At 63.2% G+C, this 110,645-nt stretch carries 112 protein-coding genes and 1 pseudogene (2 of these 113 running past the window's edge); 56 read left to right on the top strand and 57 right to left on the bottom strand.

Translation table 11 applies throughout. The features are described from left to right. The 4 genes from ACS3WA_RS01130 to ACS3WA_RS01115 form a co-directional block, all read right to left on the bottom strand. Positions 1–76, bottom strand: the start of a protein-coding gene (locus ACS3WA_RS01130) for a hypothetical protein (RefSeq protein ID WP_438276733.1). It extends 101 nt beyond the left edge of the window; only the first 76 of its 177 coding nucleotides appear in the window; its start codon is at positions 74–76; its stop codon lies beyond the left edge, outside the window. Between the two features lie 148 nt (positions 77–224). Further along, a complete protein-coding gene (locus tag ACS3WA_RS01125; protein ID WP_438276732.1) occupies positions 225–494 on the bottom strand; it encodes a hypothetical protein in 270 nt (89 codons plus the stop codon). A 62-nt stretch (positions 495–556) separates the two neighbouring features. Then, positions 557–913: a hypothetical protein gene (locus ACS3WA_RS01120; RefSeq protein WP_438276731.1), complete on the bottom strand. Its 357-nt coding sequence runs from the start codon at positions 911–913 to the stop codon at positions 557–559. Positions 914–1,123: 210 nt separating this feature from the next. Continuing rightward, a complete protein-coding gene (locus ACS3WA_RS01115) occupies positions 1,124–2,602 on the bottom strand; it encodes an ATP-binding protein (protein ID WP_438276730.1) in 1,479 nt (492 codons plus the stop codon). 312 nt (positions 2,603–2,914) lie between these two features. Between ACS3WA_RS01115 and rpmH the strand changes: the two genes are divergently transcribed. The 12 genes from rpmH to ACS3WA_RS01055 all read left to right on the top strand — a co-directional run bounded on the left by rpmH (position 2,915) and on the right by ACS3WA_RS01055 (position 11,937). Beyond that, positions 2,915–3,049 (top strand): 50S ribosomal protein L34, encoded by a 135-nt coding sequence (gene rpmH / locus ACS3WA_RS01110; RefSeq protein WP_006609582.1) that lies wholly within the window; start codon positions 2,915–2,917, stop codon positions 3,047–3,049. 23 nt (positions 3,050–3,072) lie between these two features. Beyond that, positions 3,073–3,408, top strand: a complete 336-nt coding sequence (gene rnpA / locus ACS3WA_RS01105) for a ribonuclease P protein component (RefSeq protein ID WP_438273891.1) — start codon at positions 3,073–3,075, stop codon at positions 3,406–3,408. 73 nt (positions 3,409–3,481) lie between these two features. Next, positions 3,482–5,314 carry a membrane protein insertase YidC gene (gene yidC / locus ACS3WA_RS01100; RefSeq protein ID WP_438276729.1) on the top strand — a complete coding sequence of 611 codons (1,833 nt, stop codon included), beginning with the start codon at positions 3,482–3,484 and terminating at the stop codon, positions 5,312–5,314. Between the two features lie 175 nt (positions 5,315–5,489). After that, positions 5,490–6,143 carry a ribosome biogenesis GTP-binding protein YihA/YsxC gene (gene yihA / locus ACS3WA_RS01095; RefSeq protein WP_438276728.1) on the top strand — a complete coding sequence of 218 codons (654 nt, stop codon included), beginning with the start codon at positions 5,490–5,492 and terminating at the stop codon, positions 6,141–6,143. Beyond that, on the top strand, positions 6,140–6,529 hold the full coding sequence (locus tag ACS3WA_RS01090; RefSeq protein WP_438276727.1) for a DUF423 domain-containing protein: 390 nt from the start codon (positions 6,140–6,142) through the stop codon (positions 6,527–6,529). Before yihA ends, ACS3WA_RS01090 begins: the two co-directional genes overlap by 4 nt. A gap of 94 nt (positions 6,530–6,623) precedes the next feature. After that, a complete protein-coding gene (gene argB / locus ACS3WA_RS01085; RefSeq protein ID WP_438276726.1) occupies positions 6,624–7,520 on the top strand; it encodes an acetylglutamate kinase in 897 nt (298 codons plus the stop codon). Beyond that, a complete protein-coding gene (locus tag ACS3WA_RS01080; RefSeq protein WP_438276725.1) occupies positions 7,517–8,230 on the top strand; it encodes a pyrimidine 5'-nucleotidase in 714 nt (237 codons plus the stop codon). The genes argB and ACS3WA_RS01080 overlap by 4 nt, the downstream gene beginning before the upstream one ends. A 68-nt stretch (positions 8,231–8,298) precedes the next feature. After that, entirely contained in the window at positions 8,299–9,144 is an 846-nt protein-coding gene (gene dapD, locus ACS3WA_RS01075) for a 2,3,4,5-tetrahydropyridine-2,6-dicarboxylate N-succinyltransferase (RefSeq protein WP_438276724.1), read from the top strand. Between the two features lie 88 nt (positions 9,145–9,232). Then, positions 9,233–10,402, top strand: coding sequence for a succinyl-diaminopimelate desuccinylase (dapE, locus tag ACS3WA_RS01070; protein ID WP_438276723.1), 1,170 nt, complete (start codon positions 9,233–9,235; stop codon positions 10,400–10,402). Next, entirely contained in the window at positions 10,399–10,980 is a 582-nt protein-coding gene (locus ACS3WA_RS01065; RefSeq protein WP_438276722.1) for a phosphorylase family protein, read from the top strand. The genes dapE and ACS3WA_RS01065 overlap by 4 nt, the downstream gene beginning before the upstream one ends. A gap of 262 nt (positions 10,981–11,242) precedes the next feature. Then, complete coding sequence (locus ACS3WA_RS01060; protein ID WP_438276721.1) at positions 11,243–11,485, top strand: hypothetical protein; 243 nt, start codon at positions 11,243–11,245, stop codon at positions 11,483–11,485. Further along, positions 11,485–11,937 (top strand): hypothetical protein, encoded by a 453-nt coding sequence (locus ACS3WA_RS01055; protein WP_438276720.1) that lies wholly within the window; start codon positions 11,485–11,487, stop codon positions 11,935–11,937. Before ACS3WA_RS01060 ends, ACS3WA_RS01055 begins: the two co-directional genes overlap by 1 nt. A gap of 336 nt (positions 11,938–12,273) precedes the next feature. Here ACS3WA_RS01055 and ACS3WA_RS01050 read toward each other — a convergent pair whose 3' ends face one another. Further along, complete coding sequence (locus ACS3WA_RS01050; RefSeq protein WP_438276719.1) at positions 12,274–12,507, bottom strand: hypothetical protein; 234 nt, start codon at positions 12,505–12,507, stop codon at positions 12,274–12,276. Between the two features lie 160 nt (positions 12,508–12,667). Here ACS3WA_RS01050 and ACS3WA_RS01045 point away from each other — a divergent pair. Both ACS3WA_RS01045 and dusA read left to right on the top strand, forming a co-directional pair. Continuing rightward, positions 12,668–12,775, top strand: a pseudogene (locus ACS3WA_RS01045) (IS481 family transposase); the annotation flags it as partial. A gap of 136 nt (positions 12,776–12,911) precedes the next feature. Beyond that, entirely contained in the window at positions 12,912–13,988 is a 1,077-nt protein-coding gene (gene dusA / locus ACS3WA_RS01040) for a tRNA dihydrouridine(20/20a) synthase DusA (protein ID WP_438276718.1), read from the top strand. Between the two features lie 126 nt (positions 13,989–14,114). On the opposite strand, the gene ACS3WA_RS01035 is transcribed toward dusA, so the two are convergent. The 9 genes from ACS3WA_RS01035 to exbB form a co-directional block, all read right to left on the bottom strand. Continuing rightward, positions 14,115–14,846, bottom strand: a complete 732-nt coding sequence (locus ACS3WA_RS01035; RefSeq protein ID WP_438276717.1) for an ABC transporter ATP-binding protein — start codon at positions 14,844–14,846, stop codon at positions 14,115–14,117. Next, positions 14,843–15,577 carry an ABC transporter ATP-binding protein gene (locus tag ACS3WA_RS01030; RefSeq protein WP_438276716.1) on the bottom strand — a complete coding sequence of 245 codons (735 nt, stop codon included), beginning with the start codon at positions 15,575–15,577 and terminating at the stop codon, positions 14,843–14,845. Before ACS3WA_RS01030 ends, ACS3WA_RS01035 begins: the two co-directional genes overlap by 4 nt. Continuing rightward, positions 15,574–16,521 (bottom strand): branched-chain amino acid ABC transporter permease, encoded by a 948-nt coding sequence (locus ACS3WA_RS01025; RefSeq protein ID WP_438276715.1) that lies wholly within the window; start codon positions 16,519–16,521, stop codon positions 15,574–15,576. The genes ACS3WA_RS01030 and ACS3WA_RS01025 overlap by 4 nt, the downstream gene beginning before the upstream one ends. Beyond that, entirely contained in the window at positions 16,518–17,381 is an 864-nt protein-coding gene (locus ACS3WA_RS01020) for a branched-chain amino acid ABC transporter permease (RefSeq protein WP_438276714.1), read from the bottom strand. The genes ACS3WA_RS01025 and ACS3WA_RS01020 overlap by 4 nt, the downstream gene beginning before the upstream one ends. Positions 17,382–17,720: 339 nt before the next feature. Beyond that, positions 17,721–18,941, bottom strand: a complete 1,221-nt coding sequence (locus ACS3WA_RS01015) for an amino acid ABC transporter substrate-binding protein (protein WP_438276713.1) — start codon at positions 18,939–18,941, stop codon at positions 17,721–17,723. 294 nt (positions 18,942–19,235) lie between these two features. After that, the gene (locus ACS3WA_RS01010) at positions 19,236–21,647 is read right to left on the bottom strand and encodes a preprotein translocase subunit SecA (RefSeq protein WP_438276712.1); all 2,412 of its coding nucleotides are present in this window, start codon (positions 21,645–21,647) and stop codon (positions 19,236–19,238) included. Further along, positions 21,644–22,396 carry an energy transducer TonB gene (locus tag ACS3WA_RS01005; RefSeq protein ID WP_438276711.1) on the bottom strand — a complete coding sequence of 251 codons (753 nt, stop codon included), beginning with the start codon at positions 22,394–22,396 and terminating at the stop codon, positions 21,644–21,646. The genes ACS3WA_RS01010 and ACS3WA_RS01005 overlap by 4 nt, the downstream gene beginning before the upstream one ends. Continuing rightward, positions 22,393–22,806: a TonB system transport protein ExbD gene (gene exbD, locus ACS3WA_RS01000; RefSeq protein WP_438276975.1), complete on the bottom strand. Its 414-nt coding sequence runs from the start codon at positions 22,804–22,806 to the stop codon at positions 22,393–22,395. The genes ACS3WA_RS01005 and exbD overlap by 4 nt, the downstream gene beginning before the upstream one ends. 44 nt (positions 22,807–22,850) lie before the next feature. Next, positions 22,851–23,873 carry a tonB-system energizer ExbB gene (gene exbB / locus ACS3WA_RS00995; RefSeq protein WP_438276710.1) on the bottom strand — a complete coding sequence of 341 codons (1,023 nt, stop codon included), beginning with the start codon at positions 23,871–23,873 and terminating at the stop codon, positions 22,851–22,853. Between the two features lie 475 nt (positions 23,874–24,348). On the opposite strand from exbB, the gene ACS3WA_RS00990 reads away from it, so the two are divergent. Together ACS3WA_RS00990 and ACS3WA_RS00985 are read left to right on the top strand one after the other, a co-directional pair. Beyond that, positions 24,349–26,856 carry a TonB-dependent receptor gene (locus tag ACS3WA_RS00990; protein WP_438276709.1) on the top strand — a complete coding sequence of 836 codons (2,508 nt, stop codon included), beginning with the start codon at positions 24,349–24,351 and terminating at the stop codon, positions 26,854–26,856. Positions 26,857–26,936: 80 nt separating this feature from the next. Then, positions 26,937–27,623, top strand: coding sequence for a Fe2+-dependent dioxygenase (locus tag ACS3WA_RS00985; RefSeq protein ID WP_438276708.1), 687 nt, complete (start codon positions 26,937–26,939; stop codon positions 27,621–27,623). Between the two features lie 3 nt (positions 27,624–27,626). On the opposite strand, the gene ACS3WA_RS00980 is transcribed toward ACS3WA_RS00985, so the two are convergent. From ACS3WA_RS00980 to ACS3WA_RS00960, 5 genes are all read right to left on the bottom strand, one after another. Further along, a complete protein-coding gene (locus ACS3WA_RS00980; RefSeq protein WP_438276707.1) occupies positions 27,627–28,649 on the bottom strand; it encodes an FAD:protein FMN transferase in 1,023 nt (340 codons plus the stop codon). A gap of 7 nt (positions 28,650–28,656) precedes the next feature. Beyond that, complete coding sequence (locus tag ACS3WA_RS00975; RefSeq protein WP_438276706.1) at positions 28,657–29,466, bottom strand: DUF4198 domain-containing protein; 810 nt, start codon at positions 29,464–29,466, stop codon at positions 28,657–28,659. A gap of 63 nt (positions 29,467–29,529) precedes the next feature. Beyond that, positions 29,530–30,042: a DUF2271 domain-containing protein gene (locus ACS3WA_RS00970; protein ID WP_438276705.1), complete on the bottom strand. Its 513-nt coding sequence runs from the start codon at positions 30,040–30,042 to the stop codon at positions 29,530–29,532. Positions 30,043–30,052: 10 nt separating this feature from the next. Next, positions 30,053–30,715, bottom strand: coding sequence for a PepSY-associated TM helix domain-containing protein (locus ACS3WA_RS00965; protein ID WP_438276704.1), 663 nt, complete (start codon positions 30,713–30,715; stop codon positions 30,053–30,055). A gap of 120 nt (positions 30,716–30,835) precedes the next feature. Then, entirely contained in the window at positions 30,836–31,069 is a 234-nt protein-coding gene (locus ACS3WA_RS00960) for a hypothetical protein (protein WP_438276703.1), read from the bottom strand. A gap of 151 nt (positions 31,070–31,220) precedes the next feature. Here ACS3WA_RS00960 and htpG point away from each other — a divergent pair, with 151 nt between their 5' ends. Next, positions 31,221–33,119, top strand: coding sequence for a molecular chaperone HtpG (htpG, locus tag ACS3WA_RS00955; RefSeq protein ID WP_438276702.1), 1,899 nt, complete (start codon positions 31,221–31,223; stop codon positions 33,117–33,119). A gap of 87 nt (positions 33,120–33,206) precedes the next feature. On the opposite strand, the gene ACS3WA_RS00950 is transcribed toward htpG, so the two are convergent. The 3 genes from ACS3WA_RS00950 to ACS3WA_RS00940 all read right to left on the bottom strand — a co-directional run bounded on the left by ACS3WA_RS00950 (position 33,207) and on the right by ACS3WA_RS00940 (position 35,844). Continuing rightward, positions 33,207–33,599, bottom strand: a complete 393-nt coding sequence (locus ACS3WA_RS00950) for a DUF488 domain-containing protein (RefSeq protein WP_438276701.1) — start codon at positions 33,597–33,599, stop codon at positions 33,207–33,209. Positions 33,600–33,711: 112 nt separating this feature from the next. Continuing rightward, positions 33,712–34,050 carry a ferredoxin FdxA gene (gene fdxA, locus ACS3WA_RS00945; protein ID WP_438276700.1) on the bottom strand — a complete coding sequence of 113 codons (339 nt, stop codon included), beginning with the start codon at positions 34,048–34,050 and terminating at the stop codon, positions 33,712–33,714. 348 nt (positions 34,051–34,398) lie between these two features. Beyond that, positions 34,399–35,844 (bottom strand): TAXI family TRAP transporter solute-binding subunit, encoded by a 1,446-nt coding sequence (locus ACS3WA_RS00940; protein ID WP_438276699.1) that lies wholly within the window; start codon positions 35,842–35,844, stop codon positions 34,399–34,401. A gap of 119 nt (positions 35,845–35,963) precedes the next feature. Here ACS3WA_RS00940 and ACS3WA_RS00935 point away from each other — a divergent pair, with 119 nt between their 5' ends. The 7 genes from ACS3WA_RS00935 (at position 35,964) to ACS3WA_RS00905 (ending at position 42,068) form a co-directional block, all read left to right on the top strand. Further along, on the top strand, positions 35,964–36,290 hold the full coding sequence (locus ACS3WA_RS00935) for a 4a-hydroxytetrahydrobiopterin dehydratase (protein WP_438276974.1): 327 nt from the start codon (positions 35,964–35,966) through the stop codon (positions 36,288–36,290). A 101-nt stretch (positions 36,291–36,391) separates the two neighbouring features. Continuing rightward, on the top strand, positions 36,392–36,769 hold the full coding sequence (locus tag ACS3WA_RS00930) for a YkvA family protein (protein ID WP_438276698.1): 378 nt from the start codon (positions 36,392–36,394) through the stop codon (positions 36,767–36,769). A gap of 367 nt (positions 36,770–37,136) precedes the next feature. Continuing rightward, complete coding sequence (locus ACS3WA_RS00925; protein ID WP_438276697.1) at positions 37,137–37,685, top strand: invasion associated locus B family protein; 549 nt, start codon at positions 37,137–37,139, stop codon at positions 37,683–37,685. Positions 37,686–37,884: 199 nt separating this feature from the next. Next, complete coding sequence (rlmN, locus tag ACS3WA_RS00920; RefSeq protein WP_438276973.1) at positions 37,885–39,093, top strand: 23S rRNA (adenine(2503)-C(2))-methyltransferase RlmN; 1,209 nt, start codon at positions 37,885–37,887, stop codon at positions 39,091–39,093. A 254-nt stretch (positions 39,094–39,347) separates the two neighbouring features. Further along, entirely contained in the window at positions 39,348–39,824 is a 477-nt protein-coding gene (locus ACS3WA_RS00915; RefSeq protein ID WP_438276696.1) for a hypothetical protein, read from the top strand. 149 nt (positions 39,825–39,973) lie between these two features. Then, positions 39,974–40,762 (top strand): phosphatase PAP2 family protein, encoded by a 789-nt coding sequence (locus ACS3WA_RS00910; RefSeq protein WP_438276695.1) that lies wholly within the window; start codon positions 39,974–39,976, stop codon positions 40,760–40,762. Between the two features lie 76 nt (positions 40,763–40,838). After that, complete coding sequence (locus ACS3WA_RS00905; protein WP_438276694.1) at positions 40,839–42,068, top strand: argininosuccinate synthase; 1,230 nt, start codon at positions 40,839–40,841, stop codon at positions 42,066–42,068. 305 nt (positions 42,069–42,373) lie between these two features. On the opposite strand, the gene ACS3WA_RS00900 is transcribed toward ACS3WA_RS00905, so the two are convergent. Further along, positions 42,374–43,501 carry an OmpA family protein gene (locus ACS3WA_RS00900; RefSeq protein ID WP_438276693.1) on the bottom strand — a complete coding sequence of 376 codons (1,128 nt, stop codon included), beginning with the start codon at positions 43,499–43,501 and terminating at the stop codon, positions 42,374–42,376. Positions 43,502–43,839: 338 nt separating this feature from the next. On the opposite strand from ACS3WA_RS00900, the gene ACS3WA_RS00895 reads away from it, so the two are divergent. Continuing rightward, positions 43,840–44,250, top strand: coding sequence for a hypothetical protein (locus ACS3WA_RS00895; RefSeq protein WP_438276692.1), 411 nt, complete (start codon positions 43,840–43,842; stop codon positions 44,248–44,250). A 672-nt stretch (positions 44,251–44,922) separates the two neighbouring features. Then, positions 44,923–45,351: a CAP domain-containing protein gene (locus tag ACS3WA_RS00890; protein WP_438276691.1), complete on the top strand. Its 429-nt coding sequence runs from the start codon at positions 44,923–44,925 to the stop codon at positions 45,349–45,351. Positions 45,352–45,384: 33 nt separating this feature from the next. On the opposite strand, the gene ACS3WA_RS00885 is transcribed toward ACS3WA_RS00890, so the two are convergent. The 5 genes from ACS3WA_RS00885 to ACS3WA_RS00865 all read right to left on the bottom strand — a co-directional run bounded on the left by ACS3WA_RS00885 (position 45,385) and on the right by ACS3WA_RS00865 (position 50,703). Next, positions 45,385–46,167 carry a succinate dehydrogenase iron-sulfur subunit gene (locus tag ACS3WA_RS00885; RefSeq protein WP_438276690.1) on the bottom strand — a complete coding sequence of 261 codons (783 nt, stop codon included), beginning with the start codon at positions 46,165–46,167 and terminating at the stop codon, positions 45,385–45,387. Positions 46,168–46,346: 179 nt separating this feature from the next. Further along, positions 46,347–48,170, bottom strand: coding sequence for a succinate dehydrogenase flavoprotein subunit (sdhA, locus tag ACS3WA_RS00880; protein ID WP_438276689.1), 1,824 nt, complete (start codon positions 48,168–48,170; stop codon positions 46,347–46,349). 3 nt (positions 48,171–48,173) lie between these two features. Beyond that, on the bottom strand, positions 48,174–48,548 hold the full coding sequence (sdhD, locus tag ACS3WA_RS00875; RefSeq protein ID WP_438276972.1) for a succinate dehydrogenase, hydrophobic membrane anchor protein: 375 nt from the start codon (positions 48,546–48,548) through the stop codon (positions 48,174–48,176). Positions 48,549–48,577: 29 nt separating this feature from the next. Beyond that, positions 48,578–48,976: a succinate dehydrogenase, cytochrome b556 subunit gene (gene sdhC / locus ACS3WA_RS00870; protein WP_438276688.1), complete on the bottom strand. Its 399-nt coding sequence runs from the start codon at positions 48,974–48,976 to the stop codon at positions 48,578–48,580. Positions 48,977–49,170: 194 nt separating this feature from the next. Beyond that, complete coding sequence (locus tag ACS3WA_RS00865) at positions 49,171–50,703, bottom strand: malonate--CoA ligase (RefSeq protein ID WP_438276687.1); 1,533 nt, start codon at positions 50,701–50,703, stop codon at positions 49,171–49,173. 161 nt (positions 50,704–50,864) lie between these two features. On the opposite strand from ACS3WA_RS00865, the gene ACS3WA_RS00860 reads away from it, so the two are divergent. From ACS3WA_RS00860 to ACS3WA_RS00850, 3 genes are all read left to right on the top strand, one after another. Continuing rightward, positions 50,865–51,494 (top strand): cytochrome b/b6 domain-containing protein, encoded by a 630-nt coding sequence (locus tag ACS3WA_RS00860; RefSeq protein WP_438276686.1) that lies wholly within the window; start codon positions 50,865–50,867, stop codon positions 51,492–51,494. Between the two features lie 110 nt (positions 51,495–51,604). After that, on the top strand, positions 51,605–52,390 hold the full coding sequence (locus ACS3WA_RS00855) for a molybdopterin-dependent oxidoreductase (RefSeq protein ID WP_438276685.1): 786 nt from the start codon (positions 51,605–51,607) through the stop codon (positions 52,388–52,390). 93 nt (positions 52,391–52,483) lie between these two features. Continuing rightward, positions 52,484–52,993, top strand: coding sequence for a superoxide dismutase family protein (locus ACS3WA_RS00850; RefSeq protein ID WP_438276684.1), 510 nt, complete (start codon positions 52,484–52,486; stop codon positions 52,991–52,993). A 114-nt stretch (positions 52,994–53,107) separates the two neighbouring features. Here ACS3WA_RS00850 and ACS3WA_RS00845 read toward each other — a convergent pair whose 3' ends face one another. After that, positions 53,108–54,304 (bottom strand): YbfB/YjiJ family MFS transporter, encoded by a 1,197-nt coding sequence (locus tag ACS3WA_RS00845; RefSeq protein WP_438276683.1) that lies wholly within the window; start codon positions 54,302–54,304, stop codon positions 53,108–53,110. Between the two features lie 228 nt (positions 54,305–54,532). Here ACS3WA_RS00845 and leuB point away from each other — a divergent pair, with 228 nt between their 5' ends. Next, a complete protein-coding gene (leuB, locus tag ACS3WA_RS00840) occupies positions 54,533–55,645 on the top strand; it encodes a 3-isopropylmalate dehydrogenase (RefSeq protein WP_438276682.1) in 1,113 nt (370 codons plus the stop codon). Between the two features lie 259 nt (positions 55,646–55,904). Here leuB and ACS3WA_RS00835 read toward each other — a convergent pair whose 3' ends face one another. After that, positions 55,905–56,297 carry a hypothetical protein gene (locus ACS3WA_RS00835; protein ID WP_438276681.1) on the bottom strand — a complete coding sequence of 131 codons (393 nt, stop codon included), beginning with the start codon at positions 56,295–56,297 and terminating at the stop codon, positions 55,905–55,907. Between the two features lie 475 nt (positions 56,298–56,772). On the opposite strand from ACS3WA_RS00835, the gene ACS3WA_RS00830 reads away from it, so the two are divergent. Further along, on the top strand, positions 56,773–57,807 hold the full coding sequence (locus ACS3WA_RS00830) for an aspartate-semialdehyde dehydrogenase (RefSeq protein WP_438273942.1): 1,035 nt from the start codon (positions 56,773–56,775) through the stop codon (positions 57,805–57,807). Positions 57,808–57,830: 23 nt separating this feature from the next. On the opposite strand, the gene ACS3WA_RS00825 is transcribed toward ACS3WA_RS00830, so the two are convergent. From ACS3WA_RS00825 to ACS3WA_RS00815, 3 genes are all read right to left on the bottom strand, one after another. Continuing rightward, positions 57,831–58,481, bottom strand: coding sequence for a carbonic anhydrase (locus ACS3WA_RS00825; protein ID WP_438276680.1), 651 nt, complete (start codon positions 58,479–58,481; stop codon positions 57,831–57,833). A 193-nt stretch (positions 58,482–58,674) separates the two neighbouring features. Further along, the gene (leuD, locus tag ACS3WA_RS00820; RefSeq protein WP_438276679.1) at positions 58,675–59,280 is read right to left on the bottom strand and encodes a 3-isopropylmalate dehydratase small subunit; all 606 of its coding nucleotides are present in this window, start codon (positions 59,278–59,280) and stop codon (positions 58,675–58,677) included. Between the two features lie 102 nt (positions 59,281–59,382). Further along, positions 59,383–59,784: a metallopeptidase family protein gene (locus ACS3WA_RS00815; protein ID WP_438276678.1), complete on the bottom strand. Its 402-nt coding sequence runs from the start codon at positions 59,782–59,784 to the stop codon at positions 59,383–59,385. A gap of 123 nt (positions 59,785–59,907) precedes the next feature. Between ACS3WA_RS00815 and ACS3WA_RS00810 the strand changes: the two genes are divergently transcribed. After that, positions 59,908–60,234, top strand: a complete 327-nt coding sequence (locus ACS3WA_RS00810) for a hypothetical protein (protein ID WP_438276677.1) — start codon at positions 59,908–59,910, stop codon at positions 60,232–60,234. 242 nt (positions 60,235–60,476) lie between these two features. Here the strand turns inward: ACS3WA_RS00810 and ACS3WA_RS00805 are convergent, their stop codons facing one another. Next, complete coding sequence (locus tag ACS3WA_RS00805) at positions 60,477–60,713, bottom strand: hypothetical protein (RefSeq protein ID WP_438276676.1); 237 nt, start codon at positions 60,711–60,713, stop codon at positions 60,477–60,479. A 150-nt stretch (positions 60,714–60,863) separates the two neighbouring features. On the opposite strand from ACS3WA_RS00805, the gene ACS3WA_RS00800 reads away from it, so the two are divergent. Then, positions 60,864–61,160 (top strand): hypothetical protein, encoded by a 297-nt coding sequence (locus ACS3WA_RS00800; protein ID WP_438276675.1) that lies wholly within the window; start codon positions 60,864–60,866, stop codon positions 61,158–61,160. A gap of 247 nt (positions 61,161–61,407) precedes the next feature. Here ACS3WA_RS00800 and ACS3WA_RS00795 read toward each other — a convergent pair whose 3' ends face one another. Further along, positions 61,408–62,058 carry a YqgE/AlgH family protein gene (locus ACS3WA_RS00795; RefSeq protein ID WP_438276674.1) on the bottom strand — a complete coding sequence of 217 codons (651 nt, stop codon included), beginning with the start codon at positions 62,056–62,058 and terminating at the stop codon, positions 61,408–61,410. Between the two features lie 136 nt (positions 62,059–62,194). Between ACS3WA_RS00795 and ACS3WA_RS00790 the strand changes: the two genes are divergently transcribed. After that, positions 62,195–63,037: a protein-disulfide reductase DsbD domain-containing protein gene (locus tag ACS3WA_RS00790; protein ID WP_438276673.1), complete on the top strand. Its 843-nt coding sequence runs from the start codon at positions 62,195–62,197 to the stop codon at positions 63,035–63,037. Between the two features lie 165 nt (positions 63,038–63,202). Then, entirely contained in the window at positions 63,203–64,528 is a 1,326-nt protein-coding gene (locus tag ACS3WA_RS00785) for an oligosaccharide flippase family protein (RefSeq protein ID WP_438276971.1), read from the top strand. A 45-nt stretch (positions 64,529–64,573) separates the two neighbouring features. On the opposite strand, the gene ACS3WA_RS00780 is transcribed toward ACS3WA_RS00785, so the two are convergent. The 8 genes from ACS3WA_RS00780 to cysG all read right to left on the bottom strand — a co-directional run bounded on the left by ACS3WA_RS00780 (position 64,574) and on the right by cysG (position 72,120). After that, complete coding sequence (locus tag ACS3WA_RS00780) at positions 64,574–65,362, bottom strand: 3-hydroxybutyrate dehydrogenase (protein ID WP_438276672.1); 789 nt, start codon at positions 65,360–65,362, stop codon at positions 64,574–64,576. Between the two features lie 130 nt (positions 65,363–65,492). Continuing rightward, positions 65,493–66,002, bottom strand: a complete 510-nt coding sequence (locus ACS3WA_RS00775; RefSeq protein WP_438276671.1) for a CAP domain-containing protein — start codon at positions 66,000–66,002, stop codon at positions 65,493–65,495. Positions 66,003–66,063: 61 nt separating this feature from the next. After that, a complete protein-coding gene (locus ACS3WA_RS00770) occupies positions 66,064–67,113 on the bottom strand; it encodes a sulfate/molybdate ABC transporter ATP-binding protein (protein ID WP_438276670.1) in 1,050 nt (349 codons plus the stop codon). Next, on the bottom strand, positions 67,103–67,972 hold the full coding sequence (cysW, locus tag ACS3WA_RS00765) for a sulfate ABC transporter permease subunit CysW (RefSeq protein ID WP_438276669.1): 870 nt from the start codon (positions 67,970–67,972) through the stop codon (positions 67,103–67,105). The genes ACS3WA_RS00770 and cysW overlap by 11 nt, the downstream gene beginning before the upstream one ends. 12 nt (positions 67,973–67,984) lie before the next feature. Then, the gene (gene cysT, locus ACS3WA_RS00760; RefSeq protein WP_438276668.1) at positions 67,985–68,821 is read right to left on the bottom strand and encodes a sulfate ABC transporter permease subunit CysT; all 837 of its coding nucleotides are present in this window, start codon (positions 68,819–68,821) and stop codon (positions 67,985–67,987) included. A 24-nt stretch (positions 68,822–68,845) separates the two neighbouring features. Continuing rightward, complete coding sequence (locus ACS3WA_RS00755; protein ID WP_438276667.1) at positions 68,846–69,835, bottom strand: sulfate ABC transporter substrate-binding protein; 990 nt, start codon at positions 69,833–69,835, stop codon at positions 68,846–68,848. Positions 69,836–69,955: 120 nt separating this feature from the next. Then, complete coding sequence (locus ACS3WA_RS00750; protein ID WP_438276666.1) at positions 69,956–70,693, bottom strand: phosphoadenylyl-sulfate reductase; 738 nt, start codon at positions 70,691–70,693, stop codon at positions 69,956–69,958. Further along, on the bottom strand, positions 70,690–72,120 hold the full coding sequence (gene cysG / locus ACS3WA_RS00745) for a siroheme synthase CysG (protein WP_438276665.1): 1,431 nt from the start codon (positions 72,118–72,120) through the stop codon (positions 70,690–70,692). The genes ACS3WA_RS00750 and cysG overlap by 4 nt, the downstream gene beginning before the upstream one ends. Before the next feature lie 251 nt (positions 72,121–72,371). On the opposite strand from cysG, the gene cysD reads away from it, so the two are divergent. From cysD to ACS3WA_RS00730, 3 genes are all read left to right on the top strand, one after another. Beyond that, positions 72,372–73,178: a sulfate adenylyltransferase subunit CysD gene (gene cysD, locus ACS3WA_RS00740; RefSeq protein WP_438276664.1), complete on the top strand. Its 807-nt coding sequence runs from the start codon at positions 72,372–72,374 to the stop codon at positions 73,176–73,178. 26 nt (positions 73,179–73,204) lie between these two features. Then, positions 73,205–75,130, top strand: coding sequence for an adenylyl-sulfate kinase (cysC, locus tag ACS3WA_RS00735; RefSeq protein WP_438276663.1), 1,926 nt, complete (start codon positions 73,205–73,207; stop codon positions 75,128–75,130). Between the two features lie 292 nt (positions 75,131–75,422). Continuing rightward, a complete protein-coding gene (locus ACS3WA_RS00730; RefSeq protein ID WP_438276662.1) occupies positions 75,423–77,624 on the top strand; it encodes a malate synthase G in 2,202 nt (733 codons plus the stop codon). 82 nt (positions 77,625–77,706) lie between these two features. On the opposite strand, the gene ACS3WA_RS00725 is transcribed toward ACS3WA_RS00730, so the two are convergent. Next, complete coding sequence (locus ACS3WA_RS00725; RefSeq protein ID WP_438276661.1) at positions 77,707–77,862, bottom strand: hypothetical protein; 156 nt, start codon at positions 77,860–77,862, stop codon at positions 77,707–77,709. Between the two features lie 435 nt (positions 77,863–78,297). On the opposite strand from ACS3WA_RS00725, the gene ACS3WA_RS00720 reads away from it, so the two are divergent. Together ACS3WA_RS00720 and ACS3WA_RS00715 are read left to right on the top strand one after the other, a co-directional pair. Continuing rightward, positions 78,298–78,666, top strand: a complete 369-nt coding sequence (locus ACS3WA_RS00720) for a DUF883 family protein (protein ID WP_438276660.1) — start codon at positions 78,298–78,300, stop codon at positions 78,664–78,666. Between the two features lie 106 nt (positions 78,667–78,772). Further along, positions 78,773–79,207 carry a hypothetical protein gene (locus ACS3WA_RS00715; RefSeq protein WP_438276659.1) on the top strand — a complete coding sequence of 145 codons (435 nt, stop codon included), beginning with the start codon at positions 78,773–78,775 and terminating at the stop codon, positions 79,205–79,207. A 49-nt stretch (positions 79,208–79,256) separates the two neighbouring features. Here ACS3WA_RS00715 and ACS3WA_RS00710 read toward each other — a convergent pair whose 3' ends face one another. Together ACS3WA_RS00710 and ACS3WA_RS00705 are read right to left on the bottom strand one after the other, a co-directional pair. After that, complete coding sequence (locus ACS3WA_RS00710; RefSeq protein ID WP_438276658.1) at positions 79,257–79,643, bottom strand: hypothetical protein; 387 nt, start codon at positions 79,641–79,643, stop codon at positions 79,257–79,259. A gap of 354 nt (positions 79,644–79,997) precedes the next feature. Further along, a complete protein-coding gene (locus ACS3WA_RS00705) occupies positions 79,998–80,804 on the bottom strand; it encodes a response regulator (RefSeq protein WP_438276657.1) in 807 nt (268 codons plus the stop codon). A 259-nt stretch (positions 80,805–81,063) separates the two neighbouring features. Here ACS3WA_RS00705 and ACS3WA_RS00700 point away from each other — a divergent pair, with 259 nt between their 5' ends. Together ACS3WA_RS00700 and ACS3WA_RS00695 are read left to right on the top strand one after the other, a co-directional pair. Further along, positions 81,064–81,282 (top strand): NepR family anti-sigma factor, encoded by a 219-nt coding sequence (locus ACS3WA_RS00700; protein ID WP_438276970.1) that lies wholly within the window; start codon positions 81,064–81,066, stop codon positions 81,280–81,282. Beyond that, complete coding sequence (locus ACS3WA_RS00695; RefSeq protein WP_438273960.1) at positions 81,282–81,827, top strand: sigma-70 family RNA polymerase sigma factor; 546 nt, start codon at positions 81,282–81,284, stop codon at positions 81,825–81,827. The genes ACS3WA_RS00700 and ACS3WA_RS00695 overlap by 1 nt, the downstream gene beginning before the upstream one ends. 69 nt (positions 81,828–81,896) lie before the next feature. On the opposite strand, the gene ACS3WA_RS00690 is transcribed toward ACS3WA_RS00695, so the two are convergent. From ACS3WA_RS00690 to dapF, 3 genes are all read right to left on the bottom strand, one after another. Beyond that, on the bottom strand, positions 81,897–83,567 hold the full coding sequence (locus ACS3WA_RS00690) for a CHASE domain-containing protein (RefSeq protein ID WP_438276656.1): 1,671 nt from the start codon (positions 83,565–83,567) through the stop codon (positions 81,897–81,899). A gap of 217 nt (positions 83,568–83,784) precedes the next feature. Further along, positions 83,785–85,062, bottom strand: coding sequence for a tRNA (N(6)-L-threonylcarbamoyladenosine(37)-C(2))-methylthiotransferase MtaB (gene mtaB, locus ACS3WA_RS00685; protein WP_438276969.1), 1,278 nt, complete (start codon positions 85,060–85,062; stop codon positions 83,785–83,787). Further along, positions 85,062–85,934, bottom strand: coding sequence for a diaminopimelate epimerase (gene dapF, locus ACS3WA_RS00680; RefSeq protein ID WP_438276968.1), 873 nt, complete (start codon positions 85,932–85,934; stop codon positions 85,062–85,064). The genes mtaB and dapF overlap by 1 nt, the downstream gene beginning before the upstream one ends. A gap of 280 nt (positions 85,935–86,214) precedes the next feature. Here dapF and ACS3WA_RS00675 point away from each other — a divergent pair, with 280 nt between their 5' ends. Both ACS3WA_RS00675 and ACS3WA_RS00670 read left to right on the top strand, forming a co-directional pair. Next, positions 86,215–86,946, top strand: a complete 732-nt coding sequence (locus ACS3WA_RS00675; protein ID WP_438276655.1) for a GyrI-like domain-containing protein — start codon at positions 86,215–86,217, stop codon at positions 86,944–86,946. Further along, positions 86,943–87,662: an SIMPL domain-containing protein gene (locus ACS3WA_RS00670; RefSeq protein ID WP_438276654.1), complete on the top strand. Its 720-nt coding sequence runs from the start codon at positions 86,943–86,945 to the stop codon at positions 87,660–87,662. Before ACS3WA_RS00675 ends, ACS3WA_RS00670 begins: the two co-directional genes overlap by 4 nt. A gap of 81 nt (positions 87,663–87,743) precedes the next feature. On the opposite strand, the gene ACS3WA_RS00665 is transcribed toward ACS3WA_RS00670, so the two are convergent. Next, positions 87,744–88,718 (bottom strand): MBL fold metallo-hydrolase, encoded by a 975-nt coding sequence (locus ACS3WA_RS00665; protein ID WP_438276653.1) that lies wholly within the window; start codon positions 88,716–88,718, stop codon positions 87,744–87,746. Positions 88,719–89,240: 522 nt separating this feature from the next. Between ACS3WA_RS00665 and ffh the strand changes: the two genes are divergently transcribed. The 5 genes from ffh (at position 89,241) to rplS (ending at position 93,309) form a co-directional block, all read left to right on the top strand. Further along, a complete protein-coding gene (gene ffh, locus ACS3WA_RS00660) occupies positions 89,241–90,782 on the top strand; it encodes a signal recognition particle protein (RefSeq protein ID WP_438276652.1) in 1,542 nt (513 codons plus the stop codon). Between the two features lie 192 nt (positions 90,783–90,974). After that, on the top strand, positions 90,975–91,307 hold the full coding sequence (gene rpsP / locus ACS3WA_RS00655) for a 30S ribosomal protein S16 (RefSeq protein ID WP_319797147.1): 333 nt from the start codon (positions 90,975–90,977) through the stop codon (positions 91,305–91,307). A 12-nt stretch (positions 91,308–91,319) separates the two neighbouring features. After that, positions 91,320–91,841 carry a ribosome maturation factor RimM gene (rimM, locus tag ACS3WA_RS00650; RefSeq protein WP_438276651.1) on the top strand — a complete coding sequence of 174 codons (522 nt, stop codon included), beginning with the start codon at positions 91,320–91,322 and terminating at the stop codon, positions 91,839–91,841. A gap of 125 nt (positions 91,842–91,966) precedes the next feature. After that, the gene (gene trmD / locus ACS3WA_RS00645) at positions 91,967–92,701 is read left to right on the top strand and encodes a tRNA (guanosine(37)-N1)-methyltransferase TrmD (protein ID WP_438276650.1); all 735 of its coding nucleotides are present in this window, start codon (positions 91,967–91,969) and stop codon (positions 92,699–92,701) included. A gap of 221 nt (positions 92,702–92,922) precedes the next feature. Further along, the gene (rplS, locus tag ACS3WA_RS00640) at positions 92,923–93,309 is read left to right on the top strand and encodes a 50S ribosomal protein L19 (protein WP_438276649.1); all 387 of its coding nucleotides are present in this window, start codon (positions 92,923–92,925) and stop codon (positions 93,307–93,309) included. Between the two features lie 279 nt (positions 93,310–93,588). Here rplS and ACS3WA_RS00635 read toward each other — a convergent pair whose 3' ends face one another. Next, positions 93,589–93,768 (bottom strand): hypothetical protein, encoded by a 180-nt coding sequence (locus ACS3WA_RS00635; protein ID WP_438276648.1) that lies wholly within the window; start codon positions 93,766–93,768, stop codon positions 93,589–93,591. A gap of 4 nt (positions 93,769–93,772) precedes the next feature. Between ACS3WA_RS00635 and leuC the strand changes: the two genes are divergently transcribed. Further along, on the top strand, positions 93,773–95,179 hold the full coding sequence (gene leuC / locus ACS3WA_RS00630; protein WP_438276647.1) for a 3-isopropylmalate dehydratase large subunit: 1,407 nt from the start codon (positions 93,773–93,775) through the stop codon (positions 95,177–95,179). Positions 95,180–95,424: 245 nt separating this feature from the next. Further along, positions 95,425–95,877 carry a hypothetical protein gene (locus tag ACS3WA_RS00625; RefSeq protein ID WP_438276646.1) on the top strand — a complete coding sequence of 151 codons (453 nt, stop codon included), beginning with the start codon at positions 95,425–95,427 and terminating at the stop codon, positions 95,875–95,877. 331 nt (positions 95,878–96,208) lie between these two features. Here the strand turns inward: ACS3WA_RS00625 and ACS3WA_RS00620 are convergent, their stop codons facing one another. Together ACS3WA_RS00620 and ACS3WA_RS00615 are read right to left on the bottom strand one after the other, a co-directional pair. Continuing rightward, complete coding sequence (locus ACS3WA_RS00620; protein WP_438276645.1) at positions 96,209–99,085, bottom strand: EAL domain-containing protein; 2,877 nt, start codon at positions 99,083–99,085, stop codon at positions 96,209–96,211. A 323-nt stretch (positions 99,086–99,408) separates the two neighbouring features. Continuing rightward, positions 99,409–100,407, bottom strand: coding sequence for an NAD(P)H-quinone oxidoreductase (locus ACS3WA_RS00615; RefSeq protein WP_438276644.1), 999 nt, complete (start codon positions 100,405–100,407; stop codon positions 99,409–99,411). Positions 100,408–100,580: 173 nt separating this feature from the next. Here ACS3WA_RS00615 and ACS3WA_RS00610 point away from each other — a divergent pair, with 173 nt between their 5' ends. Together ACS3WA_RS00610 and rcdA are read left to right on the top strand one after the other, a co-directional pair. Next, complete coding sequence (locus ACS3WA_RS00610) at positions 100,581–100,775, top strand: DUF1192 domain-containing protein (protein ID WP_438276643.1); 195 nt, start codon at positions 100,581–100,583, stop codon at positions 100,773–100,775. Between the two features lie 423 nt (positions 100,776–101,198). Then, entirely contained in the window at positions 101,199–101,720 is a 522-nt protein-coding gene (gene rcdA, locus ACS3WA_RS00605; protein WP_438276642.1) for a protease adaptor protein RcdA, read from the top strand. A 212-nt stretch (positions 101,721–101,932) separates the two neighbouring features. Here the strand turns inward: rcdA and rpmE are convergent, their stop codons facing one another. Beyond that, complete coding sequence (gene rpmE / locus ACS3WA_RS00600) at positions 101,933–102,154, bottom strand: 50S ribosomal protein L31 (RefSeq protein ID WP_438276641.1); 222 nt, start codon at positions 102,152–102,154, stop codon at positions 101,933–101,935. Positions 102,155–102,422: 268 nt separating this feature from the next. Here rpmE and ACS3WA_RS00595 point away from each other — a divergent pair, with 268 nt between their 5' ends. Next, complete coding sequence (locus tag ACS3WA_RS00595) at positions 102,423–104,201, top strand: ABC transporter transmembrane domain-containing protein (RefSeq protein WP_438276967.1); 1,779 nt, start codon at positions 102,423–102,425, stop codon at positions 104,199–104,201. A 154-nt stretch (positions 104,202–104,355) separates the two neighbouring features. Here ACS3WA_RS00595 and ACS3WA_RS00590 read toward each other — a convergent pair whose 3' ends face one another. From ACS3WA_RS00590 to ACS3WA_RS00580, 3 genes are read right to left on the bottom strand one after another with little or no spacing between them, the layout of a single operon-like run. Then, on the bottom strand, positions 104,356–104,817 hold the full coding sequence (locus ACS3WA_RS00590; RefSeq protein ID WP_438276640.1) for a GNAT family N-acetyltransferase: 462 nt from the start codon (positions 104,815–104,817) through the stop codon (positions 104,356–104,358). 44 nt (positions 104,818–104,861) lie between these two features. Further along, positions 104,862–105,890, bottom strand: coding sequence for a peptidoglycan -binding protein (locus ACS3WA_RS00585; protein ID WP_438276639.1), 1,029 nt, complete (start codon positions 105,888–105,890; stop codon positions 104,862–104,864). A gap of 12 nt (positions 105,891–105,902) precedes the next feature. After that, the gene (locus ACS3WA_RS00580) at positions 105,903–106,982 is read right to left on the bottom strand and encodes a flagellar motor protein MotA (protein WP_438276638.1); all 1,080 of its coding nucleotides are present in this window, start codon (positions 106,980–106,982) and stop codon (positions 105,903–105,905) included. A gap of 515 nt (positions 106,983–107,497) precedes the next feature. On the opposite strand from ACS3WA_RS00580, the gene ACS3WA_RS00575 reads away from it, so the two are divergent. Further along, complete coding sequence (locus tag ACS3WA_RS00575) at positions 107,498–108,706, top strand: efflux RND transporter periplasmic adaptor subunit (protein WP_438276637.1); 1,209 nt, start codon at positions 107,498–107,500, stop codon at positions 108,704–108,706. 6 nt (positions 108,707–108,712) lie between these two features. Beyond that, on the top strand, positions 108,713–110,645 hold the 5' portion of the coding sequence (locus tag ACS3WA_RS00570; RefSeq protein WP_438276636.1) for a multidrug efflux RND transporter permease subunit. The gene runs 1,229 nt beyond the window's last position; only the first 1,933 of its 3,162 coding nucleotides appear in the window; it begins with the start codon at positions 108,713–108,715; the stop codon falls past the right edge of the window.

The following is a 110,645-nucleotide window of genomic DNA, read 5'->3' as shown; positions in this document are numbered from 1 at the left end:
GTTTCGCAAGTAACTTGAGCGTCTTCACGTCGTCCCTGGTCCACTCGCGGCGGATGATCTTTGTCTTCCTGGACAAGTCAGCACTCCTCTTGATTGTTGGGAGCGCGGTTTACCACAGCTGGTCCGATGAGCAACGTCTGCTTGTCTCGCGGCGTGATTGACGGGGGCGCGCCGCGGCAGAACGTGACGGCCGTCGTATCACTGTTTCGTCTGTTCCAAGACGATCACCGCGCCGTCAGCGCCGGGTCGTGCGGCTTCAGGCTGCTGAATTTTCCATCGTTCCAGTTGGCGAGACTGACCACCGAGCCCATCCGGGCTTCCGCCGCCGCCACTGGCTCAGTCGATTCCAAAACCTTCAGGCCGCTCTCGTCAACGAAGAAGGTGTGATCGCCGAATAGCTCGCACAATTTCCGGGCGGCCGGATGGTCGTCAGGAAGAACCTGTGCGTCCATCTGGTTCAGGGTCTGTTGCACCTGCTTTGCATTGAGTTTCATGGCGGCTCCTGTGCCGGTTCGAAGGCTTTCCCTTGCCGTGCTTTATAAACGATGGCGTTTGATCAGGTTGTCCTCTTGGTAAACATGGTCAGGACGCCTTCCTTGTCGATATTGATGGCGACAACCTGTGCCGAGTTGCGGCCTTTTGCCTTGAGCGCGGACACGGCCTCCGGAATCGCCTCAAGCGAGGCCCGCAGGGATTTGATTTCCTCCTGCTTGGTATGCGAAACGAGGGCATCGACCTGTGAGCGTACGTCCGCTTTCAACTCTTCCACGTCGATAACCTGGATACTTCGAATTGCGACGCCTTCGTCGGACTTGGTCTGGGACTGTGAAGGCGCAGGTGAGGTTTGTGCGGCCGCCAAAGGCGATCCGGCTAAAAGCACGGCGAGGACTGCTGATAATGTAAACGTGCGCATGATCTGCTCCGGTTCAACTCGAGATGCGCATAAGATGTATCGTCGAAAAATGTCGAACGCCCGAGGTTTGTGCGGTCATTCGGTGAATCTGATATGACCACAATGTGCAAACGGAAATCTTCGGAGTTCTCCGAAAGCACGCGTCAAGGTGAGATAGACGAGTGGTAAGTCCGCATACGCTCCGCGATCGGGGAGGACGTGATCGCGAGTCTAGGCGCGCGCGCGTTCGTTGCGAATGGTCTGCAATTCCACCGGGCGATCGGGAATTGCGATCCGGAACGTCGCCCCGATGGTGCCTTCCACCAGATTGACGTCGCCGCCATGTGCGCGCACCAGTTCCGCCGCGATCGCAAGGCCGAGGCCGCTGCCGCCTGGACGCGCCGATCCCTGGAAGGCCTCGAACAGATGATTGCGCGCCTGTTGCGGGACGCCGGGCCCGGTATCGGAGATCTCGATGATCGTAACCGAACCTTCGCGTCGGCCTGTAATCCTGACCTGCCGGGCCGCGGCATCGCCTTGCGGCTGACTTTCCAGAGCCTGCGCCGCGTTGCGCACCAGATTGAGCAGAATGCGGAAAAGCTGATCTGGATCGGCATCGATGGTGAGGCCGCGCTCGATCGCGTTGATCCAGGTGATCGACCCTTCCGCGGCAAGTCCTGTTGACTCGCGCACCTCGTTGACGATCGGCTCGATCGCTATTTTCCGCCGGTCGGGCGCGGCCTCCTGCGCGCGACCGTAAGACAGTGTCGACTGGCAGAACGCGATGGCGCGCTCCAGCGAGCGCATCAGCTTCGGCGCGAACCGCTGCACCCGCGGATCGGGCACGCTGGCAAGCTGATCGGACAGCAATTGCGAGGACGCCAGCAGATTGCGCAGGTCGTGATTGATCTTCGACACCGCGAGGCCGAGCGCCGCGAGCCGGCTCTTCTGATGCAGCATCGACACGAGGTCGCGCTGCATGTCCGAGAGCTCTCGTTCGGCGACGCCGATTTCGTCGCCGCGCTGCGACGGCACGATGATCCGCGCCGAGCTCTCGGGATTTTGGTGGAAGCCCACGAGATTCGCGGTCAGACGCCGCATCGGGCGGACGAACAGATAGTGCAGCGCCAGATAGACCAGCGCCGCGGTGAGAACCGCGATCGTCAGCGAGACCAGCAACAGGTTGCGCGAAAAACGGTACATCGACTGGCGCAACGGCTCCTCGTCGGTGACGACTTCGATGAACTGCGCACCGCGCGGACCCGGTCCGATGATGCGGATCGCCTGGTTGCCGCTCTCCAGCATGGTTTCGAACGAACCCATAACGGCCGACCACGGCGTCATGGTGCGGATGTCGATGTCATGGTCGATCGCTGCCGGCAGATCCGCGCTGGCGAGCAGGCGGCGCTGCTGGCCCATCTTGATGGCGACCGCCCGCGCGCCGATGCTGCCGAGAATTTGCCGTGCGAGCGAATCGGGCACCGTGCCCGATGGCGCCGCGTCGAGCACCAGCGCGGCGGTATTCGCAGCCGCCAGGCGATCGTTGAGCCGGTTCATCCGGAAGTTGGCGATCGCGGGAACATAGATCAGGATTTCAGCGATCATCACCAGCGGGATCGTCAGCAGCAGGAGCTTGCCGGACAGGCCGAGCCGGCCGCGCAATGACAAACGCGCTGCCCGAACCCGGAGTTGTTCGATCGCCTGTGACACGGCTGCCCTCCGCAGACCTGCGGCAAACTGACAGTGACCCGCATTTGTCCCGAACCGCCGCCCGGGAAAACTGCTGAAACACGTAAATAATATAAACCCAATGCACGATTTGGCCAATTCGGCCAGCGCGGGGAAACGCTACAGGGCAAGATTGACGAAAAGAGGTCGCTCCCTTATAAGCCGCGCCAACTGTCCGCGATGGCCCGGCTTCAACCGGGGCGGCTCGTTCGGGCCGAAATTGGCCTGCTTCGGGTCGGCATTCCCGGGCTTAACCTCAATATCAGGCGACTTGCCCGGTCAGCGGAGACCCCCGTGAAACGGACTTATCAACCCAGCAAACTGGTGCGCAAGCGCCGCCACGGCTTTCGTGCCCGCCTCGCGACGACCGGCGGCCGCAAGGTTCTTGCCGCGCGGCGCGCACGCGGCCGCAAGCGCCTGAGCGCCTGAGCAAATCTCCCCGAGATTTCAACATGGAGCGGTTGAGGCAGCGGGCGGATTTCCTCGCCGTTGCCAACGGGCTGCGGGTGAACACTCCCGCCTTCGTGGTGCAAAATCGCAGCCGCGACGATGACGGCCCGATCAGGATCGGCTTCACGGTGACCAAGAAGAACGGCACCGCAACCGAGCGAAATCGCATCCGCCGCAGGCTTCGCGAATTGGTGAAGCGCGTGGGCGCCTTATCCATGCGACCGCACAGCGATTATGTGGTAATCGGCCGCCGTGCTGCGCTCGACCGCGGTTTCGCCGTCATGCTCGATGACCTGCGTTCGGCGTTCCGTCGCCTCGATCGCCAGCATCCAGGATGATGGCGGCGTCAAGATCGGCGGTATCAACGGCGAACCGAGCTGCAACCCGAACCGAATGACGAGATCCTGAACGATGTCTGACAACCGCAATACCATCATCGCCGTCGTTCTGTCGGGCCTCGTCCTGATCGCCTGGCAGTATTTCTACAACATCCCGCAGATGGAAAAGGATCGCGCCGCGCAGCAGGCGCAGAGCCAGACGGACAAGTCCGGGACCGAGCCGGCGAAAAATGTGCCCGCACCCGATCACGCTGAGGCCGAGACCACGACGGTCAGCCGCGATGCCGCCATCGCGGCCACCCCGCGCATCAAGATCGACACCTCTCGCCTGAGCGGAAGCATTTCGCTGAAGGGCGCGCGCATCGACGATCTTTTGCTGACCAAGTTCCGCGAGACGGTCGATCCCGCCTCGCCAGCGATCGAGCTGTTTTCGCCCTCCGGCACCGCCCATCCTTACTATGCCGAATTCGGATGGGTTCCGGCCGCCGGATCGACCGTGAAGCTGCCGGACCAGAACACGGTTTGGCAGCAGGAAGGATCGGGCGCGCTGACACAGTCGACCCCGGTCACTCTGAAGTATGACAACGGCGAAGGGCTGACCTTCCGTCGCACCGTCGCGGTGGACGACCACTACCTGTTCACGATCAAGGATGACGTCACCAACGCCGGCAATGCGCCGGTGACGTTGTACCCGTTCGCGCTGATCTCACGGCACGGCACGCCGGCAGTTTCCGGCTACTACATCCTGCATGAAGGCCTTATCGGCTATCTCGGCGACCAGAAGTTGCAGGAATATACCTACAAGAAGATCGACGAAGCCAAATCGGTCAGCTTCAATGTCACCAACGGCTGGCTCGGCATCACCGACAAGTATTGGGCCTCGGCGTTGCTGCCCGACACGAGCGCGCGATTGCAGGCCCGCTTCTCGTCCAACGAGGTCGGCAAGGTCAGGACCTATCAGACCGACTATCTGGAGGACGCGCAGACCATCCCGGCCGGCGGCAGCGGTTCGGCGAATACGCGCCTGTTCGCCGGCGCCAAGGAAGCCAGCGTCGTCGGCATCAATTTTCCGTTCGTGCAACTCGGCGGCTACAACAAGCAGCTCGACCTCAACCATTTCGATCTGCTGATCGATTGGGGCTGGTTCTACTTCATCACCAAGCCGATGTTCCTCGCGCTGGATTTCTTCTTCCACCTGTTCGGCAATTTCGGCATCGCGATCCTGCTTGTGACCGTGCTGGTCAAGCTGATCTTCTTCCCGCTCGCCAACAAGTCCTACGCCTCGATGGCGAAGATGAAGGCGGTCCAGCCGCAGATCAATGCGCTGAAAGAACGCTTTCCCGACGACAAGATGAAGCTGCAGCAGGAGATGATGGAAATCTACAAGAAGGAGAAGATCAACCCGATCTCGGGCTGTCTTCCGGTCGTCTTGCAGATTCCGGTGTTCTTCTCGCTCTACAAGGTGCTGTTCGTCACCATCGAAATGCGTCACGCGCCGTTCTTCGCCTGGATCAAGGACCTGTCCGCCCCCGATCCGACCCACATCTTCAACCTGTTCGGGTTGCTGCCCTACGATCCCTCGGCGGTGCCGTTGCTTGGCCCCTATCTGGCGATCGGCGCGTGGCCGATCATCATGGGCATCACGATGTGGTTCCAGATGAAGCTGAATCCGACGCCGCCGGACCCGACCCAGAAGATCATCTTCGACTGGATGCCGGTGATCTTCACCTTCATGCTGGCGGCGTTCCCGGCCGGTCTCGTGATCTACTGGGCCTGGAACAACACGCTGTCGGTGATCCAGCAGAGCTTCATCATGCGCCGCAATGGCGTGAAGGTGGAGCTGTTCAACAACGTGAAGTCCACCTTCCGCCGCAAATCCTCCGACAAGCCGGCGAAGACGACATAGAGTCGTCGTCATGGTCGCCGTCGCGCGAAGCTCGAGGGCGATGCGCAGCGTCGTCCCGACCACGACGAAGCAGTCCCGGAGCGGCCCGCGCCGTGCTGGATTGCTTCGCCCGACGCAGAACCGGCAAGGTCGATTGGGCCGCAAGCTCGGGAATGACTCCTCTGAAAGCCCTCGCATGACAACGGACACCGATGCGGAGCTGATGGAGCGGGGCCGGAAGCTGTTTGCCGGCGACTGGCAATTCATCTGGGCCTCGCCGTCGATCGAAGCGCTGCCGCCGATGGCCGGCCTCGAGGTCGCATTCGCCGGCCGCTCCAACGTCGGCAAGTCCAGCCTGATCAACGCGCTGACCGGCCGCAGCGCGCTGGCCCGGACTTCCCGCACTCCCGGCCGCACCCAGGAGCTGATCTTCTTCGAGGGGCCGAAAGGCGCTGATGTCCGTCTGGTCGACATGCCCGGCTATGGCTTCGCATCGGCGCCGAAAGCCAGGATCGCGTCGTGGACCTCGCTGATCCACAAATTCCTGCTCGGGCGCGCCAGTCTTGCGCGCGTCTACGTGTTGATCGACTCCCGCCATGGCATCAAGGATACCGACCAGGACATCCTGACCACGCTCGACAGGTCCGCGGTCAGCTACCAGGTGGTGCTGACCAAGGCCGACGAGGTCAAGGCCGCTGAATTGTCGGAGCGCATCGAGGCGACCAAAACGCTGCTCGCCAGACATCCCGCGGCGTTCCCGGATGTGCTGGTCACCTCGTCGCGCACGGGAGCGGGGATGCCGGAATTGCGCGCCGCCGTGGCCCGCCTGATTGGAGAACACCAGCGATGACGCACCTCGGTTGGTTTCGGATCATCGTGTTGGCAGCGGGACTGATGGGCGCCGCCGGCGTCATCCTTGGAGCGGTTGCCGCTCACGTGACGACAGGCGGCACGCTGGTCCTGTCGGCATCTTCGATGCTGCTGTTTCACGCCCCCGCCGCGATCCTGGCGGTGCTTCTGGCCGATCGGCAGATCATTCACCCGCGTCTCGGTCTTGTCGCCGCCGGCGGCTTTGTCGTGGGCGCGACCCTGTTCAGCACCGACCTGACGGTGCTGCAATTCCTCAAACACCGGCTTTTCCCGATGGCCGCGCCGTCAGGAGGAACGCTGATGATCCTGAGCTGGTTTGTGCTCGCGATCGCCGCCGTCTGGCCGCGCGCCACGGCCCGGCCCTGACGACGGAAAGCGAGCCGGCGGCTTTGCGGTCATGCCGCCAATCGGCTAGTGGAATGGGCGTGATATTCATCCCGCCGGCCAAGAGACCCGCTTCATGTCCGATGCCTCCAAAATCAGCCCGCTCGATCAGGCTCGCATCCTGTCCGAGGCGCTGCCGCATATGCAGCAATATGACGAAGAAACCATCGTCATCAAATACGGCGGCCATGCCATGGGCTCGGAGGATGTCGCCCGGCGGTTCGCCCGCGACATCGTGCTTCTGGAGCAGACCGCCATCAATCCGGTGGTGGTGCATGGCGGCGGCCCGCAGATCGCCACCATGCTTCAACGACTCGGCATCAAGTCGGAATTCGCCGCGGGCCTGCGCATCACCGACGCGGCGACCATCGAGATCGTCGAGATGGTGCTGGCCGGTTCGATCAACAAGCAACTGGTCGGCTACATCAACGAAGCCGGCGGCAAGGCGGTCGGGCTCTGCGGAAAGGACGGCAACATGGTCACCGCCTCGAAGGCGACGCGGACCATGGCCGATCCGGATTCGAACATCGAGAAGGTCGTCGATCTCGGTTTCGTCGGCGAACCCGATAACGTCGACCTGACGTTGCTGAACCAGTTGATCGGCCACGAACTGATTCCGGTTCTGGCGCCGCTGGCGACATCAAAAGGCGGCCAGACCTTCAACGTCAATGCCGATATCTTCGCCGGCGCGGTCGCCGGCGCGCTGAAGGCCAAGCGGCTGCTGCTGCTGACCGACGTTCCCGGCGTGCTCGACAAGTCGAAGACGCTGATTCCGGATTTGTCGATCAGCGACGCGCGCAGGCTGATCGCCGACGGCACCATTTCGGGCGGCATGATCCCCAAGGTCGAGACCTGCATTTACGCGCTCGAGCAGGGCGTCGGCGGCGTCGTCATCATCGACGGCAAGACCCCGCATGCGGTGCTGCTCGAGCTCTTCACCGACCAGGGCACGGGGACGCTGATCCACAAGTGACCGAGGCGCGACCACAGCAGCAGCGCGGCTTCAGCCACATCGACACCTGGGTGTTCGATCTCGACAACACGCTTTATCCGCATCATGTCAATCTCTGGCAGCAGGTCGACGCGAGGATCGGCGAGTACATCGGACAGTTTCTCGACGTCGATCCGATCGAGGCCCGGCGTATCCAGAAGGACTACTACAAGCGCTTCGGCACCAGCATGCGCGGCATGATGACGGAGCACGGCGTCTCCGCCGACGACTATCTCGCTTACGTCCATCAGATCGACCACTCGCCGCTCGAAGCCAATCCGGCGATGGGCGCGGCGCTCGAAATGCTGCCCGGCCGCAAGCTGATCCTGACCAACGGCTCGACCGCTCACGCCGGCAAGGTGCTGGAGCGGCTTGGCTTCGGCCACCACTTCGAGGCGGTGTTCGACATCATCGCGGCCGAGTTGGAGCCGAAGCCGTCGCCGCAGACCTATCGCCGCTTTCTCGAACGGCACCACGTCGATGCTGCGAAGGCCGCGATGTTCGAGGATCTGGCGCGCAACCTCGCCGTCCCGCATCAACTCGGCATGACCACCGTTCTGGTCGTGCCGGACGGCACCCGCGAGGTCGTGCGCGAGGACTGGGAGTTGGAAGGGCAGGGCGCGCCGCATGTCGACCACGTCACCGACGATCTGGCCGGGTTTCTGGCGGGGCTGACGACCCGCTCGGCTTGACAGGTCCGTTCCGGTCCAAGAGAACACCGCTTAGACAGCTGTACATGCAGTGAGCCACAGGAAATCCGATGTCTCTCGCTTCCCTTGAGTCCGCCGTCAACGCCGCCTTCGAGGCTCGCGACACCGTCACTCCCGCGACCAGGGGCGAGGTTCGCGACGCGGTGGATCAGGCGCTCGGCCTGCTCGACAAGGGCGAGGTCCGTGTCGCCGAGCGCGCGGCGGACGGCAAGTGGACCGTCAACCAGTGGCTCAAGAAGGCCGTGCTGCTGTCGTTCCGCCTCAACGACATGACCACGATCCCCGGCGGCCCCGGCAAGGCCGCGTGGTGGGACAAGGTGCCGTCGAAATTCGAGGGCTGGGACGAGAAGCGGTTTCGCGACGCCGGCTTTCGGGCCGTGCCGGGCGCGATCGTACGCCGCTCGGCTTTCATCGCGAAGAACGCGGTGCTGATGCCGTCGTTCGTCAACCTCGGCGCCTATGTCGACGAAAGCACGATGGTTGATACGTGGTGCACGGTCGGCTCCTGCGCCCAGATCGGCAAGCGCGTCCACATCTCCGGCGGCGCGGGCATCGGCGGCGTGCTGGAGCCACTGCAGGCCGGCCCTGTCATCATCGAGGACGATTGCTTCATCGGCGCGCGCTCGGAAGTGGCGGAAGGCGTGATCGTGCGCAAGGGCGCGGTGCTGTCGATGGGCGTGTTCCTCGGCGCCTCCACCAAGATCGTCGACCGCGAAACCGGCGAGGTCTTCATGGGCGAAGTGCCGGAATATGCCGTGGTGGTGCCGGGCGCGCTGCCGGGCAAGCCGCTCAAGAGCGGCCAGCCCGGTCCGTCCACCGCCTGCGCGGTCATCGTCAAGCGCGTCGACGAGCGCACCCGCTCCAAGACCGGCATCAACGAACTGCTGCGGGACTAGAGCATGATCCCGACCCGAAGGGCCGCGTTAGCGCAAAGTGGGAACCGGTTTTCGGATGAGATCATGCTCCATCAATAACGGACCACCTATGGCAGCCGACGCGCTCTCCATCGCCCGCGATCTCGTCCGTTGCCGGTCGGTAACGCCCGCGGATGCCGGCGCGCTCGGCGTGCTGGAGACGCTGCTCAAGGTGGCCGGGTTCGAGGTGCACCGGCTCACCTTCAGTGAGCCGGGCACAGCCGACATCGACAATCTCTATGCCCGCATCGGCACGAGCGGCCCCCATGTCGCGTTCGCCGGCCATACCGATGTCGTGCCCTCCGGCGAGGAAGCTGCGTGGACGCACGGCGCTTTTGCGGGCGAGGTCGTCGATGGCTTTCTCTACGGGCGCGGCGCGGTCGACATGAAGGGCGGAATCGCCTGCAGCGTCGCCGCCGCGCTGGATTATCTGGCGGCGCATGGCGGCCATCCGGGGAAAGACGGCAACGGCTCGATCTCGTTCCTGATCACCGGCGACGAGGAAGACATCGCCGTCAACGGCACCGTCAAGCTGATGCAATGGGCGGCGGCGCGCGGCGAGAAATTCGACCACTGCGTGCTCGGCGAGCCCAGCAACGTCGCGGAGCTTGGCGATTGCATCAAGATCGGCCGTCGCGGCTCGCAGTCCGGCACGCTTTATGTCGACGGCGTGCAGGGCCATGTCGCCTATCCGCATCGTGCGGCAAATCCGATCCCGGATATCGCCGCGCTGATCACCGCGCTGGTCAGCGAGCCGCTGGATCAGGGCAGCACCCAGTTCCAGCCGTCGAATCTGGAGTTCACCTCGGTCGATGTCGGCAATCCCGCAACGAACGTGATTCCCGGGCAGGCGCGGGCGAAGTTCAACATCCGCTTCAACGACCATCACAACCAGGAATCGCTGCGTGCGCTGATCGAGGCGCGGGTCGCCAAGGCCGCGGGCAACCGCATTCGAACCCGCATCGTCTGGGAGCCTTCGAATGCCGACGTGTTCGTCACCAGACCGGGCCCGTTCACCGATCTCGTGGTCGCGGCGATCGAGGAGGTGACCGGCCGCAGACCCGAGCTGAACACCGGCGGCGGCACGTCGGATGCGCGTTTCATCAAGGACTATTGCCCGGTGATCGAATTCGGCCTTGTCGGTCAGACCATGCACCAGATCGACGAGCGCACGCCCGTGGCCGATCTCGACAAGCTGACGCGAATCTATCGCGGCGTGCTGGATCGCTATTTCGCATGAGCGGCGAGATCCTCGTGCTCACCGCCATCGACGACGAGCTCGACAAAACGCGCGCGCCCGCTGGCGTCAGGGTGGTCTATACCGGCGTCGGCAAGATCAACGCGGCCAGCGCAACGGCGCTTGCGTTGCTGACGATGCGCCCGGCGCTCGTCATCAATTACGGCACCGCGGGAAAGATCAACGAGACGCTGCAAGGTCTGGTGGAGGTGTCCGGCGTGGTCCAGCGCGACATGATGGCGATGCCGCTGGCGCCGCGCGGGCGCACACCGTTCGCACCGGAGCTCGATCTTTTGACCTCGGATCAGGCCGGCGTCGTCTGCGGCACCGGCGACAGCTTCGTCACCACGTCGGATCCCTGGCTGATCGAGAACGGGATTGACGTCGTCGACATGGAATTGTTTGCGATCGCGCAGGTCTGCCGGAGTCACGGCCTGCCGTGGCGTGCGTTCAAATTCATCACCGACGACGCCAACGACCTCGCGCATCAGGACTGGACCGCCAACGTGAAGGACGGCGAGAGCCTGTTCTGGGAAGCGCTGGAACGGATACGATCCTCGGCGCCTCTCGCCAGGTCATAACGATACGATCGATGACCATCAGGGATGGCCGAGGCGGCCTCAAGCGCATCGTCAGAATGGGATGAGCAGTGGTCCGGCGCTCGATCCTGCGCCGGTAGTTTTCCGCGATGCGAGGCGGACGTCGGGAACGTCCTGTTGCGTTCGATGGGGGCCGTGGGTGGCGGACCCTCGTCCGTGACCGACGTCACTGACCCTCCCGGGAAGGCACTCCAATATGACCGCGCCGGCTGAAGAGCCGGTTTAGTTCACAAAGGAGATATCTATGCCGAAATTTTCGCTATCCGACATGACGACCAGACGGCCGAAAGAGCCGTTCAATCCTGCTCTCGAAGCACCCATTGCCTTGACGCCCGATCAGCTCGAAGCGGTAGTTGGCGGTCTCGTCAACGTAGCGGGGTCGCTGCGGGACATCGGCGGTCTGGGCACGATCATCGGTGGGGCCACGACCGGCGTCATTGCCCCACCTGTCAAGTCGCCGTTCCTCACGTCGATCAAAGCCGCCTGATGTCGTACGCTCCACCAAAAGGAGGGGCCCGCCTGACCTTGGAAACCCTCGATTGTCCGAGTGCTCAGGCGGGCGCCAAAGATGCTCGGGTCTACGGTGTACGCACCGGCACTGCAGACGCACCCCGCATAGGTTACCTGACCGAGACGCAGGCAGTCTCTGAGGAGCTATTGGCCCTCTCAGGGGCGGCGAAACCGACCGAAATCTTTCGTATCGCGGCGCCTTGCGCGATGACCGGTTGCAAACACTTCGAGGGCAATACATGCACGCTCGCCCAACGAATCGTCGAAGGTTTGGTTCCCGTCGTCAACGCCCTGCCGCCCTGCCAAATCCGTCCGACCTGCCGCTGGTTTCGTCAGGAAGGCCGGAACGCTTGCCTCCGTTGTCCGCAAGTGATCACTGACAAGCCCAATCCGACGGCAGACGAGAAGCGGATCGCAGACGATGAATAAAAATGCGAGGTCCTTATTTTAAGGACCTCGCATCGAATATTGCATTCATGGTTGCGAAGCAGGACTGGCCTACAGAATAGGGCCGCCCGACCTGGCAGGCACGTGAAGGTGGTCCAGAAGCCACTTCACGAAATCGGAAGCGGCATCCGAAGCGCTTGTCGGGGCATCACTGCGATTTCCCCCGGATACGGAATCCAGTTCGTTATCGGTCAACTCCTGAGGTTCTTGCATTGTAATCTCCGTTCATTGGCTTGCGTTGAGTGAGTTCAACTCTCCGCCAAAGTGGGACTCCTGAACCGGACGATCCGGGAGCCCCGCTTTGGATCGTCAGCAGACTTAAAAGATCTGCTGGATGCAGTATCCGATGCCGCCAAGCAGACCGCCGCCAAGGGCCCCGGGCGCGGCGCCGGGGCCACCCGTGGCCGCCGCACCGCCGGCAGCACCGGTCACGGCTCCGGCCGCCATCGCGCCGACCAAATCGCCCCAGCTAAACTTGGCTCCCGCTATGGAGTCGAGTTCTTCGATGGAAAGCTCGCGGATTGCTGCATTACCGTTCGTATCATGTGTCATCTGAGTTCACCTCTGTTAGGCGCGGAACTATTTCCGCAACCAGGGTGCAGCATGTCCTTGCGGTCCGGAACGCTCCATGACGACAGTCACAGACGCTGTCTTCGACTCGCAGACGAAAAGCTTGAATGACCTGTGCGTCCTGAGCGATTGTGATCTCTCTATGAGCCTGGTTCTGCACGGCAGCGCTACGACCACAGAGGCGACACGTCGAGCGATACAACATAGTCAAGAGAGACTGAGGGCTTCAGCCCAACGCTATGGTATCAACTACCCTGTGACCCAAGGTACCCGCCTTGCGTTTGCTGGAGATGGTGGTTCCCATGCCGGCCTCAACGTGCAACATGACGCTCGCGTAGCCCCATGTTGCACTTCGTTACGCCGTTTTCAGGCAAATATGAGCGACCATGATCTTGGGCGAGGCAAGCGGAATAACAAGGAAGCGGTTGGATAAATTGGACGTATCTGGACGCCGTCAGACGGACTCGTCGCGGCTTTTCTCCGTAGCGCCCATGATGGATTGGACCGATCGGCATTGCCGTGTGTTCCATCGTCTGCTGACGTGCAACGCGCGGCTCTATACGGAGATGCTGACCACCGGTGCGATCATTCACGGTGCGCGGAAACGCTTGCTCGGGTTCAGCGATGTCGAGCATCCTGTTGCGCTTCAGCTTGGCGGATCGCGCGCGGATGATCTCGCGGCGTCCGCGCGCATCGGCGAGGATTTCGGCTACGACGAAATCAATCTCAACGTCGGCTGTCCGTCCGACCGGGTGAAGGACGGACGCTTCGGCGCCTGCCTGATGGCCGAGCCGGATCTGGTCGCCGAAGGCGTTGACGCCATGAAACGCGCGGTATCGATACCGGTCACCGTGAAGTGCCGGATCGGGATCGACGATCAGGATACGGAATCCGGTCTCGATATCTTCGCTCGCAAGGTTACGGCCGCCGGCGCCGATGCGCTGATTATCCACGCGCGCAAGGCATGGCTTCAGGGACTGTCTCCGAAAGAGAATCGCGATGTTCCGCCGCTCGACTATGACAGGGTTTACCGGTTGAAGGCATCGCTGCGCGATTTGCCCGTCGTCGTCAACGGCGGTATCGGGGAAATTTCGGAAGCGAAACAACATCTGGCGCACGTCGACGGCGTCATGCTGGGCCGCGCCGCCTATCAGGAGCCATGGCGTCTGCTGCAGGTCGATCCCGAGCTGTTCGGCGAGGCGGCGCGGCACACCACGATGAAGCGCGCGCTGGAGGCCATGATGCCTTACATCGAGGATCAACTTTCCGGCGGCGTGCGACTACATTCCATCACCCGGCATTTCGTCGGCGCATTTCATGGCGTGCCGGGTGCACGGGCGTTTCGGCGCCATCTCGCCGAGAATGGCGTGAAGGACGGCGCTGGCCTCGGCGTGCTGCGCGCAGCGATTGCGCTGGTGGACGAGACTATGGCACTTTCGAGTGAGGCATGTCCTCAGGCTTGACTCGAGGATGGATGCCGGTTCGCGGATCCGACTCCGCGCAAGTTATTCATCGAAAGTCTTTTTGATCGCATATCGACCAGATCGATGACTGCGGTACCCTCAATCCCTCACGACCAAAAACGCCGATCAAAGCCCGAGATAGGCGCGACGCACTTCGGGATCGTCGATGAGCTGTTTGGCCGGGCCGCTATGAACGATGCGGCCGGTCTCCATCACGTAGCCCCGGTCGGCCGTCGAAAGCGCCAGATTGACGTCCTGTTCGACCAGCAACACCGTCACGCCTTCGTCGCGGATCGTGGTCAGGACCTCCATCAACTGTTCGACGATAACGGGCGCCAGTCCCAGGCTCATCTCGTCGATCATGAGCAGGATCGGCCCCGCCATCAGGCCCCGCGCCATCGCGCACATCTGCTGCTCGCCGCCCGACATGCTTCCCGCGAGCTGCCGCCGCCGCTCCGACAGGCGCGGAAACATCGCATACATCCGATCGAGATCGCGCGCGACGGCAGCCTTGTCGGTTCGCCTGTAGGCGCCCATCAGCAGGTTGTCCTGAACGCTCATGCGGTCGAAAAGCTGGCGGCCTTCCGGAACCTGGACCAGTCCGGCGGCAAAGACCTGGTCGGAGGTCATCGGCATCAGGTCATGGCCGTTCATGACGATGCCGCCGGTTGTGGCCAGCACGCGCGACAGCGTGCGCAGCAAGGTCGTTTTGCCCGCGCCGTTGCTGCCGACCAGCGCCACGATCTCCGCCGGATAGATCGTGAGAGCGACGTCTTGCAGGACCGGCATTCCGCCATAGCCCGCGCTGACCGCGCGGACGTCAAGCAGAGGCTTTCTGACCGCGGACTTCGCGTTCATATCCGCCTCTTGCCGAGATACGCCTCGACGACGGTCTGGTTTGCGAGCACGCTGCCGGGTTCGCCGTCGGCGATCTTTTCGCCATGGTGCAAGACCAGCAGCCGATCCGACAGGCTCTTGATCGCCTTGATGACGTGTTCGATGACTAGAACGCTGATACCAGTATCACGGACCTTGCGGATCACCGCGATTACCTCGTCGATCTCGACCAGGTTCAGCCCGGCCATGACCTCGTCGCAGAGCAGGACCTTCGGCTGCATCGCCAGGGCCTTTGCCAACTCCAGCCGCTTGCGGCCGGGGCCTCCCAACTCGTCCGCGCGTTGATCGACGAACTTGCCGAGCCCGACGAAATCCAGTTGAGCGCGGGCCTGCTCGCGAGCTTTCGCGAGTTTCGCATGCCCTCCGCCGTGACCGAACAGGGCGCCGACGGCGACGTTGTCCAGGACCGACAGACCGGGAAACGGCCGCATGATCTGGAAGGTGCGTCCGATGCCGAGCCGAGCGCGACGATAGGCCGGCATGCCGGCGAGAGACTGCCCTTCGAAAAGGACATCGCCAGAAGTAGGCGCGAGCGTTCCGCTGATCAGGCTGATGAGCGTCGTCTTGCCGGCTCCATTCGGGCCGATCACTCCGAGGATTTCCCTAGGCTGCAGCAGGAAGCTGACATCGTTGACCGCGATCAGGCCGGCGAAGCGGCGGGTGACACGCTTGATTTCGAGGGCCGGGGTCATAGCCGGTGTGTCCGGATGTTTTCAGCGAAATAGCGCCATCCCGTTTTGCGGAACCGCCGAAATACGTCTGCCAGGCCGCGCGGCATCAGGACGACCGCTGCCACGACGACGATGCCGAAGAAAAGTCCTGCGACGCTTGTGACCTCGCTCGACAGGAATTCGGAGATTGCGGAGAGCGAAAGCGCGCCGACTACCGGCCCCAGGACGGTGCCGGGTCCGCCGAACACCGCCATGATGATCATCTTGACGTTCAGGCTGATATCGAACGCGCTCTCCGGATCGATGAACGTGACCCAGTAGGCATGGATGCCTCCGGCCAGCGCGCTGAAAACGCCCGACAGTGCAAACGCCAGCGTCTTGTATAATGTGGTATTGACGCCCATCACTTCCGCACCTTCTTCGTTTTCGCGGATCGCGATCAATCCGAAACCGAAGCGGCTGCGCGTCAGCCAGAAAACAGTCAGCGTCGCCAGCACCAGCAGCCCAAGGGACAACTCGTAGAAGAGACGATCGTTGTTGAGCGGCGGCAAAACAAGCCCGATGTTCTGGCCGGCCAGTTCCACGTTGGAGACGATCGCGGTCATGACCTGAGCGAGCGCCAGAGTCGCAATCGCGAAATAGTGCCCCCTCAGTCGCAGGACCGGAATACCGAGCAGAACGGCGAAGGCGACGGCAAGCACGACGCCGAACACGAGGCCGACGGCGAACGGCAATTGCCACTGCGCCATCGCGATGGCCACGCCGTAGCTGCCCAGCCCGTAGAACACCGAATTGCCGAAGGACGCATAGCCGGTATAGCCGCCGATGATGTTCCAGCCCTGCGCCAGAACGGCCAGCAGCAGGGCGTTGATGCCGAACTGGATCAGAACATCGGATCCGAACCATGGGACGGCCGCGAGCACGGCGAGCGCCGCCAGGATGAGTATGATGCGCAGCGCCGTCACGCCGCTTTTCCGAGCAGGCCGGTCGGCCGCACGATCAGGACCAGCACCAGCACGCCGAAGCTTGCCACGTCGGCATAGGTCGGCCCGACGTAAAGCGCGGCCAGCGATTCCAGAATTCCCAGAAACAGCCCGCCGACGATCACGCCGAGCGGATTGTCGAGCCCGCCGATGATCGCGATCGCGAATGATTTCGCGGTCAACGCCGCGCCGATATAGGGATTGATCTGCGAGACCGTTCCGTAGAGGCCGCCGGCCGCTCCCGCAAGCGCAATTCCGATACCGAAGGTGACGGCGTAAAGATGCCGCGGCTCGACGCCATAGAGACGGGCCGCCACCAGGTTCTGCGCGGTGGCGCGGATCGCGCGTCCGAGCCTCGTGTGCAGCAGGAACAGCCACATGCCGACCGTCAGTGCGATGGCCACGCCAAAGGCCAGCAGCCGCGCCAGCGGCAGGACGACCGGCCCCAGCACGATGCTGTCGCCGGCATAAGTGGGATTGATGGTGCGAAAATCGGCCGAGAAGGTGAGTTGGGCGAGATAGGTCAGCACGACTTCCAGCCCGAACGTTATCAGCAGCGTGTTGAACATCGGGGCGCGGACGACCAGGTTCAGAATGCCCCTCTGGACGCAATACCCGACCGCGAACATCACCACCGCGGTGATCGGCAGTCCGAGGAACGGATCGATATGCGCGTAGGTGAAGAGATACAGCGATACGTAGGCGCCCAGCATGATAAATGCGCCGTGCGCCAGGTTGACGATATTCAGGACGCCCCAGACCAGCGCAAGCCCGAGCGCCATCATGGCGTACAGCCCGCCCAGAAGGACGCCATTGATGAGGACTTGCCCGAGCAGATCCAACGTCGTCCGTGCCCCTGTTCAGCCCGCGATCGTTCGCGATTTGCTTCCAGTCGTCCGACCCTAGAGCATTTTCCGGCTCAGTGGAATCCGGTTAGCGCGACGGAAACGCTCTCGATCAATAACCTGCAATGACTTGCGCGTATTCTGATCGCAAAACCGGTATCCGCCTTTGCGGAATGCGCGCTGACATTCGAATCCCGTTTGAGCGGGGCCTTTTGCGAATGTCAGTCTCCCCAGACCATTTGGATATTGGTGCCTCTTTGATGTTCGTCTTTGACGTTCGTCTTGATATTCATCCGGTGCGCGGCCGATCTGGCCGCGCATGCCGAATCCGCTCCGCTAGCGCGCGTTCCAGGCCGGCATCGGATATTTCGGCGGCGCGATTTTGCCGTGCACGCCCTGAATCGCCACCAGCGCGTCGCCCTGAACCTGAATGACGGTCTGCGGCAGATCGATCTGGCCGTTTTCATCGAACTCGATCTGGCCGTAAAGGCTTTCGAACTTCACTTTCGCCAACGCATCACGCACCTTGGCCGGGTCGATCGAGCCGGCATCTTCCATGGCTTTCACCAAAGCCTCGACATCGGCGGCGCCGGACGCGGCATGATAGTCCGGATCATAGTTGAACTTCGCCTTGAAGGCCGAGGCGAATTGCGCCGCGTCGCCGAACCAGCGGTCCTTGAGGTCGGCGGAGGGCAGCCATGCCGCCATGCCGAAAGCATAGTCGGCGTCCTTGCCGAGAGCTTTGCGGAAGTCCTCGCTCGGAACACCGACCGTGAAGGAATACATCTTCGGAGCGACCGCAAGACTCTTCGCCTGCCGCACAAAATTGAGAATTTCGGTTTCGTGGCCGGCTACCAGCACCGCATCGACGTTCTTGCTCTTGATCTGCGAGAGCAGTGAGTTGAAGTCCGTCGCGTTGGTGCTGTAGCGTTCATCCATGGCGATGGTGAATCCCGCCGCCTTCAATTTGGGCCGCGTCCCATCCGCGACCGAGACGTCGAAGGCATCGTCGGCATAGAGCAGGGCCACCGATTTCGGCAGTGGATCGAGCCCTTTCATCATCTCTATCGTCGAGCCGAAATAGTTGCTGGCCGGCGCCAGCGTTCCAAAAATATACTTGAACTTGCGCGCGAAGATCTGGTCCGAGGCGCCGCCGCCCTGGACCATCGGAATCTGGTACTTCTCCGATACCGCCGAATCCGCCAGCGCGAAATTGCTTGCGAACGGTCCGAGCAGGAAATTCACCTTGTCCCTTGAAACCAGTTGGGTGTATTGGCGCACGCTCAAATTGACGTCGGACTGATTGTCGTAAAGCTTGAGCACGAGCTGGTATGTCTCGTTGCCGATCTTGACCCCGCCCGCCTCGTTGATTTTGTCGACGGCGAGCTGATAGGCGTCGCGATAATACCGGCCGGTATTGGCGACGGGTCCCGTGAGCTGCACTGATGCCCCCAGGACAATGTCCTTTGCCAGGGCCGGACCGGACGATATTGCACCGAGCGTCATCGCAACGGCAGCGGCGGCCAGGGTGGCCGGCAAACCGGAAAACTTCAGCATGTGACGAACCTCCTCATCTTCGATGCCCGTTTTCCCGGGTCTTGTATTTGCTCGCGGTCAATTGCCCGGCGGGAATGCTGCTGGAGGATGCCCCGGAGACCCATACAACCAATGCGCTAGCACTTTGGTTCCAACCTCCGATGACGGCCGGACCCGCGTTGCGGTGCGGCCGGCGTGGTGCGCGATCTCACGCACTTCGATACCCTCAGGGCGCCTCGCGCCGGCGTCAAGTAAGGCTTTCGTCGATATGGCCGAGGAAGGAGAGCGCATGGCGCCTTTCGACGGGGCAAGCGGTCAGGTCGGAAGGATGCCCACCCGCATGGCATAGGCCGTCACTTCGCGGCGGAAATCGGCGATCATCCGTTCGAACAGCGCGAACGCTTCAAGCTGGAATTCCGCGACGACCTTGTGCGGCGGAAGCCGGCGATCCCCGATCCGGCGCTTGAGATGATCCAGACGGTCCGATTGCTCCGACCAGAGGTGATCGATCAGCGCCATCATCACCCGGCGAAGGATGTCGACGAACATGGATTCGCCCATGCAGGCGATCTTGCCGTCGATCCAGCGGTCGGCCATGGCGCGTATATGCTGTGCGAGAGCTTGCGCAGCCGCCTTGGGATCGGCAGATGGCGGATTGATATCGACGGCGAGGGTCAGGACGGACCGGACGGCGTGATCCAGTCCGGCGATATCCCATGGGGCGGCCGGCGCTGCGAAGCGGTCGATCAGATCGTCGATCGTCTCATGGCGGAGGCGCGTCGCCAATGTCAGCGTGTCGTTGCCGTCGCGGATATTGCGGCGCAAATCGTAGAACTCCTCGCGCTGGCGCTGGATGATCGCGTCGAATCGCAGAAGTCCGAGACGTCGATCGAAGCTGCGGATCTCATGCCGCTTCTGCGCGGCGCGGATCAGGCGGGTCGCGACCGCAGGCGCGACGGGTGCGTTCTGGTCAGGTCGTGGCACGCTGATTGCAGCGTTGGTCAGAAACTCGTCCTCCAGCGAGGCATGGAAGATGGAGCGTCCTGGATCACCCTGTCGTCCGGCACGGCCGCGCAACTGTTCGTCCATCCGACCGTGGTCATGATGCGTGGTGCCGATGACCAGCAACCCGCCGGCGGCGATCACCCGGGCGCGGGCGGCTTCGTCCGCATGTTCGCCGCCAAGCCGGATATCGGTGCCGCGGCCGGCCATTGCGGTGGCGATCGTCACCGCGCCGGGCGCGCCGGCCTCGGCGATGATCTGGGCCTCGCGGGCGTGATGTTTGGCGTTGAGCACCGCGAAGGTGCGCGCCGTGGCGTCGCGCTCCGTCTGCGCGTGACGTTGTCGCCAGCCGTTGGCTTCAAGCATCGCCGCCAGCGCTTCCGATCGTTCGATGGACGGAGCGCCGATCAGCACGGGCTGGCCGCGCGAGGCCGCGTCTTCCAAATCCCGCAGGATCGCCCGCATTTTGCCGGCGGCAGTGGCGTGAAGCACGGATTCGTCGATGCGGATCATCAGGCGGTGCGTCGGAATGGAGATCACATCGAGGCCGTAGATCTCGTTGTATTCCTCGGCGTCCGCCGTCGCCGTGCCGGTCATGCCGGCAAGCCTGGCGTAACGACGGAAATAGGTCTGGAACGTGATCGCCGCGAGCGTATGGGTCTCCTCGCCGATGGCGCAGCCTTCCTTGGCCTCGAGTGCCTGATGCAATCCTTCGTCGTAGCGTCGTCCCGGCATTGGGCGGCCGGTCAGCCTGTCGACAATGGTCACGCCGCTGTTCTCGATGACGTAGTCACGGTCGCGGACGAGCACGGCATGAGCCCGCAGCGATTGCACGACATGATGGAGCAGCGAGATCGATCCGATGTCATGCAGCGTCGTTGAAGCCTTCAGCAGTCCCTGTTCTCGCAGCCGCTGCTCGACTTCGCTGTATCCCGCTTCGGTCAATGCGACGCGACGCCGGGAATCGATCTCGTAATGCGAGGGCTGCAATGAGGCGATGACGGCATCGATCGCCTGATAGAAGCCCGAGTGATCGCCAAGCGGGCCGAACAGCGCCAGCGGCATGCCAGCATCGTCGATCAGGGTGGCGTCGGCCTCGTCGACCAACGCGAAGGCATGGCCGCGCTGGACGGTTTCCGCGGCGGAAAATTTCATGTTGTCGCGCAGATAGTCGAAGCCGAATTCGCTGGCGATCCCGTAGGTGATATCGCAACGATAGGCCTCGCGCCGACTGTCGTCGTCCATCTCCTGGGTGATGACGCCGGTGCTCAGTCCCAGCAAATTGTAAACCGGGCGCATCCAGCCGGCGTCGCGCTCGGCCAGATAGTCGTTCGGCGTGGCGACGTGGACGCCTTCGCCGGTCAAGGCATGGAGTGCGCAGACCAGCGTGGCGGTCAGCGTTTTGCCTTCGCCGGTCTTCATCTCGGCGATGCAGCCATCGTGAAGCGCGAGAGCGCCGATGATCTGCGCCGGAACGGGATATTGGTTCAGCGCGCGGTGAGAAGCCTCGCGAGCCAGCGCGAAGACTTCTTCCTTGATCTCATCGAGGGGAGTGCCGGCCCGGACTTGCTGCCGCAATTCGGCGACACGATCGCGCAACGCGCCGGCAGACAGCCGCCGGTGATCTGCTTCCAGAGAGAGAATCCGGCGGGCCGTCGTTTCGTATCGTGTCAGTTTCCGGCGAGTGCCGAAATTCAGCGCGCGCCCAGCCAGGCGCAGGATCATCGAAACTCAAAAAGGATCGGCATCGTGAAAGCGAATTGTGTGCCGCCGACCTCGGTTGGAGGCTCGGGTAACGGCTGGGCGCGTTGCAGGAGGTCGAGTGTTTCGCGATCGAGGACGTCGGATCCGCTGCCTTTAACGATTTTGCTGGAGATGACGTGGCCCTGGCGGTCAACGACGAAGGACACCCGCGACGTGCCGGTCTCGTGACGTCTCTGGGCTTCGTGGGGATATCGCTTGCTTCGCTGCAGGTGAAGGGCCAACTGGCGTTTCCAGCTCACCAGCCTTGCCTTGCGCGAGGCCGCGGCCGTCGGCGCCGTCGTGGCCGACGCCGCAACCAGCGGGGGCGTCGCGTTCGGCGTCTTTTCCTTCTCTTCCTTCTTTTCCTCTTCCTGCTTCTTCTCAGGAGTTGTTTCCAGCGCAACGTCGGGTTCGGCGACCTGCGGAAGCGGCGGCTCCGGCTCCGGCACCTTCTCCGTCTTGACTTCCGCCTTCTCCTGAGGCGGAGGAGCCTCGTCGGTCTGCATCTGCTCTTCGCCCGGCGCGACGTCCCGCGCCTCGGCGTCACGGAAGGACTCGGTGGTAAAATCCACCTCGATCGCCGTGACGGTATCGAATGTATCGCCTTCCGCGGGAGTCATGAGCAGGGCGGCCGCGACAGCGCCATGGAGCGACAGCATGGCGACGAAGCAGGTGCCCCAGCGCAGCAACTCGTTCCGTGTCATGTTGCGATAGCGGCGCGGCATACTCATTGCGGAACTCCGACTGATTGCGTTCCGCCCGCAGACTCAAGCCCGACCAATGCAATCTTGAGATAGCCGGCAGCCCGCAGGTCGTTCATCAGCGTCATCACATCGCCATAGGGGACGGTCTTGTCGGCGCGAACGAACAGCCGCTTGGTCCGATCCGATGACGTGAGGGCATCGAGTGAACCTGCAAGGCCGGTGCGCGAGATCGGGGTTTCGCCGACAGCGAGCGTGCGGTCGGCCTTCATGGTGACGAAGATCGGCTTGTCGGGGCGCGGCTGTTTCGTTGCCGTCGACGCCGGCAGGTCGACGGCAATGTCGACCGTCGCCAGCGGCGCGGCAATCATGAAGATGATCAGCAGGACCAGAATGACGTCGATGAATGGCGTCACGTTGATGTCGCTGACCTGCGCCATCTCGTCTTCGGAGGATGATTGCTGAAGCGAAACGCCCACGCGCGTTACTCCGCGGCTCGCTGATGAGGAACCATTTCCGCCCGGTTGAGATCCCTGCTCACCATGCGCATCAGTTCCGCCGAGCCGTCTCCCAGCAAGCCGCGGTAGCTGTTAATGGAGCGCGAGAACATGTTGTAGACCATCACCGCCGGGATCGCCGCGACGAGTCCCATCGCTGTCGCCAGCAATGCCTCGGCAATGCCGGGCGCGACGACGGCGAGATTGGTGGTTTGCGATTTCGAGATGCCGATGAAGGCATTCATGATGCCCCAGACCGTGCCGAACAGTCCGACGAACGGCGCGGTCGATCCGATGGTGGCCAGAATGCTGGTGCCGCGCGTCATGCGCCGCGCCGCGGCCGCCTCGATGCGGCTGAACAGCGAAGCGATCCGCTCCTTGACGCCGTCATGGATCATGGCGTCCTGCGAACGACGAATCTCGTCGCGGGCGGCGTGAGTCAGGATCGCGATGTCGCTGCCGGAGTTCTCCAGCGTTTTGTTGGCCTCTTCGAGGGAGCGCGCACCTTCGACGCTGCGGAGGTCCCGCATGAGCTTGCTTCGCGCGCCGAGCAATTCGATCGTTTTTGCAAGCCACACCGACCAGGTCACGACCGAAGCGAAGGCCAGGCCGATCATCACCGCCTTCACGATGTAATCGGCGGCCATGAACATGCCGATTGGCGTCAGTTCATGTGGCAGAATCGGCTCGGGGGCTTCGGCCACTTCCGTTGCGGGCAGAGCCTGATGCTCCATCGGCGTGGGGGACGGCGCAGTCTGCTGCTCTGTGGGCGACGCCTGGGACGCGGGCTGCGATGAAGGCTGGGCGATCTGTGGCGCAGGCGAAACTGACTGCGTGGCTACCGGAGCTTGTCCGGATGGAGGCGCCAGGGATTGCGCGTCAACGACATGAGGCGCGAACGAAAACGTCAAAAGACAGACGAGCGCGATCGCAGAAGCCCTTGCGGCGCGCGTTCGCTCGTTGCGCGCCATTTTATTGTTATTGTTCGGAAGGTTCAGAGACAGCTTCATGTTGGCAAACTCTATATTGATGCGCTGCTCTGGACTGTTCGCGCAGTGACGAAAACGGATGCGAAGGCATCCGAGGTTGGTCTACCGTCTGTATTTTTTGAATCAAACAGAGAAACGGCGCGAGAGTTTTAGAATCTCTTTAAGACGCGGGACGCAACGGCAAGGTTAATGCGCCGGCCGGCTTTGATTCGCTGTCCCGTCACAACAGGTTGCTGCCCCGCACCATCCTGCTCGGCGATCCCGAAAAGCCAGGCGCGAATGCGCGCTGCGATATCGCGACACCGATGAGCCTGCGACATTCCGTAGCAATCCAAGGCAATGAAAACTAGAACCTCTACAGACTGCTGCAAATTGCAGCACGTGAATGTTGCCGACGAAGGTTTTTTAGTTAATGACGAACGACATGTCGCGGATGCGATTTGCTCCCGTGATGTCTGCAATCGATGTCTGCAATCTTCAAGGATGGGTGGGGCGAATGGGTATTTCATCGGTAGGTGACGCGGGTAGTACGAACGGCGACGTGACGGGACAGTCGTCGGTCGTGGGTTGGAGCAAGGCGATGATCGGCATCGCCGCGGTGATGTTGATTCCCGACTCCGCAGATGCTCAACCGGCGACCAGCGCCGACGATCTTCCGCAGGTTCGCGTCACCGCGCCGAAGCGGCAGGCCAAGAAAAGAACCGCGCATCGTGCGCCGGTACGGGCGGCGCCGGCGCCGGTTGTCGCGCCTTCGCCAAGCAATGTTCAGATCAACCCCATCATCGGCGACGGACATGGCGTCACCGGTTATCAGGCTCCCGCGCAGGCCGGTATTTCACGCATCGGCACGCCGCTGCGCGACACCCCGCAAACCGTCAACGTGGTGACGCAGCAGGTCATTCGGGATCAGAATCTCACCAGCATGGAGGAAGCCCTGCGGACGGTGCCGGGCATCACGTTCAGCGCCGGCGAAGGCGGACAGCAGGGCGACAGCCCGTTCATCCGCGGCTTCACCGCGCGCGGCGACATGTATCGCGACGGCTTGCGCGATCCCGGCTGGTACAACCGCGACCTGTTCAGCGACGATCGCGTCGAAGTTCTCAAGGGGCCGTCCTCGTTCGCGTTCGGCCGCGGCTCGACCGGCGGCGCGATCAATACGGTTTCCAAGCTTCCGACCGGCGCGACGTTCTTCGACGGAGCGATCAGCGGTACCAGCGCTGCAGGCTATCGCGGCACCATCGACGCCAGCGGCAAGCAGGGCAACGTCGCCGGCCGTATCGCCGCGCTCTATCAGGACGTTCCCACGCCGGATCGCGACAATGTTTTCACGCGACGTTGGGGCGTCGCGCCATCGGTCGCTTTCGATGTGACCGACCGCGACAAGATCACGCTGAGTCATATTTATCAGGGCGAAGAAAGCGTTCCCGACTACGGTCATCCATGGTTGCCTGCGCCTCAGGTGAACGCGGCCGGCACGGGGGTCACCGCGGGCTATTATGGCAACGGTCGCGCCGTCACGCCGATACCGGTGCCGCGCAATACCTTCTACGGCAATACGGTCGGGCCATATCGCGATCTCGTGGAGACCACCACCAACATCACGACGCTCAAGTTTGACCACGACTTCGACAACGGCTTCAAGCTGACCAACGCCACGCGGTATGTCGATAACCAGCGCTATGCCGCGCCGACGCCGCCGCGCGGCCTTGGCAGCAGCGCGAATACCGCCTTCACGAACACGGCGGCCAGCCCGCTTTCTCCGGCGTTCTATAATTATCCCGTCGATCAGATGACCTTGTCGCAGGAGCACTGGAATACGCAGACCAACGACACTCTGCTGATCAACCAGACCGATCTCGTCGGAAAATTCGACACCTGGGGGCTGACCCATACCCTCGCCACCGGCATCGAGGCCAGCCATCAGACCCGCTACCAGCGTGGGCGAACAAATTTCTGGTGTGTATCGACCCCGGGCGTCTATTGCCGGACCAGCGTGATCGATCCGGTATCGCAACCGGTCTATCAGAGTCCGTTCGGTAACGTGAATCGCACCAATCTCGACACGATCGCGGTCTATGCGTCCGATCAGATCAAGATCAACCGGTATTTCGAGTTGCTTGGCGCGGTCCGCTACGACGATGTCACCGCGTCTTATCGGGATCCGCTGAACGCGACGCCCGCCAACCGAGCGCTGGATTCGCATGACCGGCAGACGAGCTGGCGTGTCGGCGGTGTTTTCCATCCGACCGAGCAGTCCAGCGTCTATGTGGCGCATGGCACGGCGTTCAATCCGTCGGCGGAATTCGGAACGCTGACCTCGGGCACGGTATCGCTGGCGCCTGAAACCAGCACCACGACGGAGGTCGGCACCAAGATCGATTTCCTGCAGGGACGGCTGAGCTATACGGCGGCGCTGTTCCATATCCTCAAGGAGAACGCGCGCATCGCCAATGCCGGACCGGACGCGGCGACCATGCCCACCATCCTGGCGGGCGAGCAGCGGGTGCAAGGCTTCGAAACCGGGTTGGCAGGAAAACTGACCGACCTGTGGCAGATCTTCGCCGGCTACACCTACCAGGATTCCAAGATCGTCAACGTTCCCGTGACGGCTTCGGCGGCGGATCGCTATTCGGTCGGCAAGCAGTTGCCTAACACGCCGGAGCAGGCTTTCAGCCTGTGGACCACCTATGATTTCACGCCGCAACTGACGGTCGGCGGAGGCGCCACCTATCAATCGAAGGCCTTTGCCAACACGGCCAACACGATCTATGTGCCCTCATACTGGAAGTTCGATCTGATGGCGAACTACAAGGTCACAAGGGAATCGACCTTGCAACTCAACATCTACAATCTGACGGATGAGCACTACTACGCACAATACTACGGCGGCCATGCGGTTCCGGCGGCCGGTCGTTCCGCTGTCCTGACCTATCGCTATCGCTTCGAGCCGCCGCCGCCGGTTGTCGATTATCCGGTGAAGGCTGCGCGTTACGTGAGCAAGTAGTCGGCGGCAATGCCGGCCGCAGGGTGAGCTATCAGGGCCGGCGTCGCAAGGCGCCGGCTTTTTTCTGAAGGAAGGTCGCGGTGCTGGTTCGAATCCCGAATGTCCTCTCTCCCGAGCAGGTGAAACGCTGCCGCGAGGTGCTGGAACGGGCCGCCTGGGCGGATGGACGTATCACCGCCGGGCATCAATCGGCCCAGGTCAAGCGCAACCTGCAACTGCCCGAAGGTACGCCCGAAGCCCGCGAACTCGGCGACATGGTGCTGTCGGCGCTCAACCGGAATCCGCTGTTCATGTCAGCGGTCTTGCCGAAGACGATCTTTCCGCCGCTGTTCAATCGATACGACGCGGATGGGGAGATGAATTTTGGCTCCCACGTCGACAACGCCATTCGCACCATTCCCGGAACCGGAAGACGCGTGCGCACCGACGTGTCGTCGACCCTGTTCCTGTCGTCGCCCGAAGAATACGATGGCGGCGAACTGGTGATCGAGGACACCTATGGTTCGCATTCGGTGAAGCTGCCGGCCGGGGACATGATCGTGTATCCCGGCACCAGCGTTCACCTTGTCACCAAGGTGACTCGCGGTACGCGTCTCGCGTCATTTTTCTGGACCGAGAGCATGATCGCCGAGGTCACGAAACGCGCGATGATGTTCGACCTGGATATGTCGATCATTCGCCTCAACGCCGACCATCCCGAACACCCGTCCCTGGTGTCGCTGACCTCGCTGTATCATAATCTGCTGCGGCAATGGGCGCTGACCTGACTTTCAAGCCAGCATGGCGTCGAGAGCGGGCGTGGTTTGTTCAACGATGCTGTCGCTGTCGCGGTCCGCGAAGCGAATGAGCGCCGCCAGTTGGTGCCTGACGGCGAAATCGGTTCCGGCGTCCGGCCCAAGCACCATCAGCGCCGTCGCGTAGGCATCCGCTTCCATGCAGGAGCGATGCAGGACGGTCGCGGTGACCATGCCGTTGGCGATCGGCCATCCGGTTCGCGGATCGAGCGTGTGGGAGAAATGCCGCGCGTCGTGAGCGAAGCCGCGTTCGCAGCCGGATGTCGCGATCGCGAGGTCGTGCAAGGCAACGAGCATCGGCTGGGCCGCGACGTCCGCCGCAGCCTCGGCGGGCCGGTCGATCTCGACCCACCACGGGCTGCCGTCGGGTTTGACTCCGTGCCCCCGCAATTCGCCGCCGATTTCCACCAGGGCATTGTGAATGCCAAGCTCGAGCAGGGTTTCCGCCAGCAGATCGACGGCGAAGCCCTTGGCGATACCGCAGAGATTGACCGGCCCGCGATTGTCGCGACGCAGGCGGCGGGCTCCGGCGTCGAACTCGAGTTGCCGCCATCCGCAAGCCTGATGGAGTCGGGCAATCTCATCCGGCGGCGGCGGCGCTGTGCGGGGTCCGCTCGGGCCGAAACCCCAGAGATCGATCAGCGCTCCCATGGTCGGGTCATAGGCTCCGCCCGATTCCTGTGCGATGCGCAGCGCGCCCGCCATCACCTGGCTGAGCTCGCGCGGCAGGTCCTGCCATTGATTCAGCGGCAGCCGGTTGAACCGGCTGGTGTCGGACTGGTCCTCCCACGGGCTCATCTGCGCGATGACGCGATCGAGCGCGAGGGGAATTGTCCGGCGCAGCGTTTGCGCGCTCGCGGCCGAACCGACGAAACGGCACGACCATGTGGTGCCCATGGTCGCGCCGCTGAGGTCCTGAATGCGTCCGCCCGCCGGAATGGCCGGCGGACTCGCCGGCATTGTCGGGATCGCCACTCGCCGGGCGACTGACGCTCTCATCGGTTTGTTACTGCGGCAGCACTTCGACCGTGACGGCGTAGCTGCTGCGACGCTGGGCGTTCTTGATCTTGCTCTTGTCGTCGCGCACTGACGCGCTCATCCAATAGAAGCCGGGCGCCGGCCAGGTGACGCTGAAGGTGCCGGTCTCGTCGGCGGTGGCCTTGGTGTCATTCAGCGCGTCGCGATAGCGAATCCCGCCCGGGACGATCTCGACCGCGACGCCTTTGGCGGGCTGCCCATCCAGCATCAGGCGGAACGTCGCCTTCTCGCCGGCGACAAGATTGTTCGGATGGGTGACAGGAACCATTTCGAGCCCGACGCCCGTCGGCTTCAGCGTCTCGACGGAAGGCTTGCCCGATGTGACGAAGGATTCGATGCGGCCGCGGCTTTCCGTAACCTTCACGTCGGTTGCATTGGCAGGAATGGCCGAGGCGAGTTCCTCGGGCTTGCCGCGCCAGCGCTTGTTCTGCCCGTCCACCTTGTAGCTGGCGAACAGGCCTTGGTTGGCCACCGTCAATTTGTAGGTGCCGGGCTGCGCCAGCTTGAAATCGAAGGAGCTGCGAAAATGGCTTTTTGCCACGTTCTCCGGCGTGATGGCCTTGCCGTCAGGGCCTTCGATCGAGAGGTTGTCGAGCTGCAACGGATTATGCTCGAAGTAGAACAGGTCGTTGGAGACGGCAGCGTCGACCGTGACCCAGAGGTCTGATCCGGACAATACCGTGGCTGACGGCAGCAGCCAGCCGCGATGTGCCTGCGCGGGCAGAGCCAGCAGTGAAGCGGTCGCTGCGATCAGGGCGAGCTTGAGAGGGTTGGTCATGGCGAAATCCTTATCCATGAAAGCTGAGGGGCGACAATGCGCGGCGTATTCGTGGGCGGCAGATCAGGGGGTCAGCTTCAATGAGACCGAGCCAAGCTCGCGTTCGCCCTTGGCCTCGCCGTTCGCCGGGGCTTTCGGCGGCCATTCGAACGGAATTTTCAGAAGCTCGCGGCCGCCGACTTCGCGCGCGGCCTCGATGACGAGCTGGTAGCTGCCGGGAGTGAGCCCGTCGATGGGCTTTGACGCGCTATCGAACTTGATCTGGTGAGTGCCGGGCGCGCGGGTCGGACTCGACAGGCCATCGGTCGGCATCGTCAGCTCGCGGCCGGTGCGGCGCCACCATTGCCGCAGATCCTTGAGCCACTTGGTGCCCTCGTTGTCCTTGTGCTTGACGTCGTACCACACGGCAAGATTCGTGATCTTGCCGCCGTCGGCCTTTTCGACCCACATGGCGACGTAGGGCTTGTGATACTCGACCACGCTGAGCTGCGGAATATCGATGCTGATCGTGGCTTCGGAAGCCAGCGACGAACCGGCGGCAAGGGTGGTGAGTGCGGCGGAAATCAGGAGACGCATTGTTGACCTTCTATCCATGAATGAGAAGAACGGCGAGCAGCATCGGAATGATCAGGCCCATGCCGACGACGGGCCAGGTGGCCGGCCGCCGCTTGGAGTGAAGCTGCAGCAGCAAGAGGCCTGTGACACAGAAGATGGTCGCGGCGATCGCGAACGCGTCGATGAACCAGCTCCACGCCTTGCCGGCATGGCGGCCCTTGTGAAGATCGTTGAGATAGGCAATCCAGCCGCGCGTCGTGATCTCATACGACACCGCGCCGCTATCGCGCTGGACGCTCAGCCAGGCATCGCCGCCGGGCTGCGGCAGAGCGACATAGACCTCATCGGCCGACCATTCGGTGTCGCGGCCGGCGGTATTGACGCCGACTTCGCGCTGCAACCACGCGCTGATTGCCGGCGGCAGAGGTGCCTTGGCAGCGGCGGGCTCGGATTTCAGATCGGCGATCATGGCAGGTGGAAGCTGCGCCTCATGCGTCGCAACGCTCGGCTTCCCTTCGATCCGTCCGGAATTGTTCAGTGTGATCCCGGTCAACGCGAACATCAGCATCCCGATCAGACAGAGACCCGAGCTGATCCAATGCCATTGGTAGAGCTGGTTGATAAGGAACGCGCGACGTTTCTTTCGCTTCCAGAGTTCGTCGCCGTCGACTGTCAATCTGTCCGGGTTGTCCATTCGTATCGTCGCTGTTGCCAGATCGTGCAAATCGAACAGTGCGAGCGGCACCTTTCAGATCAGCGCAAATTGTTTAGCGAAGCCGACATCGCTTTACTACAGGACGAAATTAGGTTCGTTCTAAACTGGCCTGCGCTGTTCTGTCGCTATGCCGATCAGTTCTCCGACATCGTCGCCGAAGTGCGTCTCCGACGTGACGAGCTGCGAGCGAACGCCGGCACGCATTGAGGATCGATAGGCGACATCGCAGATATACGGACCCGAGACGGGAATGCGGCGCGTCGCCTGATCGTTTGTTGTCGCTTCCGCGCGCGTCTCGATCCAGACCGTTGCTGGCTGCAGGGCGCGGTTCACGGCGGGGGAAGTCGAAACCGGACGCGTCCCGCCGGTGTTTGGCCGGACCGGGGGTGGAAAATACGACCCCGACAGACTGGAATGCCGGTGGCATATTTTCTATACATCGAGCGCAAATGACTTGCGTCAGGATATTCAAGGTGAGGAGACGATGACCTCGACGATCGACAGGGATGGCGCGGCCGAAAGCCGGGCATTCGAAGCGGATGTCGCCAAGCTGCTCCAGATGATGGTGCATTCGGTCTATTCCGACAAGGACGTGTTCTTGCGGGAGTTGATTTCGAATGCTGCGGACGCCTGTGAGCGGCTGCGCTACGAGGCGATCAGCAATCCTGCTTTGCTCCCGGACGACACCAGACCGCAGATCACTCTCGCGATCGATGCCGAAGCGCGGCAATTGACGGTCGAGGACAACGGCATCGGCATGAGCCATGACGAGATGGTCGATGCGCTGGGAACAATCGCCCGCTCGGGTACCAAGGCTTTCATCGAGCAGGCCAAAGCTGCCGAAGCGGGCGAGGGCGTGAATCTGATCGGCCAGTTCGGGGTCGGCTTCTACTCCGCCTTCATGGTGGCGGATCGGGTCGACGTGATCTCGCGGCGTGCCGGTGCAAGCGAGGCGTGGCGCTGGTCGTCCGACGGGAAGGGGACATTCACGGTCACGCCGGTGGATGTGAGCGAGGCGCCTGCGCGAGGCACCCGCGTGACGCTTCATCTCACGGAAGATTCCAAGGCGTATACCGACCGGACCAAGCTCGAACAGATCGTCAGGGATCAATCGGGCCATGTGCCTGTTCCGATCGTGCTTGTCGAAAAGCCCGGCGCCGCCGCGACGGAAATCGCGGATGGCGCGGCGTTGTGGACCAAGCCGCGCGGCGAGATCAGCGCTTCCGAATACGCCGATTTTTACCGCAGCGTGGCGGGTCAATTCGACGAGCCGGCGCTGACCGTGCATTTCCGCGCCGAAGGGCGGCAGGAATTCACGGCGCTGCTGTTCGTGCCGCAGACCCGGCCTTTCGATCTGTTCGAGACCGAGCGCAAGGGACCGATCAAGCTTTACGTGAGGCGCGTCTTCATTACCGACGATGCCGATCTGCTGCCCCGCTATCTCAGGTTCGTGCGCGGCGTCGTCGACTCATCTGATCTTCCGCTCAATATCTCGCGCGAAATGATTCAGGAAAGCCCGATTCTGGCGGCGATCAAGAAGAGCATCACAGGCCGCATCCTGAGCGAGCTCGAGAAGCTCGCCGAAAAGGACGCGACGGCTTATGGAAAGATCTGGGAGGCCTTCGGTCCGCTCTTCAAGGAAGGCATCTACGACGCCTATGACCGGCGTGATGTCATTCTCGGACTTTGCCGTTTCAAGACCACGGCGGGCTCGCTGCGAAGTCTCAAGGACTACGTCGGCGCCATGAAGGACAATCAGACGTCGATCTATTATCTCGCCGGGCACGACGCCGCGCATCTCGAGGCATCGCCCCATCTGGAAGGCTTCCGTGCCCGCGGCGTGGAGGTTCTGCTGCTGTCCGATCCGGTTGACAGCTTCTGGGTCACGTCCGGGCCGAACTTCGAGGGCAAGCCGTTCAAGTCCGTGACGCAGGGTGCGGCGGATCTCGCGGCGATCCCGCGCGCAGACGCGAATGCCGAGCCTTCGCAGGATGTCAGCGCTGAAGTCACCGAGTTCCTCTCCTTTCTCAAGACCACGCTTTCGGACCTGGTATCCGACGTGCGATCGTCCGAGCGCCTCACCGACAGCCCCGTCTGTCTTGTCGCGGCCGAGTCAGGACCCGATCGGCAACTGGAAAAGATTCTCGTCGGCGTCGGACAACTCACCGGCGCGTCCAAGCCGGTTCTCGAGGTGAACCCGAGGCATCCGCTGATCGCTTCGCTGGCGGCGCTTGGGGACAGCGATCGTGTGTTCAAGGAGGACACGGCGCGAATGCTGCTCGATGACGCGCGCGTTCTCGACGGTGACCGCCCCAGTGATGCGCTCGAATTTTCCAGGCGTCTGGCCCGCATCGTCGAACGGGGACTGCGCGGTTCGGCTTGACCCGAGGATGGATGCCGGTTCGCGTGAAGAACATGCTCCAAACAAAATCAAAGTCTCGCTTCTGATTCCGTCAGGAGCGACAAGGCTCTAGGCAGAGTGGGCAGGCCCGGTGCCGATGCGGCCCAGAAGAACCTCTCTCAGGACAACCGCATTGTTGCGGGATTCATCGTGCGCCGCAAAGACAAGCGTTATCCGGCCCGACCGGGCGCATGCGCGCAGTTCGTCGAGCTGTTGCGGGTGTTGGTGAATCTCATCCGCGTATCGCTGCCGAAACTCCTGCCAGCGCGCGGGGTCATGAGCGAACCACTTGCGCAGGTCGGTACTGGGCGCGATGTCTTTCAGCCAATGATCGATGGCCACGTCTGCCTTGCTAAGGCCCCGGGGCCACAAGCGGTCAACCAGTATGCGTGTGCCATCGCCTTTCGCGGGCGGCTCGTAGGCTCGCTTCACGCTGATGTTTCTGGCCGCAAGCCGCGTCATTGGCCTTTCGTTCAGATGCGAGTTACATCGTTTTATATATTTGGAGCGTGATCGGACACACAACCCGTATCCGCTTTGCTGATCGCGCTCTGGCTGAGCGCGACGCGTTGCCTCAGTCGCCTTGCCCGGGATTTGCCGAGAAATATTGCTCAAGCTTGCCGGTGACACCGTCGAAGGTTTTCGCGTCGGCGGGAGCATCGCGCTTGATGGTGATGTTCGGCCAGACCGATGAATATTCGGCGTTCAGCTTGAGCCAGTTTTCGAGGCCCGACTCGGAGTCAGGCTTGATGGCCTCGGCCGGACATTCCGGCTCGCAAACGCCGCAGTCGATGCACTCATCCGGATTGATGACCAGCATGTTGTCGCCTTCGTAGAAGCAGTCGACAGGACATACCTCTACACAATCCATGTATTTGCACTTGATGCAATTTTCGGTGACAACGAAAGTCATCTCGAATACTCCGCGAGAACAGAAGGAGCTGGATCTGCACCGGCGCTAGTCCGGCGCATATGCGCCGACGATCCACCGAATACCCTTCTCGTCTATATACATCCAGGCGCCATAGCCGAGAAGATCATGTCGCCCGCCGACACGCGAATGCAAGCGCAATTCCAACCAGGAGATCAGCGAACAGAAGCGGTGCCTTGGTATTGAGGCCAGACTCCCGACGGCAGACGCATACTCTTCAATAACATGCATTAAAGATGCTTCTTATGTATACGCCCGGTGCAGCCGGAAATCAATATTTTATCGCGATTCTCGTCCGCCGCGGGTTCCGATCCGCCAATGCCATCAGTATTACGGTCCGGTCGTCGCGCGGAGCTGAACGCTCGCAGTTTGCGGGCGCGGCGGCGTGCTCATCAGCAGCCATTTGCGGTCCGCCACCGCGTTGTGGAACTGCTCGAGTGCGATGTTGAAGGCGGCCAGCGATCCTTCCTCGATCGCGCCGTTCTCGAAACGGTTCAACGTATCGCGCAGGATGGCATCGGCTTCGGCCTGCATCTGGTCGAGTTCGTCCGGAGAATCGCTGCGGCGTGCCAGCGCGATCATGTCGAGCAGCCGGTCGCGCTGGGTCACGTTGCCGACTCGCTCCTCCTTTTTCAGGTGGCTTGCGAACCAGGCGCCCAGGGATCCCGTCGCCGACATCGCCATCAGCGCCCACCAGATGTAATCGCTGTAGCGATCGAGGAAGGTTTTCTCTTCCCCGTCGACATAGGCGGCAGCGCCCGGGTGAACCGGAATCACGGCGTCCTTGTCGGTATCGGGCGTTTCGATTTTCGCGGCCAGCGGAAAATCCGACATGACCTGTTGCCGGATCGCGAAAAGCTGCCGGGTGAATGCGGCGACGGTCGCGTCCGAGAGGCTTTTTCGGGCGACGACGTGATGCGAGAAGCTGATCGTTTTCACTTCTTCGTCCGGGCGGGCGGGGGAGCCGCCGAATGCGCCCGGCGGGATTTCCGCGGCTTCGTAGACCGGATGGTTTTGCGCGATCGCGTCGGCGGAATCGATTGCGAGGAAGGTCGGCGCGCCGCCGTCTCGCGCGGAGGCCGCAATGGCATCCGCGGTGATCTTGCTGTTGACGGGACCGGCGGCGAGGAACGCACCCGCCTTCTGGGCCCGGATCGCCTGGGCGACTTCGGTGGTGACGAACCGGACGATGTCCACCTTGGCGGGATCGACGTTGTATTGCTGCAAGATGACTTTCAGCAGGTTCACATTGGCGTCGGTCTGGCCGATGACGCCGACGCGACGGCCGGCGAGTTGCGCGATGGTCTTGATTGTCGCGGCCTTGGCATTTTTGCCCTTTGGCTTCGGCGGAACCCATAACACCGCGACGCTCTTGCGCAGCGTCGCGACGGCTTGCGCATTCTTCGGAACATCGAGATCGCCGCGGACGATCGCGAGATCGGCCTCGCCATCGGACAATGCGGAGGCGCTTGCGGTCGCTCCATCGGTCAGCATCGGATGCAGGCGGATTTGCTGGTGGGAGCGTGCAAAGGCCTGCGCCAGACCCTGAACGACCTTCGCGTCGTCGCTGTTCGCCGGACCGACGGCGACCTGCAGCACCACGGGGCGCATGGTGTAATAGTAGATTCCTGCGACCGCGCCGGTCAAAGCGAGCACTCCGGCCAGCAGCACAAGCGCGAACTTGCGCCGCACCGAACGCCGGGACTCAGGGGATTGAACAGCACCGGGACCGTCGGCCTCCGGTCTGGTAGACAATCGGCTGGAATCTGATGTCATGCTGCCAATACGCTTGCCCTCACATTCTAGCGATTTTCCGGCGGAGCCGGAGTTACGTTTTCGTTATGGTTTAGAACCGGTTCTCGTTCTGGACCGGCATTGTGGCATGGACCGGAACGATTCGATCAAAGGAGGCAGACATGGCGGAACGGCTGTCGGCGGACGCAAGAAAAGCGGCGATCAAGGCGTTGTCGGGTTGGTCGGAGGTCGCGGGCCGTGACGCCATCGCCCGCACTTTCACATTCCGGGATTTCAATGAGGCCTTTGGCTTCATGACGCGGGTCGCGCTGATCGCCGAAAAGGCCGATCACCATCCGGAATGGCGCAATGTCTACAAGACGGTCGAGGTCGTGCTCGCGACCCATGACGCCGGCGGCGTGACCGAGCGCGATATCAGGCTTGCCGAGGCGATGGACGCGGTCGCAAGGCAGTTCGGCGTGGCCTGAATGGCCGATGCCGGCCTTGCGGCGGGCAAACGGAACTCCCACGTGTGGGGAGGCGGGGATTTCGGTGATCCGCGGCCCATGACATTTCGGGACCCTTGACCATGGCATCCGAACACAGCGTAGGATTCGAGCCGGCCGAGCGGCTGGCGCAGGACCGCGAGAGCGTGCGCCGGCGATTCTGGAGCAAGCTGAAGCGCGTCATCGCCAATGTCCCGTTCGCGGAAGACCTGCTTGCCGCCTACTACTGTGCTTTCGACAAGCAGACGCCGCGCCATGTGCAGGCGTCGCTGCTCGGCGCCATCGCCTATTTCATCCTGCCGTTCGACTTTGTTCCGGACGTCTTGCCGGTTCTCGGTTTCACCGACGATGCCGCGGTACTTGCGACGGCGATCAGGATCGTCGCTGCCTATATCACGCCGGAGCATCGCGAGGCTGCGCGCGCGGCATTGAAGCGCGGAATAGAGAACGCAGAGACGTAAGTGCTCCCCGCATGACGAACCGGGCGCCGCTGCGAATGCGCGGGCTTCCCCCATGTCTCCTCATGTCCCGCATGACACGGTCGCGTGATCGCCGGTCGCGTCTTCTCGCCTTGGATTGCACCCGCGATTTCGCTGGCGCAATTGAGTTCGCGAATCGCGGCTTCCGCATTTTCCTTGCGCACGCAAAATATTTCGCGCGCCGCCTGTCCCGCGAATGTCAATCCACATCGCTCGCTTGCGAATCATGATGCAAGCCGCGAGGATGGAGCCGCCTTCACAAATCAGGCGTTTCCCGCTATTCCCGGATGATGCGTGACCCGCGCACGTCAAGCCATCTTCCAGTCACAATGATGAAGGACGAGATTTGATGATGTCTATGCGGCAATTGCTGACAGTTCTGGTCGGAAGTCTGCTGGCAGGCGGCATCGGCCTTGCTCCCGCGTTCAGCGCGCCGACAGCCGGCGGTTCGGAGCCGACGCTGCTCGGACAGTTCGGCGCGTGGGGCGCCTACACCGCATCACCGAACGGCAAGAAGGTCTGCTTCGCCCTCGCCAAGCCGTCATCCTCGAAAACCAATCCGCCGAACCGGCCGCGCGATCCAGCCTACGCCTTCATCTCGACACGCCCGGCGGAAAAAGTTGCGAACGAAGTGTCGGTCTCGATGGGATATCGGCTCAAGCCGGGTTCGGAAGCCACGCTCGAAGTCGGCGGGGCGAACTTCGAGATGTACACCCAGGGCGACGGCATCTGGATCAAGAACGCCGCCGAGGAAGGCCGGCTGATCGATGCGATGCGCAAGTCCGCCGATGCGACCGTCAAGGGCGTATCGTCCAAGGGGACGCAAACCATCGACGTCTTTTCATTGAAAGGCCTGTCCCAGGCGCTGGACAAAGTCGCGCAGGATTGCAGGCGCTAGCTCGCTCATTTGCGTTCTTCGCAAATGACGCGGAAAAGCTGGTCGAGCCCGAATCCACGTTCTGCGGCCGGGAACATTTGCCCGCTTTTCAGCGAGCCGTGAAAGGCTTATGTCATGCGGCATGAGCGAACCCTCCCGCAACCTGAGTGCCGTTCCGACCGAAACCGCCGCTGCGGCGGGCGTGCCGGGCGCGCGCGGAATGCTGCCCGCCGACGGCGCGCTTGAGAAAACCCCGCTTGAAACCTATGTGCCGCCGGCGAAGCCGTCGCTGATCGGCCTGTCACGCGCGCAGATATCTGAATACCTAGCCGCCGTCGGCGTTGCGCCGGCGCAGCGCCGGATGCGGGTCCAGCAACTCTGGCACTGGATGTATGTCCGCGGCGCGAGGACGTTCGGCGAGATGACCAGCGTCTCGAAGGACATGCGCGCCGAGCTGGAAAAGCACGTCACGGTCGATCGGCCGGAAGTCGTCGCCGAGCAGATTTCCAATGACGGAACCCGGAAATGGCTGCTGCGGCTGCCGAGCGGCAACAATCTCGAAAAGCCGCACGAAGTCGAATGCGTCTACATTCCCGAGACCGATCGTGGCACGCTGTGCGTCTCCTCGCAGGTGGGCTGTACGCTGAACTGCTCCTTCTGCCACACCGGCACCCAGCGTCTGGTGCGCAATCTCACGGCAGGTGAGATCGTCGGCCAGATCGTGGTCGCGCGTGACCGGCTGAACGACTGGCCTTCTTCGGTGTCCTCGCCCCCGGGAGAGGAGAAGACCCACCGCCTTGTCACCAACATCGTGATGATGGGGATGGGCGAACCGCTCTACAATTTCGACGCCGTGCGCGACGCGCTTTTGATCGTCGCCGACAACGAAGGCATCGGCATCTCGAAACGCCGCATCACGCTGTCGACGTCGGGCGTGGTGCCGAACATCATCCGCACCGGCGAGGAGATCGGCGTGATGCTGGCGATCTCGCTGCATGCGGTGCGCGACGAGTTGCGCAACGAACTCGTTCCGCTGAACCGCAAATATCCGATCGCGGAGTTGATGCAGGCGTGCCGCGATTATCCCGCGGCCTCCAACGCCAAGCGGATCACGTTCGAATATGTGATGCTGAAGGGCGTCAACGACTCGCTCGACGACGCCAAACTGCTGGTGAAGCTGCTCAAGGGCATCCACGCCAAGATCAACCTGATCCCATTCAATCCATGGCCCGGAACGCGTTATGAATGCTCGGACTGGGATCAGATCGAGAAATTTTCCGAATACATTTTCAACGCCGGATACTCCTCGCCGGTGCGCACGCCGCGCGGCCGCGATATTCTGGCCGCCTGCGGGCAGCTCAAGTCCGAAACCGAAAAACTGTCGGCCCGCGAGCGTCAGGCGCTTCGCGCCATGGCGATGACGGATTGAGGCGTGCGTCATTTGACCGGACAGCCGCACGTAAACCGTCATCGTCCGCGAAAGCGAAGTATCCAGTATTCTCGGCTGGTGTCCGGTTTCATCGCATTGGCTTCGAATACTGGATCGTCCGCCGAGTCCGTCATCGGGCCGGCGAAGCCGGACCCGTTGGCGGACGATGACGGCTCAGATTCCCGTTTGCTTCAGAGAAGCACACCCTCTCGACGAGTCTCGAGGAATGGCAGCGACATCAGGCAGGCATGGTCATGTCCCTGATCGGCCGGCTGTTCGTGATCCTGTTCGGATTTCTGGCTGCCTGCTTCGTGGCCGGAATGATCGTTGTGCTTGCATTGCTCTATCCCGAGTTCACTGACCTTGGCATCGAGTCACCCGACCCCGATACGCTCAACATCGTGCTCGGTTTCGGCTTCATCTTCGTCAGCGGCTTCGCTCTGGTGCCGGCGATGATCCTGGTTCTCATCACCGAAGCGTTTTATATCCGCGGCATAGTGGCCTACGCCGTCGGCGGCGCGATCTGCGGCGCCGCCTGCTATCTCGGCCTGATTCCGTTCGACCCGGCGACCATGCATTTCGAAGGCATCGTGCGCCGCCACCTCGAAATCATGACGGGCGCCGGGGTCATGGCGGGCTTCACCTATTGGCTGATCGCCGGCCGCAATGCCGGCGCGTGGCGGCAGCCACCACGCAGCCCCCGGTCGCCCGATCCGCCGGTGCGGACTTGAGTCGTGCGGGCTTTTCATGTCCCTCGCCGTCGGCTAGAGTCTGGTTCAACTGCGTTGAATCAGACTCTAGCCTTATCCTTTTGATTGAGCATGATCCTATCCGAAAACCGGTTTTCCACTTTTCGGGATCATGCGCTAAACCGCGCGTCATGAACCGCGCCGGATTGATCGTTGCGCTCGGGCTCGCGCTCGTAATCGGGATCGTGTTCGGGATTCATCCCGAATATGATCTGCAGCTTGCCGCGCTGTTCTACGATCCCGCGACCAGGACCTTTCCGCTCAAGGCCGACGCGCTGGCCTCGTTTGCGCGCAACGCCGCGATGTGGGTGGCGTGGGCGTTCGCGTTGCCCGCGATCGTCGCGCTGGCCGTGAAGATGTTCCGCCCGGATCGTCCGCTGCTGATGTCGGGCCGGACCGTGACGTTCCTGTTGATCACCATGCTGCTCAGCGCGGGCATCCTGACCAACCTGACGTTCAAGAGCCATTGGGGACGGCCGCGTCCGGTGATGGTGACGGAATTCAACGGCCCGTGGAAATTCATGGCGTGGTGGGACCCGCGCGGCGAGTGCGGCCGGAATTGTTCGTTTTTCTCCGGCGAGGGCGCGACCGCGTTCTGGACCCTGGCGCCGGCCGCGCTGACGCCGCCGGTGTGGCGGCCGCTGGCCTATGCGGGCGCGGTCACGTTCGGCGTCGTTACCAGTGTGCTGCGGATGGCGTTCGGCGGTCATTTCTTCACCGACGTGGCGACCGCCGGTCTGGTGGCGTTCCTGGTGATCTGGCTGGTTCATGGCTACGTCTATCGCTGGCCGTCGACGCGCAAAAGCGACGCCGAGATCGATGCCGCGCTGACGCGCTTCGCCTGGCCCGGCTATCGGATGCGGCAGCGATGGCGGGGCCGCGATGTCGGCCCGGTGCCTGTGCCGGAGAAGCCGCTCTGAAGCGTCCAAGGGACCTTGCACGAGGTCCGGTTCCGCCTATAGTCCCGCCGAATTCAAGTCATCCCACAGGATTTTCATGAGCAAGAAGGTGAAGAAGGTGGTGCTCGCCTATTCGGGCGGGCTCGATACCTCGATTATCTTGAAATGGTTGCAGACCACCTATGGCGCCGAGGTCGTGACCTTCACGGCAGATCTCGGTCAGGGCGAGGAGCTTGAGCCGGCGCGCAAGAAGGCGCAGTTGCTCGGCATCAAGGACGCGAACATTTTCATCGAGGATTTGCGCGAGGAATTCGTCCGCGACTATGTGTTCCCGATGTTTCGCGCCAACGCGGTCTATGAGGGCCAGTATCTCTTGGGCACCTCGATCGCGCGACCGCTGATTGCGAAAAAGCAGATCGAGATCGCCGAGAAAGTCGGGGCCGATGCGGTCGCGCACGGCGCGACCGGCAAGGGCAACGATCAGGTTCGCTTCGAACTCGGCTATTACGCGCTGAAGCCCGACATCACCATCATCGCGCCGTGGCGCGAATGGGATTTGCGCTCCCGAGAGCAACTGATCGCCTTCGCCGAACAGCATCAGATCCCGATCGCCAGGGACAAGCGCGGCGAAGCGCCGTTCTCGGTCGACGCCAACCTCTTGCACGCATCCAGCGAGGGCAAGGTGCTGGAAGACCCGGCGCAGGAAGTGCCGGACTACGTGTATTCGCGCACCATCGATCCGCAGGCCGCGCCGGACCAGCCGACCTACATCACGATCGATTTCGAGCAGGGCGATGCCGTTGCCATCGACGGCAAAAAAATGTCTCCCGCCACACTGCTCGCGAAGCTGAACGGACTCGGCCGCGCCAACGGCATCGGCCGGCTCGACCTGGTCGAGAATCGTTTCGTCGGCATGAAGTCACGCGGCATGTACGAGACGCCGGGCGGCACCATTCTTCTCGTCGCGCATCGCGGCATCGAGCAGATCACGCTCGATCGCGGCGCGGCGCATCTGAAGGATGAACTGATGCCGAAATATGCCGAGCTGATCTATAACGGCTTCTGGTTCTCGCCGGAGCGCGAGATGCTGCAGGCCGCGATCGACCAGAGCCAGCACTATGTCACCGGCCAGGTGCGGCTCAAACTCTACAAGGGCAACGTCATCCTCGTCGGTCGCGACAGCAGGTACTCGCTGTACGATCAGGACCTCGTCACCTTCGAGGAAGGGGCGGTGGCCTACGATCACCGCGATGCGGCCGGTTTCATCAAGCTCAACGCGCTGAGGTTGCGCACGCTCGGCCAGCGCAGAAAGAAGCTGGGGCTGTAACAGCAGCTCAGGACATAGGATCTGCTACTCTACGAGATGGATTGGGCAATTCTCTTCACCTCTCCCATGGGGAGAGGTCGGATTGCTCTGGCGCGCGAATGCGTCGCCGAGCAATCCGGGTGAGGGGGCATACCCCATAGATAAGTCGAAACCCCTCACCCCAACCCTCTCCCACGGGAGAGGGAGTTCGCTTTCGCGGACGATGACGCCTCACGTCTTGATCAAATTCTGACAGCGGCGAAAAGATAATAGCATAACAAAATGGCCGGGATCGCTCCCGGCCATTTGCGTTCGTAAACCGCGTATCAGCGCGGCGGTGGCGGGGCGGCTGAGGCCGTTCCGCCGTTCAGGAGCGGCGTGATGCGGCGCACGGTGACGCGCCGGTTCTCCCGCGACGGACCATCGGTCTGCACCTTCAGGTTCTGTTCGCCGTAACCCTGCGTCACCAGATTCTCCGGCGGCACCTGGAATTGCTGGGTCAGCAACTCGGCGGCAGATTGCGCGCGGCGGTCCGACAGCGACAGGTTGTCGACGTCGTTGCCCACCGCATCGGTATGGCCCTCGATCAGGAACACCTCGCTTGGATTGCGCGAAATCGCGCGGTTGATGCCGTCGGCGATCACCCGCAGTTTCGACGCCTGATCGGGACCGATGTCCCACGATCCGGTTTCGAAGTTGATGGTGTCGAGATCGATACTCGGCATCCGCGCGCGCACCATCGGGCTGTAGCGGACTTCATCGAGCGTATAGGCGCGCTCGATCGGTTCTACCGGCGGCGCCAGCAGCGTATCGTAGATCACCTCCGGCGGCGCATCTTCGGCCTCGACGATGTAGCGGTCGCGCGGAATTCCGATGCGCGGCGGCGGCAGCGAGACGAAATAGCCTCCGATCGCCCCGGCCACCACGCCCGCGGCGACGCCTGCCCCGACGCCACCGTAGCCACGGCTGTTGTCGATGATGATCACTTCGTGGCCGCGCTGATCGCGGCGAATTCGCCGCAGCATCCGGCCATCGCGGTCATCGATCGTGATGATCTGCGTGCCGTCCGGCCGCACCACGACGGTGCGGGTATCGTTGCCGACGCGCTCTTGCCGGATATCGCGCGCGCCATAGCGGAAGCGATCTTCCTCGTTGTGCCGGATGAAAGATTGCCCGCTCGGATCGCGCACGATGACGCGGCCCGGTTCGGTGATGACGGTGCGGCCACCCTGCTGCGTCTCGCGCCGCTCGGAGCGGAACGCATCGATGTTGCGTGGCCCTTGCCGTGCCGCGTTTGGCGCGATCGGTCGCAGGTCCTGAGCGCTCGAGGGCGGTGGCGGCAGCGGGGTTGTGACGGTGGGCGGCCCGTGACGGGGGACCGGTGCACCGGCCGGCAGCGCGGTCTGACCGCCGGGAGTGGAGGGCGCATGTTCCGCCTTGGTCCCGTTCGGCACCGCGGCGCCGCGCGGCGTCGTGGTCGGGGCTGAACCCGCCGGCGCAGACGGCGCGGCCGGGACTTCGCGGGGCGACGTCGGCGTGGTTGGTGCGACCGCGTTGGGCGTCGGGGTCGTTTGCGCCGGCGCTGTGCCGCCACGTTGGCCCCCGCGACCATTCGGCGGACCGCCGCGTTCACCAGGTCCGGTATGCTCGCGTCCTCCGGGTCCACCACGGCCTCCCTCGCCGCGCCTGGTCGCGCCTGGCTCCGCATTGGCAGGCGGCGTGGTTTGCGGTTGCGCGGTCGGAGCAGGCGCCGGGGCCGGTCTTGCTGCAGCCGGCGGCGGCGCGCCCTTTGATGGAGAGGAGGGCGCGGCGGTTGGCGGCGCAGGAGGCTTCGGTGCTGCTGGAGGAGTCGGGGGCTGCGGCGCAGGTGCGGCTCGCGGCTCGGCTGGAGGCGTTGCGTGCGACGGTGGCGTCACCGGCCTTGGCCGCTCGGCCGCGGGCGGCGCGACATGCGGCGGCGGAGCAGGCCGGGCAGCAGCGGGCGGAGTCGGCGCGGTCCTTTGCGGCTCTGCATGAGGCGGTTGAGCGGGCCGCGCCGGAGCACCTGATGGCGCTTGACGAGTCGGTGCGGCGTTTGGAGGCGGTCCTTTCCGTCGTCGCTCGCCCTCGCCCTCGCCCTGTTCGGCCGGCGCTGAAGCCTGCGCGAGTTGGACCGGCGCGGATTGCGCGTGTGACGGCGGCGGCGTCAACGACGCGACAGTGAGAGCCGACGTGGCCAGCAGGACCAGGCGAAAGTTCGTCATGACAATCTTTATCCCAACAAAAGTTTCGGCAACGAGCGCAAAGCTTGCTGGCCGATGGTGACGGGAGCGTGATCAACGAATAGCGATAAGGCTGTAATGTGGCAGCGATCCGCAGCGCGGACTGATTTATTTTCAGATGTGTTCTATAAAAAGCGTGCGGAATTCACGCTGCATTCAGATCATGCGTCATCTGGAGCGAGTCATCAGCAGCTACTTGAGCATATCGGTCGCAGGAGGTTGCGCGGGCGGAGTCGGGGGAGTTTGTGTCGGCAATTCCTCCGGTATCTGGCCCGGCAATTCTCGCGGAGGTGGGGGCGGCGAGTTCGGCTCGTGCACTGGCGGGGGAATGTCGGGACCAGGCTGCGGACTTCCAGGCGGATCTTCGCGGGGTGGCTCCGTCGGACGGCCCGGCTTGACGGGCGGCACTTCCGTCGGTTGAACATCCATCGCGTGTCTCCATTCAGAGGCTGACAGAGGCCCTTGTCAGTGGGGGCCGTAATCGCCGTTCCCATGACCGTCGAGGATCGGGATCTCTTGCGGACCTAACGGCCGATGAGGCGTGATGTTCCGCAAGCCGTTGCGGCGTTGCCGACCGGACGTTGCGCACAATGGAACCTGATGAGGTGCTTTGCATGAGAACCGTTTCACTGGCTGCTGTCGCAATGTTGGCCATGATCGCGAACAGCTCGGCTCATGCGGGCGGCTGCGCATCCGCGATCAGCGCTTATCGTCGCGCGCATGGGCTGTCAGCCGTTCGCGCCGATGCAGCACTCGATCGGATCGCGCGACAACAGGCCGCAGCGATGGCTCGGGCGGAAACGGTCAGCCATAACGTGAATGGCAACTTCTTCATCCGGATCGCGCCGGTCCATCGCCGGCTGGCGGCCGAGAATGTCGCGGCCGGTTTTCTCACCTGCGCCGAAACGATCAGGCAATGGGCCGAGAGTAGCGGGCACCGCGCCAACCTTCAGATGCCGGGCGCGCGGCGTGTCGGCGTCGCGTCGGTTGCGAAGCCGTCATCGCCCTATCGGCGCTTCTGGGCCATGGTGATCACGGATTGAGGCGGTGCGCACGGATCGCTATCGCGCCGGGAATCAGACCTGCCGCTCGACGAGCTTCAGCTTCAGCATGGCGATCGCCTCCGCCGGGTTCAGGTTCTTCGGGCAGGCCTTGGTGCAATTCAGGATGGTGTGGCAACGATAGAGCCGGAACGGATCCTCGAGGTAGTCGAGGCGCTCGCCGGTGGCTTCGTCGCGCGAATCGCTGACCCATCGCGCTGCCTGCAGCAGCGCGGCGGGGCCGAGAAAGCGGTCGCTGTTCCACCAGTAGCTCGGACAAGCCGTCGAACAGCAGGCGCACAGGATGCACTCGTAGAGGCCGTCGAGTTTCTCGCGGTCCTCGCGGCTCTGCCGCCATTCCTTCTGCGGCGTCGGCGTCGTGGTCTTCAGCCACGGTTCGATCGAGGCGTATTGCGCGTAAAAATTCGTCAGGTCCGGCACGAGGTCCTTCACCACGGGCTGGTGCGGCAGCGGACTGACCTTCACCGCGTCGCCGGCGATGTCGTGCATCGATTTGGTACAGGCCAGCGTGTTCTGGCCATTGATGTTCATGGCGCAGGAGCCGCACACACCTTCGCGGCAGGAGCGTCGGAAGGTCAGGGTCGGGTCGATATGGTCCTTGATCCAGATCAGACCGTCGAGCACCCTCGGGCCGCATTCGTTGACGTCGACATGGAAGGTATCCATGCTCGGATTATTGTCGTCGTCGGGATTCCAGCGATAGACCTTGAATTCGCGCGTCTCCGTCGCGCCTTCCGGCTTCGGCCAGGTCTTGCCGCCGGTGACCTTCGAATTTCTCGGAAGCGCGAATTTAACCATCGGTCTGGTCCCACTTTTTCGTCATTCCGGAATGCGTTCCGGGCGGCGATAGCCGGCCGGATGCAGATCCGGAATCCATCCTCAACTCTTCAACCCGGTCCATGGAGTCCGGGTTCGCTCGCTTTTGCTCGTGCCCCGGAATGACGGGCTGTGAAAATTCTGTCTCAAAGTTCTGTCTCTCAATACACCCGCGCCTTCGGCGGGATGTACTGAACGTCGTTGGTCATCGTGTAGTCGTGAACCGGACGGTAATCGATCGTGGTGACACCGCGATCGCTCAGCCGGGCCAGCGTATGCTTCATCCAGTTCTGATCGTCGCGGTTGGGATAATCCTCGCGGGCATGGGCGCCGCGACTTTCTGTGCGGTTGGCGGCGCAATCCATCGTCACCACCGCCTGGGAGATGAGGTTGTCGTATTCCATCGTCTCTACCAGGTCCGTGTTCCACACCAGCGAGCGATCGAACACGGCGATGTCGGCGATCCCGTCATAAACCTTGTGAATCAGTTTCTGACCTTCTGTCAGAACGTCGCGGGTGCGGAAAACCGCGCAGTTGGTCTGCATCACCCGCTGCATGCTCTCGCGCAGCCTGGCGGTCGGCGTGCCGCCGGAGGCGTAACGGAATTTGTCGAGCCGGCCGAGCGCCATCTCGCTGGAATTCGCGGGCAGGTCGGGCTGCGCGGCATCGGCTGTAAGCTTCTCGGCGCAGCGCTGGGCGGCGGCGCGGCCGAACACCACGAGATCGATCAGCGAGTTGGAGCCGAGGCGATTGGCGCCGTGCACGGAGACGCAGGCGGCTTCGCCCACCGCCATCAGGCCGGGCACGACCGCGTTGTCGTTGCCGGTCTTCTTGGTGACCACTTCGCCGTGGAAGTTGGTGGGGATGCCGCCCATGTTGTAGTGCACGGTCGGCAGGATCGGTATCGGCTCGCGGGTAACGTCGACGCCGGCGAAGATCTTCACCGATTCAGAGATGCCGGGCAGCCGCTCGTGCAGCACTTTCGGGTCGAGATGGTCGAGATGCAGGAAGATGTGGTCTTTCTTCTTGCCGACGCCGCGGCCTTCGCGGATTTCGATCGTCATCGCGCGCGAGACCACATCGCGCGAGGCGAGGTCCTTGGCGGAGGGCGCATAGCGTTCCATGAAACGCTCGCCCTCGGCGTTGACGAGATAGCCGCCTTCGCCGCGCGCGCCTTCGGTGACGAGGCAGCCCGATCCGTAGATGCCCGTCGGGTGAAACTGGACGAACTCCATGTCCTGCAGCGGCAGCCCTGCGCGCAGCGCCATGCCGCCGCCGTCGCCGGTGCAGATATGCGCCGAGGTGCATGAGGCGTAGGCACGTCCGTAGCCGCCGGTGGCGAGAATCGTGGTCTGGGCGCGGAAGCGGTGCACCGTGCCGTCGTCGAGCTTGAGCGCGATCACGCCCCGGCAGACGCCCTGATCGTCCATGATAAGGTCGATGGCGAAAAACTCGATGAAGAACTCCGCGGCGTGGCGCAGCGCCTGGCCATACATCGTGTGCAGCATCGCATGGCCGGTGCGGTCGGCGGCGGCGCAGGTGCGCTGGGCCTGGCTCTTGCCGAAATCGACGGTCATGCCGCCGAACGGGCGCTGGTAGATCTTGCCGTCCTCGGTGCGCGAGAACGGCACGCCCCAGTGTTCGAGTTCGTAGACCGCCTCCGGCGCGTTACGCACCATGTACTCGATGCAATCCTGATCGCCGAGCCAGTCCGATCCCTTGACGGTATCGTACATGTGCCAGCGCCAGTCGTCCTTGTGCATGTTGCCGAGCGAGGCGGAGATGCCGCCCTGCGCCGCCACGGTGTGCGAGCGGGTGGGAAACACCTTGGTGATGCATGCGGTGCGCAGGCCGGCCTCGCCGCAACCCACGGCGGCCCGCAGGCCGGCTCCGCCGGCGCCGACGACGACGACGTCATAAGTGTGGTCTTCGATGGGATAGGCCTTGCTGTTGGCGGCTGGCGCTGCACTGCCGTTTCCGGCCATGAACTACACTCCGGATGACAGTTTGAAGATGGCATAAGCGGCGGCCAGCGCCAGGGTGACGGAGAAGAAGTTGTTGGCCATGATCGATATCAGCTTGAACTTCTCGTCATGCACGTAGTCTTCGATGATCACCTGCATTCCGATTTTCATATGCCAGATGCTGGCCACGACGAACAGCAGCATGATGATGGCGATCGGCGGCGAACCGAGAATCTGCGCCGCCCCGGCCTGGTTGCGGCCGAGCAGGATCATCATGACCACGACCATCGGCACGATCAGCAGGACCATCGCGACCGCGGTCACGCGCTGCCGCCAGAAGTCCTTGGTTCCGGAATGGGCCGCGCCGAGGTTGCGAACCCGCCCCAGCGGCGTCCGCATCGACTTCGGACGGGGAAGCGGCTGCATGGTCATCGTCCGCCGCCGGTCGCATAGGCGATGATCCACAGCAGCACCGTGAGCAGGATACCGCCGATCAGCGTCGCCCGGGTGAGCCATTCACGCTCGGCCGGCTTGAATCCATAGCCGAGATCCCAGACCAGGTGGCGAACCCCGCTCAGCATGTGGTGCATCAGCGCCCAGGTGTATCCGAAGGCGATCAGCCGGCCGATCCAGCTTGCGGTGAAGGACTGAACCGCGGCGTAGGCGCCCGGCCCGGACGACACCGCGATCAGCCACCAGACCAGCAGCAACGTCCCGAAATAAAGTGCCACGCCGGTCGCGCGATGGACGATGGACAATGTCATCGTCAGGGTCCAGCGGTAAATCTGCAGGTGCGGCGAAAGCGGACGTTCGATTCTGATAGCCATCGATGCCTTCGCTGGTTGCGGGTGCGCGGCGCCACCCAATTGGGATCCGCGACAAGCAATTCTGCTCATATACTTATGGGGTCAAAACAGCCTGCGCAACGCTCAAATCGCGATTTGCGAATGGCAGTTCAGGACTAGCGCATTGACATTTCCTTAACATACCCCGCATCCGAGCCGGATCCCTGAAGCGCCATTCATGGCTGCGCCGGCCAGTTTCTCCTGTAGAGATCGGCATAGGTGTCGCGGAGGATATTCTTCTGCACCTTGCCCATCGTGTTGCGGGGCAGTTCATCGACAAAGATCACGCGCTTCGGCCTCTTGAATTTGGCCAGCCGGTCCTTGAGCGCGTCAAGCACATCGGCTTCAGTCACAGCGGCATCCTTGTCGCGGACCACGAGAGCGGTGACGCCCTCGCCGAAGTCCGGGTGCGACACGCCGATGACGGCGCTTTCGACCACACCCGGCAGCGCGTCGATCTCGCTCTCGACTTCCTTCGGGTAGACATTGAGGCCGCCCGTGATCACAAGGTCCGTGCCGCGGCCGAGAATGTGCACGTAATCCCGCTCGTCCATCTCGCCGAGGTCGCCGGTGATGAAGAAACCGTCGGGCCGAAACTCCGCCGCGGTCTTCTCCGGCATCCGCCAATAGCCCTTGAACACGTTCGGCCCCCTGACCTCGATCATGCCGATGGTCTCGCGCGGCAGTTCCGTTCCGGTTTCCGGATCGGTGACGCGGACGGAGACGCCGGGCAGCGCGGGGCCGACCGCGCCGGGGACGCGATCGCCGTCATAGGGGTTCGACGTGTTCATGCCGGTCTCGGTCATGCCGTAGCGTTCCAGCACGGCGTGACCGGTACGAGCGGACCATTCGCGGTGGGTGTCGGCGAGCAGCGGCGCCGAGCCGGAGATGAACAGCCGCATGCGGCTGGTCGATTCATGCATCAGCGCCGGATTTTGCAGCAGGCGTATGTAGAACGTCGGCACGCCCATCAGAACCGTGGCGCGAGTCATCAGTTCGATGACGAGACCGGGATCGAATTTCGGCAGAAAGATCATCGAGGCGCGCGCCAGCAGCGTGACGTTGCTGGCGACGAACAGTCCGTGGGTGTGATAGATCGGCAGCGCGTGGATCAGCACGTCCTGGTCGGTGAAGCGCCAGCAGTCGACGAGGCTGGAGGCGTTCGACGCCAGATTGTCGTGGGTCAGCATCGCGCCTTTGGAGCGTCCGGTCGTGCCCGAGGTGTAGAGGATAGCCGCAAGGTCGTCGTTGGCCCGCGTGACCGTGTCGAATTCAGGCTGTGCCGCCATTGCGGCTTCCGCCAGCGATCCCTTGCCGCCGGCGTCGAGCGTTTCGACCCTCGCGCCGACTTTCGCCGCGATCGCCGCGAGGCCATCCGCTTTCGACGGATCGCACACCACGAGCGCAGGCTCGGCATCGGTGATGAAATAGTCGAGTTCGTTGAGGGTGTAGGCCGGGTTGAGCGGCAGATAGACCGCCGCGGCGCGCACCGTCGCGAGATAGAGCGCGAGATTCGGTACCGACTTTTCGACCTGCACCGCGACGCGGTCGCCCGGCTTGACGCCGCGCGCTGCCAGCACGTTGGCCAGCCGCCCCGAAAACGCGATCAGATCGCCATAGGTGATGCGACGGCCGCCCGGCGTTTCGATCGCGAGCCGGTCTGCGTCGTCGAGATCGTCGAACAGGCGCGAAAACAGGTTGGCGTTCATGGCGGAGTTCCTGCGGGCGTTGATCCTGACGGCCTGATCGCTAAGTTGTGACGCGTTGGTGCGCCGATCCGGGTGATATTCGGCAATGCCGTAACATATACCGGCATACATATCTGCGGGCCTTTATAGCGCCACCGACGCCCGATGGAGGCGGTTGTTTCATGACAAGCATTTCAGCCAGCGGCGGCCGCACCGCCCCTGCTTCCGCCGGAGTTATTCAGCCGGCGTGGGTTCGCGTCGTCCACTGGATCAATGCGGCGGCGATGATCGTCATGATCATGTCGGGCTGGCAGATCTACAACGCCTCGCCGCTGTTCGACTTCACCTTCTCGCGTTCGATCACGCTCGGCGGCTGGCTCGCCGGCGGACTGCTGTGGCATTTCGCGGCGATGTGGCTGTTGGTGGTCAACGGCCTCGTCTATCTCGTTCTCGGCCTCGCCACAGGTCGCTTCCGCCGCAAGCTATGGCCGATCACGCCATCAGGCGTTGCGGCCGATACCAAGGCGGCGCTGACCGGCAAGCTGTCCCATGCCGACCTGTCGAGATATAATCAGGTGCAGAAGCTGTTGTACGCCGCCATCATCCTTGTCGGGATCGTGGTGGTGCTGTCGGGCCTCTCGATCTGGAAGCCGGTCCAGTTCCAGTGGCTGACGGCCGTGTTCGGCGGCTACGATTTCGCGCGCTATGTGCATTTTACCTGCATGGCGCTGATCGTCGCGTTTCTCGTCGTGCATGTCGCGCTCGCGCTGCTGGTGCCAAAAAGCCTGCGCGCGATGGTTGCCGGCCGCTAGGTCTGATTCAACCATGTCGGATCAGGCCTGGCCTTATTCTTTTGATTGAGCATGATCTGATCCGAAAATCGGTTTCCACTTTTCGGGATCATGCTCTGGGAGAGCTAGTCATGCGCCGTCTCAGTTCGCTTCTGATCCCGGGCGTCGACAAAAAGTTGCTTGTCAGGGACGCAGCGAAATTGCTGCCCGATCCGGCGCGCCGCCGTTTCATCGCCGGGGGCGCCAGCCTCGGCGCATTGACCTTGCTGACCGGGTGCGACGTATCGGACAGTTTTTCGGCGGAAAAGCTGCTCGCGCAGATTTCGAAGTTCAATGACAAGGTGCAGGCCGCGATCTTCAATCCGAACACGCTGGCGCCGACCTATAAGGAAGCCGACATCACCCGGCCGTTTCCGTTCAACGGCTACTATTCCGAGGATGAAGCGCCGGACATCGACGGCGAGGACTACGCGTTCGAAGTGCGCGGCCTCGTCGACAACACCAAATCATGGACGCTCGACGACCTTTACAAGCTGCCCGAGGTCACGCAGATCACGCGGCACGTCTGCGTCGAGGGATGGAGCGCCATCGGAAGCTGGAGCGGGACACCGTTGCGCGATTTTCTCAAACTGGTCGGCGCAGACACCCGTGCGAAATATTGCTGGTTTCAGTGCGCCGATGTCGACGGCTACAACAGCCCGTTGGACATGGCGACCGCGCTGCATCCGCAGACCCAGATGACCTTCAAGTTCGATGGCGAAATCCTGCCGCGCAAGTACGGCTACCCGATGAAGATCCGGGTTCCGACCAAGCTCGGCTTCAAGAATCCAAAGTACGTGGTCTCAATGGAGGTCACCAACGACTACAAGGGCGGCTACTGGGAGGACCAGGGTTATAATTCCTTTAGCGGCATCTGACGCGACTGGCCGCTGCCATTTCCGGCTGCTATAGGTGGCCGCACGGATACTACGCTATATCCGAAGCCCTGATTCCCCAGCCGGAGGTTTTCCATGATCGCTCGTACCCTGTTCGCGGCGGCGACGCTCCTGACCGTGACCGCGACCGCGGCTTCGGCCAATTCCGCCAAGGCTTCTCTGAAAAACGCCCAGGGCGTCGATGTCGGCACCGTCGAACTCACCCAGGTCGATGACGGGGTTCTGCTCAAGGCTGCCCTCAAGGGTCTGCCGCCCGGCGAGCATGCTTTTCACATTCACGCGGTCGGCAAATGCGAGCCGCCGTTTACGTCGGCGGGCGGTCATTTCAATCCCGCCAACAAGAAGCACGGCATGATGGCAGCCGATGGTCACCATGCAGGCGACATGCCGAACCTCGTCGTGCCGGCCTCGGGCGAGTTGAAACTGGAAGTGGTCAATACCGCGGTCACGCTCGACAAGGACAAGCCGAATTCGGTTCTGAAGCCGGACGGCACCGCCATCGTCATTCACGCGGCGGCGGACGACTACAAGACCGATCCGACCGGCGAGGCCGGCGGCCGCATCGCCTGCGGCGTCATCCAGTAGAGTCCATCACTGTCAGGTGGATTGGGATGGGGGTCTCCTTGCCTCTCCCCGCCGGGGAGAGGTCGGAGCCGAAGGCTCCGGGTGAGGGAGCGTTCACCCCTCACTCCAAATGACTCAGGATGTTGGATCGCGCCGTAGCCGCCGCTGGAACGCGGACAGGATCGCGCCGGCAGCCAGCATCGCCGCGGAGACGTTGAGCGCGTAGGACAGGCTGCCCATGGCGTCGGTGATCGCGCCGACCATGACAGGCCCGACCGTCTGTCCGATGCCGAAGGATATTGTCATCGCCGCGATTGCCGTGGGCCATGCCGCGGGCGGATAGTTGAAGCGCACGAACGCGGTGGTCGATGTCACCACCGCGAAAAACGACACGCCGAACACCAGCGCCGACAATCCAAGCAGGAGCGGCGTATGGCCCAGCAGCGGCAGCGCCGCGCCGACGGTGTTGACGCCAAGGACGATGGCCATGCTGAGACCGCCGCGGTCGAGGCCAAAGGTGCGCCGCCAGATCCACGGAGTAGCAAGCGTGCTCAGGCCGATCAGGCTCCAGAACGCGCTTTGCGCCAGCGCGCCGCCGCCGCCGTCGCGGACATAGGCGATCATGAACGTCATGTAGGCGATATAGCCGGCGCCGAACAGGAAGTAGCCTGCGAGGAAGATGATGGCGGGGCCAATCGCGAAGCGTCCCCGTGCAGTCTGCGGACCGCCCGCCGCGACATCGAAGCGTGCTACGAACATCGGCACCGTCATCACGAAAGCGAGCGCGGCCATCACCCACCACACGATCCACCATGATCCGGGTCCGAAATATTGCAGCACGAACGGTGCGATGAGGCCCGATGAGAGAATGCCGATGCCGGGGCCGATGTAGAACAGGCTGATCAGGAAGTTCGATCGCGCCGGCTGCGACTGCGCGATCGTCGTGGCCAATGTTCCGCCGGCGACGAATCCGATCGCCGCGGCGATTCCGACGATCAGGCGGGCGAAGCTGAGAACGATGAAGTTTCCCGTCAGCGCGCAGAGCGCCAGCGAGACGGCGGCGGCCGCCGTCGACCAGCGTGTGCTTGCCACGGTGCCGAATCGCTTTGCGACCGAGGCCGCGATCAGCGCGCCGGCGAGGTAGCCGGCCGCATTGATCGTATTCATGAAGCCGGCCGCCGAATAGGACCAGCCGAGGCTGTCGCGCATGTCCGGCAGTACCAGCGAATAGGCGAATCGGCCCAGGCCGAGGCCGACGGTGGCCGCAAGCGACAGGACCAGAATCAGCCGCGTGGGGTTCGCGTCCGCGGTTGGTCTTTCTGGTGCGATCAAATCGAACCTCCGGCAGGGCGCATTGTGGCAGCTTCGGAAGGCGAGGCAATTGGCGCAAAGGCGTCTTGCCAACGGCGCAACGCCGTCCTAGCAATCGGCATTCCGTCATTCCGGGGCGTGCCGAAGGCGCGAACCCGGAATCCATATCTGACATCAGGCTTGGATTCCGGATCGCCGCGCTCGCGCTCGGCGTCCGGAATGACGCAATCATCTCGCAAGGACTTTGTCATGGCGACTTACAAGCTGCTTCTCCTGCCCGGCGACGGCATCGGCCCGGAGGTGATGGCGGAGGTGAAGCGGCTGATCGGGTGGCTGGACGCGCAGGGCATCGCCAAATTCGAAACAGAGGACGGGCTCGTCGGCGGCGCGTCCTATGACGCAGACAAGGTCAGCATCACCGACGCCACCATGGCGAGGGCGCTCGCCGCCGACGCCGTGCTGTTCGGTGCGGTCGGCGGGCCGAAGTGGGACCCGGTGCCCTATGAGGTGCGGCCGGAAGCCGGGCTGCTCCGGCTGCGCAAGGACCTCGCGCTCTACGCCAACCTGCGTCCGGCGATCTGCTATCCGGCGCTCGCGGAATCCTCCAGCCTCAAGCGGGATCTCGTCGAGGGCCTCGATATCATGATCGTGCGCGAACTGACCGGCGGGGTCTATTTCGGCGAGCCGAAAACCATCACCGATCTTGGCAACGGCCAGAAGCGCGCCGTCGATACTCAGGTCTACGACACCTGCGAGATCGAGCGCATCGCGCGCGTCGCCTTCGATCTTGCGCGCAAGCGTCGCAACAAGCTGACCTCGATGGAAAAGCGCAACGTCATGAAGTCCGGTGTGCTCTGGCACGAGGTGGTGACGCAAGTCCATCAGCGCGAATACAAGGACGTCGCGCTCGATCATCAGCTCGCGGATTCTGGTGGCATGCAGCTCGTGCGCCGTCCCAAGCAGTTCGACGTGATCGTCACCGACAACCTGTTCGGTGACATGCTTTCCGACATCGCGGCGATGCTGACGGGTTCGCTCGGGATGCTGCCGTCGGCCTCGCTCGGCGACGTCGATGCGAAAACCAAAAAGCGCCGCGCGCTTTACGAGCCCGTGCATGGCTCGGCGCCCGATATCGCGGGGCAGGGCGCGGCCAATCCGATCGCGATGCTGGCGTCGTTCGGGATGGCGCTGCGCTATTCCTTCGACATGGGCGAACTCGCCGACAAGCTCGATGCCGCGATCGCGGCGGTGCTCGCGAAGGGCCTGCGCACGGCCGACCTGAAATCCGAAGGCTCGACCGTTATCAGCACGTCGCAGATGGGCGAGGCGATTGTGGAGGAACTTCAGGCGCTGCACGCCTGAGTGCCAATCCGGCGTCGCTCAACAAAAATGCCCGGTCGTGCCGGGCATTTTTGTTGAGCCTGTTTGAAAAGTTTGCTTTCCGGGTGTCCCGGGCGCGTTGTGGTACGAAGTGACGCTGCGCAGACCCGGGATCGTTGCAGAAAACCTCGCAAAGACCTCCGGCTCAGCAGCGCACCGTTTTACGCTGGGCTGCGTCCGGGGAACGGCCGGGAAGTGCCCGGTGACTTTCCAAACAGGCTGAGAAACGCCGAGGCCGGGTTCAGTACAGCGGAAACGCCGTCGGATATCCGCCGAGATCGGACGGCGGGCTGAGCGGCTGCCGGTCGATCGGCCGGTTCAGGTTTTCGCGGGCGAATGAGGGATAACCGACGTCCGGCGGAAAAGCATAGTCGGTGAACTTGCGCTCGCCGGGCAGCACCTCGGTGCCGGCATCCAGCCATGATCGCTTGGAGATATAGACGCGGGTGCGTGGGCCGGACTGGTAGGACACGTTGGGTCCACCTGAACCGTAAGCGCCGCTGCGATCATGGACTTTGCGTTTTGCCGCGCTCGCGTCAGAGGCGGCAAAGCCGACCGCGACGAAGGCAGCCGCCGCAAGCAACAGCGCGACGTTTTTCGCAGCCCGGGTCGTGGCGGAGAATTTCACAGTCATCGTGTCCTCATAGATCCGATCGACCACCTTTTTATCGTCCGGGGGGCTCGCGCCACAAGGCCAATCGCGCCACACCTTGCGAGAATAATGCAGCCGGGCCGGAAATGTTGCTTCGATCCGACGCGCATCGGCATGAATTTGAGAGCCTGTCCGGCCTGGCGACTGACACAGATGTGCCTTTGTTTTCAGGGAGATATAAGCCTATCGGCTGGATCGCGCTCATGCGCGGGTTGGCCTGGATGCGGGCGCGGTGCCGCGAACCGTCCCGACCAGCAGATTTCATTTCCTCGCGCCTGCCCTCGGCGAAGCTGGCAAAACGCAAAGAAGCGTCGGCGGACTTCTCGGGACCGAATCGGTCATGTCAGGAACCAGGGTCCGGCGTTGTCTTGAGGACGTTTCTCGCATAGAAGCGCAGCGTCTTTCCTCGTTTCGCGCGCAGGCGACCCGGGAAGGCGATTTCTTCGGAGAGTGAACGATGGGTTACAAAGTCGCGCTGGTCGGAGCGACCGGCAATGTCGGGCGTGAAATGCTCAACATTCTGGACGAGCGGAAATTCCCCGCTGACGAGGTGGTGGCGCTGGCCTCGCGCCGCAGCGTCGGCACCGAGGTGTCCTACGGCGACAAAACCCTCAAGGTCAAAGCGCTGGAAAATCACGATTTCGGCGACGTCGATATCTGCCTGATGTCGGCTGGCGGCGCCGTGTCGAAGGAATGGTCGCCGAAGATCGGCGCGGCAGGCGCGGTTGTGATCGACAACTCGTCGACCTGGCGGATGGATCCGGACGTTCCGCTGATCGTGCCCGAGGTCAACGCGGACGCGGTTGCGGGTTTCACCAGGAAGAATATCATTGCCAATCCGAACTGCTCGACCGCGCAGCTTGTGGTGGCGTTGAAGCCGCTGCACGACAAGGCCGTCATCAAGCGCGTCGTGGTCGCGACCTATCAGTCGGTTTCGGGTGCCGGCAAGGACGGCATGGACGAATTGTTCGCGCAGACCAAGGCGGTCTATACCGCGAGCGAGCTCGTCGCCAAGAAGTTCCCGAAGCGTATCGCCTTCAACGTCATCCCCGAGATCGACGTGTTCATGGAGGATGGTTACACCAAGGAAGAATGGAAGATGATGGCGGAGACCAAGAAGATTCTTGATCCCAAAATCAGGCTGACCGCGACCTGCGTGCGCGTGCCGGTGTTCATCGGCCATTCGGAGGCCGTCAGCATCGAGTTCGAGAAGCCCATCACGCCGGACGAGGCGCGCAGCATCCTGCGCAATGCGCCCGGTTGTCTCGTGATCGACAAGCACGAGCCGGGCGGCTACGTCACGCCGTACGAATCGGCCGGCGAGGACGCCACCTACATCAGCCGCATCCGCGAGGATGCGACGGTGGAGAACGGGCTGTCGATGTGGGTCGTGTCCGACAATCTGCGCAAGGGCGCGGCGCTCAACGCGGTCCAGATCGCAGAGTGCCTGATCAACCGCAAGCTGATCAGCGCCAAGCGGAAAGCCGCCTGACCTTGAGTCGCGGAGCGAGCGTCTCAAATCAGGCTATTGTCCCTGACGCTGCGGAATTCCTTGGCCGCCAGATCCAGCACGTAGAGTGAGCCTTCGGCGACGCTGAAATAAGCGCCATGCAGGGTAAGATGGCCGTTCTCGACGGAGTTCCGCACGAAGGGAAAGGTCATCAGATTTTCGATGCTGCGGAATACCGCCGCCTTCTCGATGCGGGTGGCGAATTCCTTCATCGTTTCCCGCTCGCGCTGCTCGACCACCTCGCCGGGCTTGATGAACATCGCCATCCATCTGCCGATGAAGTCGCCCGGCGACAGCGGCTTCGCCTTGTTGATGATGGCGCTGATGCCGCTGCATTGCGCATGCCCGAGGATCACGATGTGCTTCACCTTGAGCACCTGCACCCCGAATTCCAGTGCGGCCGAGACGCCATGGGCGTTGGCGTCCGGCTGATAGACCGGCACCAGATTGGCGATGTTGCGCACCACGAACAGTTCGCCGGGCCCGGCATCGAAAATCGCCTCCGGAGAAACCCGCGAATCGCAGCAGCCGATCACCATCGTTTCGGGCGACTGGCCGCGTTCGGACAGCGCACGATAGCGGGACTGCTCGGTCGGCAGCCGCTGCGTGGTGAAGGCGCGATAGCCGTTGATCAGTTGTTGCGGGAAAGCTTTCACGTCGCACCTCGTCCGTCGTCCGCTCGGTGAAACCACAGCCGGACGGTCCGGACAAGGCTTTCGACGCCATGCCGCGAATGCTGTCGGCGCGGGCACAGTCCGCAACCGGGCATATATCTTTTGGCCGCCGTCCGCTCCGCGCCCCGTGCATCGGCGCCGGGCGTTTTCGGAAAGCGATCAGGCGGGCAAGCGGTTAGGCCCAGGCGCGTTCGCGCTTCGCCTTGTCCTCGTAGCTGTCGATCGCCGCCTTCTTTTCCATCGTCAGCCCGATATCGTCGAGGCCGTTCAGCAGGCAGTGCTTTCGGAACGGATCGATGTCGAATGTCGCCTTGCCGCCGTCGGGGCCGCGGATTTCCTGGTTGGTGAGATCGATGGTCAGCGTCGCATTGGCGCCGCGCTCGGCGTCGTCGAACAGCTTGTCGAGGTCGGCCTGCGTCACGCGGATCGGCAGAATGCCGTTCTTGAAGCAGTTGTTGTAGAAGATGTCGCCGAACGAGGTCGAGATCACGCAGCGGATGCCGAAATCGAGCAGCGCCCAGGGCGCGTGCTCGCGCGACGAGCCGCAGCCGAAATTGTCCCCGGCGACCAGGATTTTGGCGTTGCGATAGGCCGGCCTGTTGAGAACGAAGTCCGGATTTTCCGAGCCGTCTTCCTTGTAGCGCTGTTCCGAGAAAAGTCCCTTGCCAAGGCCGGTGCGCTTGATGGTCTTCAGATACTGCTTCGGAATGATCATGTCGGTGTCGACATTGATGATCTTCAGCGGCGCAGCGACGCCTTCCAGCGTTGTGAACTTGTCCATGGCAGGGTCCTCGTGATCAGCCATTATTTATCCCGATCCCGGCCTCGATCCAAGGTCCATCTATGATTTTGAATTGACGCGTTTTCTTCGCCTGGCAACGCTCTAACCCGCCGCCTGCGCCTCGATCGCCTCGATGTCGGCATCCGACAGCCCGAAGTGGTGGCCGATTTCGTGGACCAACACATGGCTGATGATGCGAGCAAGCGTTTCATCATGCTCGGCCCAGTAATCGATGATGGGACGGCGATAGAGCCAGATCAGGTTGGGCAGCCTGGCGATGTCGTCGTGACTCTGGAACGGCAGGCCCGTGCCCTGGAACAGCCCCAGCAGATCGTATTCGCTGTCGGCCTTCATCTCGTCGAGCACCTCCTCGGTCGGGAAATCCTCGACGCGAATGATGAGGCCCTCGCACAGACGCCGGAAACGCTCGGGCAGGCGCGCGAAAATGTCGTGCGCCATGGCTTCCATGTCAGCCAGCGAGGGGGCTTTGGCGGACGTCCACATGGCGTTTGTTTAACCCGTGTTTACCGTCCCGGCACCAGATTTTTGCGATCAAAGGCGGTCTTGCAGTTGACGCGGGCGCGGCAATCGGAGACCGTTCGCCGCAGGGGCGATCGGGGCACGGTCATGAACGTCAGAATGACGGCGGCGGGGCTTGCGACGGGAGCAGCGACGTTGCTGCTGTTGTTGCTGGTGCCGGGTACGCTGCTGTTTGTCTACGGCGCGCAGGCGCAAACGGCGGCGCATAGCACCGACCGCGCGGCGTCCGACCTGTCGGCTCAGACGCGTCGGCCACGCGTGCGCATCTATCGCGAAGACGAGCGCGGAGTTTATCCGAAGTACAATCCCGGTCCCGACGCCGTTCGCGACTGCACCGCTCATTATGTGCAGGAGTTTCGGCCGAGCGGGACGGTGATTGTTCCGCGGATGAACTGTTATTGGCGTCACGGCTGAGTGCGCCGCGCGAGACGCGGGTTCGGCTCCATCTATCCGTTATCAACCTATCCGTTTTCAACGAGTTGGTAGGGCAGGCCGTGCGGCGCATTGTCGCCCGTCATTGCACACGCTCATTCACGCCGCATTCAGATCGCCGCTTCTAGGTTCGTTGCTCGCATTGTGGCGAGATGGAACCATCTGCTGCAGTTCGTCGTTATTGGTTTCCTTCCATGGAGGTCCACATGCATTTGAAGAAGATTCTAGGATTCGCCGCCCTTGGCGCACTCCTTGTTGTCGCGGCTCCCGCGCAGCAGGCGCAGGCGGCAACGCCAATCAGTCCAGGCATCGCCGCGGGCGCGCAGGGCGACGCGGGCAAGCTGACCACCGACGTGCAGTGGGGGCATCATCATCACCGTCACTGGAGACCTCATCCCCATCACCGCCATTGGCGGCCGCATCGCCATCCTCGCCACTGGCATCATCACCACCACCACCATCGTCACTGGCGCTGATTCGAACCCGCTTGACGGGTTTCCCTGCCGGACTCGAACAGGCCCGCATCGCGGGCCTGTTTTTTTGAGACGGCGTCGATATAATCAACCGACATGGTCAGCAGGACGCACGCGGAAACGCTACAGGAAATTGCCATGAAGATGTCTTTCGGCGTGAGCCTCGCGGCGGCGATCGTGACGTTATCCTGGGCGGCATCCGGCGACAGTGCGGAGGCGGCCATCCGATCGGGCACCATCGCAGCACAATCCACGGCGGCGACCGATGTGAGCGCGGCTCATCGCTCCGGACGGAGTCATCGCCATCGGCACCATCGTCCGCGCGTTTATGTGCACGGCCGGCATTATTACGAAAGGCCGACGTACTACGTGCCACAGGGGCCGGCGCCGTTCTTTCCGTTCGGCTTCGGTTACGGCCTCGATCCGTCCTGGTGAGAGCGTCCGGCGAAGTCCGAAACCCATTCGCCCCGGACCACGGCGTCAAGACCACGGCGTCAAGATTGTGGCTTCGCTACCTCTGAAACCGACGGAGTCTGCAGCGGGCGCAGCGTTTCGCGCTGCACCGCGCCCGGACCACGACGCTCTCTTTGCCATGACCTTGCCGTGACCGTACTCCCTCACGATGCCCGGATCAGGTCCGCGTAGAGGATGCCGCTGTCATAAAAGCGAAAAAACCGTCCGCTCAGGCGTGGCCGGCTTCGTTCGACAACATGCCGGGATCGATGCCGATCTTGTGCAGCGCGCGGGCATATTTATCCTCGACGTCGCGCCCGAAGATCAGGTCCGGATCGGCCGGACAATGCAGCCAGCCATTGTCCTGGATTTCCGTCTCGAGCTGGCCCGGCGCCCAGCCGGCATAACCAAGCGCCAGGATCGCATGTTTCGGTCCGGCGCCTTTCGCAATGGCTTCCAGGATGTCGAGAGTCGCGGTCAGGCAGATGCCCTCGTCGATCGGCAGCGTCGCATCCTCGATGAAGAAATCGCTTGAATGCAGCACGAAGCCGCGGCCGGTTTCGACCGGGCCGCCCTTCATCACCTTCATCGCCTCCGCGGTTTCCGGCAGCTTGATCTGATCGGACCTCTTGATGATGTCGAGTTGCACCAGCAGATCGGTGAAATCGACACTTCCGGCGGGCCGATTCAGGATAATGCCCATCGCTCCCTCGGACGAGTGCGCGCAAACATAGATCACGGAACGCGCGAACCGTTCATCGTCGATGACCGGCATCGCAATCAGCAACTGGCCGTCCAGATAGCTTCGGTCCGCGTCGTCGGCGTCGCTTTCGTCCACCAGACGACGATCCCTGCCGGGCCTCTTACGCGCTGGATCCATCGGCAATGACCCTCATGTTGCCCTCACATCCTGATATTGGACGTTTGTTCTGTCAATCAACCTCCCCGCCCCGGCTAAACAGCGGATCACAAGCATTTCAATGGTTTGGGGCATCACCTGCCTGTAAGGACGTCGGATGATCACCAAGGTTCCCCTCGATGCGAGGTCCGGTATTGCGGTCGCGTTGCTGGCTGTCGCGTTTTCGGCTCCGGCGACGGCGCAGGACGCCTCGCCCTGGCAGCGGGGTAGCCACTCCGCGGTCCGCCTTCTCGCTGGCTCGCGCAGCGGAGCGGTACTGCTCGGCGGCGTCGCGTTTCAGCTTGAGCCGGGCTGGAAAACCTACTGGCGCACGCCGGGCGATTCCGGGGTGCCGCCGCGTTTCGATTTCTCCAGGTCGGACAATGTCGACGCCGTGACCGTGCTGTGGCCGGCGCCATCGAAATTTCCGGACGGCGCGGGTGGACACTCGCTTGGATACCACGATCAGGTCGTGCTGCCGCTGCGCATTGCCGCCAAAAATGCCGACAAGCCGATCACGCTCCGCGCGACCATCACCTACGCGGTCTGCGCCAAGCTGTGCGTTCCCGTCGAAGCCAGCATCGAGCTTCCTTTCGTCAGCGTCGCCAGCACGGAGGACAGCGCGCTGGCGGCCGCGCTCGATACGGTGCCGAAGCCGGCCAGGGTCGGCGACCCCAATCCGCTGACGATCCGTGACGTCAAGCGCAAGGGAGAATCCGCCGTGACCGTCGATGTCGTGACCGTCAATCCCAAGGACGATGTCGACCTCTTCGTCGAAGGTCCGACACCGGACTGGGCTCTGCCGATTCCGACGCGACTCAATCGCGCGCCGCGCGGCGTGAAACGGTTTTCGTTCAACCTCGAGGGCCTGCCGCCGGACACCAAGCCGGAAGGCGCCGCCCTGAAACTGACTTTGGTAAGCGGCAAGCAGGCCTACGAGTTCAACGTCAATCTGGACTAAGACAACGCGTGGAATCTCCGCCGCGAGGTCCGGACTCCGCGTCCCGTCCAACCGAATCTTAACGAATCGTTGCTAGCTCCAGACCGTGGCGCGCTCCCCCCTCACGAGGATTCCGTCGTGGCCGTAACGGACACTCCATCCGCGCCCGCGAGGCGATCGTCCGGCATGGTCGGGCGGTTGCGCGCGATGCTGAATGGATCAAACGAGGCTTCGCTGACCAAGCGCCTCGCCGGCACGATCTTCATCATCCGCGTTATCAGCGCCGGGCTCGCTTACGTCGCGCAGATTCTGCTGGCGCGCTGGATGGGCGGCTCCGATTACGGCGTGTATGTGTATGTCTGGACCTGGGTGCTGCTGCTCGGCAGCATGATGGATTTCGGCATCTCGGCGTCGGCGCAGAAGATCATTCCGGAATACCGCGCCAGCGGCGACGACGCGCGGCTGCGCGGATTCCTGAGCGGCAGCCGCTGGATGACGTTCATCGTGGCCGCGCTGATCTCGCTGCTGCTCGCCGGCCTCGTCAGACTGCTGTCGCCGTGGATCGACGCGGCGACGGTCCTGCCGCTCTATATCGGCTGCCTGACGCTGCCCGCCTTCGTGGTCGCCAATACCCAGGATGGCATCGCGCGTTCGCACGACTGGATGCGGCTCGGATTGATGCCGCAATTCATCGTGCGGCAGTCGCTGATCATCGGTTTCACCGCCGGCGCCTTCGTTCTCGGATTCCATCTCAGCGCCGCCATCGCCATGCTGGCCAGCACGGCCGCGGTGTGGGTCGCCATGATCGGGCAAATGATCGTGCTCAACCGCAGGCTCGGCACCGTCGTCGCGGCCGGGCCGAAAGAGCACGATTTCCGCGGCTGGCTCGCGGTGTCGCTGCCGATCCTTCTGGTCGAAAGTTTCTATCTGTTGCTGTCGTATACCGACGTGCTGGTGCTGCAGCAGTTCCGTTCCTCCGAGGAGGTCGGCGTCTACTTCGCCGTGGTCAAGACGCTGGCGCTGGTGTCGTTCATTCACTACGCGATGTCGGCGACGACCGCTCACCGCTTCACCGAATATCACGCCGCCGGCGACAGGGAGCGGCTGTCGGCCTACGTCGCTCATGCGATCAAGTGGACGTTCTGGCCATCGCTCGCCGCGACGCTGGTCCTGCTCGCGCTCGGCAGGCCGATGCTGTGGCTGTTCGGACCGCAATTCGTCGCCGGCTACAGCATCATGTTCGTCGCCGCGATCGGACTGGTGGTCCGATCGGCCATCGGCCCGGTCGAGCGGCTGCTCAACATGCTCGGCCATCAGCACGCCTGCGCGTCGGCCTATGCGATGGCCTTCGGCATGAACGTCGTGCTGTGCTTCGCGCTGGTGCCGCGCTACGGCGGCCACGGCGCCGCCGCCGCCACCTCGATGTCGCTCGCGTTCGAGACCGTGCTGCTGTTCTGGATCGTGCGCCGCAGACTGGGCCTGCACGTGCTGGCGTTCGGGAAGAAGCGGTAGGCACTTTCGGAATCTTTCCCTCTTCCCGTGCGGGAGAAGGAAAAATCACGCAGCCGTCCAGCCGCCATCGATCGACAGATTGCTGCCGGTGATCTGCGCGGCATCGTCGCCGCACAGATAAAGTGCCAGAGCTGCGACCTGCTCCACGGTGACGAACTGCTTGGTCGGCTGCGCCGCGAGCAGCACGTCGTTGATGACCTGCTCTTTTGTCATGCCGCGCGCCTTCATGGTGTCGGGAATCTGCTTCTCGACCAGCGGCGTCCAGACATAACCCGGACTAATGCAGTTGCAGGTGATCTTGTGAGCCGCAAGCTCCAGCGCCACCGTCTTGGTGAGACCGGCGATGCCGTGCTTTGCGGCGACATAGGCCGATTTGAAAGGCGAGGCCACCAGCGAATGCGCCGAGGCGGTATTGATGATGCGGCCCCAGCCGCGTTGCTTCATGCCGGGAACGGCGGCGCGGATGGTGTGAAACGCCGACGACAGGTTGATGGCGATGATCGCGTCCCATTTCTCGCGCGGAAACTCCTCGATCGGCGCGACGAACTGGATGCCCGCATTGTTGACGAGGATATCGACCGCGCCGAAGGACGTCTCGCCGAGCGCGATCATGCCCGCGATCTCGTCCGGCCTGGTCATGTCGGCCGGCGAATAGGCCGCCCCGACCTTGAACTCGCTCTCGATGGCGGAGCGCTCCTTCTCGATATCGGCGGCCGCGCCGAATCCGTTGATCACGACATTGGCGCCGGCGCCGGCGAAAGCGCGGGCGTAGGCGAGGCCTATGCCGCTGGTCGAGCCAGTGACGACCGCGGTTTTGCCTTTCAGTTTCGTCATTGTTGTCTCCTGTCGGAGCCTTCTCCTGTCCCGACGTCTTCCGAGCGCGCAAGGTCGCTCGAGGCCGCAGCGTGGCGCTGGTTCACGCTGGCGTCAATCACCGCAGACGGCGACGCGCTTCACGCCAGGGTTATCGCTCATCCGGGGAGGCGAGAACGAGCGTCCAGAACACCTTGTACTTGCTGTCCGGAGCATAGGTCGCGGCGATGCCCAGTTTTGTGACGCCGTTCTTCAGCATGTTCGCCCGGTGAGGCGGCGAATCGCGCCAGCCTGAAAACGCCTCGGCGAGGGTATGGTAACCGGCGCCGATATTTTCGACCGCCAGTTTTGCCGGATAGCCTGCCGCCGCCAGCCGCCTCGGCAACGTGCCGGCGATGTCGTGGTCCATCTTGTTGCGCTTGGCCATCACCATCGATTGCGTTTCGGCGACCTTCATCAATTCCGGATCGACAGCCACGGGCCCGAGTCCGTTATTGGCGCGATAGCCGGAAATCATGGACGCCGCCACCACCGGATCCAGCTTCGCTCCGCCATGGGCCATGTCGAGATAAAATGCCGGCTGCTCCGGAACTGCATTTTCCACGGCGGTGCATCCGGCCAACATCGTAAGGCCAAGAATCGCGGCAAAGATACGGATCATTCATAATTCCCCAATCACGCGCAGTTGTTGCACACCAACCGTGGCTGAAAGGTGAACGATCTCAGGTCGGGTCCGCGAAAATGCGATAGCGCCGCGGCTGCAAACCGACGACCTCGCCGTCGCGAAGCTCGCGATCGCGCGGCACGTCGATTTCAATGAGGGTTTCGCCCCGGCTGCCGGACACGGCGATGTCGGCCCGCTGAATCGGGCCGAAGGTCCGCACCCGCCGCACGGTGCCTTCGAGACCACCCCAGCCCGGCGGGCTGATCTGCATGTCGTGGCGGCGAACAAACAGTTTTGACGGCCCCGATCTGCCGCGCTCGGCGGCGATATTCAGCGGCGTCTCACCGAGGCGGACCGAACCGTCATGAACCTCGACCGGCAGAACGATGGACTCACCGATGAAGCCGTGCACGAACGCCGTCTGCGGATTGTCATAGACGTCGGTCGGCGTTCCGATCTGCTCGATGCGCCCCTTGTCCATCACCACCACGCTATTGGCGACCTCGAGCGCCTCCTCCTGATCGTGGGTCACGAAGATGGAGGTGACGTTGATTTCCTCGTGCAGCGAGCGCAGCCAGGTCCGCAATTCCTTGCGCACCTTGGCGTCGAGCGCGCCGAACGGCTCGTCGAGCAGCAGCACGCGCGGCTCGATCGCCAGCGCGCGCGCGAGCGCAATGCGCTGACGCTGGCCGCCCGAAAGCTGGCTCGGATAGCGGCTGGACAGCCAGTCGAGCTGGACCAGGTCCAGCAGCTCCTTGACCCGCGAGCGGATGGCGGCTTCGTCCTTGCGAACGGAACGAGGCTGCACGCGCAGACCGAACGCGACGTTCTCGAACACCGTCATGTGGCGGAACAGCGCGTAATGCTGGAACACGAAGCCGACGCTGCGCTCGCCGGGCGCGCGCGACAACGCGTTCTCGCCGTCGAAGGCGACCTCTCCGGAATCCGGCCAGTCCAGCCCGGCGATGATGCGCAGCAGCGTGGTCTTGCCGGACCCCGACGGGCCGAGCAGCGCCATCAGCTCGCCATGCGGCACCGTGAGATCGACGTGGTCCAGCGCGGCGAAGTCCCCGAACTTTTTCACGATATTGCGGACTTCAATGCTCACTCGGTCGTTGCCCTTCGTCGAGATGCCGTTCGAGAATAGTCTTCGCCACCAGCGTGACCAGCGCCAGCAGCGCCAGCAGCGAGGCGATCGCGAACGCCGATACGAATTGATATTCGTTGTAGAGGATTTCGACCAGCAGCGGCATGGTGTTGGTCTCGCCGCGGATGTGCCCGGATACGACGGACACCGCGCCGAACTCGCCCATGGCGCGCGCATTGCAGAGCAGCACGCCGTAGAGCAGGCCCCACTTGATGTTCGGCAGCGTGACGCGGAAGAAGGTCTGCAATCCCGAAGCGCCAAGCGACAGCGCCGCTTCCTCCTCCGCCGTCCCCTGCTCCTGCATCAGCGGGATCAGCGCGCGCGATACGAAGGGAAAGGTCACGAAGGTCGTCGCCAGCGCGATGCCCGGCAGCGCGAACAGGAGCTGAATGTCGTGATCCTGCAGCCAGGGCCCGAGAAAGCCCTGCGCGCCGAACAACAGCACGAACACCAGACCGGAGATGACAGGGCTCACCGAGAACGGAAGATCGACCAGCGAGATCAGGAGCGTCTTTCCCCGGAATTCGAATTTCGCGATCGCCCAGGCGGCAATCAGCCCGAACACCAGGTTGAGGCCAACCGAAATCACCGCAACTATCAATGTCAGCCTGATCGCCGACAGGGCTTCAGGGTCGGCAAGCGCGGCGAGATAGGCGTAGGTCCCTCTGGCGAACGCTTCCGCAAACACGATCACCAGCGGCAGCACGATGAACATCGTGAGAAACAGGACGGTGACGCCGATCAGCAGACCACGCACCCAGCGCGGTTCAGAGCGGGCATCGGTCCGCTCAAGCGGCACCGCGATCGCGGTTTCAGGCATCGACGTCGCCTCTCAATGCGCCGGCACGCGTAGCTGCGCCCAGCGTTGCATGCGGTTGACGAGGAAGATGACCAGGAACGCCACTACCAGCATCACGACAGCGATCGCCGTCGCGTCGGCGTAGCGGAATTCGGACAGCCGGATCACGATCAGCAGCGGCGCGATCTCCGACACGTTCGGCAAGTTGCCGGCGATGAAGATCACCGAACCGTATTCGCCGACCGCGCGCGCGAATGCGAGCGCAAAGCCCGTCAGTAGCGCGGGCAGAAGGCTCGGCAGAATGACGCGGGACACCGTCTGCCAGCGGTTGGCGCCGAGGCTCGCGGCTGCCTCCTCGATCTCCGGATCGAGATCGATCAGCACCGGCTGCACGGTGCGAACCACGAAGGGAATGCCGATAAACACCATCGCGACGAAAATGCCGAGCGGCGTGAACGACACCTTGATGCCGAGCTCAGCCAGCGGCGCGCCGAGCCAGCCGTTCTGCGCGAACAGCGTCGTCAGCGCGATTCCCGCAACGGCGGTCGGCAACGCGAACGGCACGTCGACGATCGCATCGAAGATGCGGCGGCCCGGAAAGCGATAGCGGACCAGCGCCCAGACGATAATGCCGCCCATCACCAGATTTACGAGCGCGGCGAGAAACGCGAGCCCAAATGAAATCTTCAGCGCATTCAACGTTCGCCGGCTGGTGACGATGTCAACGAACTGGGCGAGGCTCAATTCGAACGACTTGAGAAACAGACCCGCAAGGGGAATCAGGATGATGATCGAAAGCCATGTCAGCGTCAGCCCCATGGTGAGGCCGAATCCCGGCAAGGTCCGTCGTCGTCCCGATCCTCCTTTCACGTTGCCCCGCTCCGCCCCGTCGCATCAGTTCTTGTAGATCTGATCGAAGATGCCGCCCTCGCCGAAATGGACCTTTTGCGCCTTGGTCCAGCCGCCGAACACGTCGTCGATCTTGAACAGTTCAACCTTGGGAAAGGCATCGGCATACTTCTTGATGATGTCGGGATCGGTGGGACGGTAGAAATTCCGCGCCGCGATCTCCTGCGCATCCGAAGTATACCAGTACTTCAGATACGCTTCGGCAACGGCGCGCGTACCCTTCTTGTCCACCACTTTGTCGACAACGGCAACAGGCGGTTCCGCCAGAATGGAGATAGAGGGCACCACGATCTCGAACTTGTCCTTTCCGAATTCCTTGAGCGCGAGAAAGGCTTCGTTCTCCCAGGCGAGCAGCACATCGCCGACGCCGCGCTCGACGAAGGTGACGGTCGAGCCGCGCGCGCCGGTATCAAGCACCGGAACGTGCTTGTAGATATCGGCGACAAATTGTCTTGCCTTGTCCTCTCCACCGAATTTCTTCAGCGCATAGCCCCACGCCGCCAGATAATTCCAGCGCGCGCCGCCGGAGGTCTTCGGATTCGGCGTAATGACGCTGACGCCCGGCTTGATCAGATCGTCCCAGTCCTTGATGCCCTTCGGATTGCCCGTGCGCACCAGGAAGACGATCGTCGACGTATAGGGTGAGGAGTTCCGCGGCAGCCGCTTCTGCCAGTCCTTGGCCAGCAACCCGCGCTCGGCGATGGCGTCAATGTCATAGGCGAGCGCCAGGGTGACGACATCTGCCTGCAGGCCGTCGATCACCGAACGCGCCTGCTTTCCCGACCCGCCGTGGGATTGCTTGATCTCGACGCTCTTGCCGGTTTCCTTCTGATAGTGCGCGGCGAACGCCTTGTTGAAATCGACATAGAGTTCACGCGTCGGATCGTATGAAACATTCAACAGCGAGACGTCGGCCGCGTATGCAGAGCCTGCCCATATCAATCCCGCCAAGACCATAAAGCTACGACGAAGCATTTTCATCTCCATAAGGCCCGCTCGCGCGATCATCGCCGCGGACTGATGAAACTCGTCAAACGGCAGCTTCAAGTCAACGAAACCACATTTCAATGTTTGCGGCGACGCAGGGTCATTCCACTACGAAGTCTTCATCGTGTGGATGCCGCATTCCGTCTTGCCTCTGCCGCGCCAGCGGCCGGCGCGCGCATCTTCATCGGCGCTGGCGCGCGATGTGCATGGCATGCAGCCGACGGAAAGGAATCCCGATGCGACGAGCGGATGCGGCGGCAGCTTCGCCGACGCATAGATCGCCTCGATGTCGGCGCGTGAGGCGTTCGCGAACGGATTGAATTTCAGCCGCGCCCCGTCATCCTCGACCACCGGAATGTCGGCGCGCAGGCCGCCTTGAAACCGCTTGCGGCCGTTGATCCAGGCGTCGAACGGCGTAAGCGCGCGCGCCAGCGGCTCCATTTTCCGGATGCGGCAGCAGGCATCCGGATCGGAGAGCCATAACTCGCGAGCGGCGTCCTCGCGCGTCAGCGCATCCTCGGACGGTTGAATGGAGCGAACGTCTTTCAGGCCGAGCGCGGCGATCAACGTGTCGCGATAGGCGAGCGTCTCCTCGAACAGCCATCCGGTGTCGAGGAAGATCACGGGAATGGCCGGATCGACGTCCGCCATCACCTTCAGAAGCGCCGCCGACTCTGTACCAAATGACGACACCAGCGCCAGCCGGTCGCGCCCGATCGTGCGCAGCGCCGCGGTGATCACGTCCGCAGGCGAGGCGTCGCGAAGCGTATCGTTCAGCATCGATGCGGACGGCAGCACCGAAGCCACTCTTGCCGCGGTACTTTTGTTGTCGGGCGAAGACGTCATTCGGCGGCCATCTGGAATGTCTGCAACAGTGAATTCAGGTTTGAATTGCGCCACGGCGCGGAGCGCGAAACCACGTCGCCAATCACGAGAATCGCGGGGCCGTCGATCCGGTGAACCAGCGCGGGCAGGCGATCCAGCGTGCCGACGACGGCTTTCGCATCAGGGCGGGTGGCGCGCGCGAACACGCCGACCGGCGTTTCCGGCGAACGGCCCGCCGCGAGCAGGCCGGAACAAATCGCGTCGGCCGCCGTGATTCCCATGTAGACGACGACCGTCATCTTCCGGTCGGTCAGCGCCGACCAGTCCACGCTCTCCGCATCCCGCGCTTTGTGCGCGGTGAGGAAGGTGACGCGCAGCGCCTCGTGGCGGAAGGTCAGCGGCACCTCCGATTCCGCAGCCGCGCCGAGCGCGGCCGTGATTCCCGGAACCACCGAACAGGCGACACCGGCCTCACGCAAGGCCTCGACCTCTTCGCCGCCGCGCCCGAAAATGAAGGGATCGCCGCCCTTGAGGCGCACGGCCCGCTGCCCTGACTTCGCCGCATCGATCAGCAGGCGGTTGATCGCGTCCTGGCCGATGCCGGGCTTGCCGACGCGGCGACCCACCGGGACCCGCGCGGCGTCGCGGCGGGCGCGATCGAGGACTTCCGGCGAAACCAGTTCGTCGTAGAAGACAATGTCGGCGTCCTGCAGCGCGCGCAGCGCCTTGACGGTGAGCAGATCCGGATCGCCCGGCCCGGCGCCGACCAGTGTGACATGACCTTCGGCCTGCCGCGAGTTCTGTTCGCCCGCGTAAGCGGATGGATCGGCGATCGCTGTCAGCGCGCTTTCGGCCTCGTCGGAGCGGCCGGCAAGAACCGCAGCGCCGATCGGACCGTCGACGACGCGCTCCCAGAAGCGGCGACGCAATGGCGCATGAGCAATGCGATCGTGCACCGACCTGCGCCAGCGCCCGATCAGCGCTGCGAGATCGCCGATCCGCGCCGGCAACATCGCCTCGATGCGTTCGCGCACGCGGCGCGCCACCACCGGCGAGGCACCACCGGTGCCGACCGCCACCACGACCTCGCCACGATCGACGATCGCCGGAACGATGAAACTCGAATGCGCGGGATCGTCCATCACGTTGACGGGCAAACCCGCCGCCCGCGCCCGCGCCGCCACCGCCATGCCGATCTCGCCGGCGCCCGCGCAGAACACCGCGACGATGTCGTTCAACCCGATCGTTGTGGGGTCGTCCACACGCTCGATCCGCGATGCGGCGGCAGGATCGAGACCGGCGACCGCAAAGTCGCCATCGGTGGCATGCCAGCGAACCCGCGCTTCCGCGGCCAGCAGCAGGCGCAGTCTGGCCCGCACCGGATCGCCCGCTCCGACCAGAAGGATCGGACCGGCGCGAGAATCGAGAAAGATCGGAAGGAATTTCATTCGATGCTTCTTCTCCCCAACAGCGGGGTTGACTGAAATTATTTTCTATTTATGTATCTTGCAAGCGCATCAAACAGAAAATTATTTCTTCTATGCGGCTACGAAAGTATAGAATTTTCTACTTCCAAATACCGCACGGAAGAGATGCATCTTCTCAGCCTCCGAAATCCGCATTTTGGCGGCCGCTGACGTCGACAATCAGCGGCTTGGCCGTCGACCGCGTGTAGTAACGCGCATGCAAGGAGCAGGCCATGCAGCCTGGAATGGACCACCTCGATGCGCTGGAAGCGCAGAGCATCTACATTTTCCGGGAAGCCTTCGCCCGGTTGAAAAAGCTCGCGCTCCTGTGGTCGCTCGGCAAGGACTCCAACGTGATGATCTGGCTGGCGCGCAAGGCCTTCTTCGGTCGCGTGCCGTTCCCGGCGCTGCATGTCGACACCGAAAAGAAATTCCCCGAGATGTACGCGTTCCGCGAGCGCTATTCCAAGGAGTGGGATCTCGATCTCAAGGTCGATTACTGTCCGCCGATCGACGCGGTCGACCCGACGCTGCCGCCGGCCGCGCGGTCAGCGGCGCGCAAGACCGAGGGGTTGAAGCTCGCGCTGAACAAATACGGCTTCGACGGCCTGATCGCCGGCATCCGCCGCGACGAGGAAGCAACCCGCGCCAAGGAACGGGTGTTTTCGCCGCGCGGCCTGGAGGGCGGATGGGACGTGCGCGACCAGCCGCCGGAATTCTGGGACCAGTTCAACGCCTCGCCGCCGCCCGGCGCGCACCTGCGTATCCATCCGATCCTGCATTGGACCGAAGCTGACATCTGGGCCTACACCAAGCGTGAGAACATTCCGATCATTCCGCTCTATCTGGCCAAGAACGGCAAACGCTATCGTTCGCTTGGCGATGCCGACATCACTTTCCCCGTCGCTTCGACCGCCTCGACCATCGACGAGATCCTGATCGAGCTTGAAGGCAGCAAGATCCCGGAACGCGCCGGGCGCGCACTCGATCATGAAACCGAAGACGCGTTCGAGCGGCTTCGGGTCGCCGGCTATCTCTGACCTGACTCGAAATCGAGCGTTTTCCGATGAATATGATCGCCCCCACCATCGCACCGAACACCGTCCTCGCGACACCGAACGGCACGACACGTCCGCAGGTCCGCATCGTCATCGTCGGTCACGTCGACCACGGCAAATCGACGCTGGTCGGACGGCTGTTGCACGAGACCGGCAGCCTGCCCGATGGCAAGCTGGAGATGCTGAAAGCCGTCAGCACCCGGCGCGGCATGCCGTTCGAATGGTCGTTCCTGCTGGATGCGCTGCAGACCGAGCGCGATCAGGGCATCACCATCGACACCACGCAAATTCGCTTCCGCACCCGTTCGCGCGACGTGGTGCTGATCGACGCGCCCGGCCACGCCGAATTCCTGCGCAACATGATCACCGGCGCGGCGCAGGCCGATGGCGCGGTGCTGATCATAGACGCGCTCGAAGGCGTGCGCGACCAGACCCGGCGACACGGTTATCTGCTGCATCTGCTCGGCGTCAAACAGGTCGCGGTCGTCGTCAACAAGATGGACCGCGTCGATTTCAGCGCGGAACGCTTCGGCGCGATACGCGACGAGATTACCGCGCACCTGACCGGCCTTGGCCTCGCGCCGACGGCGGTGATTCCGATCTCCGCCCGAGACGGCGACGGCGTTGCCGACCGCACCGCGAAGATTGCATGGTACAAAGGGCCGACCGTGGTCGAGGCTCTCGACGCGCTGCAACCAGCGCGTCCGCTGGACGAACTGGCGTTGCGCCTGCCGGTTCAGGCGATCTACAAGTTCGACGATCGGCGCATTGTCGCCGGCCGCATCGAGTCGGGCGGCCTGGCCGCGGGCGATGAGATTGTCATCATGCCGGCCGGCAAGATCGCGAAGATCCGCAGCATCGAAGGCTGGCCGTCAAGTCCGACTGTCGCGCAAAGCGCTGGACGGTCCGTCGGCATCACGCTCGACCGCGAACTGTTTGTCGAGCGCGGCGACGTCATCGCCCATGTCGGGTCGGCGCCGCGCGATACGCGGCGGATTCGCGCGCGCATCTTCTGGCTGCACGAGACCCCGCTCGCGGCCGGCGCATCCATTCTGCTCCGGCTCGGCAACAAGGAAACCCGCGCCGTCGTCGTCGCCATCGAGAAGGCAGTCGATCCGGGCGAACTGTCGAGCGCCGAGGCCAAGGCGATCGCGCGCAATCATGTCGGCGAAATCGACATCTCGCTGGCGCAGCCGCTCGCCGCTGATCCTTACGTCGACAATCCCCGCACCGGCCGCCTTGTGATCGAGGTCCAGGGACGTATCGCCGGCGGCGGCCTTGTTCTCAGCGTCGATGCGGGACAGCGCGCGGTGCCGGTCGATATCGTGCCGGTGGAATCGGCGCTGCGTCCGGATGAGCGCTCCGCGCGTTATCGTCACAACGGCGCGGTAGTCTGGCTGACGGGATTGCCCGGTTCGGGGAAATCGACGCTGGCGCGCGCGCTGGAGCGAAAACTGTTCGGCGATGGCGGCTCGCCGATCCTGCTCGACGGCGACACGTTGCGCGCCGGACTGAACGGCGATCTCGGCTTTTCGCCGCAGGACCGTGCTGAAAACATCCGTCGGCTGGCGGAAGTCGCTGCCCATCTCGCGCGCAACGGCCATGTTGCGATCGTGGCCGCGGTCTCGCCGTCGCGCGAGGATCGCGCCGCGGCACGGCGCATCGCCGATTCCGCCTTCCGAGAGGTCTACGTCGCAACGCCGGCTGATGTTTGCGAGAGCCGCGACCCGAAGGGGCATTACGCCAAGGCGCGCGCGGGCGTGCTGCACGGATTTACCGGCATCGGCAACGACTATCAGCCGCCGGAATCGGTGGAACTGACGATCGATACATCATCACGCACGGTGGCTGAGGCCGCTGGCGAGATCGAGCAGATGCTGATCAGCACCGGCATCCTGTTCGATGAACTGACCGACGTCGCCGCCAACATCTGAGCCTGCGAATCCCGCAGGCGCTGGACGTGGATGACCGCCGCGAGTTGTATCGCGGCGGTCGTTTGGTTTTTCAATGGGATTATTCACCTTTTGTAGGGGCGCACGACGCCGGCTTTGGCGCTAGAGTCTGATCCAACTTCGTTGGATTAGACTCTAGCTTTTTGATTGAGCATGATCATATCCGAAAACCGGTTCCCACCTTTCGGGACCATGCTCTCAAAGGCGATAGACGCCAAATTTTTGCAAGCCGCCTTGAGACAGCCTCGTCGCTGTTTCGCGTGAGACCTCCGACATGACCCGCATTGACGCTCACGGACTGAAAATCGTGCCGGTCCTGTTCGATTTTATCGAGAAAGAGGCCACGCCCGGGGCCGGCATTTCGCCGGATGCCTTCTGGGCCGGATTGGCCGCCATCGTCCACGATCTTGGACCGAAAAACCGGGAACTGCTGGCGATACGCGACACGCTGCAGGCGAAGATCGACGGATGGCATCGCGCCAACAGAAGTCATCCGTTCGACATTAAAGCCTATACCGCGTTCCTGAAAGAGATCGGCTATCTGCAGCCGGAGCCGGAGACTCATGCGGTCGAAACCGCTGATGTCGATGAGGAGATCGGAAAGATCTGCGGGCCGCAACTGGTGGTGCCGCTGACCAACGCGCGTTACGCGCTGAACGCCGCCAATGCGCGCTGGGGCAGCCTTTACGACGCATTGTACGGTACCGACGCCATCCCGCACGCCGCCGGCGAGGCCAGAGGCTACGACAAGGCGCGCGGCGACAAGGTGATCGCGAAGGCCAAGGCGTTCCTCGATCAGGCCGCACCGCTTGCGACCGGCAGCCATGCCGATGTCGTGGGATACGTCGTGACCGATGGAGCGTTAAAGACGAGACTCCGTAACGGCAGCGAGACCGGCTTGACGTCGATATCGCAATTCGCAGGCTATCGGGGCGATGCGAGCGCGCCGTCCGCGATCCTGCTGGTGAACCACGGCCTGCACATCGAGATTCAAGTCGACCGCAGCCACGCCATTGGCAAGGACGATGCCGCAGGCATCGCCGACGTGATCCTTGAGGCCGCCGTCAGCACCATTCTCGACATGGAGGACAGCGTCGCCGCCGTCGATGCCGACGACAAGGTACTGGTCTATCGCAACGTCCTCGGCCTGATGAACGGCACGCTCACGGATACATTCAGGAAGGGCGGCAAGACCATTACGCGCGCCCTTAACGCCGATCGGGTCTACACCGCGCCTGACGGCGGCGAGCTAAGGCTGCACGGGCGCAGCCTGCTTCTCATTCGCAACGTCGGCCATCACATGTTTACCGACGCAGTGCTCGACAGGGACGGCGCCGACATTCCGGAAGGCATGCTCGACGCGGCGGTGTCCGGCCTGCTCGCGATTCACGATCTCAACGGCACCTCGAAAACGAAAAACAGCCGGACCGGCTCGGCTTACATCGTCAAACCGAAGATGCACGGTCCCGACGAGGTCGCGCTGACCTGCGAACTGCTCGCCCGGGTCGAGACCATGTTGGCGCTGCCCGAGAACACACTCAAAATTGGCGTCATGGACGAGGAACGTCGCACCACCGTCAACCTCAAGGCCTGCATCCAGGTGGCCGCAAAACGCATCTGCTTCATCAACACCGGTTTCCTCGATCGCACCGGCGACGAGATCCATACCTCGATGGAAGCGGGACCGATGATCCGCAAGGGCGAGATGAAGGCGCAGCCCTGGATGCAGGCGTACGAGGACTGGAACGTCGACATCGGTTTGATCGACGGTCTGCCCGGCCACGCCCAGATCGGCAAGGGCATGTGGGCGGCGCCCGACAGGATGGCCGACATGCTGGCGCGGAAAATCAGCCACCCACAATCCGGCGCCACCACTGCATGGGTACCTTCGCCCACGGCGGCGACACTGCACGCCTTGCACTATCATCAGGTCGATGTGTTGAAACGCCAGCAGGAGCTGAAAGCCGGCGGCCGTCGGGCGAAACTTGCCGACCTCCTCACCCTTCCGGTGTCGCAGTCGAATTGGGCACCCGACGATGTGAGACAGGAGATCGACAACAACTGCCAGGGCATTCTCGGCTATGTCGTGCGCTGGATCGATCAGGGCGTCGGCTGTTCGAAGGTGCCCGATATTCACGACGTCGGACTGATGGAGGATCGCGCCACGCTACGCATCTCCAGCCAGCATCTGGCGAACTGGCTGCATCAGGGCGTCGTCACCGGGAACGAAATGATGCAATCGCTCAAGCGCATGGCCGCCGTCGTCGACGGGCAGAACGCCGGCGATCCCCTCTACAAACCAATGGCGCCGGAATTCAACGGTGTCGCCTTCCAGGCGGCGTGCGATCTGGTGTTCAAGGGACGCGAACAACCGAACGGCTACACCGAATACATCCTGACCGGGCGCAGGCGCGAGGCCAAAGCGGGGGGTAAGGCGAGGGGCACGGCGCAAGGAAAGACGGCGGCTGACGGTTGACCGGCGATCGACGCGATCGAGATGAATGTCCCCGGCGTGACCGCCGGGGAAATCTGCTTGTCCAAGGCGCCGACGTGGGGCCTCAGAATATCGGAAGATACTTCAACGCTGAGACGACACCGAGCACGATAACGGCGACGCTGGCGATCTGCTTGCCGCGGACGTCCAGCGGCGCCACGCTGATGAAGTACAGCACAAGAACAACGATGAAGAACGTAATCAGGACGCTGATCAGCATTGTTGGCTCTCCAAATTGATCGCAAGATTCAGGACGGAGAAGCGCCCTCGCGACATTGGCGCGCGAGGCAATCCAGACAAGGCCTGAAAGTTCCACCGAAAGGCGCGTGATGCGCGGCGAGGGGACGCGCCAGCCGAAGCCTTTCCGCTTCTGATTCAATCAGAATCTCCAGAGCGTTGTCTGGGCGCATTTTCCTCGCGGAAGCCGGTATCTCTCTCCTCCGGTCGGGCCGAGGACATGCTTCGTTCGAAAACCTATTTGCATAAATCGATGCGGCTTTTACCGCAGCTTCCCATCGCAGCCCTCACCGCCAAGCATCGTCGAACAGAGGCGGACTCAACAGAAACTGCCTGACGGGCAGGTCATGCTGTCGAGGAACTTAAGCCGCGACGACACGTTGGTTGCTCATATCCCAGCAGTTTTCAGGAGCGTTGGATGGCGAGCGATGATGAGGAAGCGATGAAGAACTTGACCGATAAAGCAACATACGACCGCCTTGAGAAGGATTTGTCCGCCGTGAAAAACGATATCTCCGCCCTGGCAGACCAGGTCTCCGATGCGCTCGGTACATTGACCGGCTCTGCCAAAAAGCAGGCGCGCCGCGGCTACAAGCAGGCCAGAGCCAATGTCGACTCCGTCCTCTCCGATGTGACGGAGCGTGGCAACGCGGCGCTCGACGCGGCGCAGAATGCCGTAACCTCGATGGAGGACACGCTCGAGGAAGCAATCCAGCAGCGTCCTCTCGCAACGGTCGGGCTTGCGATCGGGCTGGGATTTCTGATCGGCGTGACCTGGCGCCGATGAGGCTCCGGTGATTTCAGTTTGGTCGGGCCGCGGCGAGTTCTGTCGCCGCCGCTCGGATTCTGTCAATAATTTCAGCAATCGATTTTCGAGCCGGGCGAGGCGTTGAATGTTTCAGCGGGCGATCGATGACCTTAAGGAAAGCGCGGGCAACGCTGTGCGGCTCGCCTCCGTCGCCGCCGTAGCGGCCGTCGCAGGCTCCATCACACTCGTGTTTTTATGTGCCGCCGCGTTTGTCTTCGTGCTTCAGAACTACGGCTTGATCGAGGCTTGCCTCGCCGGCGCCGCTATCTTTTTCCTGATCGCGGTGATCGCGGTCGCGATCTATGCGATCCGGCGAAAGGCCATCAAAAAACGAGCAGCCCAAAAAACCAGAGCGACAGCGCAAAATTTTCTCGCCGATCCGATGGTGGTGGCGGCAGGACTTCAGTTGGCCCGCACGGTCGGCATCAAAAAGCTGATTCCGATCCTGGCCATCGGCGGCCTGGCGCTGGGGTTGCTCGCAGGCCGGCGCGACCGGGACGGAACCGACGCCGACACTTGACGGCCTAATTGAATGACCACGATATGAATAACAACAATAAGAATGAATATCAGGTGACGCAGCGGCCGGGCTGAAGCTGCTTCGCGACATCCGTCAAAACGCTGACCACCGGTTCGCACGCGATCGTGCGCCTGGCCTGCGATGCCGGTGCGCGACGGGCGCGCGGGCTGGTGCCGCGATCGCTGGCCATCATGCTGTCGGTTCCGGGAATCTGGATCACGATCGATGCGGCCGGCAAACTCTCGAGCCGAATGGAAACGGTGCGGCCTTCCACAGTCCTCAAACTGACAAAACCCCGATCGGACTTGGCGGTGCGATTGACCACCGCGGCGGCGTCCGGCTGCGCAGCGAGATCGCTCCCCGAGGGAAGATGCATCGCGCCGAGAGGCACCATTACCGCCAGCGCACCAAGAATGGCCGTCGATACCTGAAACATCGTTTGCCTCGCCCGTTGTCCTCTCGCTGGCGACGACGTCACACGCCGTGCGTCAGGATTGCGGGTCAGAACCGCGAGGCAATAACGCCGTTCGCAAGACATCGTTCATCGGCGGAATTGAAAAAAGACGAAGCGGAACGCTTCGCGGGGTCCTTGCGTTATCCGGGCAGCCGGTCATCCTCCCCCTGCCCGCCCGACCGGCGACGAGGACGCGGCTGATGGTGATGCCAGCCGCGTCCGTTTTCTTGGCAAGTTTCTTTACCGTTGGCGAGCGACACCGACCGCAAGCACGGCCAAGCACGGTATGGTGTGGAGCCTGTCGCGGGGGGCGGCCGCCAAGGGCCGCCGCGCCAGTCAGGATGCAGCGGCGCGGGGTTCCCGATTGCGCGAGTTTCGATGGAAGAACAGCGCCTGGCTGGCAACCGCCGAAACCATGGCCGGCTGGAACGGCTTCGAAATGAGGAACGCCGGCTCGGGCCTCTCGCCGGTCAGGAAGCGCTCGGGATAGGCCGTAATGAAGACGACGGGCACCTCGACGACGCGGAGGAGTTCGTTGACGGCATCCAGTCCGGAGCTGCCGTCAGCGAGCTGGATATCGGCCAGAATGAGACCGGGCTTCCGGGTCTTGGCCAGGGCGATCGCGTCGCCATGGGTTCGCGCGACACCGATCACACGGTGTCCGAGATTCTTGACAAGACTCTCCAGATCCATCGCGATGAACGTCTCATCCTCGATGATCAGCACGTCGGTCGCGATTTCCGCCGCCATTTCGCGGCCGGCAACATCGCTCAGCCTGCGAACTTCGGCCACGTTGGTCTGCAGCACGAACGCCGCTTCCTCCTCGGAGAAACCTTCGAGCGACAAGAGCAGGAACGCCTGACGCGGCAGCGGCGTGATATTCGTCAGCCGCCGTTCTGTCGGAGCCAGGGCCGGCACCTCGTCGATACCGCCATTGATCGACACCGAATTCCAGATCTGGGTGAACAGCCGAAACAGCCCCGCCCGCGGTCCGTGCCGCTCGTCGAGCACGGTTGGATCCTGAAGCAGCGCCTCCAGCATGGCTCCGACATAGGCATCTCCGGACGCCTGATTTCCCGTCAGGGCGCGGGCGTAACGTCGCAAGAGCGGCAAATGCTCGGCAACAACCTGTGATCGAAACATCCCGTCCATCCTTTTGAGATTGAGACCCCAACAACAGCGGGATCAGCATCTTTATCCTTAATTGGGCCATGCGTGGAGCAACGCGGCGGATGCCCGTCCGGTCGCTGCGTTATTTACGCTTTAGCATGACAAAAGTTCCGCCATGCAGGAACTTTACCTCGGGCACGGCATTAGCCCGCACGAGTTCCGCAAAGACGGCCTAACAAACGGGGAATTCTCGATTTTTCAATACCTTGAAACGTTGGGAATGAACAAGATCATGAAAGATACAAAGCCATCACCCGGCAAGGGCGGCCTAAACGCCGAGATTCAGTCCAGAATCGGGCATCAGCTTCGTGCGATGTATGACGACGTCGTGAGGCAGGGCGTCCCGGACCGGTTTGCGGAGTTAATCCGAAAGCTCGATGGATCGGGACCCAGTCACCCCCAAATAAATCCCACGGGCGATTTCGACGCAAAAAATAGCGGGAGGGACTAATGCCTCTCACCGATTCACTTCGCGAAGATATTCTGGCATCGGTGCCGAACTTGCGCGCGTTCGCAATTTCGCTGAGCGGGAACGGCGATCGTGCCGACGACCTCGTGCAGGAAACCCTGCTTCGTGCGCTCGCCAATATCGATTCGTTTCAGCCGGGCTCAAACCTTCCGGCGTGGCTGTTCACGATCCTGCGCAACCTGTTCCGCTCCGACTACCGCAAGCGCCGGCGTGAGGTTGAGGATTCCGATGGCAGCTATGCGAAAACGCTGAAATCGCAGCCGAGCCAGAACGCGCATCTGGAATTCGAGGAATTCCGCGCTGCGCTCGACAAGTTGCCCCAGGATCAGCGTGAAGCCTTGATCCTGGTAGGCGCTTCGGGCTTCTCCTACGAGGATGCCGCGAAGATCTGCGGATGCGCAGTCGGCACCATCAAGAGCCGCGTCAATCGCGCACGATCGAAGCTGAGCGCGCTACTTTATGTCGAGGGCGCCGAGGATTTTGGCCCGGACGATACCGTTCGGGCCGTAATCGGCAGCGGCCGATAGTCCGCGATCAGGCCCGCTGTAATTCAGGGGCGGCTGCGCGTCTTTCTTGACTTAACGGCTTGTCTTAACTCAAAGGCTCGATGGGGTCGCTGACTTGATCGGCGCGGAGATTTGCAGCGTGCGACCTCTTTCGGTCATGTCGACGACCGTCTCCATGGGAGCGGCGAGTTCATAGACATAACTCACCTCGGTAAAATACCGCTTGGAAACGCCGCCAAGCGCCTCCGGCGCAACGCGATCCAGCAGGATGATGCCGAAATCGCTGTCCTCGCGGCGGGTCGCGGCGCTGGTGTTGAATTCCTCCCATCGAAAGCGAAACATCGATTCGCTGCCATCGCCCTCGACCGACCAATGCGCGACCACATGCGGATGCTTGCCGACCAGCGAGAGGCCTTCGTCGGAGTGGGAGGCAAGTTCGAAGAACAGCAATGAGAGGCTTTGAGCCGCGCGCGCGCTCACGGTGATGTCCGGGCCATCGACCGCGATGCGCTCGGCATTGGGGATGGCGCGCGCTTCGAACAACCCCCTCAGTTTGACGCCCTGCCATTGACTCTCGCTGAGCAGCGAGACCACGTTGGACATGGCATGGATCCGGCCGATCAGCAGTTCGCGGGCGACCTCGATGTCGGAGCCGTGCCGCAGCGTGCGCGTGACGATCGACTGGATCACCGCAAGGATATTCTTGACCCGGTGATTGAGTTCGTCGATCACCGCGGTCAGACGCCGCTCGAAGCTGATCCGAACCTGGATTTCCCGGCTCAGCCGCAGGTTGTTGTAGGCGACATACCCGAACAGACCACAAATGATGCTCGTCAGTGCCAGACCGATTGCGGCCACCACCGCGGCAAGTCTTTGTGCGCGAAGGACCGCATTGGTCTTCGGGTAATAGCCGAGCGACCAGTCCCGCCCGCCGAACGTCACCGTCCGCAGCACCAGCGGAACGGGATCAGCCGCCCGTCTGAGACGTGAGGTAACATGGCCCCTGTCGTCCGCGATCCATTCCGACGCCGGGTTTCGCGGATCTTTCAGAACGACGGAGAACAACGACTGTTCGTCGTTTGTCAGCATCAGCGAGGCGAGCCGGTAGGAGAATGTGACAAAACCCGCCGCTTTTTCGCTTCCTTCCTGGAAAACCGGCGTTGCGATAACGAGCCCGAGCGGCCCGTCGGGCTGCAGCAGATTGATCGGATCCGAGACCGCCGACGTTTTCGTCTGCAGTGCGCGGGCGAGCATCGGTCCCAGGATGGGATGCTCGTCGAGCGAGCGGCCGACGAATGCGCTCGTTTCAGCATTTTTCGGTTCGACGTCCATCAGCACGTCGATTGGTTTGTCCAATGAATTCAGATCGCGCGGCGTATCGTCAAAGCTCCGGATGTGCGGGTTTGGAAAGCCGGCAGACGCCAGCGTTGCACTGGCTTCCGAAAGCTCGCTTGGCTGCAGACAGGCAACCCAGCCCGCGAGAACGAAATCGGTCTTGAAGGCATAGATCGAAGCGCGCAGCGGGTGAAGCATGTTGGCCCCCACCGCGGCGGGCGACCGAAACAATCCGGATGCAACCCGCGCCAGCAGTTCTCGTTCGATGAGACGCTCCTGTACCAGGCTGGCATGGACATCGATCGCGCGCGACAGCGCGATCCTGTCGATCGTCAGTTCCTGGTCATGAGCGCGCCAGGCCGCAAGGCCTGAGAGAAGAACCCCGATGACCGCGACGAACCCGATAACGAAACCCAGCCGAACCACGTGCCTACCCGGAAAGTCAGAAGTCAGAAGAAGGTTGCCGTTCGCACCATTGGCCGGCTTTACTGTTTGGAAACCGCACCCTCCGCCCCAAGGATGCCCCACGTCAATCACCCCGCGCCAGTCTGGTTCCGTCTCCGCGGGTAAAACCCGGCACGATCGTTAACGGACTGAGGCTGGCCGAGTCCGGTATTCATGATGGCGAAAGGTTGCTCGCCAGCTAAACCGCCGGCCGCAGGCGCGCGCCATCGTGGTCCGCCACTCTGAACGTTCGCACCGCGCCCGGCGTTTCTCCCGCAACCGCGACCGGGATAAAATGCTCGGTGCGGCCCTGGGTGGCGCTTTCGATCAGCACCTGACGTGTTGCCCCGACCTCCGCCGCCAGACGCTTCCGAAGCGCCGTCGCGGCCGCCTCGCGCAGCCGCCGCGCGCGATCCCTGATTGCCTCGCCCGGGACCTGTGGCATCCGCGCCGCCGGCGTCCCCGGACGCGGCGAGTAGGGAAAAACATGAAGAAAGGTGAGATCGCAGTCTGCGACGAGGTCCAGCGAGCGCGCGAACATCTCCTCGGTCTCGGTCGGAAAACCGGCGATGATGTCGGCGCCGAAGGCGATGCCCGGCCGCAGCCGCCGCACCTGCGCGCAGAAGTTGATGGCGTCCCGGCGCGAATGCCGCCGCTTCATCCGCTTCAGGATCATGTCGTCGCCGGATTGCAGCGACAGATGCAGATGCGGCATCAGCCGCTCCTCGTTGGCGACCGCATCGAGCAGGTCCCGGTCGGCCTCGATCGAGTCGATCGACGAGATTCGCAGCCGCCTCACCTCCGGCACATGTCGAAGGATTCGCTTGACCAGCCCGCCCAGCCGGAGCGCACCGGGCAGATCGGCTCCGTAGCTCGTGAGATCGACGCCGGTCAGCACGATCTCGGCATGACCGGCCTCGGCGAGCGCGCGCACCTGGTCGACCACTGCGCCCATCGGCACCGAGCGCGAATTGCCGCGCCCGAACGGGATAACGCAGAAGGTGCAGCGATGATCGCAGCCGTTCTGCACCTGCACGAAGGCGCGGGGCAGGGCGGATTGGAAGCCCTCGACGAGATGTGGCGCCATCTCCTTCACCGCCATGATGTCGGCGACCGCGACTTTTTCTTCGTTGGCGATCCCGAAACCGGATGCGGCCGCGAATGCGGTCCGTGCCTCGCGCCAGGCATCACCACGCATCTTGTCGTCGTTGCCGATCACGCGATCGACTTCCGCCATCTCTGCGAACATCGTCGGCTGGATCTGCGCCGCGCAGCCGGTGACGACGATGCGCGCCGACGGCCGCTCGCGCCTCAGCCGCCGGATCGATTGCCGCGCCTGCGCCACCGCCTCGTTGGTGACAGCGCAACTGTTGATGATGACGACGTCGTCGAGCCCGGCGCCGCTCGCATTTTGGCGGATGACTTCGGACTCGGAGGCATTGAGCCGGCAGCCGAAGGTGACGACATCGACCGGCATCACGCGACAGGTGTGAACAATGCGGGATCGAACCTGCCGGCATATTCAAACACGGCCGGACCAGTCATCATCACATGATCGCCGTGCTCGCACCACTCGATGGTCAGACCGCCGCCGGGCAGCAGCATCTCGACCGTGCGGTTGGTCCGTTTGAGCCGTGCCGCCGCCACTGCCGTCGCGCAGGCCGCCGAGCCGCAGGCCTTGGTCAGGCCCACGCCGCGCTCCCAGGTTCGCATCACGATGTGATCGCGATCGACGATATGCGCCAGCGTGATGTTGGCGCGCTCGGGAAAGATCGGATGATTCTCCAATAGTGGCCCGAAGCGTTCAAGGTCATAAGCATTCACGTCATCGACCCAGAAGATGGCGTGTGGATTACCCATGCTGACCACCGACGGCGAATGCAGCACCGGCTTATCGATCGGCCCGACCTGCAATTCGATATAGCGGGTGTCGCGGAATTCCTCGGCGAGCGGGATATCCCGCCAATCGAATTTTGGTAGCCCCATGTCGACGGTGTAGAAACCGCGCGTGGAACCTCGCCAGCAATTCAACAGCCCGGCACGGGTCTCGAAAGTCAGCACGGTCTTGCCCGTGGCCTCGAACACCTGCCGCGCCACGCAGCGCATGCCATTGCCGCAGGCGTTCGCCTCCGAACCATCGTTATTGTAGATTCGAACGAAGGCCTCCGTGCGTGGCGTCCGCGGGGGTTGCAGGACCATCAACTGATCATAGGGAACGCCGGCCGGCGAGGCGATCGCGCGTGCCTCCTCGGCCGTCACCGTGGCGGCACTGTCGCGCAGATCGACCACGACGATCTCGTTGCCGATGCCGTTCATCTTGCTGAAAGCGTGGTTTGCGAGCGCGCCCATCCCGGCATCCATTTTCCGGCGTCCGTCCTCCGCTTTATATGGCGAATACCCGGCGATTGGCCAGCGGCCGGCGTCCGGCACGGTCAACGCGATATCCGGCCTGCGCCCCACGCCCGCCACGATGCGGCATGACATATTCTCATGACATACTCCGTCGCGAGTCGGATATCAAAACAGCTTGTCAGGCATCGCATAATTCCGCCGCAACGGCGGCCAAGGGTCAGGTCTTGCGGATATCGGTCAGCGCGAGACGTCGGCCAGCACCAGGGAGACCCGTTCAATGAATCGCCCCCGCCTTTTTCGCCGCCTCGCGATCGCGATGATCCCGGTGGCCATGTCCTTGGGGCTTTCCGCCGTACTCGCCCAGACCCCACCCGCGACGCCTCCCGGCGCGACGGCACCGCCTGCGACCCCCGCCCCGCCAGCTGCGCCTACCCCGCCGGGAACGACGACTCCGACGATGCCGGCTCCTCCGCCGGCCGAAGTCCAGACCCCGGCGAATCCGACCGCGGAGGCGCCGAAGCCGCCGGTGACCGCGCCGGCGCAAGCCGCCGATCCCTTCGGCGAGGAATTCACGCTGACGCCGAAGACGGTGCTGACTTTCAGAAACAACGCCACCTGGGACACCGCGTTCGAGACGCTGATCGATTCCTTCAAGTCGCTCGCGGCCGTCCTGGACAAGCAGGGCGTCAAGGCCACCGGCAACATGATGATCGTCTACACCTCGACCGACGACACCGGCTTCTCGTTCCTGGCGGAAGTCCCGGTCGACCAGGAGCTGAAGGACCTGCCCAAGAACATGAGCATGGGCAAATCACCGGAGGGCAAGGCGCTGAAATTCGTGCATCGCGGCTCCTACGACAACATGGACAACACCTATGAGGCGATCACCAACCACCTTGACGACAAGAAGCTCGAGGCCAAGGATACCTTCATCGAGGAGTACATGACCGATCCATTGAAGACCGAAGAGGACAATCTTGTCATCAACGTCTATGTGCCGCTGAAATGAGAGCCGTCATGCAGAACCGGATTCCTCTCACGATCGCCATTGCCGCGGTCGCCGCCCTGGCCGCGATGCCGGCGCAAGCCGGTGGGACGCCGCCGCCGACCGTCTCGGTGACCGGCGAGGCCACGATCTCGGCGCCCCCGGATCTCGCGCAGATCGAGGCAGGTGTCACGACCGATGCCAAGACCGCGCGCGAAGCCGCCAGCGCCAATAATGACGCCATGGGAAAGGTACTGCTGGCGCTGAAAAGCGCGGGTCTTTCCGAAAAAGACTATCAGACCTCGCGGCTGTCGCTGCAGCCGCAATACAGCAGCCAGAATCGCGCGGGGACGAATGTGCTCACCGGCTATCGCGCCAGCAACCAGGTCACGATCAAGCTGCGCGATGTCAGCAAGATCGCCGGCGTGATCGACGCGGTGACCGCGGCCGGCGCCAACGACATCGGCGGCATCAACTTCATGGTCTCCAACGCTTCGAAGCTGCTCGACGACGCGCGCGCCGAGGCGGTCACTGATGCGCGGCGCAAGGCGGAGATCTACGCCAAGGCCGCGGGCGTCGCGCTCGGCGCACCCGTGAGCATTTCCGAGCACGGCGCGGCGATGCCCGTCATGTATCGCCGGGCCGCGGCGCCGATGGCTGCGGAGGCGCCGATCGCGCCGGGCGAGGAAACCCTTCGCGTGACGGTCGGCGTGTCCTGGGAGATCAAGGCGGGGCAGTAACCTTCACCCTCGTTCTTACGGAGAGACCGTCTCGTCGGATCAAGTCCGGCCATGACGGCTCTTCTGTAGTGTCGCAAACCCTCAAATCTCTATCACCTGCCCCGGCTTCAGGACCAGGAAGCGATCTCGCGGAACGCCTGCCTCATCGAGCGCGACGCCGAGCGCCTTTTCCGGCGCATCGATCGCCTCATCGGTGAGCTGAAAGGTGCCGTGATGATGCGCCAGCGCAAGCTCGGCGCCGCAGTCGGCGAGCGCCTTCACGGCATCGGCGGGGTTCATGTGCATGTCCTTCATGAACCAGCGCGGCTCATAGGCTCCGATAGGTAAAATCGCCGCGCGCAGCGGACCATGCGCCTCACGGACGCGGTGAAAATGCACACCGCTGCCATAACCGGAGTCGCAGACGATATAGATTTTTCCGGCCGGCGTTTCCAGCACGAAGCTCGCCCACAGCGTCTTGTTGCGATCGAAGATGCCGCGCGCCGACCAGTGCCGCGTCGGCACCAGCGTGACCGCGAGTCCATTGGCAAGCTCGATGCGTTGATGCCAGTCGAAAGCCTCGGCGCGGATCGCGCTGTCGGCGGCGCGCATGGTCACGTCGTTGCCGAGCGGCGTGATCACGCGAGGCGCGAATTTCGCCGCGAGTTGCGACAGCGTCGCGACATCGAGATGGTCGTAATGTCCGTGCGATACCAGCACGGTATCGATCTGGGGCAGCACCTTGAAGGCAATGCCTGGATCGTTATGGCGCTTCGGGCCCGCGAACGAGAACGGTGACACGCGCTCCGACCACACCGGATCGATCAGGATATTTTGCCCAGCCGCCTGGATCAGCCAGCTCGCATGCCCGACGAATGAGAACCGCACGCCGCTCGTCACGCTCGGTGGCGGCGTGTCGGAATAGGGCGACGGCGCCCATTCGGGCCATTTATGGCGCTCACGCCCGCGGCTGAATTGCCAGCGCAGCATTTCAGAAAGCCTGAGCGGTGCGCCGTCGGGATCGACAAAACGCGTGCCGTCGAAATGGTCGGAGACCGGACCGTCGTAGGGTTTCATGCGGGACGCCCAAAATGCCGGGAACTGGCGGCGGCAATGCCGGCGAAGGCAGTCAGCAGTAGGGGCGGGTCCAATAGCACGGTCTGGTGGGTGAGAGTGCGGAACGAGCGGATGGGACACTTCCGACATGGGATTAGCGCAGGAGATTTGCAACGCGGGCAACGCCTTTGCCGCCGAAATCCATTAATACAACAATATTATCAGATATTTATATTGGACCGACGTGACGGGACGGTTCGATCTTCCTTGACTTGCCACAGCCTTTCCATGTAAGTCCCGCCGACTTCTCGAAAAGACGTTCTTTTCGATCCGCCGACCGGCCGCAAGGGCCGGAGGTCAACGCCCGACAGCGCTGTGCGCCCTCGGGCGCAAACGTGTTTTGGGTTTGCGTCTCACAGACCCTCGGTCGTCCATGCCCGGACTTGCTCCGGGCATCCACGACTTAAATTGTCTTCAATTCGGGACGAGACGTGGGTGGCCGGAATTAGCCCGGTCACGACGAAGAGAAGACAGGAACGGCTCATGTTCGACAATCTGTCGGAAAGGCTCGGCGGCATTCTCGATCGGCTGACGCGGCGCGGCGCGCTGACGGAGGCCGACGTCGACGCCGCCATGCGCGAGGTGCGCCGGGCGCTCCTGGAGGCCGACGTCTCGCTCGAGGTGGTGCGCAGCTTCACCGACAAGGTCCGCGAGCAGGCGATCGGCGCCACCGTGGTCAAATCGGTGACGCCCGGCCAGATGGTGGTGAAGATCGTCCATGACGAACTGATCGCCACGCTCGGCGCCGACGGCCAGACCATCGACCTCAATGCGGTGCCGCCGGTCATCATCATGATGGTTGGCCTGCAAGGGTCCGGCAAGACCACCACGACGGCCAAACTGGCGCGACGGCTGACCGAGCGCGACAAACGCAGGGTCCTGATGGCCTCGCTCGACATCTACCGCCCGGCGGCCATGGAGCAGCTCGCGGTGCTCGGCCGCGACCTCGACGTCCAGACGCTGCCGATCGTCGCGGGCCAGAAGCCCGAGCAGATCGCGCGGCGCGCGCTGGAGGCCGGCAAGCTCGGCGGCTACGACGTGGTGCTGCTCGACACCGCCGGCCGCACCACGCTCGACGAAGAGATGATGTCCGAGGCGGCGAACATCAAAGCCGCCGCTCATCCGCATGAGGTGCTGCTGGTCGCGGACTCGCTGACCGGCCAGGACGCGGTGAATCTGGCGCGGTCCTTCGATGAGCGCGTCGGCCTCACCGGCATCGTGCTGACCCGAGTGGACGGCGACGGCCGCGGCGGTGCTGCGCTGTCGATGCGTCAGGTCACCGGCAAGCCGATCAAGCTGATCGGCACCGGCGAAAAGACCGACGCGCTGGAGGATTTCCATCCCTCCCGCATCGCCGGCCGTATCCTCGGCATGGGCGACGTGGTCACGCTGGTCGAGAAAGCCGCCGCCAATATCGACGCCGAGAAGGCCGCGCGCACAACCGAAAAGCTGCGCAAGGGCCAGTTCGACCTCAACGACATGCGCGAGCAGTTGCTGCAGATGGCGAACATGGGTGGCATCTCCGGCCTGATGGGCATGATGCCCGGCGTTGCCAAGATGAAGAACCAGATCGCCGCGGCCGGTCTCGACGACAGGATCATCAAGCGCCAGGTCGCGGTGATCGACTCGATGACGCGGCAGGAGCGCAAGCATCCCGATATCCTCAAGGCCAGCCGCAAGCGCCGCATCGCCGCCGGCGCCGGCCAGAAGGTCGAGGAGGTCAACAAGCTGCTCAAGATGCATCGCAGCATGGCCGACATGATGAAGATGATGGGGACCGGCAAACGCGGGCCCCTCGCCGGCATCGCACAAGCCATGGGGTTCGGCGGCGGCATGCCGATGCCCACGCCCGAACAGATGAAAGCGCTCGCGGAGAAAATGCCGAAGGGCGCCGACGGCCAGCCGCAACTGCCGAAGGATCTGGCGGCGGGGCTGCGCGGGGGCCTGCCCAACCTTCCCGGCCTCACCGGACTGACCGGCAAGCCGCCGCTGCCCGGTCTCGGCTTTCCCCGGAAGAAGAAATGAGCGGCTTCATTGTCACTTGCCGCTGGTGCAAACAACCAACGTCATCATCCGCGAAGGCGGATGACCCAGTATTCCAGAGCGTCTGCGTTCAAGCGATGTTTCGGAATATTGGATGCCCGCCTTCGCGGGCATGACAGCATTCTCTCAAACAAGCTTCGCTAATCCAAATCAATCACACACCAGGAGAACCAAATGCCCGTCGTCATTCGCCTCGCCCGTGCCGGCACCAAGAAGCGCCCAGTCTATCATGTCGTCGCCGCCGATTCGCGCTATCCGCGCGACGGCCGTTTCATCGAGCGGCTCGGCTACTTCAATCCGCTGATGCCGAAGGACAATGCCGACCGCCTCAAGCTCGACCTCGACAAGGTCAAGGCCTGGCTCGCCAAGGGTGCGCAGCCGTCCGACCGCGTGGCGCGTTTCCTCGATGCCGCCGGCGTCAAGAAGCGCGCGGCGCGTAACAATCCGGAGAAGGCCGTGCCGCGCAAGGAGCGCAAGGCACAGGCCGAAGCCGCCGCGAAGGCGTAAGGCTGAACCGGCATGACAGCGCGCATCTGCGTGGCCCGGATCGGCGCCGCGCACGGCCTGCGCGGCGAGGTGCGGCTGTGGACCTTCACCGAGGATCCGATGTCGGTGACACGATACGGCCCGCTCTCGACGAAGGATGGCGCGCGGCAGCTTGAGGTCGCGCGCGCGCGCGCAGCCAAGGACCATCTCGTTGCAGCGCTTACGGGCGTGACCACGCGCGAGGAGGCCGAACGGCTCAACGGCGTTGAACTCTACGTCGCGCGCGACAGGCTTCCCCCACCGGACGAGGGCGAATTCTACCACGCCGACCTGATCGGCCTCACTGCGGTCGATGCGGCCGGCACGCCGCTCGGAACCGTCGCCGCCATCCATAATTTCGGCGCGGGCGACATCATCGAGATCGCGCCGCCACAGGGCGCGACCCTGATGCTGCCGTTTACCGATGCCGTGGTGCCGACCGTGGACATCGCCGGCGGACGCGTGGTGATCGAGATGCCCGGCGAGATCGAGGGCGATATGCCGGATCAGGCATAATCATTTCGTCATTGCGAGGAGCGCGCGGCGACGCGTAGCGTCGTCCCGACTGCGACGAAGCAATCCAGCTCTCGCACTGGACTCTGGATTGCTTCGCTACGCTCGCAATGACGGCGATTTGGCTCATGGCACCACAGCAAACATCCTGGCGCGCGACCGTCCTGACGCTATTTCCCGAGATGTTTCCGGGGCCGCTTGGCGTCAGCCTCGCCGGAAGGGCGCTGGCCGCCGGTCTTTGGGCGCTGGAGGTCCGTGACATCCGGGCTTCCGCCACCGATCGCCACCGCAGCGTCGACGATACGCCCGCCGGCGGCGGCCCGGGCATGGTGCTGCGGGCCGACGTGCTGGCCAGAGCCATCGACGCGGTGGAGATTTCGCCGGACCGGCCGCGCCTGCTGATGAGCCCGCGAGGTCGGCCATTGACCCAGTCCCGCGTGGCGGAACTCGCCGCCGAAACTGGCTTGATGATCGTTTGCGGGCGGTTCGAGGGCGTGGACCAGCGGGTCATCGAGGCCCGCGGACTCGAGGAGGTGTCGATCGGAGATTATGTGCTGTCAGGGGGCGAAATTCCCGCGATGGCCCTGATCGACACCTGCGTCCGGCTTTTGCCGGGCGTGATGGGCAAGGCGGAATCCGGCGCGGACGAGAGTTTTTCGCACGGACTTCTCGAATATCCCCAGTACACCCGCCCGCAGGAGTTCGAGGGTCGCCCGATTCCCGAGATCCTGCTGTCCGGCGACCACGCCAAGGTCGAGGCCTGGCGGAGGGCTGCGGCGGAAGCCCTGACCGAGGCGCGCCGCCCGGACCTCTGGGCGGCCTGGGCCAGCCAAAATCAGCCGAAAGGCAAGACAGGCGGGTGACAAAGCCCCGGCTTTGTTCTATAGGGAGCCCGAAATCCGCGCAGCGAGCGTTTTCAGGCAAAGTGGAATCCGGTTTGCCGTTAGACGATGCTCTAACTCGTTGAGTTGCGCGTATTCTGTTCGCAAGACCGGTATCCACTTTTGCGAAATACGCGCCACTGGATAGATGAATTTCGCGCAGCCCCCTCAAGCGGCCGGGCGCGCCGCCGATGGAGATTGCAATGAACATCATTCAGCAGCTCGAAAAAGAGCAGTTCGACAAACTGTCGGCAACCAAGACCATTCCTGAATTCGGTCCCGGCGACACGGTGATCGTTAACGTCAAGGTGGTGGAAGGCGAGCGCACCCGCGTGCAGGCCTATGAAGGCGTCTGCATCGGCCGTTCCGGCGGAGGCCTCAACGAGAGCTTCACGGTCCGCAAGATTTCCTACGGCGAGGGCGTCGAGCGCGTGTTCCCGCTGCTCTCCCCGATGATCGATTCGATCAAGGTGGTGCGCCGCGGCAAGGTGCGCCGCGCCAAACTTTATTACCTGCGCAAGCTGCGCGGCAAATCGGCCCGCATCGTCGAAAAGCAGGACAAGCAGGACAAGCAGGCCGCGACGAGCTGAGCGTTCCTCACCACGCCTGCAAAGTTTTTAAAAGCGCGGCGGCGGCCGCGCTTTTTTATTGCCGCGCTCGCGCCTATCTATCCGGGATGCAAGTCCCCGCCGATCGTTAGCCTCGCTTCTGACGGAATCAGAAGCAAGGCTCTACGATTTTGTTCTGACGCGTTTTCTTCACGCGAACCGGTATCCATCCTCGGTCAAGCCCGAGGATATGCTTCGCTCGAAAACGCTATGATTGTCGCGGCGGATGCGGTCATGGTAAAAGGCGAAAATGGTTACGGATCATTTCAGCAGCGACACCGGGCGTTTCATCACGCGTATCGTGATCGACGACCGCAGCCGCTTGCCCGGACGCTTCTTCGGACGGTTCGCGACGTCGGCGACCTGACGCTGCGTCCTCTCACCGGCGATTGTCCCGCGCGCCCGCTGCGCGACCTGCTCCCAGACTTCCAATAGGCTCACGTCCATGTCCAAACCGACCACCCTGTACGACAAGATCTGGAACGATCATCTGGTTCACGAAGCCGAGGACGGCACCTGCCTGCTCTACATCGACCGCCACCTCGTGCATGAGGTGACGTCGCCTCAGGCGTTCGAGGGCCTGCGCGTCGCCGGCCGCAAGGTCCATGCGCCGCAGAAGACGCTCGCCGTGGTCGATCACAACGTGCCGACGACCGATCGCACCAAGCCCAATCCAGACCCGGAGAGCGCCGAGCAGATCGCGGCCTTGGCGCAGAACGCCCGGGATTTCGGCATCGAATATTACAACGAGTTCGACAAGCGTCAGGGCATCGTCCACGTCATCGGCCCCGAGCAGGGCTTCACCCTGCCCGGCACCACCATCGTCTGCGGCGACAGCCACACCTCGACCCATGGCGCGTTCGGCGCGCTGGCGCATGGCATCGGCACCTCCGAGGTCGAGCACGTGCTGGCGACGCAGACGCTGATCCAGAAGAAGGCGAAGAACATGCGCACCGTCGTCGATGGCCGCTTGCCCGACGGCGTCACCGCCAAGGACATCATCCTCGCCATCATTGGTGAAATAGGCACCGCGGGCGGCACCGGCTACGTGCTGGAATACGCCGGGGATGCGATCCGCGCGCTGTCGATGGAAGGCCGCATGACGGTCTGCAACATGTCGATCGAGGGTGGCGCGCGCGCCGGCCTCGTCGCGCCGGACGAGAAGGCCTATGCGTTCCTGAAAGGCCGCCCCAAGGCACCGAACGGCGCCGATTGGGATGCTGCGATGCGCTACTGGGAAACACTACGCAGCGACGACGGCGCCCATTTCGATCACGAGATCCGGCTCGACGCCGCGAAGCTGCCGCCGATCGTGACCTGGGGCACGAGCCCCGAGGACGTGGCGTCGATTACCGGCGTGGTTCCGGATCCCCGCAAGATCGAGGACGAGGCCAAGCGCCTCTCCAAGGAGCGCGCGCTGCACTACATGGGACTGATCCCCGGCACGAGAATCACCGAGATCAGGGTCGACCGCGTGTTCATCGGCTCATGCACCAACGGCCGTATCGAGGATCTGCGCGCGGCGGCGAAGATCGCCGACGGCAGAACCGTGAACGGCAATGTCAACGCCATGGTCGTGCCGGGCTCCGGCATCGTCAAGGAACAGGCGGAAGCCGAGGGGCTCGACAGGATCTTCATCAAGGCCGGATTCGAATGGCGCGAGCCGGGCTGCTCGATGTGCCTTGCGATGAATCCCGACAAGCTGAAACCGGAGGAGCGTTGCGCCTCGACCTCCAATCGCAATTTCGAGGGACGGCAAGGTTTCAAGGGCCGCACGCATCTGGTGTCGCCAGCAATGGCGGCTGCGGCTGCGATCGCCGGACATTTCGTCGACGTACGCGAGTGGCATTGAGACCCCGCGTGACGTGCGCCATTCGCGGCGGCACGCAATGCGGGATCCGCCGATCGAAAGCGTCGTCAACATGGATGCGATGAAGAATCCATTCTGACTCGACTGGCGGGTTGCCTTTGCCGGAAAATTCCGTCACTCGTAACGACGTAATGAAAAAAACCAAGACCAAAGCCCCTGCCCGTAAGGCAGCGAAAACGGCGCGCCCATCCACCAAAGCGAAGGCATCGGTAAAGGCGACCACGAGAATGCTTCCCAAGACGCCCGCAAAGCCGGCGACCGCAAAGGGCAAAGCCGCGAAGACGTCGGCAATCGTGAAGGCGACGGCGGTCGTGAAAAGCAGCAGCAAGACCGCGGCACGTGCGGCGGAAAAGCCCGCGGCGGAAAAGCCGGCATCGACCGCGCCACGCAGCGCTCTCACTCTCCCGGCGAAACCGGCTCCCGCCGTCACCGCACCCATTCCAGCGCCCACGGCGGTGCCGCCGGCTCCGGCCACTGCGGCGCCCAAACCGATATCGAGCCCGCCGCGCGCCGACGTGCCGCCCGAAACCGGATTTACGCTATTGGTCGACGGGCATTTCAAGAACCAGTTCGAAACCCTTTCCGGCGCGAAGCAAGCCGCCACCGACCTGAAGTCTCGTTTTCCGATGCTGCGAATCGCGATCTACGATGCGGCGAACAAGGCACGACTGCCGGTCTGAACGAATCACTCGCCAGCGCGCGTGCGTCGCGTGATGGTCGATCTGATGCGCTTCGTTGTCTAGATCAGCAGGACGGTGCCTACAAAGCGTAGTTTCATCGCGTGCCAGTTCTGGCGGAACAGTAAATCCGTCGCAAAACTCTCCCAAACCTGCGATGCAATAATGGCTGATGCCGCAAGATTCGAATTTCATGACATGAAAGGCTGAGCTTGCCATGTCGCTTTTCCGGCCAGCCGTGTCCGTCTTAAACCTCGATGGTCAACGTATCTCTGTCCGGTGAAAACCTGCGGGCCATGACGGAGATGTTGCTTCAACCCTGTTTCGTTATGCTTCAGCTCGCTGCCTCGAGCCGCTCCTGGGCCAGAAGCCGCATCGTTGCATCGGCGTCCATCGGCTCGCCGAAGGCGAAGCCTTGCGCGTATTCGCAGCCCAGTTGGTAGAGTTCCACCGCATCGGAGTCGGTCTCGGCGCCTTCGGCGACCACATCCATGCCGAGATCGTGGGCGAGCGCGATGATCGACTTGAGAATGACCGGCCGGGTGCCGCGGCTGGTGGTGCGGACGAAGGATTGATCGATCTTGATGGTGTCGAACGGGAAGCGCTGCAGATAGGACAGCGAGGAATGGCCGGTGCCGAAGTCGTCGAGCGCGAGGGCGACGCCGAGTTCGCGAATCCGTTGTAGCATCTGCGCGGCGTGTTCCGGGTTCTCCATCACCAGCGATTCCGTCAGCTCCAGCTTCAGCGTGCCGCGCGCGATCGACGAGCGCGACAGAACGGAGCGGACGTCTTGAATCAGATCGTGCCGCAGCAGTTGACGCGATGAGACGTTGACGCTGGCGAAGATCGGCGCGCGCGACCGCATGGCGCGCTGCCAGATCGCGAGCTGGCGGGCGGTCTGGTCCATCACGAACGTGCCGAGGTCGACGATCAGGCCGGCTTCCTCGGCGATGGTGATGAACTCGTCCGGCGCCATCCGCCCGAGCTTGGGGTGATCCCAGCGCGCCAGCGCTTCGAATCCTGCGGTCGAGCGATCCTCGAGGCGGATGATCGGCTGGTAGAGGATCGCGATCTCGCGCCGCTCAAGCGCGCGCCGCAATTCGCCTTCCAGCGTCAAACGGTCGTTTTTCCGGGCGCGCATCGCCGGCTTGTAGATATCGATGCGGTCGCCGCCGATGCGTTTGGAATGGTACATCGCCAGTTCGGCGTCCTTGATGATCTCCTCCGTCAATTGCGTCTGCGGGTCGCTCAGCGCGACGCCGATCGAGGCGGTCAGGAAGATTTCCCGGTCGTTGAAGGCGATCGGTGCGCGGATGGTCTTGCGCATGGTTTCGGCGAAGGCGGTGATGCGCGGCGGGTCCTGCTCCGACATCAGGATAAGGCCGAACTGATCGCCGGCGAGCCGGGCCAGCGTGTCCTGCGGTTTCAGGACGCGCGTGAGTCGGCGCGCCAGCGTCAGCAGGATCGAATCGCCGACCGCGACGCCGACGGAATCGTTGACCTGCTTGAAGCGGTCGAGATCGATCACCATCAGGGTCGGCCGCAGGCTGGGCATGGTCTTGGCGAAGGTTGCGACCGCGTTGAGGCGGTCGATGAACAGCTTGCGGTTGGGCAGGCCGGTCAGATTGTCGTGCACCGAGTCGTGCAGCATCCGCTCTTCGGCTTTCCGGGTCTCGGTAACGTCGGTGAGGGTGCCGACCACGCGCGAGACCTCGCCGTCGGAGCCGACCACCGGACGCGCCTTCAGCGCGAACCACATGAAATGGCCGTCGGGCGTGCGTAGCCGGAAGTCCTGCACCAGACGTCCGCGGCGCTGATCGAGTACGCTGTCGAGCGCCGCGCGGAACCGATCCTGGTCGAGCGGATGCAACACCTCCAGCCAAGTCGCCGCCGGTCCTTCGAGCGCGCCGCGTTTCAGGCCGAGCAGGCTCTCGGTTTCGGGACTGGTGAAGACCTTGTCGGCGGAGACGTCCCAGTCCCAGACCAGATCGCCCGAGCCGGTCAGCGCCAGAGCGCGGCGCTCGACGTCGGACACCACGCCGGCGGCTGCGCCGCCGCCCGCGAACGCGTGCTGCATCACCGTGAATCCGATCAGCATCACGATCAGCACGAGGCCGCCGAGCAAAGCCGGGCCGACGATGTCGTTGGTCACCCTGCCTTCGATCGTCATGCCGGCGGCCCCGACCCACACCACCAGCAGGAACCAGGTCGGGATCAGCAAAACCGCGCGATCGAAGCCGTGCGTGGAGAGGTAGACGATCAGTCCGAAGCCGAACACGGCGATCAGCGCCAGTGACATCCGCGCGATGCCGGAGGCGACCGCGGGATCGAACAGAGCCAGCCCCACCAGCGAGCCCAGGAACGCGAGCCAGCCAAGCGTGATGTGCGAGTAGCGCACGTGCCAGCGGTTGAGATTGAGATAGGCGAACAGGAACACCAGCAGCGTCGCCGCGAGGATCGCCTCGCCCGCGGCGCGCCAGACCCGCTCGGCGCCGGCCGACATGTCCAGCACCTTGCCCCAGAAGCCGAAGTCGACGCCGATATAGACCAGCACCGCCCAGGCAAGCGCCGCGGCTGCGGGGAACATGATGCTGCCCTTGACCACGAACAGGATGGTCAGCACCAGTGCCAGCAGTCCCGAGATGCCGATGACGATACCCTGATACAGCGTGAAGGAATTGATCTTGTCCTTGTAGGCGTCCGGTTCCCAGAGATAGAGCTGCGGCAGGTTGTCGGTACGCATCTCCATGACGAAGGTGATCACGGCGCCGGGATCGAGGGTGATGCGGAAGACGTCGGCGGTGGCGCTCTCCTGCCGCTCGGGACGGTCTCCGGTCGAGGGCGTGATGGTCGCGATGCGCGATTGCCCGAGATCCGGCCAGAGCAGTCCCGAGGACACCAGGCGATAATGCGGGGCGACGATCAGGCGGTCGAGCTGATCGTCGGTGTTGTTGGCGAGCGCGAACACCACCCAGTTCTGGCCGCCTTCGCGTGCGCGCACCTCGACGCGGCGGACGATGCCGTCGGTGCCCGGCGCGGTCGAAACCTGGATGCGGTCGCTATCGCTGTGCTGATGGTCGAGGATGGCTGTGAGGTCGATGGCGGGCGCGTCGCTGCGGACGCTGACGGCGTCGATCGCGCGTGCCGGCGACGCGGCGGCGAAAATCATGAGGGCCAGCGCGATCCACGCCAGCCAACTGATCGGACGCAATGTCAATTCCCCACGTTCAACATACACTCCCGCCGCATTGCGCGCGACACGGATCGGTCCAGACGACTCTGCGAATCTGTATGTCACAGAATCGGTATGTCACAGAATGAAAGCGAATTCGCGTGAACCCGCAAATCAGCCTTTCGCCGAACCCGCCGACCGCGCGAGATAAATGACATAATTGCGAACGGAATTATAGGCTCGATGCCGAATAAGCCTGCCCCGGACTTGGTCGGGGGGGAAAACCGGCTTTCGGATAAGATCATGCTCCCCTCAAAAGGGTAAGCCGGAGGCTGACTTCAACGCAGACCTCCGCGCGGCCTCTAAACCGTCAACACAATTTTGCCAATATGTGCGCCGGCTTCCATCCGCCGGTGTGCGTCCGCCGCTTTTTCGAGCGGAAAGCTGCTGTCGATCAGCGGCTTGATTCGTCCCTCGCGCATCAGCGGCAGCACTTTGGCTTCGATGGCACCGACCATTGCGGCCTTGTCGGCCACCGATCGTGGTCGCAGCGCGGAGCCGGTGTGGTGCAGCCGCTTGACCAACAGCTTGACGAAATTGACGGTCGCTTTCGCACCATGGAGAAAGGCGATCTGGACGATGCGACCTTCGATCGCGGCGGCATCGTAGTTCTTCTCGATGTAGTCGCCGCCCACCATGTCGAGAATGACATCGGCTCCGCCGCCGCCGGTCAGTGCCTTCACCTCCGCGACGAAATCGTGGGTCCTGTAGTTGATGGCGTGATCGGCGCCGAGCGCGAGGCAGGCGTCGGCCTTGTCCTTCGATCCGACGGTCACGATCGCCGTCGCGCCGAACGCCTTCGCGAGCTGGATGGCCATGGTGCCGATGCCCGACGAACCGCCATGGATCAGCAGAGTCTCGCCGGCCTTCAGCGCGCCGCGCTCGAACACGTTGTGCCACACCGTCATCAACGTTTCCGGCGTGGCGCCGGCCTCGAGCATCGACAGTCCGGGCGGGATCGCCATCGCGATCGATTCATGCGCGATGCAGAATTGTGCGTAACCGCCGCCCGAGACCAGCGACATCACCTTGTCGCCGGGTTTGTACCGGCTGACGCCCTCGCCAACCGCGACCACCTCGCCGGCGACTTCGAGCCCGGGCAGATCGCTGGCGCCGGGCGGCGGCGGATAACTTCCGGTCCGCTGCATGACGTCCGGCCGGTTGACGCCGGCGACCTCGACCCGGATCAGGATTTCGCTGACGCCCGGCAGGGGAACCGGGCGCGTCTCCGGCACAAGGACCTCCGGACCCCCGGGGTGGCTGATGCCGATAACGGTCATTTGTGCGGGCAGCTTTTCCATGGTTTGTCCTTGGAAAGCGGAAAACGTTAATGAGGTTTAACCAGTCTATAGCGCTTTCGAGCGACGTGGATATCGGTTCGCGCGAAGAACGCGTCAAATCAAATCAGAGCTGATCGTGGGCCGGTAACTTGCGCTTCACGGACCATGAGCGAGCAGCAGTCGGAGCAGCATCGATGGCGGCCGAGGACGACGACAACAAACCAAAGAAAAAGATCGTTCACGAGATCGGACAGGATCTCTCGCTGCTTTCGGTGGACGAACTTGGCGAGCGTATCGCGCTCTTGACGGCGGAGATCGAGCGCCTGCGGGCCGCGGAGGCGAAGAAGCGCGCCTCGAAAGACGCTGCAGACCGTTTCTTCAAGTCGTAACCAACGCCCGCAAGGGAAGGGCGGGGGCGCGCCTTGCCCAAATTGCAAACGAATGCTGAATAAATTCGTTCGTTTACGATTAGTTAAGCTTTCTCGACTATGACTGGAATGTCCTTCATTGGACATCGAGTGGCTTCCTGTCCACTCTGTTTGACGCCTCCCTGTTATCAACTTCAGGCCGCCGGAAACGGCGGCTCTTTTTTGTCTGGCGACATTTTTTGTGTGGCGTCATTTTCGCTCGCATCAAACAAGTTCCGCGGTCGGGAACCGCACCCTGCGCTTTCCTGGAACTATTAACCCCCGTTAACCTTTGCGAAGGCCTCCGCTGGACTCCCGCCGTCCGGCGAGCAATGATTTGTTCATCATAAGCCGGCTCGCAAGAAAGCCGGCGGACGGGGTTTTCAGTTGTGTGAGGCGTGAACCATGTCGGATCCATCGGCAGGCGATACCGGTCCCATCCAGTTCAGCGAACGTCTCGCCGGGTCTTCGGCGTTCACCGGCCTGTTCCGGGAAGGCATGGATCTGGTCGAGGAAACCGCCGCCTATCTCGACGGCGACGGCCGCACCGAGGCGAAGGCGCTGGAGCGTTCGGTCAGCCTGACCTACGCGACCGAAAGCATGCGGCTGACCACGCGGCTGATGCAGCTTGCGTCGTGGCTCCTGCTGCATCGCGCCGTGAAGGAAGGCGAGATGACGCTGGCGCAGGCCAACCGTGAAAAGACCAGGGTCAAGCTGACGGCGGCGGATCCCGGTCCGCAGGACATGGTGGAGAAACTGCCCGGGCAGTTGCAGGACCTGATCGCGCGATCGATGAACCTGCAGGCGCGGGTGCGCCGCCTCGACACCACCATTCACGCGCCGGCCGTCGAGCAGGGGCCAGCCGGCAATCCGCTGGTGCCGCACCTCAACCGTCTCAGGGAAGCCTTCGAGCGCCAGACCGGCTGAGTGGCCGACGTGTCGTCGAGCGCCGGCATGTCGTCAAATCACGCCAACAGGCTAAGCCTTGTAGATAAAGACCTGGTAGATAAAGACCTGATAGATAAAGACTTGGCGTGTCGCTTCCCGAGGGGTCCGGCATCCATGCAGATATGGACAACCTCGCAAACGCTCCCGTCAGGGAGCGTTCGAAAAACCCGCGGTCGCGACCGGCTCGACTTTTATTTAAGGAAGCCGGAGAACTTCTTCTGGAACCGGGAGACGCGGCCGCCGCGATCGAGAATCTGCTGGGAGCCGCCGGTCCAGGCCGGATGCGACTTCGAATCGATGTCGAGGTTCAGCGTGTCGCCGTCCTTGCCCCAGGTGGAACGGGTCATATACTCCGTGCCGTCGGTCATTACGACCTTAATTGTATGATAATCCGGATGAATTTCGGCTTTCATGGCATGTCCTTGCAGCGCGGAAGGTTTTGGGCGGATTTGGCTCGCTCTATATCGCACCAAGGTTTGACGGACAAGCGCGCTTGCGCATTTGCCAGCGCGCGCCGGGGAGCCTATTACGTGCTCGGTCAGCATTATCATGGTCAGGCGGATGAGTTCGGTCCAAGTGCGTGAGAATACCTTGAAATCCCAGGCCCTTGCGCTGCCGCTCAATGGCGCGCCGATAGCCGACGGGTCTCCGAAGCAGGAGCTCGGGTCGGCTGAACCCGCAATGACCGGTCAGACCCCGCCGTCTTCCGGCGCTCGCGGTGCGCGGCTGCGACCGCTGCTCGCGCTCATGCCCTATATCGGCCGCTACCGCGGACGGGCGCTGCTCGCGCTGGTGGCGCTGGTGGTCGCGGCCCTGACGACGCTGGTGGTGCCGCTTGCGGTGCGCCGGATCATCGACTTCGGTTTCACCTCCGAAGGCGTCGCGATGATCAACAACTATTTCAGCATGATGATTGGCGTCGTCGCCGTGCTCGCCGGCGCCAGCGCGGCGCGTTATTTTCTTGTGACGACCACCGGCGAGCGCATCGTCGCCGATCTCCGGCGCGACGTGTTCGCCCATCTGATCTCGCTGTCGCCGGTGTTCTTCGACACCGCACGCAGCGGCGAACTGATCTCGCGGCTGACCGCCGATACCACCCAGATCAAGTCCGCCGTCGGCTCCTCGATATCGGTCGCGCTGCGTAACGTGGTGCTGTTCGTGGGCGCTGCCTCGATGATGGTCATCACCAGCCCGCGCCTGTCCGGCCTGGTGCTGGCGGCGATCCCGCTGATCGTGCTGCCGCTGGTCGCATTCGGACGCTGGGTGCGCCGGCTGTCGCGGAGCGCGCAGGACAATCTCGCCGACGCCACGGCCTATGCCTCCGAACTGGTCGGCGCGATCAGGACGGTGCAGGCCTACACCAATGAGCGGCTCGCCGACATTCGTTTCGGCACCGAAGTCGAGCAGGCCTATATGGCGGCGCGCAATTCGGCGCGCGCCCGCGCCGTGCTCACCGCGATCATCATCTTCATCGTCTTCACCAGCGTAGTGCTGATCCTGTGGATCGGCTCTCGCGACGTGCTGAGCGGCGACATGACGCCGGGCCGGCTCGGTCAGTTCGTGCTCTATGCCGCCTTTGCCGCCACCGGCCTCGGCCAGTTGAGCGAGGTCTGGGGCGAAGTCGCCGCGGCGTCGGGCGCGGCTGAGCGCCTGTTCGAACTGCTTCGCGTCAAGCCGGTGATCGCTGCTCCCCCGTCGCCGCGCGCGCTGCCGACGCCGTCGCGCGGCGACGTCACGCTGGACAATGTCAGCTTCGCCTATCCATCGCGGCCGCAGGTCAAGGTGCTCGACGGCGTCTCGCTGGCGGTGAAGCCCGGCGAGAAGGTCGCCATCGTCGGCCCGTCCGGCGCGGGAAAGAGCACCATATTTCATCTGCTGCTGCGGTTCTACGATCCTGCGGCCGGCACGATCTCCTTCGACGGCGTTCCGCTGCGCTCCGCCGATCCGCGCGACGTTCGCGCGCACATCGCGCTGGTGCCGCAGGATTCGGTGGTGTTCGCCGCGTCCGCCCGCGAGAACATCCGTTTCGGTCGGCCGGATGCGTCCGACGCCGATGTCGAACGCGCCGCCGATCTCGCTCATGCGACCGAGTTCATCCGCCGGCTGCCCGGTGGTTTCGACGCCATGCTCGGCGAGCGCGGCGTGACGTTGTCCGGTGGACAGCGCCAGCGCATCGCCATCGCCCGCGCGATCCTGCGCGATGCGCCGCTGCTTCTGCTCGATGAAGCGACCTCGTCGCTCGACGCTGAATCCGAGACTCTGGTTCAGACCGCGCTGGAAGAACTGATGAAGCACCGCACCACGCTGGTGATCGCGCATCGGCTCGCCACCGTGCTCTCCTGCGACCGCATCATGGTCATGGATAAGGGTCGGATCGTGGAGCAGGGCACGCATGCTTCGCTGGTCGCCGCCAACGGACTGTATGCGCGGCTGGCGCGGCTGCAGTTCGAGGGGGTTTAGCACTTCCACCCGCTCTGCCCTTCGCGGGAGAGGGTGGTGAGAATGAGCGAAGCGCATTCGCGCACGGCGAGGGGTGAAGCAGTGTCGGAAAGACCTCTCACCCGCCCTCACTCCGTTCGGGCACTCTCTCCCGCAAGAGGAGAGGGAAGATAGATCAAGGCTTCCACACCATTTTCTTGACCGGCCGTCCCGACGTCGGATTGACGTCGTCGCCCGCGTGCGCGAATCCGTTGCGCGCGTAGAAACGGATGGCGCGCGCGTTGTCGGTGTTGACCAACAGCGTGATGCCCGCAGGCGACAGCCGCTTCGCGTCGTTCATCAGCGCGTTCGCGATATCGCCTCCCCAATGCGCGGGGTCGACCACGAGCTGGTCGAGATAGCCTTCCCTGTCGATGGTGACGAAGCCGACAAGTTGGCCGGATCGCTCGGCGACGACAATCGCGGCGTTCGGCGCCAATTCGTTGCGCCAGCGTTCGCGCCACCACGGCACGCGCGCGGCGAAGTCGATCTTGGGATAGGCCCGCTGCCACGTCGCCTGCCACAGCGCGATGGCGGCGTCTTCGTCGGCGGGCGCATAGGGGCGGAGGATGAATGTCTTGCTCTCTTGTTTGGGCATGATCTTACCCGAAAACCGGAAGCCCACTTTTCGGGATCATGCCCTCACCGCTCGGTCAGCTTCAGCTCGATGCGGCGGTTGCGTTTGTAGGCATCTTCCGTGGTGCCGGCATCGAGCGGCTGGAATTCGCCGAAGCCGGCGGCCACCAGGCGCTGCGGCGGCACGCCGCGCGATACCAGATACTGCACCACCGAAATCGCGCGCGCGGATGACAACTCCCAGTTCGACTTGAAGACAGGGCTGTTGATCGGCCGGACGTCGGTATGGCCGTCGACCCGCAGCACCCAGGCGATGTCGCTCGGGATCTGCTTGTCGAGATCGGTCAGCGCGCCGGCCACCTTGTCGAGTTCGGCCTTGCCTTCCGGCAGCAGCACCGCCTGCCCGGTATCGAAGAAAACTTCGGACTGGAAGACGAAGCGGTCGCCGACGACCCGGATATCAGGCCGGTTTCCGAGAATGGCGCGGAGTTGCCCGAAGAATTCCGAACGATAGCGCGACAGCTCCTGCACCCGCTTCGCCAGTGCGACGTTCAGCCGTTGCCCGAGATCGGCGATGCGATTCTGCGATTCCTTGTCCTTCTTCTCGGATGCGTCGAGCGCGTCTTCCAGCGCCGCCAGTTGCCGGCGCATCGCGCCGATCTGCTGGGTCAGCACCTCGACCTGGGCCAGTGCGCGGGCCGAAATCTGCTTCTCGGATTCCAGCGCCTTGTTCAGTTGGGTGTTGCGGCCGGCGGCGTTGTTGCCGGCGCCGGCGAGGCCGTCATAGAGACCCTTGATGCGGTCGCGCTCGGCTTCCGCCGAGGCGAGGCCCGCGCGCAACTGGCTGACCTCGTCGTCGAGGCTGAGCTTGCCCGATTTCTCCAGCGACAGCAGATCGGTCAACTCTGCGATCTTGGAATTGAGCTGGTCGAGCGCCTTGTCCTTGCCGGACACTTCCTGCGACAGGAAAAACTGCACGACCAGAAACACCGACAACAGGAACACGATCGCGAGCACCAGCGTCGAGAGGGCGTCGACGAATCCCGGCCAGTAGTTGAAGCCGCTTTCGTTTCTGCGGGCGCGCGCAAGGGCCATCTTTCCTGACTCTCAGGCCTCTCCCCCCGCCGCAGGCGATGCGGGCCGTGAAGCGGCCGCCGGGGGCAGGGGCACCGTCATCTCTTCTTCCGCCGGCTGAGCGAGAAACTCCAGCAGCTTCTTGATCTCGCGGTTCTGCTCGCCCTGTTCGTCGGCCCATTCGCGGATCATCTGCTGTTCGGTCCGCATGTGGGTGACCAGCCCCTGAATGGCTTCCGCGAGGCTCGCCATCGCGGCCGTTGTGTCCTGGCCGGGCCGCGCCTGCTCGAGACTGGCGCGAAGCCCCTCGATCGCGGTCTTGATCTCGGCCGCCGGATCGGGGCGCGCCTCGGCACGTATCTCGGCGTCATATTCGCGAACGGTGGTGGCGAGCCAGTCCTCAAGGTCGGTATAGAAGCGATTCTGCGCCTGGCTGGATTGGAGGTCGAGAAAGCCGAGGATCAGCGATCCGGCAAGGCCGAACAGCGAGGACGAAAACGAAATGCCCATGCCGCCGAGCGGAGCGGCGAGGCCTTCCTTCAACGTGTCGAACAGCGACCCGGCGTCCCCGCCGACCTTCAGGCCCTCGATCACCTTGCCGACCGAGCCGACGGTTTCGATCAGGCCCCAGAAGGTGCCGAGCAGGCCGAGGAACACCAGAAGGCCGGTCATGTAGCGCGAGATGTCGCGGGCTTCATCGAGCCGGGTGGCGATCGAATCGAGCAGATGCCGCATGGTCTGCTGCGAGATCGCCATCCGCCCGCTGCGTTCGCCTCCGAGAATCGCGGCCATCGGCGCCAGCAGCCGTGGCCGCCGGTCGGGGCCGTCCCGGCCCGGACTGGCGATGCGGAAATTGTTGACCCAGGCGATCTCGGGATAAAGCCGGATCACCTGCCGGAACGCGAAAATGATTCCGATCGCGAGCACGCCAGCGATCAGCGCGTTGAGGCCGGGATTGGCAAAGAAAGCCAGAACGATCTGTTTGTAGAGTATCACCGCCACCAGGGCGCACAGCACGATGAACACCAGCATGCGCACCAGGAATATCCTGGGCTGCGGCAGCTTGGTCAGTTCGATCTCCCGTGCGGAGCTGGGGGTCGTGCCTTGCGCCATGAGTGAGCTTACCCGTGAGGAGAGAGGCCGAGACTCAAGACATGCCGCATTATGCCACGGTGTCGCAGGCAAAAAATAGCTGATCCACTGGTTTTGTCATGTCGCGGTCTGGGCGCGAAGCGCCGTGGCTTTGTCTTGCTGCCGATGAGAGGCCGCCGAGAAGGCTGGTCGTCTCGACAGGCCCGCGCCTGCCTTCGCTGCGGCATAACGCCAGCCGCGCGTCGCCGTCCGCGGCGTGACGCCGCATGTTGCGGCCCCGCATCTGCTTACTTTTTTCCTTCGATCGATATGGAACCCGGCTCACGACTGTGTGAATCGAGAAAACCGGCGTGACGTCAGTGAGGTAGCTTTGTGTGACATTGCGCCGCCGCCGCAGCGTATTGCGCCGCAGGGTCTGTCGATTAATCTGGAGTGACCGGAAAGCGTACGGATTCGCGTCGGATTCTGCGGGGCATCAGGCTTCGCGGGACGAGAATCTGTGCTCGACTTTTCCGCATCACGGGGTCTCCAGGTTAATGCCAGGGTTTAATCCACGACTGACGTCCGTCGTTCTTCTGATCGCCGGATTGTCGCCGCTCCTCGGCGGCTGCGACGAGCCGGTCACGGCAGAAGCCTCCACCAGCGCGGTCACCCCCGAAGTCAGCGTCGTCACCGTGGTTCCCAAGCCGCACGCGATGGTGCGTGAGCTGCCGGGCCGCATCGCGCCGATGCGCGTTGCCGAAGTCCGCCCGCGCGTCTCCGGCATCATCACCGAGCGCATGTTCAAGCAGGGCAGCGAGGTCAAGGCCGGCGATCCGCTGTATCAGATCGATCCCCAGCCGTTCGAGGTCGAATTGCAGGCTGCGGAAGCGGCGCTGGCGAAGGCGAACGCGATATTCGAGCAGGCGTCGCTGCAGGCAAAGCGTATCGAACAGCTGACGGCGCGCCACGCGACTTCAGAGGTCGAGAACGAGAAAGCGATCGCCGCCCTGCGTCAGGCGGAAGCCGATGTCGCCGCCCGCAAGGCCGACCGCGCACGCGCGCGGCTCCACCTCGATTACACCACGATCCGCGCGCCGATCGACGGCGTGGTCGGCGCTGCCCAGGTCACAGAGGGTGCGCTCGTGGTTCAGAACGACACCGCCAGCCTGGCGACGGTGCAGCAGCTCGACACGATCTATGCCGACTTCACCCAGTCGGTGAGCGACCTCAACAGTCTGCGCCGTGCGTTCGAGAGCGGCGACCTGGAGCGCATCGCGCCGGGCGCGGCGAAAGTCCGCCTCGTGCTCGACGACGGGGCGCTCTACGCGCTGCCCGGAAAATTCCTGTTTTCCGAAGCCAAGGTCGATGCCTCGACCGGGCAGGTGACGCTGCGCGGCGAATTTCCGAACCCGAAGCGCGAACTGCTGCCGGGCATGTATGTCCGCGTACTGCTGGAGCAGGGCGTCGACAGCGATGCGATTGCGGTTCCCCAGCAGGCGGTGCAGCGCGATTCCGCCGGCGGCAGCGAGGTTTTTGTCGTCAAGGACGACGGCCGTGTGACCGTGCGGCCGATTCGGACGGCGTCTGTTCATTACGGCCAGTCGATGGTCAGCCAGGGCCTCAAGGCCGGCGATCGCGTCGTCGTCGAGGGTTTCCAGAAGTTCACGGCCGGCGACAAGGTCCGCGCCGTGATGTGGGCGGCTGACGAGGCTTCGGCCCAGAACGGAGCGGCACCCGACGAGACGACGGCCGCGCAGCGGTAACCGATCATGCCGGCATTCTTCATCGACCGGCCTGTTTTTGCCTGGGTGATCGCGCTGTTCATCTGCCTGATCGGCGCGATCTCGATTCCGCTTCTGGCGGTGGCGCAGTATCCGATCATCGCGCCACCCTCGATCTCGATCTCGACCGCATATCCGGGCGCGTCGCCACAGAACCTTTACAACAGCGTCACGCGCCTGATCGAGGAACAGCTCAACGGCGCCTCGGGCATCCTCAGTTTCGAATCGACCAGCGACTCCTTGGGCCAGGTCGAGATCACCGCCTATTTCGTCCCCGGCACGCAGCTCGACATGGCGTCGGTGGACGTGCAGAACCGCATCAAGCGCATCGAGGCGCGTCTGCCGTCGGTCGTGCTGAAAGAAGGCATCCTGGTCGAGGAGGCCTCCAGCGATACGCTGCAGATCGTCACGCTGCGCTCGACCGACGATAGTCTCGACGAGGTCGGCCTCGGCGATTTCATGATGCGCAACATCATCGGCGAAATCCGGCGCCTTCCCGGCGTCGGCCGCGCCACGCTGTTTTCCACCGAACGCTCGCTGCGCGTCTGGATCGATCCGGACAAGCTGGTCGGCTTCGACCTGACATCGGACGACGTCACCAAGGCGATCGCGACGCAGAACGCGCAAGTGGCTTCGGGCAGTATCGGCGCGCCGCCGAGCCGGGCCGGGCAGAAAACCGCGGCGCTGGTATTGGTGAGCGGACAGCTCACCACGCCCGAGGAATTCGGCTCCATCCTGCTGCGCGCCAACCGCGACGGCTCCACGGTGCGGCTGCGCGATGTGGCGCGGATCGAGGTCGGCGGCATGGATTACCGCTTCACCACCCGCCTCAACGGCAAGCCGACCGCGGGCCTGTCGGTGATGCTTGCGCCGGGCTCCAACGCGCTTGCCACCGCGAGCGCGGTAAAGGCCAAGATGAAGGAGTTGTCGAAGTTCTTTCCCGCGAACATCACCTACGACATCCCCTACGACATCACGCCGGTGGTGGAAGCCTCGATCGAGAAGGTCTTGCATACCCTGATCGAGGCAGTCGTGCTGGTGTTCCTCGTGATGTTCCTGTTCCTGCAAAACATCCGCTACACCATCATTCCGACCGTCGTGGTGCCGGTGGCGCTGCTCGGCACCTGTTCGGTCCTGCTGTTAGCAGGCTACTCCATCAACATGCTGACCATGTTCGGCATGGTGCTGGCGATCGGCATTCTGGTCGACGACGCCATCGTCGTGGTCGAGAATGTCGAACGCATCATGGCCGAAGAGGGACTGCCGCCGAAGGAAGCCGCGCGCAAGGCGATGTCGCAGATCACGAGCGCCATCATCGGCATCACGCTGGTTCTGATGGCGGTGTTCGTGCCGATGGCGTTCTTTCCCGGCTCTGTCGGCATCATCTACAGGCAATTCTCCGTCACGGTGGTCGCTGCGATCGGTTTCTCCGCGCTGATGGCGCTGTCGCTCACGCCGGCGCTCTGCGCCACGCTGCTGAAACCGGTCGAGGCCGGACACAGCCACGCGCGCAAGGGCGTGTTCGGCTGGTTCAATCGCCGGCTCGACGGCGTGCGTGGCCGCTATGTCTCGACAGTCGGCTGGTCGCTGAAGCGGACCGGGCGCCTGATGCTGATTTACGCGGTCCTTGTCGGCGTTCTCGTCTGGGCGTTCGTTCGCCTGCCTGCCGGCTTCGTGCCGGTGGATGACCAGGGCTTCATCACGACGGACGTGCAGACCCCGTCGGATTCGTCCCACGGCCGCACCGAGGCTGCGGTTTCGGCGGTCGAGAAATATCTGGCCAAGCGGCCCGGAATTCAGGACGTCACGTTCCTCACCGGCTTCGCCTATTCGGGGCAGGGCATGAACACGGCGCAGGCGTTCATCACCCTGAAGGACTGGTCGGAACGGCCGGAGAAGGATTCCGCCGCCAATATCGTGG

The sequence above is a fragment of the Nitrobacter sp. genome (assembly GCF_051535235.1).
GTDB lineage: Bacteria > Pseudomonadota > Alphaproteobacteria > Rhizobiales > Xanthobacteraceae > Nitrobacter.
Note: the sequence above shows the minus strand (reverse complement) of the source record. Positions and strands in the feature narration are given on the sequence as shown.

Excerpts from the sequence above, each read along its gene's own strand:
- ACS3WA_RS01125 (WP_438276732.1), bottom strand. The coding sequence starts at position 494 with ATGAAACTCAATGCAAAGCAGGTGCAACAGACCCTGAACCAGATGGAC.
- ACS3WA_RS01120 (WP_438276731.1), bottom strand. The coding sequence starts at position 913 with ATGCGCACGTTTACATTATCAGCAGTCCTCGCCGTGCTTTTAGCCGGA.
- rnpA (WP_438273891.1), top strand. The coding sequence starts at position 3,073 with ATGGAGCGGTTGAGGCAGCGGGCGGATTTCCTCGCCGTTGCCAACGGG.
- yidC (WP_438276729.1), top strand. The coding sequence starts at position 3,482 with ATGTCTGACAACCGCAATACCATCATCGCCGTCGTTCTGTCGGGCCTC.
- yihA (WP_438276728.1), top strand. The coding sequence starts at position 5,490 with ATGACAACGGACACCGATGCGGAGCTGATGGAGCGGGGCCGGAAGCTG.
- ACS3WA_RS01090 (WP_438276727.1), top strand. The coding sequence starts at position 6,140 with ATGACGCACCTCGGTTGGTTTCGGATCATCGTGTTGGCAGCGGGACTG.
- argB (WP_438276726.1), top strand. The coding sequence starts at position 6,624 with ATGTCCGATGCCTCCAAAATCAGCCCGCTCGATCAGGCTCGCATCCTG.
- dapD (WP_438276724.1), top strand. The coding sequence starts at position 8,299 with ATGTCTCTCGCTTCCCTTGAGTCCGCCGTCAACGCCGCCTTCGAGGCT.
- dapE (WP_438276723.1), top strand. The coding sequence starts at position 9,233 with ATGGCAGCCGACGCGCTCTCCATCGCCCGCGATCTCGTCCGTTGCCGG.
- ACS3WA_RS01065 (WP_438276722.1), top strand. The coding sequence starts at position 10,399 with ATGAGCGGCGAGATCCTCGTGCTCACCGCCATCGACGACGAGCTCGAC.
- ACS3WA_RS01060 (WP_438276721.1), top strand. The coding sequence starts at position 11,243 with ATGCCGAAATTTTCGCTATCCGACATGACGACCAGACGGCCGAAAGAG.
- ACS3WA_RS01055 (WP_438276720.1), top strand. The coding sequence starts at position 11,485 with ATGTCGTACGCTCCACCAAAAGGAGGGGCCCGCCTGACCTTGGAAACC.
- ACS3WA_RS01050 (WP_438276719.1), bottom strand. The coding sequence starts at position 12,507 with ATGACACATGATACGAACGGTAATGCAGCAATCCGCGAGCTTTCCATC.
- dusA (WP_438276718.1), top strand. The coding sequence starts at position 12,912 with ATGATCTTGGGCGAGGCAAGCGGAATAACAAGGAAGCGGTTGGATAAA.
- ACS3WA_RS01035 (WP_438276717.1), bottom strand. The coding sequence starts at position 14,846 with ATGAACGCGAAGTCCGCGGTCAGAAAGCCTCTGCTTGACGTCCGCGCG.
- ACS3WA_RS01030 (WP_438276716.1), bottom strand. The coding sequence starts at position 15,577 with ATGACCCCGGCCCTCGAAATCAAGCGTGTCACCCGCCGCTTCGCCGGC.
- ACS3WA_RS01015 (WP_438276713.1), bottom strand. The coding sequence starts at position 18,941 with ATGCTGAAGTTTTCCGGTTTGCCGGCCACCCTGGCCGCCGCTGCCGTT.
- ACS3WA_RS01010 (WP_438276712.1), bottom strand. The coding sequence starts at position 21,647 with ATGATCCTGCGCCTGGCTGGGCGCGCGCTGAATTTCGGCACTCGCCGG.
- ACS3WA_RS01005 (WP_438276711.1), bottom strand. The coding sequence starts at position 22,396 with ATGAGTATGCCGCGCCGCTATCGCAACATGACACGGAACGAGTTGCTG.
- exbD (WP_438276975.1), bottom strand. The coding sequence starts at position 22,806 with ATGGCGCAGGTCAGCGACATCAACGTGACGCCATTCATCGACGTCATT.
- exbB (WP_438276710.1), bottom strand. The coding sequence starts at position 23,873 with ATGAAGCTGTCTCTGAACCTTCCGAACAATAACAATAAAATGGCGCGC.
- ACS3WA_RS00990 (WP_438276709.1), top strand. The coding sequence starts at position 24,349 with ATGGGTATTTCATCGGTAGGTGACGCGGGTAGTACGAACGGCGACGTG.
- ACS3WA_RS00980 (WP_438276707.1), bottom strand. The coding sequence starts at position 28,649 with ATGAGAGCGTCAGTCGCCCGGCGAGTGGCGATCCCGACAATGCCGGCG.
- ACS3WA_RS00975 (WP_438276706.1), bottom strand. The coding sequence starts at position 29,466 with ATGACCAACCCTCTCAAGCTCGCCCTGATCGCAGCGACCGCTTCACTG.
- ACS3WA_RS00970 (WP_438276705.1), bottom strand. The coding sequence starts at position 30,042 with ATGCGTCTCCTGATTTCCGCCGCACTCACCACCCTTGCCGCCGGTTCG.
- ACS3WA_RS00965 (WP_438276704.1), bottom strand. The coding sequence starts at position 30,715 with ATGGACAACCCGGACAGATTGACAGTCGACGGCGACGAACTCTGGAAG.
- htpG (WP_438276702.1), top strand. The coding sequence starts at position 31,221 with ATGACCTCGACGATCGACAGGGATGGCGCGGCCGAAAGCCGGGCATTC.
- ACS3WA_RS00950 (WP_438276701.1), bottom strand. The coding sequence starts at position 33,599 with ATGACGCGGCTTGCGGCCAGAAACATCAGCGTGAAGCGAGCCTACGAG.
- fdxA (WP_438276700.1), bottom strand. The coding sequence starts at position 34,050 with ATGACTTTCGTTGTCACCGAAAATTGCATCAAGTGCAAATACATGGAT.
- ACS3WA_RS00940 (WP_438276699.1), bottom strand. The coding sequence starts at position 35,844 with ATGACATCAGATTCCAGCCGATTGTCTACCAGACCGGAGGCCGACGGT.
- ACS3WA_RS00930 (WP_438276698.1), top strand. The coding sequence starts at position 36,392 with ATGGCATCCGAACACAGCGTAGGATTCGAGCCGGCCGAGCGGCTGGCG.
- ACS3WA_RS00925 (WP_438276697.1), top strand. The coding sequence starts at position 37,137 with ATGATGTCTATGCGGCAATTGCTGACAGTTCTGGTCGGAAGTCTGCTG.
- rlmN (WP_438276973.1), top strand. The coding sequence starts at position 37,885 with ATGCTGCCCGCCGACGGCGCGCTTGAGAAAACCCCGCTTGAAACCTAT.
- ACS3WA_RS00915 (WP_438276696.1), top strand. The coding sequence starts at position 39,348 with ATGTCCCTGATCGGCCGGCTGTTCGTGATCCTGTTCGGATTTCTGGCT.
- ACS3WA_RS00910 (WP_438276695.1), top strand. The coding sequence starts at position 39,974 with ATGAACCGCGCCGGATTGATCGTTGCGCTCGGGCTCGCGCTCGTAATC.
- ACS3WA_RS00905 (WP_438276694.1), top strand. The coding sequence starts at position 40,839 with ATGAGCAAGAAGGTGAAGAAGGTGGTGCTCGCCTATTCGGGCGGGCTC.
- ACS3WA_RS00895 (WP_438276692.1), top strand. The coding sequence starts at position 43,840 with ATGGAGAGGAGGGCGCGGCGGTTGGCGGCGCAGGAGGCTTCGGTGCTG.
- ACS3WA_RS00890 (WP_438276691.1), top strand. The coding sequence starts at position 44,923 with ATGAGAACCGTTTCACTGGCTGCTGTCGCAATGTTGGCCATGATCGCG.
- ACS3WA_RS00885 (WP_438276690.1), bottom strand. The coding sequence starts at position 46,167 with ATGGTTAAATTCGCGCTTCCGAGAAATTCGAAGGTCACCGGCGGCAAG.
- sdhA (WP_438276689.1), bottom strand. The coding sequence starts at position 48,170 with ATGGCCGGAAACGGCAGTGCAGCGCCAGCCGCCAACAGCAAGGCCTAT.
- sdhD (WP_438276972.1), bottom strand. The coding sequence starts at position 48,548 with ATGCGGACGCCGCTGGGGCGGGTTCGCAACCTCGGCGCGGCCCATTCC.
- sdhC (WP_438276688.1), bottom strand. The coding sequence starts at position 48,976 with ATGGCTATCAGAATCGAACGTCCGCTTTCGCCGCACCTGCAGATTTAC.
- ACS3WA_RS00865 (WP_438276687.1), bottom strand. The coding sequence starts at position 50,703 with ATGAACGCCAACCTGTTTTCGCGCCTGTTCGACGATCTCGACGACGCA.
- ACS3WA_RS00860 (WP_438276686.1), top strand. The coding sequence starts at position 50,865 with ATGACAAGCATTTCAGCCAGCGGCGGCCGCACCGCCCCTGCTTCCGCC.
- ACS3WA_RS00855 (WP_438276685.1), top strand. The coding sequence starts at position 51,605 with ATGCGCCGTCTCAGTTCGCTTCTGATCCCGGGCGTCGACAAAAAGTTG.
- ACS3WA_RS00850 (WP_438276684.1), top strand. The coding sequence starts at position 52,484 with ATGATCGCTCGTACCCTGTTCGCGGCGGCGACGCTCCTGACCGTGACC.
- leuB (WP_438276682.1), top strand. The coding sequence starts at position 54,533 with ATGGCGACTTACAAGCTGCTTCTCCTGCCCGGCGACGGCATCGGCCCG.
- ACS3WA_RS00835 (WP_438276681.1), bottom strand. The coding sequence starts at position 56,297 with ATGACTGTGAAATTCTCCGCCACGACCCGGGCTGCGAAAAACGTCGCG.
- ACS3WA_RS00830 (WP_438273942.1), top strand. The coding sequence starts at position 56,773 with ATGGGTTACAAAGTCGCGCTGGTCGGAGCGACCGGCAATGTCGGGCGT.
- leuD (WP_438276679.1), bottom strand. The coding sequence starts at position 59,280 with ATGGACAAGTTCACAACGCTGGAAGGCGTCGCTGCGCCGCTGAAGATC.
- ACS3WA_RS00815 (WP_438276678.1), bottom strand. The coding sequence starts at position 59,784 with ATGTGGACGTCCGCCAAAGCCCCCTCGCTGGCTGACATGGAAGCCATG.
- ACS3WA_RS00810 (WP_438276677.1), top strand. The coding sequence starts at position 59,908 with ATGAACGTCAGAATGACGGCGGCGGGGCTTGCGACGGGAGCAGCGACG.
- ACS3WA_RS00805 (WP_438276676.1), bottom strand. The coding sequence starts at position 60,713 with ATGGTGGTGGTGGTGATGATGCCAGTGGCGAGGATGGCGATGCGGCCG.
- ACS3WA_RS00800 (WP_438276675.1), top strand. The coding sequence starts at position 60,864 with ATGAAGATGTCTTTCGGCGTGAGCCTCGCGGCGGCGATCGTGACGTTA.
- ACS3WA_RS00795 (WP_438276674.1), bottom strand. The coding sequence starts at position 62,058 with ATGGATCCAGCGCGTAAGAGGCCCGGCAGGGATCGTCGTCTGGTGGAC.
- ACS3WA_RS00790 (WP_438276673.1), top strand. The coding sequence starts at position 62,195 with ATGATCACCAAGGTTCCCCTCGATGCGAGGTCCGGTATTGCGGTCGCG.
- ACS3WA_RS00785 (WP_438276971.1), top strand. The coding sequence starts at position 63,203 with ATGGTCGGGCGGTTGCGCGCGATGCTGAATGGATCAAACGAGGCTTCG.
- ACS3WA_RS00780 (WP_438276672.1), bottom strand. The coding sequence starts at position 65,362 with ATGACGAAACTGAAAGGCAAAACCGCGGTCGTCACTGGCTCGACCAGC.
- ACS3WA_RS00775 (WP_438276671.1), bottom strand. The coding sequence starts at position 66,002 with ATGATCCGTATCTTTGCCGCGATTCTTGGCCTTACGATGTTGGCCGGA.
- cysW (WP_438276669.1), bottom strand. The coding sequence starts at position 67,972 with ATGCCTGAAACCGCGATCGCGGTGCCGCTTGAGCGGACCGATGCCCGC.
- ACS3WA_RS00755 (WP_438276667.1), bottom strand. The coding sequence starts at position 69,835 with ATGCTTCGTCGTAGCTTTATGGTCTTGGCGGGATTGATATGGGCAGGC.
- ACS3WA_RS00750 (WP_438276666.1), bottom strand. The coding sequence starts at position 70,693 with ATGACGTCTTCGCCCGACAACAAAAGTACCGCGGCAAGAGTGGCTTCG.
- cysG (WP_438276665.1), bottom strand. The coding sequence starts at position 72,120 with ATGAAATTCCTTCCGATCTTTCTCGATTCTCGCGCCGGTCCGATCCTT.
- cysD (WP_438276664.1), top strand. The coding sequence starts at position 72,372 with ATGCAGCCTGGAATGGACCACCTCGATGCGCTGGAAGCGCAGAGCATC.
- cysC (WP_438276663.1), top strand. The coding sequence starts at position 73,205 with ATGAATATGATCGCCCCCACCATCGCACCGAACACCGTCCTCGCGACA.
- ACS3WA_RS00730 (WP_438276662.1), top strand. The coding sequence starts at position 75,423 with ATGACCCGCATTGACGCTCACGGACTGAAAATCGTGCCGGTCCTGTTC.
- ACS3WA_RS00725 (WP_438276661.1), bottom strand. The coding sequence starts at position 77,862 with ATGCTGATCAGCGTCCTGATTACGTTCTTCATCGTTGTTCTTGTGCTG.
- ACS3WA_RS00720 (WP_438276660.1), top strand. The coding sequence starts at position 78,298 with ATGGCGAGCGATGATGAGGAAGCGATGAAGAACTTGACCGATAAAGCA.
- ACS3WA_RS00715 (WP_438276659.1), top strand. The coding sequence starts at position 78,773 with ATGTTTCAGCGGGCGATCGATGACCTTAAGGAAAGCGCGGGCAACGCT.
- ACS3WA_RS00710 (WP_438276658.1), bottom strand. The coding sequence starts at position 79,643 with ATGTTTCAGGTATCGACGGCCATTCTTGGTGCGCTGGCGGTAATGGTG.
- ACS3WA_RS00705 (WP_438276657.1), bottom strand. The coding sequence starts at position 80,804 with ATGTTTCGATCACAGGTTGTTGCCGAGCATTTGCCGCTCTTGCGACGT.
- ACS3WA_RS00700 (WP_438276970.1), top strand. The coding sequence starts at position 81,064 with ATGAAAGATACAAAGCCATCACCCGGCAAGGGCGGCCTAAACGCCGAG.
- ACS3WA_RS00695 (WP_438273960.1), top strand. The coding sequence starts at position 81,282 with ATGCCTCTCACCGATTCACTTCGCGAAGATATTCTGGCATCGGTGCCG.
- mtaB (WP_438276969.1), bottom strand. The coding sequence starts at position 85,062 with ATGCCGGTCGATGTCGTCACCTTCGGCTGCCGGCTCAATGCCTCCGAG.
- dapF (WP_438276968.1), bottom strand. The coding sequence starts at position 85,934 with ATGGGCGCGCTCGCAAACCACGCTTTCAGCAAGATGAACGGCATCGGC.
- ACS3WA_RS00675 (WP_438276655.1), top strand. The coding sequence starts at position 86,215 with ATGAATCGCCCCCGCCTTTTTCGCCGCCTCGCGATCGCGATGATCCCG.
- ACS3WA_RS00670 (WP_438276654.1), top strand. The coding sequence starts at position 86,943 with ATGAGAGCCGTCATGCAGAACCGGATTCCTCTCACGATCGCCATTGCC.
- ACS3WA_RS00665 (WP_438276653.1), bottom strand. The coding sequence starts at position 88,718 with ATGAAACCCTACGACGGTCCGGTCTCCGACCATTTCGACGGCACGCGT.
- ffh (WP_438276652.1), top strand. The coding sequence starts at position 89,241 with ATGTTCGACAATCTGTCGGAAAGGCTCGGCGGCATTCTCGATCGGCTG.
- rpsP (WP_319797147.1), top strand. The coding sequence starts at position 90,975 with ATGCCCGTCGTCATTCGCCTCGCCCGTGCCGGCACCAAGAAGCGCCCA.
- rimM (WP_438276651.1), top strand. The coding sequence starts at position 91,320 with ATGACAGCGCGCATCTGCGTGGCCCGGATCGGCGCCGCGCACGGCCTG.
- trmD (WP_438276650.1), top strand. The coding sequence starts at position 91,967 with ATGGCACCACAGCAAACATCCTGGCGCGCGACCGTCCTGACGCTATTT.
- rplS (WP_438276649.1), top strand. The coding sequence starts at position 92,923 with ATGAACATCATTCAGCAGCTCGAAAAAGAGCAGTTCGACAAACTGTCG.
- leuC (WP_438276647.1), top strand. The coding sequence starts at position 93,773 with ATGTCCAAACCGACCACCCTGTACGACAAGATCTGGAACGATCATCTG.
- ACS3WA_RS00625 (WP_438276646.1), top strand. The coding sequence starts at position 95,425 with ATGCTTCCCAAGACGCCCGCAAAGCCGGCGACCGCAAAGGGCAAAGCC.
- ACS3WA_RS00615 (WP_438276644.1), bottom strand. The coding sequence starts at position 100,407 with ATGGAAAAGCTGCCCGCACAAATGACCGTTATCGGCATCAGCCACCCC.
- ACS3WA_RS00610 (WP_438276643.1), top strand. The coding sequence starts at position 100,581 with ATGGCGGCCGAGGACGACGACAACAAACCAAAGAAAAAGATCGTTCAC.
- rcdA (WP_438276642.1), top strand. The coding sequence starts at position 101,199 with ATGTCGGATCCATCGGCAGGCGATACCGGTCCCATCCAGTTCAGCGAA.
- rpmE (WP_438276641.1), bottom strand. The coding sequence starts at position 102,154 with ATGAAAGCCGAAATTCATCCGGATTATCATACAATTAAGGTCGTAATG.
- ACS3WA_RS00595 (WP_438276967.1), top strand. The coding sequence starts at position 102,423 with ATGACCGGTCAGACCCCGCCGTCTTCCGGCGCTCGCGGTGCGCGGCTG.
- ACS3WA_RS00590 (WP_438276640.1), bottom strand. The coding sequence starts at position 104,817 with ATGCCCAAACAAGAGAGCAAGACATTCATCCTCCGCCCCTATGCGCCC.
- ACS3WA_RS00585 (WP_438276639.1), bottom strand. The coding sequence starts at position 105,890 with ATGGCCCTTGCGCGCGCCCGCAGAAACGAAAGCGGCTTCAACTACTGG.
- ACS3WA_RS00580 (WP_438276638.1), bottom strand. The coding sequence starts at position 106,982 with ATGGCGCAAGGCACGACCCCCAGCTCCGCACGGGAGATCGAACTGACC.
- ACS3WA_RS00575 (WP_438276637.1), top strand. The coding sequence starts at position 107,498 with ATGCCAGGGTTTAATCCACGACTGACGTCCGTCGTTCTTCTGATCGCC.